The sequence below is a fragment of the Mycolicibacterium madagascariense genome (assembly GCF_010729665.1).
GTDB classification, from domain to species: domain Bacteria; phylum Actinomycetota; class Actinomycetes; order Mycobacteriales; family Mycobacteriaceae; genus Mycobacterium; species Mycobacterium madagascariense.
The window spans coordinates 3257204-3370984 of record NZ_AP022610.1 but is presented as its reverse complement, the minus strand read 5'-3'; the positions used below and the strand labels follow the sequence as shown (position 1 = coordinate 3370984).

The window sequence follows — 113781 nt, the reverse complement described above, 5'->3', positions numbered from 1 at the left end:
CCAGTGTCAGCGCCGACGGCGTGGAGAATCTGGCGCCCTACAGCCAGTGGCAGAACCTGACCTTCGACCCTCCAATGGTCATGTTCGCCGCAAACCAATATCCCGATGGTCGCCGCAAGGACACGGTCGTCAATGCCGAGGAAACCGGCTGGTTCGTCTGGAACATGGCGACATGGGATTTGCGCGAGGCGGTCAACACCAGCGCGATGGCGCTGCCATCGCAGGAGAGTGAGTTCGACCGGATCAACGTGACCCGCAGCTATGCCGACCTCAGTGGAGTTCCGATGGTCGCCGAGAGCCCGTGCCACTTCGAGTGTCGCTACCTGTCCACTCAGCGGCTGCGGGGCAACTCGCCCGTGGGAACCATCGACGTGGTGTTCGCCCAAGTCGAGCGCATCCACGTCGACGAGTCCGTCCTCACCACTGATGGCAAGCTCGACATCCCACGCATCAAGCCAATTGCTCGGATGGGATATTACGACTACGCGGTGGTCACCGAGACCTTCGAAATGCGCATTCCCGGCGCCAGTGAGGCCGCGGCGGCCGGCCTGGAAGGCGCGGCGAACTGACCGGTCGAACCGAGCGCGCTACCCCCGCCGCAGCGGAGCGCCTTCGACGCCTACCAGGACGCGCCGCCACGGAATTGGCGTGTAACGGTCAGTGCACCAGCGGCTACCACACGACGAATGGAAGACCAGCTTCCCTCACTGGAGGTCTGAGGAATCGAGAATCAAGACGGTCTCAGCCGGCGCGCACACCGCGCACACCATCGCGACCTCGCGTCCCGTTCGGCGACGGGCACGACGCTTTACCCACAACCCCCTATTGCCAACAGGATTGAGTCATGAACGAGCCGAAGCCACACGCCACAGCCACCACTGCCGGATTGGTTGAGATTGGACCCCAACTGGAGGAGCTGGCCACACGGCTCGGCGTCAAGTCGGTGCTGGTGATGCGCTCCGACCCCGACTCGATGGTGGTCGCCGCCACGGCGGGGGAGGCGACTCGGCACTACACCGTCGGCGCCGCGGGAACGAAGGCAGGACAGGATGATTCGCGCGTGCCGCTGTACTGCGAGCGGGTCGTGGACAGCGACTCGGCGGTCTTCGTGGAGGATTCACGCGCAGACGCCGAATTCGCCGGCAACGAGGACGAAACGGAGTTCGGCCTGAGCAACTACCTGGGCATGCCGGTCCACGACGCCCACGGAAAAGTCGTCGGGACGGTCTGCGTTCTGGACGATCACGCCCGGCACTACGCAGCCGACGAACGCGAGGCGTTGGCCCGGCTGCGCACCGAGGTCGAATCGGTGATGGCAAGCGACCCCACGGCACTCGACTAGCGACGACCCGACCCCGACGACCCGCTCGTTGCCGCCATGTCACAGGATGCAGAATCACCAAGGATCGAGGAGTAGCCCGTGGACCACCGCCAGGACACCAAGACACTGCAATACAATTCGATGTTCCTTGGTGTGTTCATGTTCGTGTTCGGCGTCTTGAAGTACTTCCCGCCGTTTCGCACCATGTTCGACGTGCAGATTACCGAAAGTCATCTGCCGCGGCTCAGCATTCCCCTGGGCAAGGTCGGCGAAATGGCCATCGGCGGTGGCCTGCTGTTGCCGGCCTGCTTCCGGCACCAGATTCCCAATGTCTACCGCCCAGCCGTTGTCGTTGCGTCCTCCGCGCTCGTCGTCAACATGGGCGTTGCGACCTACGTGCACCTGCAACCAGAGGTTCCGGCGAACGTCCTTCCGCTGGGGATCAAAGCCCCATTCATCCCGCTGTCCGTCATGTTCTTGGCGATCGTGAACATCGTCCAGGCCTGCCGAGGCGAGGGCCGCCGAAGCCCGCAACGGCATTGACGTCGAGGCTCCGGGTCGAGACCGCGGGACGACGATCGCTACCGCGAGAATCAGAATGGCCTGTACTGCAACCACTTTCGTCGGCGGGCAGTGTACGGCCGGGTGCTCAGCGGCGCTCCTGGCGATTGTCGCGGTGGGCTCGCAGAGTGCGTTCGGTCTGCAGGTAGACCTGCTCCTGCAGGTGCTCGGTGCGGGACTTCTTGGAGGAGTTCTTCTGCTTGGAGGGCGTGTGGTAGCCGCCGGTGACGGTGGCCAGGCCGGGGTCGGTCATGATCCGGATGACCCCGGCGGAGCCCTTGCTGGCGTGGCCGTAGAGCGGTGAACCCAGCTTCATCACCAGCCCGAACGTGCCGCCGGCCTTCGCGCCGAAACCGCTGTTCACACTGCCGGGGCTGACGGCGTTGACGGTGATGCCGTGCCCGTCGAGTCGACGCGCCATCGCGTACACCCAGAGCAGGTTGGCCAACTTCGCGTTGAAGTACGCCTGGGTTTGGGAGTACTTGCCCGGGAAGGACCAGTCGGTCTCGACCTTCCCGCGTCCCTCGATCAAGGCGGTCATGCTCACGATCCGCGACGGGCGTCCCAACGAGTCCGCGCCCGCGTGCAGCGAGTCCAGGAGTGCGTCGGTCAGGGCGGCGACCGCGACGTGGTTGATGGCCATGGTCATCTCGATGCCGTCAGGGGATAGCCGTCGGTCCTTGAACCCGGCGCCGGCGTTGTTGACCAGACCGTGGATGCCCCCCGGCGCTGCAGCGCGAGCGGCCTCGGCGAGCGCTCGCGCGCCGGCAATGGAGCTCAGATCTGCGGCGACCGGGACGAATCTGCCCGCGCCGTTGCCGTCGACGACGAGGCTCTCGACGTTGGATCGCGCCGCGTCCGGGGTCCGGGCGTGGGTCAGGACGGTGGCGCCTTCGTCACCGAGGAGGCGGGCGGTCTCGTAACCGATGCCGCCCTTGGTGGTGCCGGTGACCAGGATGGTTTGGCCGCGCAAACGGCCGCTGGGGGAGGGGAGCGTGCTCATGGAAGTCTCCTCATCGCGAGATGTGGTGGTGGGCGTGGAATGAGCTGCGGGGGTGGGGTCGCCGCCGATGGGTCGACGACCTCGATTTCGGTGACGTCACAAGACTGATTGGCGGCCCCCGTCGACCGGGACGATGGCCCCGGTGATGAAGCTCGAGTCGTCACTGCTCAAATAGGCGATGGCGTGGGCGATTTCGATGGGCTGCGCGGCGCGTCCCAGCGGAATGGCGGCGACGAAGGTGGGCAGCATGTCCGCCATCGGATCCATCGCCGGAGTCATGGTGGGGCCCAGTGCGACGGCGTTGACGCGCACGCCCTGTGGCCCGTATTCCGCAGCCCATGAGCGCGTCAGCGATTCCAGGGCTGCCTTGGCGGCACCGTAGCCGGCCATGCCGGCCTGGCCGCGGTCGGCGACCATCGTGGACACGTTGACGATCGCGCCGCCACCGTTGCCCGCCATCGCCGGGGCAAAGGCTGCGGTCAGCAGGAAGGGTGCCTTGACGTTGACCGCGAACATGGCATCCAACCCCGCCTCGGTGGTCTGCGCGGTCGGGGCGAGCTCCCAAAAACCGGCGTTGTTGACCAGGACGTCGACGTCCCCGGCCTGCTGAATCAGTCGCTTCACGTCGTCGGCGACGTTCAGGTCGGCGGCGACGAACCGGGCGGGGGCGTTCTCGGGGGCGAGCTCCTCGACCTCCGCGACGACGGCCTTGCCGCGGGTGTCGTCGCGGCCGGTGACGATCACCGCGGCGCCATGCTGGGCGAACAGTTTCGCGGTCTCCCTACCGATTCCGGACGTAGCGCCGGTGATCAGGACGGTCTTGCCGTGGAATTTCATCGGTCGTTCCCTCTCGGTTGGCGTTGGCTCGCTGCGGATGAAGCGGTCCAGTGGACCCCCAGCCCGGTTCCGGCGGTGGTCGTTCGTACCGTCATGCGACCGGCTCTGCGAAGCCGTGGACGGGCCGCTCGACCGACTGTTGCGCACTCGCTATGGAATGTCAATTCCACATTTGGAAGTGAGCGGCGCCGATGGGGATGTCCGGCCCGACGCGTCGCGTCGAAGAGCCTACAGGCACTGTGAGCTGCATCTATGCTCCGAACATACGCGTTGCCCTGCGGCAGCGGGTATGTATCGGCGCCGGTGCGTACCCGTGGGTATGGAATCACCATTCCACCGAACCGCAGTCTGTTTGGAATGTCAATACCAGAATCAGCTACGATCGCGGAGTGATCACGCGCAAGGGGCAGGCCACGCGCGACCGCATCGTGGTCGCCGCCGCGGGCCTGATGTATCAGCAGGGGGTGGCGGGTACCAGTGCCGAGGACCTGCAGGCCGCCGCCGGGGTGAGCGCATCGCAGATCTACCACTACTTCGGGGACAAGCACGCCCTCACCTGCGCAGTCATCAAGCACTGGAGCGACACGATCGTCGGGTTTCACGAACCCCTGCTGGCGCGCCTCGATGACATCGACGCGTTGCGAAGCTGGGCCGACGTCATCGTGGAAACGGCGCGCGCCAACGACTTTCGGGGCGGCTGTCCATTGGGATCGTTGGCCAACGAGCTCGCCGACTGTGACGAGGTGGCTCGAGACGACGTCGTGGTGGGCTATCGCCGCTGGCGGGGAGCCATCCGGGACGGCTTGTTCGCGATGAAGATTCGCGGCGCACTCATCGAGGGCGCCGACGTCGATCGGTTGGCCTTGGCGCTGCTGACCGCCCTGCAGGGCGGCCTGTTGGTGTCCAAGGCGTTGCGCGACGCCGAGCCCCTATCGACCGGATTGCACACCACCATCGATCACATTGCCTCCTTCGCCACTCCGGACACCGCCTAGCCCTGGCGCGTCTCGCTGTCCATGTGTCTTTGTCTCACAGGGCAATCGAGTCATCATCTCGGTCCACGGGGAGTGACTCGAGAAGGAATCCAGGTCATTAGAGTTTCAGAGATGGCTGTCGTCGAAACGCCACCCCAGCCATCCGGGATGGGCCGATCGGCATCCCCGATGGCTCGGGCTCGGTTTGTCGAACCCGGTGTCGACAGGTGATCATGTCGGGATGCGCGATGGCGACATCAGTCTGGGCGACTTTCCGGGGCGAGCCCTCGACAAGATCCGGTACAGCGACACTGATCGGCAGGGCCACGTCAACAACGCCGTCTTCGCCACCTTCTTCGAGACCGGACGGGTCGAGTTGCTCCATCTTGCTCAGCGCCCAGTGGCAGACGACGGATGTTCTTTCGTCATCGCCCATCTCGGTGTCGACTTTCGGGCCGAAATTCTGTGGCCGGGCGACGTCGCCATCGGTACCCGAGTGGCCAAGGTGGGCTCGAGCTCGATCCGGCTGAGGCAAGCGCTCTTCCAGGGCGACAGGTGCACCGCGACGGCGGAGACCGTCATCGTCCACGTCGACACGACGACGAAGAAGTCCCGCCAATTGTCAGGCGACGCAATCGATTACCTCACGGGCCTCATGGGCTCCTCGGACGACGTCTGACAAACGCCACCGACGCGCCGCGAGCTCGTCCTATGGTGTTGGTCATGGCCGTGTTCGAGGGCTGAGCACACAAGCGTCCGTAATAAGACCATTGGTGTCGGCACACGTCTGGCGGGACACGCGCAGTTTCTTGATCAATAACGTTGCGATGCCGCTTACTACGCTCGTTTTTTAGACCTGCGGTCCGCCTCAAGTCGGAAGTGCCGTCCTGCGGTTACCAAAGCGCGCTGTCAGACTAGACACGTATGGACACGACCCACTCGACACGGCTGGGCACTCATCCGGTCAACAAAGGAACGGCCACTACGACGGTTGCGGCTGCCGCTTCACCCTGCCCGCTTGAAAAAGCTCTTCCCTGCCAGAAGCCGCTCGGAAACTACTGCTCAGTTTCGGCCGTCACAGACAACAAACAGTGTCTCTCATGGGATAGGGATACGGCGTCGAGAACGACCGAAGCGGAGAGAGATCGCTTGGCAGAGGCTCGTTCTCGATGTCTTTGGGCTCTTGCCACTTATCCGCGTCGGGGCCGTTAGTCGGGTTCGGCTACACAGTTGAAGGGCAGGGCCGGCGCAGGAGTGATTCCCGGCGCTAAGATCATGAACTGTGGCTTGAGGGGAGCGGTGGCGGCTGGTGTCGAGCGGGAAGCTGGTCAGTCTTCGGTACTGGGACAGCATCACGGGTGGCTTCTTCAGTACCATCCGCCGCCACATCGCAGGCCAGGGTCGACCCGTCTTCAGCAGTTCACGGATGCGGCTGGGAAAGTCGGCATTACTTGGAAACATTCTAAGGGCAAGCAACCTCGTCCGGTCCTCCGCGGGCCTGGACGAGCGAAATCCCGATCAGACTTGCCGCCGATGCGACGGCACCGACCAGCGTAGGCGCTAGTGGTCCTGCGCGATCAATCGCGATTCCACCGAGTAGTGCGCCAGCTGCGATGGCACAGTTAAACACCAAGACGTACAGCGAAGTGGTGGCCTCGCCGTGGCGGCGGCCGGCAACCCGCAGCACAAGGGTCTGCAACGCGACAGGCAGCGCTGAGTACGACGCCCCCCAGATCATCATCCCGAGGGCGGCCCACGCGGGGGAGTGACTCGGAATAAGGAGGAGGAGCAGCGTTGCCGTGACCGTAAGAGACAGACCTGTCAGGATTGGTCGAATCGCACGAAACCTGGTGAGCAGAGCCGCTGCGGCGAAGTTCCCGGCGACGCCAGCGATCCCGTAGCACAGCAAGAAGGCTCCAATCAGCCGCGCGTCAATGCCGCGGGCCTCACTGAGGAATGGTGCAATGTAGGTGTACGCGCTGTAGTTGCCGACGACAACGCAGGCGGTGATGATTAGGACGTTACCAACCGTTTTGGACCGTATTAGGGGCATGAGTTCGCCGAAGGTGAAGGCTTGTCGGGACGGGAGCGACGGAAGTACGAGTCGCAGGACGACGAAGGTGAGCGCGCACGCGCATGACAGGACCACAAAGGTCCAGCGCCAGCCCACCGCGTGCCCGATGAAAGCGCCGCACGGGACACCAAGCACAAGGGCGACCGAGATACCGGAGAAGACGGCTGCGGTAGCGCGTACCGCATCACGCGGGGCCACTAGCCGGATCGCGACACTGGCAACGATGGACCACAAAAGGCCGTGGATCAACCCACAGGTCAAGCGTGAACCCATGAAAAGGGCGTAGGTGCTCGACAGAGCAGAGAGGGCATTCCCCAGGGTAAACACGGCCAAGATGATCAGCAGCAGTGTCCGGCGGCCAACTCGGCCGGTAACGATCGCGGTGAAGGGTGCCAAAAGGCCAGCGAGAACGCCAAAGAGGCTGACGCTATATCCCGCCTGCCCGTCTGTGACGTGAAGATCATTCGCGATCTGCGGCAGCAGACCCATCGGTGTCATTTCGGTCGTCGTAACGGCGAAAACGGCTACCGCGACGATGACGACGGCCACCCAGTTCCTTGGCGGCGTCCGATCCATCGGGCCCGCGTGCTGGTAAGTGTTCTGTTCAGTCACCGCGACGCGACGGTTCCGTTGTCGACGTCGGTTCATCATGGCGTGACCTCGACGTCGGTGATGAACATGAACCCGCTTGAATGGGTTATGGCATAAGCAAGTTGGGCGTTCCGCAAGATATTTGTTGCCGTGACGCCGCACGCCCAGAACACTGGTACATCACCGGGGCTGAGAGCTACCGGGCTTCCCCAGTCCGGCCGGTTCAAGTCCATGATGCCAAGAGCCTCTGGACAGCCGACGGAGACGGGCGCTCCGTGCGCCTCCGGGTGGGCCGCGGTGAGCCGGACCGTCTCCGAGATGCGATTGTGCGGGATCGGACGCATCGTCACCACAAGTTCGCCGTGGAACCGTCCGGCCGGTACGCAACTACGATTGGTGCGGAACATAGGGGCGCCGTCTATGCGCTGCTCCTGGTGGCGCATGGGAATCCGCGCTTCGACGAGAACATGTTCGAAGGTGTAACTGCAGCCAAGCAGAAAAGAACACATGTGGTCATCGACAACGTCGCAAACATCGGTCCGAACCTCCGTTCGAACGCCGTCTCGGTGCACCTCGTAGCGACCAACGTCAGTTCGTAAATCCGATCCAGGGGCAGTCAACACAGGCTCCCACTGACCAGGGGCGGTGACTTCAAGGACGGGGCAAGCCGCAGCGTTCTGGACGCAGAACCTCAGGAAGTCGAACGCATCGGTGTTGGGGAGCATTATCACGTTCGCCTGGACGTAACCGCGACACATGCCCGAGGTGTTGCGGTTCAGGCGATTCAACCGGTTTAGTTCACGGACAGTTCGCGGTACTGCGTCGGTCAGGGAATTCATGTCAGGGCTCACTGAAGTCACCGCTCGAGAAGCCGGTGGTAGCGCCGCTGCCCGTACACAAGCGGAGAGGCGACGTCGCCGATCTCGACGGACGTGACATGGCCAAACACCACCGTGTGTGTTCCCACGACTGATGTTGACAAGAGACGACACTCGGCCATTGCCGCCGAATCTTCGTGCAGCCACGGCTGGCCGAGCTTAGGAGAAGGCCTGGCCGCGTCGTCCGCAACTCGTCTCGAGGCTGAGGAGCCAAACAGTGCCGCTGTTTGCGCCGCCCGATTATGCAGGACGTTGACGGCAAACCGCGTGCCCGTCAGAATTGCTTGCAGTGTGCTGCTAGATGACCTCAGACACGCCAACAGCGTTGGTGGCTCCAGGGTTACGCTGGTCAGCGATGTGCAGGTCATGCCCCGGAGTGACCCATCGTCATCAGTAACCGTGATCACTGCGACACCCGTAAAGAAGAAGCGCATTAGGTTGCGAAGTTCGTCGGCAGAGCTATGTTCGGCGTCCTGAAACGGGTCGGCGTCGTCGGCATACGGGGATGACGGCTGAGTCACGTATTCCACCATGGTCGTGGGGCATTGGAGCCCGTCCGAGCTTGGTCCACGACGCAGATGAGTGGGTCGGAGCGGAGCCTTCGACCGGGTGCCTTCGAATCAGCGTGCGTAGGGCGGCCGCGCAGTAGCCAGGCCAGCGCACCGATAACCGGGATCAGCATGACGGTGCCAATCCACCTGTCCTTCGTCTCGGGTCGCAACCGGAAATCGAAAGCTATTACGTCGCTGATTGCCCATACCCATATGACTGCCGTCACACCCGCCAGGATCACCATTTGGTCACCTCGTCTTGTGCATCAATTGTGGCGCAGGGTTCTTCAGTCATTGTTTTCCGTTGCCGAAGTTACGAGCACTCATGTCATGACGATCATGGGGCTATAGAGGTCGATCCAAGTCGCTAGATCTAGCGTCCGTTCTAGATCGCGACGTGATGCCTGATCGCTTTGCGGGAACTCGGTTTTGACGGCGACCCGCAGTAGTTCGGCGTCGATCAAGTCGAACACCGGGTGGTTCGGACTCGCCAGCAGATCGGCGCACTGGGCGCGAAGCGCTGCTGCGTACCCAGGATCCTGCGGTGTCGGAAATGGCGCCTTAGTGCGATTGATGACCGACAGCGGCAGCACGTCGGCCGCAGCGGCCCGCAACAACGATTTCTCCCGACCGTCGAAAGTCTTAAGTGCCCAAGGTGTGTTGTAGACGTACTCGACGAGTCGGTGATCGCAGAACGGTACTCGGACCTCCAAACCGAATGCCATGGAGATGCGGTCTTTGCGGTCCAGCCAGATTCGTACAAATCTGGTCAGGTGGAGATAACTGATCTTGCGCATCTGCCACTCCATGTCGCTTTCACCGGGCAGGCGCTGAATGTCTCGAACGGCGTCAAGATAGGTGTCTTGAACATAGGTGGTTAGATCGAGGGCCGCTTCGAACGCCGGCGTGAGAAGGCTCTGTTCGTATGGCCGTTCCGCAGCTCGGCCAAAGAATTGATGTCCGTTCGCCAACCATGGAAACGTCTGACCTTTTCGTGCGTGCGGGTCGAAGAACTGTCGGTATCCACCGAACAACTCGTCTGCGGATTCACCGGTCATTGCGACCGTCGCGTGCCGTTTGATCTCTTTTAGCAGCAGGTATAGGGATTGGTCGAGATCTCCCAAGCCTGAAGGGAAGTCACGTGCTCGGATCGACGCGGCCCGTATTGCAGGATCAGCAATTTCCAGCGAGCTGAGGACAATGTCCCGGTGGTTGGTACGTGCCTTGGTGGCTACGTCGTGGACGAATGGGGTGTCAGGGGTGCTTCGAAGCCCGTCCGGAACGAAGTTGTCCGTCAGCCCGACGAAGTCCACGGAGAAGCTGCGCACCTTCTTGCCGCGTTCGGCGGCCTGTGCAGCCGCGATTGCCGTCATCGCCGAGGAATCGAGCCCGCCGGACAGCAGCGTGCAGGTCGGCACGTCGGCGACCAGTTGCCTACGCACGATGTCGTCGAGCAGGTCGCGCACGTGAGCGACGGTGCGCTCCTGGTCATCGGTGTGCTCGGCGGTTTGCAATGACCAGTACACATGACTACGAATTCCACTGCGGTCAACGGTGACGATCGTTCCCGGCTTTACTTCGACCATCCCGTCCCAGATGGCGTGACCGGGTGTCTTGATGAACGCGAAGAGCTCGCGCATCCCCTCCAGCGTGACGGTATGGGACGCAGCCGGGTTGGCGAGAATGGCTTTGGGCTCGGAACCGAACAACACCCCGTCGGAGGTCGGGGAGTAGTAGAACGGTTTGACGCCCATGCGATCACGGATCATCACCAAGGCGTCACGTCGGCCATCCCAGATTGCGAAGGCGTACATGCCGTTCAAGCGGTCTGCGACGGCGGGACCCCATTCCAGGTAGCCCGCCAAGACGACCTCGGTGTCACAGTGTGAATGGAACCGGTGGCCACGTGACGCTAGCTCGGCGCGAAGTTCTTGGAAGTTGTAGGCCTCACCGGAGTAAACCAGCGCGACGTCGCCGTCGGCTGTAGCGGTGATCATCGGCTGGGCGCCACCCGGTATGTCCATGACGGCGAGACGGCGATGGCCGAGGGCGACGTGCGTATCGAGGTAGATACCGGCCCCATCGGGGCCCCGGCGATCCAACGCCTGTGTCATGGCCGTGATGGTCGGTCGATGCGGATGCAAATCTCGTCCGTAGGAAACCCATCCTGTTATTCCACACATGCGGTAGTGAACTCCTTATCTTTCCGAGAGCCGGCGGCGGTAGGGCCGGCTGTGGCATCGGCCGTGCGCAAGGCCCGACGGACTGTGTCCTTCACCCCAGTGGTGTCAAACTGCCTGTACTGAGTCGCGGCGAGCTGCACCGGATCGCCCGCCAGGTTGCGCTCGTAGAGCGCTTGCCGCTGGCCGTGGGAATCACCGGTGGCGTCCCACGCGAGCTTGAGCAGTCCGATCCGCTCGTACCCATCCCCATAGGTGCCGAAGAACCGAGTCGGTGAAAGATGCGCAGCAGCGCGCAAGTCGTTCTGTGCTGGAGTCGCCAGAAGACTTCCCCCACCTAGGATTTGAATAACCTCAATCATGCGCGAACACGCCTTGGGAAAGTGATAGCGAATTGCGCGCACGGCGTTGATCGAGGGAGTCATCGTGCCCCACCGCGACATCGTGGCCTCGTCTTCGACACGACGCACCGCACCGCGGTAGATTTCTAGCAGCGACAGTATCTCGCCGAGCATCTCCTGGACGTGCAAGTAGGTCGACGTGTTGGCCGACTCAGCAAGCTCAACGGCTATTCCACAAAGCAATTCAGCCTTGGCGAGGCCCCGAATGACGCCTTGGTGACCGGTGTGGTGCTGAGCAGTCGTCTGGCTATATAGGCCGTTGGCCTTCTCGACGCTCCCCAGCAGGAAGACCCGTTCCCACGGTACGGTGACGCCGTCGAAGACGACCATCGCGTCGATTTCGTCGAAACGAGCCAGTGGGTGGTCGAACGTGTTGCGGCCTAATGGATCTCCGAAAGCTTCCCGGCACACGATGCTAACGCCCGCATGATTGGCGGGAATCGCGAAGGCAGCGGTGTACGCCTCATCCCCGGGTTGGTAGCCAGGCATTGGGAAGACCAGGATCTCATCGGCGATGGGTGTGAGGGTCGCAATCATCTTCGCGCCATGGACTACGACGCCTGCGGCGTTCTGATCGACCACCTTGAGATGAGCAGTCGAATCGGACTGCGCCGCGCTCCCCTTGGACCGGTCGGTTTGGGGGTTGATTGAGGCGTGGGTGACGAATGCATCATTGAGCTGACACCACCGGTGGTAGGAACGAATATTGTCGCGGAAGCGCGGGTCGACGGCACCGAAATAATCCGCTGCTGAGGAAAACGCGGTCAACATGACGTTGACAAAATCCGGCGCCCGGCCCATCAGGCCAAATGTCTCTGCTGCGGCAACGCGGAAGGCTGTCCCGCGCTGTGCAAGGTCATCTGCGGAACGCGGTGGGCACATGGACTTCGGAATGATCTCGCCATTCGCCGCCCTCGTCAGAATTTCGGCGAATCCTGGAATGTCCTGCAGGTCGTAGAGGGCGGCGATGGTGTCTACTGGACCAGCCAGCGCAGGGTGGGTAGCGACGTCGTCGACCCTGCGCCCGCCCATCCAAACGCAGCGGCCGTCCTTGAGCCCACCTCGATACTGGTTTCCGTTGCGGATTGCCAATGCTCCTCCTAGGGCGCGAAATTGGTTCGTGAGATCGTCGACGCGGACGTTTCAAATAGCATCGGCTGATGAGTGGGTGTGATAGCGGCTCGGACCAGGCCACTGGGGTCGCAAAGCGCTGAGTCATCAAGTACCTGTCCCAGGCCGTGACGACGCAACCAGTCCGTGTCGAAGGATTCGCCGAGGTAGTTGACCCCGTCGTCGGCGGCGACTACCAGGACTCGATGGCCCGGGTGGTGGTGTGCGTAGTGGAGCGCGGCGAAGATTGCGGCGCCCGAAGACTCCCCGACGTAGATCCCCTCATGGCGTACGAGTACCCGACTGGTGGCAATCCCCTCGTGGTCGGCGATTGGGTGGAACCGATCTATTAACGAGTGGTCGAGATTGTTTGGCTTCCAGGCCAATCCGATACCCCGCATCTTGTAGGTAGAGAAGGGGTGTCCGAACGTCGAGGACCCGATGGCATCCACCGCCACCGTGACGAGCTGGGGCAGGTGTTGTTTAAGGGTGCGTGACAGGCCGGTGACATGACCGCCGGTGCTTACCGTCGCCACCAACGCATCGACGAAGTCCAGGTCAGCAAGAATCTCGGTAGCGGTGACAGACGCATGTGCGCGCGGATTATCGGGATTATTGTACTGATCGGGCCAGAACAGGCTGGGATCCTCCGCGCACAAGGCTTTGACCCGCTCGATGCGTGGGCCCTGGTAACCGCCGTGTTGGTCCGGAATAGTGACGAAGTCGAGCGTGGCTCCCAACCCGGCGGCAAATTGCAGCACCGATCGCGGAACCTTCGGGTCGACGACGAGCACGACTCGGTATCCGCGGACGGCCCCGATGAGGGCAAGCGCCTTGCCCAAGTTACCCGACGTCGACTCGATGATCGTGCCGCCGGGTAACAGGCGACCGTCACGCTCGGCTTGCTCGACCATGAAGAGCGCCGAGCGATCCTTGATGCTTCGACCGGGGTTATAAGCCTCCAGCTTGACCAAGATCTCAGAACGATTCTCGACCTTCAGCCGGCGTAGACGAACGATCGGTGTCTCACCGATCAGACTCAGGACGTCGTCGTGAATCACCTTCCTACCGTCTCCAACGCGCGCGACATCGTGGTCAACAGCCTGTTGCCCGATGCACTTACCACGAACGGATCCTCGACATGCACCGCCCCAAAACCGAACTCGTAGTAGGGAGTTTCGATGTTGACGACTGTCCCCTCCTCGATGACGTCGTCGCTCGACGGTGTGATCAATACGTCGTCATAGACCTCCACACCAATCCCGTGTCCAACATGATGACGCTGGTAATGCGGTACGCCGCATTCGCGTACGGCTTCAACAGTCAGATCAAACAGCTGCCGACCCGTCATTCCGGGCCGTGCCGCCTCGATAGCGCGCTGCTCACCAGCGAGCATCGCGTCGTAGTAGGCGGCGACCTTCGCGTCGGGTTCTCCTAAGCAGAACACGCGCGCGACGTCGTACCAGTAACCGTCGACCACGCCACCAACGTCGAACCAGATTGCTTGACCGCTCTTTAGAGGCAAGTCCGTCGGTTGGGTTTGGCCACCCACGCCAGCGCGGCCGATTTTGATCAAGGTGAACTTGGGGCGCGCGCCCAAAGAAACGACGGACCTCTCGAATTCGCGGACGAGGTCCCTCTCAGTGATGCCGGGCCTGGCAATACCGATCGCCGCGGCGATGCCATGCTCGGCTACCGCTGCGGAAGCCGCAATAGCGTCTTGCTCGCCAGCCGTCTTGACCTTGCGGACCGCGCGCAACAGCGGCCCGGCGTCCCGAGTCGAATCCCTCGGACGGGTTTCAGCGAAGGCATCGAGGAACGCGGGGTTCACGCCGGTCTCGTCGATCGCGACCCGGCCGGAGTCGACGCCGAGCAACTTTAGGGCTTGCGTGAGTGCCTCCAGGGGTGTCGCGGAGGAGACGTCCTCGACCGACACCTTCCTAAGGCGTAGCTCGTCTTCGGTCATGGGTTCGTCACGGGATTCTCGACTGAACGGTCCGTAGGCCAAGGCGCCAGCCAACGGCCAAGGCGCGTCAAGAAACTGATCGACCTCACACCGCGAGCTGATGAAGAAGGGCGCACCGGGCTGATCGCGCGCCACGACGGCGAAGCAATGCCCGGTGTGGGGGAACATCTCAAGTGCAACGGAGTTGATCCCTGTCAGGTACCGCACGTTCTCGAGACTTGTCGACACGACCACGTCGACCCCGCGCAAATCCATTTGGATTGCCAAACGAGCTGCGTTGTAACGTGTTTCGATTGTTCGGTCGACCATCGGCGTTGCTCCCTCTTCGTTCGGCGCACCAACCTTCCCGCCCGAGCCTTGCTTGCACAAGCGACGTTTTGTTGGGTATCTGTTTAGAGTTCACTAATGGATGTCGAGCGCCTGCGCCTGTTGCGAGACTTCGGCGAACGGGGCACCGTCCAGGCAACGGCCGACGCACTATCGATGACGTCCTCGGCAGTGTCCCAACAACTCAAGCGCCTGCAAAAAGAGGCTGGGGTCGACCTTCTCGAGCCTTACGGACGGCGGGTGCGTCTCACCGAGGCTGGCCGTGCGCTCCTCGCCTGCGCGGACGAAGTGCTCGCGGCACTGGATCACGCCGAGGCCGAGATGGACGCCTTCCGCACCACGCCTCGCGGCGCCGTGCGCGTCGCGATGGTGCCGTCAGCCGCGTCGATGCTGCTGCCGGCACTCATCGTGGATGCGGCAGCAGTCGGCGTCGATGTCATCGCGCGCGACGTCGATCAGCCAACCGGCAAGGCTCCTGAGCTGCTAGCCGATCACGACGTGGTCGTCGTTGATCGCGACGACCGTGACACCTCGAACTGGGGCCCCAGAGTGAGAGTCGCCTTCCTGCTCCGCGAGCCACTTGACCTCGTCTTGCGGAAGGACCATCACCTCGCCGGCGCCGAATCCATCGCTCTACACGAGCTAGCCCACTGCCCATGGATCAGCGTGGAGATCGGACGCATGGGCGACGACGTCATGCGATCTCTCGCAGTCGTGTCCGGGGTACAACCGCGAATAGTCCAGCGGATCAACGATTTCCGTGTCGTCGAAGAGCTCGTCCTAGCGGGCGTTGGCATCGCTTTGCTACCCCGGCACGCATCGACGATCGACGATCTCATTCGCAGACCCGTCAATGGCATCAACGTCGCTCGACGCGTCGACGCGATAACTCGCATCAGCGCCGAAAGGCGCCCCGCCGTCGCTGCCGTCCTGGACATACTCCGCCGTATATCTGCGCTGAAGGCACGCGTCAACGGTGGATTGCCCTCTAGAGCGAACGGCATGCACGGTTAGCCGACGACCGTTCGGAATTGCTGTCGACCGCTCTTAGATCCGGTGGCATTCACATAGCCTCAAGACCGACAGCCGCCGTCGTCGCAACTCGTCAGGACACGGGCGAGCGACGCGGCCTAGATGAAACCTTCTTGTGGCGGCCTAGGTCGGGTGACAATTCTTCGACCGAACTTCGTGGCACGGTTCGAGGGGGTAACCAGCGAAACAGTTGTTCGTCCGCGGTTAGGTGCTCAATTGTCCCTGCGGCAGCCCCGGAGTTGGCGGCATTGAGCCCGCGCTACGTCGCCATTCAGGAGCAGATACGCCGCTCGATCGCCGAGGACGCACCTCTCACCCGTCGTAATCAACTTCGTTGACTCCTGGGCACAACGACGCCTAAGCAGCGAGACCGCCGCACTTTTCGTCAAACGAAGTCATGACATCCCTTGCATGCTCCCTGTGGTTTGGATGCTTGGCACTCTTACGTCCAACTCGTCGCTAACCAGCGTCCAAAATCGCGACCACTTTCTGTTGCAGAGTGTCCGAAGCCGCTGCGTCAGAACGTTCGTGGGGTGTTTATCCAGAGCACCGTGGTGGGCCCGGGACCGTGCGGGTTGCCGAACTCATGGGCACGTTCACTGCGGAACGACATCGAATCGCCGGGATCGAGGAGGTAGTCGTCGCTGCCGTCGAGGCGTAGGTGGAGTTGCCCCGTCATGACGAACAAGAATTCCTCGCCCTCGTGGGAGATCGCACCATCGCTGCCGCAGCCGGGTTCGAAGGTGAACAGCAGGGGTTCCAAATTGCTGCCGGCGGTCGACATGTCCTCGATGCGCACACCCTTGTTGCTGTCGAGCACCCGGCGCGCATGCGCGCGGACCAACAGGTTGGGAGCCTCGTAGTCCTCGGTCATGAGGCCGAGCGCATTCGTGTCGAAGGCGGCGCCGATCTTCTGGAGCGAGGCGATGGAGGGCACCGCGGTGCCGCGTTCCACCGCGCTGATGTAGGACGCGCTGAGTCCGGTCATCGCGGCGACCTCGCGCAGTGTGAGTTTGCGGCCCTTGCGGAGGTCCCGAATGGTCTGGCCGGCCTGTCGGGAGTGCGCGGATTCCGTTGTCGGCGTTGAGCCGTGGCGCGTCGTCGGTCCGGGTTGGTCGAGGATGCGGCGCACACCCTCGGCATTGACGCCCCCGGCCATCAGGGACTGGATGCGCTGCATCCGCTCGATGTCGGCCGAGCTGTAGGTGCGGTAGCCCGATGCCGTGCGCGCCGGTTGGATGAGGTGCTGCTGTTCCCACTGGCGTAACTGCACGGCGCTGGCGCCGACGAGTTGGGCCGCCTGCTGGATGTAGAGGACTTGGCCGTGCCCGTTGGCCGGCGATTCGGGAGCTACTCGTCGAGGACGACGACGAGCACTCGACCCGTCGCCCTTGTTGATGGTCGTCGTCACGCCCGTCCCTCGTCGAGGCCTCTCAGCTTTCCAATGGGTGATGCCTAGGAGGATATCGTCGCGACGCCGCCCCGGGCGGTGCTTACCTCCTGTCTTGCCTGCGGTGTCGCGATGGCCGACGTCGCCCGTGACGTGTCGAAACGTCGAATTCAGCGGTATGCACCTCGCGGCCGGGATCGAAACACGCCCGTAACGAGCGTTCATTGCGCCGTAGCATCCGAGCTCTAACCTTCAGAAATTCCACAAACCTTGACTCGGCAGACGAAGACGGCAAACCTTCCAAGAAATTTGCAAGGTTAGGTCACAGTACGACGGACCGGCGACGGCTCCGCAACGACAGATTGGATGATCGATGAAGACCCGCGAGCAATATCAGCGACTGACTCACTCCCTGCACTGGGACCCCACCTACGTCGCCGAGGACGCCTACGTGCCGTCGGAATGGCGCACCGCCTGCACCATGCCCGACTGGAAGAAGTTCAACGACCCCTTTCAGATCCTGTTCGACGACTACATCCGCATCCAGGCCGAGAAGGAGGACAAGTTCCACGCCGTCCGCGACGCGGGCGCCCGTTTCGGCCACATCGGCCGCGTGGATCCCCGGTGGGTGGAGGCGATGAAGTCCTTCAACACCGCGCTGACCTACAGCGAGTACTACAACTACCGCGGACACGTCCGCATCGCGCGGTTCGCACCTGCCCCAGCCATCCGGATCGCGTCGATGGTTCAGGCGATGGACGAACGGCGGCATGCCGAGGAGGCGGTCTATCAGGCGAAGGACTACGTCAAGCACCACGAGAGCGGCTTCCTCCTCCCCAAGGATCGGCTGGCCTTCTTCGAAAGGCACTGGTACTTCCAGGGCGACCGGTCCTTCTTCGAAGACCTCATCACCACCGACCCCATCGAGGGAATCATCGGCACGAACCTGGTCTTCGAGACGGCGTTCACCAATCTCCTCTTCATCGCCGCGCCGGCCGCGGGCGTGGCCAACGGCGACTTCGGTTTCGGCCAAGCACATCTCACGATTCAAAGCGACGAGACGCGGCACATGGCTCTGGGCCAGTCCGTGGCTCGGGCACTCCTGCAGAACGACGATGCGAACCTCTCGCTGATCCAGGACTGGATGGACAAGTGGTTCTGGCGTTGTCACCGTCTGCTGCTGGCGGTCGTCGGGCCCGTGCTCGACTACTTCCCCAAGAACAAGCCGATCTCCTACAAGGAGGCCTTCCAGCGGTACGTCGTGGAGGACTTCATCCAGGGCTACGTCTCCGAGCTGTCGCAGTTCGGACTCAAGCCGCCGCGCCACCTCGATCAGGCGCTCGCCGAGATCGAGCATGGCTCCCATAGCATTTGGCGCGGTCTCTACGCCTCCCGCGACCAGTTGTGGTTCGACGTGCATCAGCCGACCGCCGAGGACCTGGCCTGGCTGCAGGACAAGTACCCCGCCTTCGAGCACGGCCACGCCCCGTTCTGGCGGACGGTGGCAGCCGGCGCGAACGTCGACGCCGACACGCTCCCGATGACGTGCGACGTCTGCAAGTTCCCCTGCACGTTCCCCGAACCGGCACACCCCGTGGCACTACCCGTGGACTACGACGGTCAGCGCTACTGGTTCTGCTCGGAGGGCTGCCAGTGGATCTTCGAACGCGAAGCCACCAAGTACGCACGAAACATCGAGCCCTCCCCGTTGCTGTTGGCGGACAAGGACCCCAGCTGGGTCGCCCAGTTCCTCAACATCACGCCCGACGGCACCCCACTGGGAGGCGTTCGCGCTCCCGACGGTTACTTCCCCGCGATGCGGGTCCCGGCCACCCTCTGACGTCTCGAATTCGTTACATCACAAGGAGATTCATACGATGCTCGTCTATTCACGGGTACTCGGCGAAGCGGCGCCGGAGGCGTTCGTGCTGAGCAACGACGACCCGACCGTGGCCGACCTGATGACACTGATCAGCGGCGCCCGCTCCGCACGGGGTCGCGTGCTGCAACTCGACGTCGACGGCGACGACGATACCCGGCTCGCCGACGTCGGCATCGACGACGGTGACCTGATCGAGGTGCGCCCCGTCGGTGAACCGCAGTTCGACACCGAACCATCCGTCAAACCGCCGCTCGACCTAGATGATACGAGCCCACCGACCGGACGCCGACTGAACGAGTACGAGGAGGTCACCCAGCTGTTGCAGTGGCACGGCCCCTACCACATCGACGGGGGGCGCCCGTCGCAGAAGGTATGGACCGATGACAGCACCGAATTGCGGTGCAGTGACTGGGAGTCCTACCGCACGCCCGACAAACTGTATTACCGCACCTACACCACACGTCAGGCCCGGGCCGGACGCAGCGTCGCCACGGCGTTCGACTTCGCTCAGGGTGACGGACAACTCGCGAACGTCGATCCGGCGCGAGTCGAGTTGTTGCGCAGGGTGGTTGGAGTGTTGCAGTACCCCGACTGGGGTCTGTGCGTGGCGCATCAGAACGCCACCCGCTTCGCGCTGTCGTCATGGATTGCCGGCGCCACCTCGTTCATGATGTTCGACGAACTGCGCCACGCCCAGCTGTACGGCCGCCTCGCACTGGCCTACGGCGAACACTTCGACGGCTTCGACGACCCGCGCCCCGACTGGATGGAGGAACCCCGCTTCCAACCCTGTCGCCGTCTCATCGAGGAGACGTTGACCAATCTGGACTGGGGCAAGACCATCGTCGTGGCCGACCTCGTCGTGGAGCCGCTGCTGACCAGCGCGGCGCACGCGCTGCTCACCACCGGCAGCCTGGCCGCCGGCGACGGACTGACTCCCTTCGTGTGCCGCTCGATCGAGGACGACAAACTGCGCCACCGCGAGAGCGCCGCGGCATTCCTGAAGATGGTCTGCGGTGACGCGGTGCATGGCGAGGCCAATCGCGACCTCATTCACACGTGGGTCGACGCCGTCCTGCCGCAGGCCCACGCGGCGGCGGTGCACGTCCTCGGTGACTTCGACGTCGAAAGCGCACTGGCCGAACCCGTGGCGTGGCTCACCGCCCAGTTCGCCGAGAACGGAATCGACGTCACTGCAATCGATTCGATGGAACAGGAGCTCACGGCATGACCGCACACGTCGCACGGTCGGTAGTCGGCATCGAGATGATGGGAGGTGAGGAATGCGACGCCATCGTCGCCGCGGTCTGCCAGGACGTTCCCGACGCCTCGGTGGTGCACATGCCGGGCATGGTGTTGCTCGACGTGCCCGACCGCATGGTCATCCACACGTCCGCGGTGTCCGAACACCTTGGACGGGACTGGGATAGCCGCGATCTCAACCAGGTCGTGTCGGCCTACCGGGGTTACTTCACCCGGTGGGACGACGAGCAAGTCGTGCTGAGTTGGGACGCCGAGGACCCGGGAGATGACGTCCGTGTTTGACGACGTCCGCTCCGAAGACCGCATCATCCACGTGTGCGTGAACGTCGACTGCGCCATGCGCGGGTCCGAAGCCATCCGAGATCGATTGCGCGACATCGTCGATGAAACCGGTTCCGACATCGAGGTCAACGACTACGTCTGCTTCGCCGCATGCGAGCAGGGCCCCAATCTGCTCATCGAGCACTGCCGGGCCTTCTACAGCGAGGTCGAACCCCAACACGCCGAGAGCATCGTCGCTCACGCCGAAGGGGGAGACGCCGTCGAGGGAATCGACCGCAGCAGCTCGTTTCTGGCGCGCAAGATCTTCAACATGCTCGATGCCGGGTTCAAACCCGGTGACTTGAGTCTGTCGGACTAGGACCTGCGATGCCGACCCCTGACACCCTGCTGCCGCCCCATCGCGTCGACTACCCCGGGTATCTCGACCAGGACGGCTATCTCGCGCTGCACTACGCAGCGGCCGACCGGGACCGGGCCCAGCGCGCACTGCTCGCGACGCCGCTGACCGGTCTGGGCGGCGCTCACTTCCCCTTCGCCCGCAAGGTCGAGTCCGCACTGGCCACGGCCGGACCGCGCGTGGTGGTGTGCAATGCCGCCGAAGACGAACCGGGCAGCCGAAAGGATCGGGCGCTACTGCTGGGCAACCCGCACGTCGTCCTCGAGGGTGTGCTGATCGCGGCGATCACGCTCGACGCCCGCGACGTCGTCCTCTACGTCAGCGACACCGCGCAGGAGGAATGCGACAGCATCACCCGTGCCGTCGACGAGGTGCGCCAACGCTTTCCGTTCGTCGCGGTGCGGATCGTGCGTGCCGACCCCCGGTACGTCTCCGGTGAGGCGACCGCGGCGGTGGACGCCATCAACGGAGGTGACGGCAGGCCCACGGGGCAACCACCGTTCCCGACCGAGAGCGGCGTCGCCGGCCTGCCGACACTGGTGGCCAACTGCGAGACGCTCGCCAACCTTCCGCGCATCGTCCGAGCCGCGTGGGATGAACGCCCCGCCACCTGGACGCGGCTGGCCACTGTCAGCGGTGACGTCACGGCCCCCGGCGTCTTCGAGATCGACCCCGGGACCGATACGTTCAACGACCTGTTCGCACGCGCCGGCGGCCTCACCGGATCTGGCCACCTGAAGGCGTTCCAGCCCGGCGGGCCCTCGACACGGTTCCTGCCCGCCGACAGCGCCGACATCCCCATCGCCGACACGGCAATTCGTGCCGCAGGGTCTCAACCGGGATGCCTGGCGGTGCGGGTCCTCGCGACCGACACGTGCATCGTCGAGATCTGCGAGGAGATCACCGGCTTCTTCAGCAGGGAGCAGTGCGGCCAATGTCCGCCCTGCCGCATGAAGACCCAGACCTATCACCGAACGCTGCAGCAGGTCCTACGACAGAAGGGACCCGACGACCTGCTCGGCAGGCTCGGCGTCGTCGACGAGTTCGTCGCCGACATGCCGCGCAAGTGCTCTTTGATCGACATGCCCACGCCGCCGGTCGAATCCGCCCGCTCATTGTTTCCCGAGGATTTCTCGTCCCACACCGAATACGGCACGTGCGCCCATGCCGAGCCGTTGATCAGCTCACAGATAGGAGCACCGCACCATGGTCAGTGACTCGCCCCTGCCGTCTGGGGGGATCGACGCGGTGGGTCGCGTCGAGACCCGCGGCGTCGACTACATCCCCGAAGCCGAGCGGCATTCTCGGCCCCGCGAGCTCACCGCGGTATTCTTCGGCACCCAATTGTGCTTCGGCATCATCGTTCTGGGGTTCCTGCCCGTCTCCTTCGGATTGGGTTGGTGGGGGTCGCTGACGTCCACGTTGGTCGGGTTGGCCGTCGGCTCGGCGATGTTCGCGCCCCTGGCTCTGCTCAGCACGCGCACCGGCACCAACAGCGCGGTGAGCAGCGGCGCGCACTTCGGTGTGGTCGGCCGCATCGTCGGCTCCCTGGTGGGAGTGTTCACCGCGGTCGGCTTCTATGCACTCACGGTGTGGACCGGGGGCACGGCCCTCGTCGCCGGGCTCCACAAGCTGTTCGGGATGCCCTCCGGCACGGCAGAACTCGCGATCTCCTACGCGCTGATCGCGGCGGCCACGCTCGTGGTCGCCATCTACGGACACGCGAACGTGGTGTTGGCCAACCGGATCCTCGTCCCGACGATGGGTCTGCTGCTCGTGATCGGAGTCATCGTGCTCCTGCCGCACTTCAGCGCCCAACCACCCGTTGCGGGTGGACTGCTGCTCGGCAGTTACCCCGCCACGTGGCTGCTGAGCGCGACGACCGCCGCGTCATTGCCAATCTCGTACTGTCCCTAAGTCGGTGACTACACGCGTTACATCTCGGCGAAGCGCTGGGCATCCCGGCGCGTGGTCACCGCGGCCTTCGTCGGCATGTTCGCCGGCACCGCCGTCGCGCTGTGTTTCGCCATCTACGTCGCGATGTCGTTCCCGGCAGGTGTCACCGACTGGGTCGTGGGCTTCGTCGACGCCTCACCGACCGCCTATGCCGCCGCGATCGTGCTCATCGCCTTGGCGGGTTCCTGCGCCCAGGGCGCCCTGTGCGTCTATGGCACCGGACTGGACACGTCGTCGATCATCCCGTCGCTCAAGCGCGTTCCCGCCACACTGCTCATCGGTGCGCTCGGCACGATCCTGGTCTACGTCGGCGCGTTCCTGTACGACCTCGTTGCGGCGGCCAGTGCCTTCCTCATCATCCTGCTGGTGATCACGGCGCCCTGGTTGATCATCAACCTCATCGGATACCTCCTCACCCGCGGTCGGTATTACGGTCAGGACCTCCAGGTCTTCAACATGCAACCCCGCGTCGCCGGTGGCGCGTACTGGTTCACCCGCGGGTGGAACGTGGCCGCGATGCTGGCGTGGATCCCCGCGACCGTCATCGGAATGATGTTCGTCAACACCACTCTCTACGTCGGACCGTGGGCCAACGTCCTGGGTGGCGTCGACCTCAGCTTCGTGTCCTCGGCGGTCATCGGTGGACTGCTCTACGCCGTGCTCGTCAAGGTCATCCCGCGCAGCGTCGTGGTGCCGACCACGGTCAGCGAGCAGGACGACGCCCAGCGGCTCGCCCGTCTCCTGCGATCGGCCCGCCCCGCTCCCCACTCCGATACGACGGCTGCCGGTGCCATCCCCGTCGCCGACCTGAACTAACCCGTAATCGATTGTCAAACCCAATGATTGGAGAACACCGTGACCACCACTGAACCCGACACGACGGCACGCAGCTACCCGAAGTTCGGCCCCGAAATCATGAAGCGTCCCGTGCGCGTCGTCGACCTCACCCGCGAGATCTTCGAAGGCATGCCGATGTGGTTCGGCCACCAGAAGACCTTCATCAACACCAACCAGACCCACGAGCAGTTCAAGACCACCTACAACACCCACCTCGGATTCGAGGCGCACAACCTGTTGATCAGCGAGCACGCCGGTACTCACACCGACGCCGTCTTCGAGTACGACCCCAACGGCCCCACCATCGATGCGTCGCCGCTGGAGTACTACTACGGCGAGGCGATCTGCCTGGACCTCAGATCGGTGAAGTATCCCGACTACATCACCCCCGCCGACCTCGAGGCTGCAGAGGCGGCAAGCGGGCAGCAGATTCGCAAGGGCGACACCGTCCTTCTCTACACGGGATACGGCGACTCCACCTACCCCGACCTCGCCTACACCGAGAAGCACACCGGCCTCAACCGCGATGCCGCAATCTGGTTGGCCGAGAAGGGCGTCGTCAACATCGCCGTCGACAACGTCGCGATCGACCACGCCGACGACACCGACTTCTCCGGACACGTGGTGTGCGGCGAGTACGGGATCGTCAACACCGAGGGACTCACCAACCTGCATCAGGTGGTGAATCAGCGGTTCCTGTACTTCGGGCTACCGCTCTTCATCCGCAAGGGCACGGGTTCGCCCATCCGCGCGGTCGCCGTGTTCCAAGACTGAATTCCCATCCCGGCCAAGACTGATAGAGGAGAGCCCACGACGATGACGCAACTCGCAGACGCACCCGGACCCGCCGAACGGCAACGGCTGATGCCGCGGGGATCCTGGGACTGGCACATTCCCACGCCCTTCTCCCAGGGATGGCGGGTCGACAATCTGTTGTTCGTGGGTGGCCAGCTGTCCGCCGACGAGCACGGCAACGTGCTGGGGGAGGGGGACATCGAAGTGCAGACCCGCAACGTCTTCGATGCCGTCACAAGGGTTCTCGCGGAGGGTGGGGCGACGTGGCGCGACGTCGTCAAGATGAACACCTACTACGTGTGCGAGGAGAAGGGCGATGCCGTGAGGGAGTTTTGGGAGAAGATGACCCAGGTTCGTCTGCAATATCTGCCCACCCCCGGCCCCGCGGGCACTGCGGTACGCGTCGCCGGTCTGATGTACGACGGATTCCTCATCGAGGTCGAGGCGATCGCCGTGATCGGTAGCGGGTCCATCACGGCCACCTCGTGACCGCTCCCGCCAGTTCCGTCGTCCAACTGACCCAGCAGCTGCTCCGCATCGACACCACGAACCCTGGACGTGCCGAGAGGCCCGCCGCCGAACTGGTGGCCGACCACCTGACCGCGCTCGGGTGCACGGTGCGGTGGTTCGAACCCGAACCGGGTCGCACCAGCGTCGTCACGAGGATCCCCGGTGCGCGTCGGGAGCTCCCTGCCCTGCTCCTGCACGCCCACCTCGACGTGGTACCGGCGATCGAAGGGGATTGGGCGCGTGACCCGTTCGGCGGTGAACTGGTCGACGGCTACCTGTGGGGTCGGGGTGCCGTCGACATGAAGGGCACCGTCGGGATCGTCGTCGACACCCTGACCACGATGCACCACCGCGGCCAGCAGCCGAACCGGGACCTGGTGGTCGCCTTCTTCGCCGACGAGGAAGCCGGGGGACGGGTCGGGGCCGGCTACGTCACACGTGAATGCCCGGAGCTGTTCGCCGACTGCGCCGAAGCCATCGGTGAAGTGGGCGGATTCAGCCACACCCTGTCCGACGACCACCGCGCCTACCTGGTGTCCACCGCCGAGAAGGGAGTGTGGTGGTCCCGGATGGTGGCCGACGGCCGTGCCGGTCATGCCAGCATGATCAACCCCGACAACCCCGTCCACCACCTGGTGGCCGCACTGTCGCGAGTGGCCGGTCATGCGGGACAGGACATTTCGACGGCGTCGACCACGGCGACGTTCGAACGACTACGCGACGTGCTGGCGCTCCCCGACGCCACCACCGAGGAGCTCGTCGATCGACTCGGCCCACTCAAGAAGATGATGCTCGCCGGCTTGCGCAACACCGTGAACCTCACCCAACTGCGAGCCGGGTACAAGACCAATGTCGTGCCCGCCACTGCCGAAGCCACCATCGACGGTCGCTTCGTCCCGGGCACCGAAGACGACTTCCGGGAGGAACTCGTCCGACTAGCTGGCGGTCACGTTCGCCTCGAGGAGATCTACCGCGGGGCGGCCGTCGAGTCCCGTCTGGACTCGGCGCTGCTGGAGGCCATCGGCTCCAGCCTGCGCGCCGAAGACGACACCGCGTTCGTCCTGCCCTACCTCAGCACTGCGTTCACCGATGCCAAATGGCTTGCGCCCCTTGGCATCGACTGCTATGGCTTCGCGCCGATGCTCCTACCCGACGACCTGGACTTCACCGCGCTGTTCCATGGGGTCGACGAACGCGTGCCCACCAGCGCGCTGGACTTCGGCGTCCGTGTCTTCGACCGCCTGCTGAGCAGCTATTGAATGATGACCGAGTGCGGGGGTCGACGTCGTCGCGAGACCCTGACGACCGGCGCTGATCTGAAAGCGACCGCGCCACTGCACTATTCAGCGTGACCGAAGGCAGAGACCTGCGAAGGAACGAATGCCACGACGAGCCTGAGTCGGGGGTGCCAACGTCTCCGCGGGCGGCCGCCGCGATCACGTCCGAGGCAGTCGTGCGCAGCTGTGCGTTGGCTGCCATCTTGGTTGGGCGGCCTGCGTGGTGCGTCGTTGCGTGCGAGGGTCGGATATGCCTCTGACGCCCGGTCAGTACGTGTTGCGCAAGCTGCCGCATATCACCGCGTTGTTCTGGGCGATCAAGATCCTGGCCACCACACTGGGTGAGACTGCCGGGGACTTCTTCTCCCAGACTCTGGGTCTGGGTACCCTTCGTGCCGCCGAACTGCTCTCGGTAATCCTGGTGCTCTTCTTGGCAATCCAATTGCGTGCCAACCGATTTCACCCAGCACTGTTCTGGCTCGTGGTGGTGCTCACCAGCACGCTGGGCACCACGATCTCGGACTTCATCAACTACACCTCCGGTCTCGGACAAGTCACCGGCGCGCTGATCCTGGGCAGCGGGTTGGCATTTGTGCTGCTGATCTGGTGGCGCAGCGGCCAAACCCTCGACGTCGAAAACGTCGCCACCCTCTCCGGAGAGGTGCTGTTTTGGATCGCCGTGGTGTTCTCCAACAGCTTGGGTACGTCCACGGGGGACTACCTGGCGAGCGACCAGGGGCTGGGCGTCGGGCTACTGCCCGCTGCGTTGATGTTGACCGCGGCGATGCTGGTGCTGTTGGCCGCGCACTACCTCACCAGGATCAACGCGATGCTGCTGTTCTGGATCGCATTCATCCTGACCCGACCCTGGGGGGCCGAGGTCGGAAACATCCTCAGCTTCGACCGCGATCGCGGCGGGTTGGGGTGGGGTGACGCGGCCGCGTCCGCCGTGTTGGTCGCCGGGTTGGTGGTCTTGGTGGGCTACCAAACCCTCGACACCCGGCGTCATCCCCTCGAGCCGTTACCGCTGCCGATGAACCGTCACACCGGAGGACCGCAGCGGCCCAACGGCAAGGTCATCACCGTCTCAGCCAACTGACCGCCGCGGTCATCTGCACTCGAATACCCCACGGCGAGTGCGGTTGTGCCGACCGGCCCGTTCGTCGACTCGGCGCCCGAGAGGACCGACTCATGAGTCGATACGACGGATTGGGCTTTCAGCCGAAGATCGACTGCAGGTTGTTGCCCAGTCCACCGAGGATGCCCTCGACGTTGTTGCCGGTGCCGCCGGCGATGCCCTCGAGGTTCTTACCGAATCCCTTCGAGAACTTCTGTGCGTTCTTGCCGGTGCCCCCGACGATGTGTTCGAGGTTCTTACCGAATCCCTTCGAGAACTTCTGTGCGTTCTTGCCGGTGCCCCCGACGATGTGTTCGAGGTTCTTGCCCACTCCGCCCACGATGTGCTGGATGTTCTTGCCGACGTCGCCCCCACCCGGTGCTGCAGACGCCATACCCGCGGGTGCCGCGAACAGCATGACGCCCGCGACGAGCGACGCGCCGGCCAGCTTGCCCGCGCGATGGTTGGATGGTGCGTTGTGTTCCCCCACGATGTGACCCCTCAGACGGTGATGAATGTTCGTCTGCACACGGTAGGGAGACGGCGGGCATCTGTGAATAGGGGAAAACCCTGCTCTTGTCAGCAACCTCCCTCGGGCATCACTGCCTCGTGAGGCTGGCTGACACCAAGACCGGCAAGACGGCGACGATTACTCGCCGACCCGGATGAGGACCTTGCCCGTCACTCCGGATTGGACCGCGTCGTGCGCGGCCGCGGTGTCCTCCAGATCGAAGAAGTGCAACGGCAAACCGGCGTCCTCGCCGACCTCCAGGGCACCGGCGGCCGCCGCGGCGGTGATGTCCTCGCTGGCGTGGCGCAGCGCTTCGGCGCCGACGGTGTACAGGATCAAGAACTGGAAGCGCGCGTTGACCATCATGTTCGGCCGGATGTCGAGTTCGACGCGGTCGCCGCCGTTGTTGGCGTAGATCGCGATCGACGCCCGGTTGTTCGCGACGGCGGCGTCGAGCGCGGCGTTCTGCGCGGGCGCGACTTCGACGACGATGTCGACTCCGTCCGGGGCGACGTCACGGATGGCCGCGGCGGCGTCCCCGGCCGTGTAGTTGACGACGTGGTGCGCGCCGGCGGCGGTAGCCAACGCACCCTTGTCGGGTCCGCTGACGGTGGTGATCACTCGGGCTCCCGCCCAGCGGGCGAGCTGGATCGCGGCGTGGCCGACGGCTCCGGCGCCGCCGGCGACCAGGACCGTCGCCCCGTCGAGGGAGCCGGGGGCCAACCGTGCCGGCCAGTCCTCGGCGACGGTCAGCGCGCGGTGGGCGGTCATCGCGGGCACCCCGAGGCTGGCGCCAACCTCGAAGCCGACGCCGTCGGGCAGCGGCACGACGTTGGTGGCCGGGAGGACCACGTACTCCTGGGCGGTGCCACCCGGACGCTGATGCTGGGCCATGAACACCCACACCCGGTCGCCGACGGCGAGTGCGGTGACGTCCGGACCGATCGCGTCGACGACACCCGCGCCGTCCTGGTTGGGCACGACTTCGGGAAATTCCAGTTCCTGGCCGGCACCACTACCGGCACGACGCTTCCAGTCGGTCGGGTTGACCCCGGAGAGCGCGATGCGGACCCGCACCTCACCGGCACCCGGTTCGGCGACGTCGCGTTCGGTCACTCGCAGGACGGAGCTGTCGCCCGTACGGGAGTAGGTGATCGCCTTCACGTCGCCACTCAACGCGCGGTGTCGCGCGCAGTATTCCGGCGCGGCGCGCGTCTAGCCGTTCGGTCGTCGGCCATTCCGAGAGACCGTCGACGCAATCGCTTGCAGCACTTCGGGTGTGCTCTTGCCGGTGGTGACCTCCATGCCCATCAGCAGCAGCCCGGACAGGTTCACCAGACCGGTGATCAGTCCTTCGTAGCCCTCGGGTTCGGACAGGTAGGCGGCGATGCGTTCCTGCCAGAAATCGGTGTCGTGGCCGTCGTGAGTCCACGCCGTCATCACGTCGATCGCCCAGCGCGTCTTGTCGTCGTCGGCCACGTCGTGCACCCCTACGTCGGGATCTTCTACGTCGCCTAGAAGATCAAGCCGTCGGTCTTGGTGGTGGCCGCGGTGAAGCGGTTCTGCACGTCGGCCCAGTTCACGACGTTCCAGAACGCCGTCACGTAGTCGGCCTTCACGTTCTGGTACTGCAGGTAGTAGGCGTGCTCCCACATGTCCACCTGCAGCAGCGGGATGATCCCCAGCGGCACGTTGGCCTGCTGGTCATAGAGCTGGAAGGTCAGCAGTGTGTGCCCGAGGGTGTCGTAACCCAACACCGCCCACCCCGAACCCTGGAGACCGTTGGCAGCGGCGGTGAACTGGGCCTTGAACTTCTCGAACGAGCCGAACTGGTCGTCGATGGCGGTGGCCAGATCGCCCGCGGGTTCGCCACCGCCGTCGGGGGAGAGGTTCTTCCACCAGATGGAGTGGTTGACGTGCCCGCCGAGGTGGAATGCCAGGTTCTTCTCGTTGAGGAAGATCGCCGCGTGGTCGCCCGCGGCTCGCGCTTCCTCGAGTCTCCCCATGGCGTCGTTGACGCCCTTGACGTAGGTGGCGTGGTGCTTGCCGTGGTGAATCTCGTTGATGCGCCCCGAGATGTGGGGCTCGAGTGCGCCATAGTCATAGTCCAGGTCGGGCAGGGTGTACTCGGCCACGAGTGTCCTTTCTCAACGCGAATGGATGACGGGTCCGCCCGCAGGTGCGTCGAATTCAGCGTCGCGCTTCCCGCCCTCGCACCCTATGACCCCAGAGGCCCATCTGTCCATCTGTTCATGTGTCGTGATGGACGCATCCACGCGGTGTGCGGTCGGCGCTGGCGGCGTGGTCGAGGTGGGATGCTGGACGCCATGGACGGGGCCGATGCGCGCGCACGCGACCGTGGGGTGTCGGCGCCGTCCGACGTCGACACGGCGGCCTGGTCGCAGCGCTTCGACCTGCTGTCCGATCCCACGCGGCTGGAGATCCTGCTCGTCCTGCATCGCGTCCCCGGCATCAACGTGGGGGACCTCGCGACGGCGGTGGGCAGGTCGGAGAACGCTGTCTCACAAGCCCTTCGGGTGCTGCGCCGACTCGACTGGGTGCACTCGACCCGGGTCGGTCGCAGTGTGAGCTATCGGCTCCAGGACGCCGTCGCGCACGACCTGCTCCATTGGATCGGCGCCAAGCGGAGTGCGGGCAGGCGTCCCTGACCTTCGGCACCGGCGATCGAAGCGTCGCATGGTTGCGCGTCGACCCGGATCAGTGCAGGGTAAGGCTGATGCCATCTGCTCACCCAGACAGGTGAACAGGTGAATGGATACGCTGATGACTCACGGGTCGGGCCCCGCCACCGACGCGTACGAACCGAAGGATGTGGCCATGCAGGAAGTCCGCACGGTGGACACGTGGTGACCGCCGAGCTCGGCGAGGAGTCGACCGGCCTCACCCGGTTCCGCCGCAGCCTCAGCCGCGCCGACAAGCGGTCGCTCTTCGGGATGTACGGGTTCATCGTCTTCCTGCACGTCGCCGGCTTCGTGACCCTCTTCGCCTTCGTCGTTCCGCACAACTACCACCTCGGTGGCGATCACCCGATCTTCACCGTCGGTGTCGGCGTGCTGGCGTACACGTTCGGGCTGCGCCACGCGTTCGACGCCGATCACATCGCCGCCGTGGACAACACCACCCGCAAGCTCATCGCTGACGAGGCCGCGATCGGCGGCGACAAGAAGCCCCTGTCGGTGGGGTTCTGGTTCTCACTCGGGCACTCCACGATCGTCTTCGCGCTGTCCTTCCTGCTCGCGCTCGGAGTCAAGGCGTTGGTCGGACCCGTCGAGGACGACAACTCCACCCTGCACACCGTCACCGGCATGATCGGTCCCTCGGTGTCCGGGATCTTCCTGTGGGTGTTGGGCATCCTCAATCTCGTCGCCCTGCTCGGCATCCTCAAGGTGTTCCGCGACATGCGCCGCGGCAGCTACGACGAAGCCGCTCTCGAGAAGCACCTGGACTCACGGGGTTTCATGAATCGCTTCCTCGGCGGGTTGACCAAGTCCGTGCGCAAGCCGTGGCACATCTATCCGATCGGCGTGCTCTTCGGGCTCGGCTTCGACACCGCCACCGAAGTCGGTCTACTCGTCTTGGCCGGCGGCGCGGCCGCCTTCAGCTTGCCGTTCTATGCCGTGCTCGTACTGCCGATCCTGTTCGCCGCGGGAATGTGTCTGATGGACACCACGGACGGCGTGTTCATGAACTACGCCTACGGTTGGGCCTTCGCCAAGCCGGTGCGAAAGATCTTCTACAACTTGACGATTACGTCGATCTCCGTGGCCGTGGCGTTGATCATCGGGACCATCGAACTCATCGGCGTCCTGGCCGATCGACTCAAGATCGACTCCGGCCCGCTCGCCGCCATCGCCAGCATCGACCTGGACTACGTCGGCTACGGCATCGTCGCTCTGTTCGTCATCTCGTGGCTCGCTGCGCTGGCCATCTGGCGGTTCGGACGGATCGAGGAGCGCTGGTCGCACAGCGTCGCCAGCTGACTCCGCGGCGATCACCGGGGGTGCAGCAGCGCTGTCGCCCCCGCTGCGATCGAGCCGGCCACGGCGTCGTCGTCGACGTCGACGAGGCGCAACCCCTCGCGTAGGAACGGTCTGAACAGCCGCCAACCCAGTTGCATCGCAACGACATTCGCTATGGCCAACCGCGCGTCCAGCTCGTCGTCGAACGCCGACGCCGAGTCGGCGACCAGGCGCGCGAGATTGGGGAAGCTCGACTGCAACGTGCCGGCGGGATACCCGTCGAGGAGAGTGCGGGCCATCACCCGCGTATGGCGCTCGAAGGCCCGGTCGATCGCGTCCGATGGCGCATCGGAGGCCACCAGCGTGGCCAAGCCGTCGGCGAGATGGTCGAGTACGGCCCCGACGAGTCGGTCCTTCGTGCCGAAGTGGCGGAACACCAGACCGTGGTTGACGCGAGCCTCGACGGCGATGTCGCGAATCGTGGTGGCAGCCGGACCTCGCTGGGCGAACAGCTCGGCGGCCGCCTCCAGGATCGCGGCCGACACCATCTCCCGTCCGACCGGCGCGGTGGCGGTGGCGTCATCCGTAGTCACTCGACTACAGTAGCGGTCACCACCTGTAGTCACCTCACTACAGCGTTCCGACCAGCGAGAAGAGGGGCCAGCCATGGCGACCCGACCCACCATCACCAAGCTCGGCAGCCGCATCGGGGCACGCATCGACGGCGTGCAGCTCAGTGGTGACACGCCCCGCGCCGCGGTCGACGTGATCCGGTCGGCGCTGCTGGAACACCGCGTGGTCTTCTTCCGCGGCCAACATCATCTCGACGACGCCGCGCAACACGACTTCGCCTCGTTGCTGGGCGACCCGGTCGGCCATCCCGCGGCGGGACCGCTGGCCAGTGCCACCGCACCGGTGATCACGCCCATCGACTCCGAGTACGGCAAGGCCACCCGCTGGCACACGGACGTGACCTTCGTCGCCGACTATCCCGCGATGTCCATCCTGCGCGCCGTGACGCTGCCGAGCTACGGCGGCTCGACGTTGTGGGCCTCGACCGCCGCCGCCTACGACGCGTTGCCCGAGCCGCTCAAGCTGCTGGCGGAGAACGCGTGGGCCCTGCACAGCAACCGCTACGACTATGCCGACCCTGCGGACCACGAGGGCAGCGAGCAGCAGCGCGCCCTGCGGGCGGCGTTCGAGAAGCCCGACTTCAAGACCGAACACCCCGTCGTGCGGGTGCATCCCGAGACGGGCGAACGGACCCTGGTCGCGGGGGACTTCGTGCGCGGATTCGTCGGCATGGACGCCTACGAGTCGCGCGCACTGCTGGATCTGTTGCAGCGTCGGATCACCATGCCGGAGAACACGATTCGGTGGAATTGGGAAGCCGGCGACGTCGCGATGTGGGACAACCGCGCCACCCAGCACCGTGCGGTGGACGACTACGACGGCCAGTACCGGCTCATGCATCGCGTCACCTTGGCCGGTGACGTGCCCGTCGACGTCCACGGTCGGCGCAGCCGGTCGGTCGGTGCAGATGGCGGACCTCGGCGACGAACGGCCTGATCGCTCCGCGAAGCAATCCCGTGCGGACGTCCTCAGCGTGCGTGCCCGGCCACTCCCGTACCGATGCGCGGACGTTGCCACAACTCCCACGCGAGGCGGACGACCCCGATGGCGGTGAGTACGGCGAGGGCCGCGACGCCGGGTACGTGCAGCAGGGCCGGCAGGGTCGCCGCGGCGGCGAGCCCGGCGGCCAGGCGATCGGTAGGGATTTGCCGGTGGTCGCGCCATCGATAGGCGACGTCGCCGAGGTAGAACAGCGCCGTGCCACCGGCGAGCGCGACGGCCGGCAGCAAAGGCAGCGCGGTGGTGGGGTGCGCGACGGCGGCGTGAGCGCCGACGGCGAACGACATGATGGCCGCGACCAGTGGTAGGTGCAGGTAGCTATAGGCGTCGCGGGCGAGGTGGGCGCGCTCGGTACCCGTGGTCTGCTCCAACCGCTGCTGCGCTCCGCTGCTCAAGCCGAAGTACGTCCACCAGAACGTCGCGTTCATCGCCACCCCCAGGACCAGCGCGACGATGACGTCGAACTGGTGCAGATCGGTTGCGCCGTAACCTAATTCGACGATGGCCTCACCGAGTGCGATGATGATGATCGAGCCGTGCCGGGAGACGAAGTACGAGGGTGAGACGCGGAATCCACCGAGGCCCACGACGGCCGGCGCGCCGTAGTCGATGACCGCTGCGGCCACCCACAGTAATTCGCGTCCCGGCGATGCGACGAAGGCGGCGGCCACGATGCATGCGGGTGCCAGGACGAACGCCGGCGCTATGCGTCTGATGCTGCGCCGAAGGTCGGCGTCGTCGCGCGACGAGTGGGCGAGGAACTTGGCGACGTGGATCAACCGGACCGCCAGCAGGGCGATCGCAAAGACCAAGGCTCCGGACGAGAATGCCGTGGGCAACGCCGTGGCGGCGACCAGCATCGCCGCCATCGCCGCGATGACGGCCGCTTCGTGCCCGACATTCGTCGTGTCGAAGGTGTTGATCAGCCAGGTGTAGCCGACCCAGGCCCACCACACCGCCAGCAGGGCCAGGGCTGCACGCCCGAATCCCCGCGGCGTCAGATCGTTCACCATCAGGTGGGTGACCTGCGACATCGCGAACGTGAACACCAGATCGAAGAAGAGTTCGAGGTTGCCCTCCGACGTCGAACCCGAAGTGTCACCGGTGTTCTCGTCGTCGCCGGTCACGGGGTGACTCCGAGCCGTGCCTCGGGCACCCGTGACGACGCGGCAGCGGTCCACACCGGCGGTTCCTTCACCTTCGACGTCCTCTCCCCGGGGATCTGCGGCCAGTCTGTCAACGCGTCGTGCCGTCGAGCGCCGACCCGACGGTCGCAAGCCACGACCCGTGATTCGTCCTGGCAGGCCGAGATGAAGCGGGCTGCACCGCGGCCATCAATTCATCGGCGGCGCAGATTCATTGGGGCGCAGGTGCGCCTGAGGACCCGATGGGTGCGGCGGCCGGGTGGGTCAGTCCTCGGCTGTGGCTACAATCGGCAACTTCAGACGACCCGAGGAGCGATGACCGTGCTCTTGGACGACATCTTCGAATCATCGCCCCGAATTCAGGCGACGGAGGTCGATGAAGCGGCCGACGTCTTGTCGCGGGTGTTCCTGCCGTTGACGCTCCGCTCCGCCGACTCGGAGGCGCTGGACATGAGCTTGCAGGCCGAGGAGTTGCCGGTATTGACGGCGGGCTATCTGCACTTCGGTACGGCAGTCCACATTCGCGGAGACGAAGTCCCCGCCTATTTCATCGAAGCCCCCCTGACCGGCATGGCCATCAATCGATGGGCGGATGGGCGCCTGGAGAAGACCGCGGTCGGTTCGGCCGCGGTCTTCACACCGGGTATGGCGGTCGATCTGAACTGGTCCAAGGACTGCCGCGAGATCTGCATCAAGATCACCGAAGATCAGATGCGACGCCAGCTGGAGAGAATGATGGACCGGCCGGTGCGGAAGCGAATCACCTTCGCCCGCGGCATGGACGTGGGCGCCCAAACCGCGAGCAACTGGTTTGGACTGGTGCGCCTGCTGGCGCGCGAGGCCGGGCGCGCCGACGGGGTGCTGGCTCACCGATTGGCCGTCGAGAATCTGCAACAGCTGTTGGTCCAGGGCTTCCTGCTGATTCAGCCGCACAACTACGCCGAGGCGCTGGCCGAGGACGAATCCAGCGCCAGCGCCACGGTGGTCAAACGTGCGATCGACGCGATGCACGCCCATCCGGAAAACCCCTGGAGCACAGTGGATCTCGCGCGTTCGACCGGGGTCAGCGCCAGGGCGTTGCAAAAGGCCTTCCAACGGGCCGGTCAGCCACCGCCCATGACCTATCTGCGTCGGCTACGACTACATGAAGCGCATGCCGAGCTCGCCAGCCAGTGTCCCAGCACGACCACGGTCACGACGGTGGCGGGGCGCTGGGGATTCCTGCACTTGAGCCGGTTCGCGGAACAGTATCGCGAGATGTTCGGAGAGAGCCCGTCGGAGACGCTCAGGACGAGCTCGCCGGGAGTGTCGTAGCGGTTGCCGACGACCGCCCGCGCTGACTTCGAGCGTGACCGGCGGGCCGGCGCGAAACGGGCGAGTCGGCAACGCTCCGCGGATATCGCATGGTCGGCGGAATCGCTTCACTGCTCTGGTGACCGGGTGTGCTGAAGGACGGGTGAGGGGTCGCGATGCCGCGCGCAAGCCCTGGCACATCGGTGTCGAGTGGCGGCGGGTGACGGTCCGGGCCACCGTGATCAGCCCCAACGGTGACCTGCGTGGGGAGGGCGCGACGGCCCTTCAGAGGACGCTGGCCGGTGAGCTGACGGGCACACCCGACGTGATGGTGCTCGACATGTCCGACCTCGAGCAGCTGGACGGCGACGGCATCGCGGCGCTGACGTCGATTGCCGAGCTCGCGGCGGCGGAAGGCATCCGGTTCTGCCTGGTGGTGCCGCCGCAATCCGCACTCTCGACCCACCCGCAGGTGGCGACGCTGATGGAGACGTTCCCCACGTTCGGGTCGGTCGCCGACGCGCTGCAGGGCCGCCCTTCACCCGGCCAGCCCTAGGCGACGCCGGGCTAGGCGTCCGTGACGTCGTCGTGCGCGGTCGCCGCCCGGTGCCGGCGCACCTTCTCGCGGTTGCCGCACAGGGCCATGGAACACCAGCGCCGTCGATGCGCCTTGGTGCGGTCGTAGAAGATGATGGTGCAGCCCTCGCATCGACGCACCAGCCTGGGTTCACCGTCGGCCAACAGTCGGCCCCACGCCTCGGCAACCGGGACGAGCAGTTGCGTGGGGTGGGTCCAGTGGTGGTGATCGTGCATCTGGAGGCCACCGGCGTCGTCGTGGTGTAGCTGTGTGAAGCGTCGCCCCGATTGCATCACCGCGTTCAGTCGATCGGTCACCTCGGAGGGAATCGGAGCCGCGGGATTCGCGATCCAGGCCAGCACGGTGGCCCGTAGCCGTTCGCGAAGGTCGCGGGCCGCGACGGCGACGTCGTCGAGCTCGGCGGGGCTGAACATCTCTGCGATGGCATCGAGTTCGTGCCGGTCGATCAGCCCGGCTCGGGCCAGCCAGGTGAGGTAGCCGGACCCGTCGCCGATCAGCTCGACGGCCGGCATGCCGGGGACGGGCACGGCCAGGGTGTTCACGAGTTCCAGTGCGGGGTCGTCGCCCAGCCCGACGATGACTTCGATGGGCTCGTTGATGGACGCCACCTTCTCCTGCCGACTTCCTGTGTTCCACCGTCGCGGCATTGACAGACTACCGCGCGCATCTGTAACCCTTGAAACATCATTTCAACAGTTACACACACGTCGCGAACAGGACTTGGAGATCGCCATGAGCGCCATCCGCCATCACTCGGTGCACGTCGAGGACCTCGACGTGTTCGTTCGGGAGGCCGGTGATTCGACCCGGCCGACGCTGGTGTGTCTGCCCGGCTATCCGTCGAGCACCCGGGCCTACGTCCGTCTCATCGACCGTCTCGCCACGGACTGGCACGTCGTGGCCATCGACTACCCGGGCTTCGGATGGTCTCAGCCCCTGCCCGGCACGCCCACGTTCGATCGACTGGCGGCGGTCACCGGCGCGACCATCGACGCCCTCGGCATCGAGGACTACGCGCTCTACATGTTCGACTTCGGCGCCCCCGTCGGCTTTCGCATCGCCCTCCGGCACGACCGCCGGGTGCGGGCGATCGTGACCCAGAACGCGAACGCCTACACCGACGGTCTCGGGCCCGGTGTGGCTCCGCTGGCCGCCTGGTGGGCCGACGAACACGCCGGCCGAGCAGCCATCGACGAATTCCTCAGTCTGGCCGGCACCCAAGCCCAGTGGCGAGCCGGCGCCCGCGACGTCGAACACGTCGACCCCGACCACGCCCTCGCCGATCAGCGCGTACTGGACCTGCCCGCACGCGCCGAGTACATGAGGGCTCTGCTCTGGGACTACCAGAGCAATCCGCCCCTCTACCCGGACTGGCAGACCTGGCTGCGCACCCGCCGACCCCACCTGCTGGCCATCTGGGGGGGGAACGACCCGTTCTTCGTCCCCGCCGGTGCGCTCGCCTACCAACGCGACGTCCCCGCGGCGGAGGTGGTTCTGCTCGACACCGGCCACTTCGCCCTGGAGGAAGAGGCCGACGAGATCGCCGCCCGTGTCGGTGCCCTCCTAGCCGCCACCTTCGCATGAAAGCCGTTCGCGTACAGCTTTTTTCACCGATCTGGAGACATCGATGACCGCCGACCCCACCTTCGTCCTCGTCCATGCCGCATGGGCCGACGGCTCCAGTTGGGCCCCCGTCATCGGTGCCCTGCAGCGTCGCGGCCACCGCGTCGTCGCCGCCCCGCTGCCGCTGACCTCCTTCGCCGAGGACGTCAACGCGCTGAACGCCGTCCTGCACCGCGTGCCGGGGCCCGTCGTCCTCGCGGGTCACGCCTACGCGGGAGCCGTCATCGGGTCGGCGGACACCGACACGGTCACCGCGCTGGTGTACGTCGCCGCGATCGCGCCACGCGAGGGTGAGACGGTCGCCGAACTGTTCCATCGAGCGCCCGCACATCCCCGGGCGCCCCAGCTCATTCCCGATGACGACGGCTGGATCTGGTTGCCCGACAACGCCTTCGCGGACGCGTTCGCCCAGAATGCCACGCCGGACGAACAGGCCCTGCTCGCTGCCGTCCAACGACCCCTCTCGCCGTCGTGCATCACGGTCCCCGCACCTCGGCCCGCGTGGCACGACGTCCCCAGTTGGTTCCTCGTCGCCGACCAGGACCGCATGATCGCCCCCGAAACCCAGCTGTTCGTGGCCGCCCGCATGAACGCCACGACCCACCGCGCCGACGCCGACCACCTGCCGATGCTCACCCAGCCCGACGGTGTCACCGACATCCTGCTGACCGCCGCCAGCGCGACGACCACCCGCTGAGCCGCGAGGCTGCCCGCCAAAGGGCCTCGCAGCCAACCGAATTGCCTGCCTCCGACCGCCCGCGGCCGACCGCGCCAGCGTCGACGAAGGCCCACACCCCAACCCCGAGGAGACCAACAGTGAGCACGCCCACCGAGACCGTACGAGCCTTCTACGCGGCCCTGTCCGCCGGCGACCTGCCCGCCGCCATGCGTTTGATGACCGAAGACATCGAATGGATCACGATGTTGGATCCGTCGAACATCACCGGACGCGGACCGCACCACGTCGTCGAGGAAGTCCTCGAACCCCTCGCCCGGGAATGGACGAGCTACGCGCTGTCGCCCAGCGAGTTCATCGCCGACGGCGACACCGTGGTGTCCTTGGGCCGCTTCACCTGTGTGCACGGCACGACCGGCAAACGGGCCGACGCCAAATACGCGCACATTTGGACGATCGACGCCGGCAGAATCGCCCGCTTCCGGCAATACATCGACACGTTCGCCATCACGCAGGCGCGCGAAGCGTCGTCGTCCTAGACGACGTGGTTCAGCGGCCTCGCGAGGGCGTCACCGAATCGGCGACGTCAGCGCGTGCCGACGGCTCGTCGCGGCACGACGAAGGAGCCAACGAGCGCGAGCGCACCGATGACGGCCAGCGGGATCGACCAGGACCGCCGCGTCGAGACGGCCGACTCGCACTGCCCGACGAAGTCGCTATGGGGGATGAGCTGGTTCAGGATCGGGATGTTGGCCCCCGTGCCGTTGTCGGCCGACCGTGCGCTGGTCAGGTCTTCACTGACGGCGTTGCCGCAGCCGACACTGTTTCCGTTGTTGCCCGAGACCGACACCGGCACCAGCAGCGCGATGACACCCGCCACCAGCAAAACCGCACCGACCGCCAAGACCAATCGCCGAAGTGTCATGTCTTCCTCCATTCCTGAACGTCCGACCGACGGACATACCCGCTGGCGGTCTCTGCAAACGCACCCATCGCGGTCGATGGGGTTTGACGGCCCGGGCGGCGTGGCACCCTTGTCACTTTGCGACGACCACGACCCATTCCCGCGCCCCGAGGCAGACAGACGCGGCGACCTGAGAGGAATGCGATGACCATCGAGCTCGTCTACGCGGATGCGACGCGCCTGGCCGAGCTGGTCCGCACCAAGGAGGTGTCGCCGGTCGAGATCGTGCAGGCTCACCTCGACCGGATCGATGCCGTCGACCCCAGGTTGAACGCGATCGTCACGGTCGCCGACGACGCGATCGCCGCGGCCCGGGCTGCGGAGGCGACGGTTCTGTCAGGTGAGGCATTCGGTCCTCTGCTCGGAGTCCCGTTCACCGTCAAGGATTCCATCGACACCGCCGGGCTCTTGACCCAACGCGGGTCGCCAATCTTCAAGGGCCGCATACCGACTGAGGATGCCACCAGCGTTGCCCGGATGAAGTCGGCCGGCGCCATCGTGCTGGCGAAGACGAACCTCCCGGAGTTCTCGTACTGGATCGAGAGCGACAATCTGCTCACTGGACGAACCAACAACCCGTGGAACCTCGAACGCACGCCCGGCGGTTCGAGTGGCGGGGAGTCGGCGGCCATCGCGGCTGGTTTGTCGCCGCTTGGACTCGGGACCGACCTGGCCATCTCGGTGCGCGGGCCGGCAGCGCAGACCGGAATCACGTCGATGAAGCCCACCCACGGTCGGATTCCCATGACGGGCGTCTGGCCACGGGTGCCGCGGCGCAACTGGCACGTCGGGCCGATGGCGCGCACCGTGCGCGACGTCGCGCTGGCGTACTCCCTCCTCGTCGGTCCGGACGGTCTGGACGGATACGCTTCGAGCACAGTCGAATTCGATGCCGGCGTCGGATCGTCGCCCGACCGTCCGGTGCGGGTGGGCTGGCTCGTCGAACCGGGCTTCGGTCCGATCGATCCGCAGATCGCCGCGACGGTTCGGGCCGCAGCCGATGCGCTGGCCGGTCTGGGCTGCGTGGTCGAAGCCGCCCACATCAAAGCGCTAGAACGGGACTTCGCCCTCGACGTCTTCAACCGGCTGCACGTGATGGAGATGAAGCCGGCCTTCCTCGAGGCGGTCGCCGGTCATCCGGACGAGGAGATCTACACGATGGCGCGGACGATGATGAGGCTGCCCGAGACGTCGGTCGAGGATTACGTGAAAGCCGAACAAGCCGCCGAGCGGCTCAGAGACGGTTTTGCCGACTTCTTCCAGCGATACGACGCATTGATCACTCCTGTCCAGCCGATCCCAGCCTACGAGCACGGCGCCGCACGATTCGTCATCGACGGTCGGACGGTGGCCGCCACGTACCTGCAGGGCGCGACGGTGCCACTGAACGTCACGGGCCTACCGGGTCTGACGATCAGGTTCGGCACCAGTGCTGACGCCATGCCGATCAATGTGCAGCTGGTCGCGAGCTGGCAGGCGGAGTCGACGCTCCTGCACCTGGGTGCCCTGCTGGAAAGTGTCAGTCCCGTAAGCGATCTGCACCCAGTTTTGGACTGACGGACACCGCCCTTCTCGCCGATCCCGTACGTGGGTCGACCCGCCGCGGCTAGCTGATGATCAACGTCACCGTCGCAGGCGCGCTGTCCACGGTCCCGTCGTTGACCTTGTAGGTGAAGAAGTCCTGACCGGTGTAGCCGGTGACGGGGTTGTAGGTGAATGCGAGTTGGGTTCCGTCGAAGAACAGCGTGCCGTGTTGGGTCGTGGTGATCAGCGTCCCGGTCAGCGTGTCGCCGTCGACGTCGGAGGATCTGTTCGCCAGGGAGAATCCAACGTAGGTGTTCTTCGGGACGGGGATGGTGTCGTTGGCGACCACCGGGGCGTCGTTGACGGGTGTCACCGTGATCGTGACGGTCGTCGGAGCGCTAGTGATCGCGCCGTCGCTGGCTTCGTAGGTGAACCCATCGGTGCCGTTGAAGTTGGGTGCCGGGGTGTAGCTGAAGGATCCATCCGAGAAGAGCGTCAGCGACCCGTTCGTCGGTTGGGCGCCGATGCTCGCCACCGTCAGCGGCTGCCCTTCGGGGTCGGTGTCGTTGCCGAGTATTCCTGGGCCGTTGACGGTGAGGGTGTGGTCTTCGGCGACGGTGTAGGTGTCGGCGACCCCGGTGGGGGGTTGATTGGAGGTGGCGGTCACGGTGATGTCGACGGTGCCGACGCTGGACGCGGTGCCGTCGGACACGGTGTAGGTGAACGAGTCCGGTCCGGCGTAGCCGGTGCTCGGTTGGTAGGTGAAGGCGCCGTTGCCGACCAGTCGGGTGAGTGTGCCGTGCTGGGGTTGGGTGCCCGCAGTGATGGCGAGGGCATCGCCCTCGGCGTCGGTGTCGTTGGCCAGCAGACCTGGTGCGTCGACGGTGAGGACGCCGTTTCCGGCGACGGTGTAGACGTCGGTGCCGGCGACCGGTGCGTCGTTGACCGGGGTGATGGTGATGCTCACGAGCGCGGCGTTGCTGACTGCGCCGGTGTTGTCCTTGACGGTGTAGGTGAAGCTGTCGGAGGTGACCTCGGCGCCGTTGGAGGCGTAGGTGACGGTGCCGTTGGTGTTGACGGTGACGGTGCCCGCGGTGGGTTGGCGGACGATGACGATCGTGGCGGGGTTGATGGTGCCGTCGACGTCGGTGTCGTTGGTAGTCAACGTGATCGAGGCGGTCGCGCCTTCGGCGACGGTGGCGGTGTCGTTCACCGCGACCGGTGGGTCGTTGACCGGGGTCACGGTGATCGTCGTGGTCGCGGTGGAGCCGCCGTTGAGGGTGTAGGTGAAGCTGTCGGTGCCGTTGTAGTTGGCCGCCGGGGTGTAGCTGGTGGTCGTGGTGGTGAAGGTGACTGCACCGTGGGCGGGTTGGGTGACTGCGGTGATGACCTTGGGTCCGCCGTCGGTGTCGGTGTCATTGGCGAGCACCGCGATGACGGTGGTGCCGCTGTCCTCGGCGACGGTGACGCTGTCGTTGACCGCCACCGGCGCAACGTCGACCGGCGTCAGGCTGCTGCCGGTCACTCCTGAAGTCCCGTTCCCGGCACCACCTGTACCGGCGTCACCGGGGGTGCCGTTTGGCGGGCCGCCGTTACCGCCATTGCCACCGGTTCCGGTCCCGCTCGTCCCGCCGTCGCCGCCGGCACCACCGCCTGGGGTGAAGTAATAGCCCCGGTCTGTGGCGGCGGCCCCTCCATTGCCGCCGTCGCCGCCGGCGCCGGTTTCGCTGGCACCGCCGTTGCCGCCCGCTCCGGCGGTGGCAGCGAACCCGGAGGTGACGCTGCCGCCAGTGCCGCCGGTGCCGCCGCGACCCGTCAGGCCCGACCCGCCGTCACCGCCGTTGCCGGCGAGTCCGTCTGCTGTCCCGGTGGCAGTTGCGTTCCCACCGTTTCCGCCGGTTCCACCATTGGTGCCGTTGCCACCGCGACCGCCGTTGCCCGCGCGGACGTTCACATAGTCAGTAGGAGCGTCATTACCGCCGTTGCCGCCGTCACCCCCGTTGCCGCTGACGCCGTTGACGCCAGTACTGGTGCCCGTCCCGCCCCTGCCTCCAGCGCCACCAGTGCCGCCAGCTCCGCCATCGCCGCCGCTGAGTTGTCCACCGTCGGCACCAGAACCGCCGTTGCCTCCGTTGCCTCCGTCGGCGCCGTTGCCCCCGTTGCCTCGAACGCCAGTGAGCCCTTCAGAGCCAGCCCGGCCGCCGGTGCCCCCGGTGCCGGCGCCCCCGCCGAGTCCGGCGGCTCCGCCCGCGCCTCCGTTGCCTCCGTTGCCGCCGGCTTGCCCATCGGCGCCGTTGGCGCCGTTGGCACTGGGGGCGACGCCGTTCGCCCCGTTGGCGCCGTCGGCGCCCCGGGCCCCGTTGCCGCCGTTGCCGCCGTTGCCCCCGCTGGCGCCGTTGCCGCCGTCCCCGTTCACCCCGGCCTGTCCGTCGCTCCCCGCGAGTCCACCGGTGCCTCCGGTTCCCGCGGCGCCTCCGCTGCCCGCGGCACCGGCATTGCCGCCGGCACCGCCAGACCCGCCGGCCTGACCCGCGGTCCCGTCGGAACCGCTGCCCCCGGCGACGGTGGCGTTCGCGCCCGCAACGCCGTCGGCGCCCTGCGCGCCGTTACCGCCGCGGCCGCCGTCACCGCCATTGCCCCCAGCGCCGCCGTCGCCGTTGCGGCCCGCAGCGCCCACGGTCGAACCGACTCCACCCAATCCCGCGTTGCCGCCCGCACCGCCGCTGCCGCCGCTACCGCCGGCCTGACCGTGGCCGCCGTTGGCGCCGGGGTCCGGACCTGCTGCGCCCGCGATCCCAGCGGCGCCGCGCCCGCCGGTGCCTCCGCGGCCACCGTTGCCACCGGCCCCGCCAGCGCCCTGCACCGCGGTGGCGCCATTGGCGCCGCCCCCGCCACCAGTGCCTCCGCTACCCGACGCACCCCCTACACCGGCCAGACCGGCGGCCCCACCGGTTCCACCGTTACCGCCAGCGGTGCCGGCGGTCCCTGCGGTCCCGCTGGCACCGGCGGTCGTCGCGTCGGCCCCGTCGATTCCGTCGGTGCCGTTTGCGCCGCGCCCGCCGGCGCCACCGTCGGCGGCGTTGCCGCCGCGGCCCCCGGTTCCGTTGACCCCTGAGGTCCCGGCGGTGCCGAACAACCCGGCACGACCCGCCGCTCCGGCATCCCCACCGGCCCCACCCGAGCCGCCGGATCCGCCCGTCATGCCGTTGCCCCCGGCGCCCCCGGAGAGGGTGGCCGCCAGCCCCTGTGCGCCGGCCACCCCATTGCCCCCGATGCCGCCGGTACCGCCGGACCCCCCGCTGCCGCCGGTACCGATGAGCAGGCCGCCGCTACCGCCGGTACCGCCCGCACCGCCTGCGGTCCCGTTGGTGCCGGACTGCCCGGCGGACAGACCGTTGGCGCCGTCGAGACCATTGGCCCCGGCCCCGCCCGCGCCGCCGGTGCCGATCAGCAGGCCGCCGTTTCCGCCGCGTCCACCCGTCCCGTCGTTGATCGTGGCGACTCCGGCGCCGCCGGTGCCGCCGTTGCCGAGGAACCCGACCGCGCCGCCGTCACCGCCGTCGAAGCCCGCACCCCCGACACCGAGCAGCAACCCGCCGTTGCCGCCGCGGCAGGACGTTCCGCCCACGCAGGAGGCGGCGGTGTAGCTGTAGCCGGTGCCCAGCAGCAGACCCGCGTTGGGGTGGGTGGCGGTGCCGTTGCTGACGAACAGAGCCATCACGTCACCGATCAGGGTGCCCAGATTTGGTGGGACGGTCGGGGTGAGCGCCGCTGGGGCGAGGGTGGTGACGGCGAGCCGCGTCGGTGCCACCACGGCATTGGCCACGACGGCATTCGCCGTAGCGGCGTCGGTGACCTTGGTGTTGGTGGTCGAGGTCTGCGGCAGCGTCTTGGCCGCCGTCGGCGTCTGGTCGACGGTGCTCGTCACCGCTGCCGTCTTCGCCGCCGCCGTGTTCGTCCCCGGCGCGGAATGGGTGTCCGGGGTGGTGCGCGTCGTGGACGCGGCGGTGGGGGTGTGCGCCGTGGTGTCCGCGGTCGAGGAGGCCGCCGATCCGGTGTGCGTGGTGGCGTTGCGCCCGGTGGTGCTGGGATGACGCGCCGTGCCCGCCGTACCGGCGGTCTTCGTCGTCGACGGCGTGCTCGTGGAGGTCCCCGTCGACGCGCTGGTGGCAGACGACGGCGACGCCGAACTGGTGACGCTCCCCGCGGACCCCGCCCCCGAGGACCCGGCACCCGGTCCGGTGTCGCCGTGGGTGGCCGAAGTCGAGGTCGAGGACGTGCTGCCCTCGGAGTGTTCGGTGTCGGCGTGGGCGAGCCCGGCGCTGCACATGACCGCTGCTCCCAGGCCCATGGTGATGGCCCCGGTGCTCAGCCAGGCCGACACCGGCATCACTCGGCCCGCCTGCCGGTCGGTGCCAGCTTTGCTCTGCCGAGTGCTGCTGCGGTGCTTTCCCGCCATCGGATGTTCCCCTCGAGTGTTCGACGTCGCGTTGCGCGAGACCTGGCTCGCGTCGCTCTGCACGGTCGTTGGCCCACCCCGTCCGGTGACCCGCAACCGTCGCTCGTGGCGTGAGGGTTGGTGGTCCCGGCGGGCTCAACGGCGCGGTCGCGCTTTGCTAGACGACGACGCCGAGGCGAATGTAGCCGACGAATCGGCCGCCACCATGCCCGTTCTTGACGTGCGCGCAGATTGCAGTAGTCCCACCGCGAAATGCAGTAGTCCGGCCCCCGCGCCCCTCGATCACTGCAGTAGTGCGCGCGCACGTCCCACCGTGAGGTACGACCTCGTCGACGATCATGGCCCGCGACCCCAAGGGCGAGGAAGATGGACGACATGGCCTCCATGACCGCCGTCGCCTCCTTCGCAGGACTGCCCATCGAGGACCCGAACAGTCTGGTGGACGTCCGCACACCCGTTCCCGAGCTGCGCCCCCGCGACGTGCTGGTCCGTGTGATGGCCGTTTCGGTCAACCCGGTGGACGTCAAGACGCGCGCGACCCTACCCAAGTCCGACACACCCGTCATCCTCGGCTTCGACGCCGCCGGCACGGTCGAAGCCGTTGGGGCGCAGGTCAGTTCGTTCGCCGTCGGGGACGAGGTGTGGTACGCCGGTGACATCGGCCGCCAGGGCAGCAACGCGGAGTTCGAGGCCGTCGACGAACGCATCGTCGCCCGCAAACCGACCACACTGTCATTCGCCGACGCGGCCGCCCTGCCACTGACCACCATCACGGCCTGGGAGGCCCTCTTCGACCGCTTCGAACTGACCGAGAACTCGCAGGGAACGCTGCTGGTACTCGGCGCCGCGGGCGGCGTCGGCTCCATCCTCATCCAGTTGGCCAGGGCACTGACCAAGCTGAAAGTCATCGGAACGGCCAGCCGCGACGATTCCCGGCGTTGGGCGACGTCGATGGGCGCCGACGACGTCATCGATCATCACCATCTCCGCGAAGAGGCTCTGGCGGCGGCCCCGGACGGCATCGACTACCTCTTCTCTCCGCACACCGCGGGCAACGTCGAGACCTACGCCGCGATCATGCGCCCGTTCGGTCACATCACCGCCATCGACGAGCCGCCGAATCTAAATCTGTTGCCGCTCAAGGACAAGAGCATCACCTGGCACTGGGAGTTCATGTTCACCCGATCCAAATTCGAGACCCCCGACATGGTCGAACAACAGCGCCTGCTGACCCGTACTGCTCAACTGGTGGACGACGGGGTGCTACGCACTACCGCCACTCGCACCATCGACGACTTCACCGCCCACGGACTGCGTGAGGCGCACGAGGCGGTCGAGTCCGGGCGCATGACCGGCAAGGTCACCGTCCACAGATGAGCTCCCGTCCGCCGTCGGCCGCCGGCGAGACACCCTCAGGGCAGGCCTTCGAGGCCTCGGGTCTTACCCCCGCCTCCCGCTCGTAGGCCCCGGCGGCTCACCGACGCAAGCGGCCCGATCGCAGGACCTGGGGCGACCCACTCAGATCGCAGGCGGTGACGGCGCGATCGAACTCAGCGCAGGGCAGTGGTCGCGCAGCTAATATCCAGCCATGCCGCAGCACTGGCCCATGATTGGTCGCGACCGCGTCGTGGCCGACGTCCTGGGTCAGCTGAACGACCCGGACGTGCACGGTATCGCCCTGACGGGCGCGGCCGGAGTAGGGAAGACCCGCATCGCCCGCGAGGTCGTGGTCCACGCCGAGGCCGTTGGTTGGAACGTTCGCACGATTGCGGCAACGGCCACGAGTCAGGCGATTCCGTTGGGTGCGTGTGCGCGGTGGACCGATGACGGGGGTGGTGGGCCTGCGGCGCTGGTGCGTCGGGTGAGTGAGGCGGTGATCGGCGGTGCGTCGGGCGGGGTGCTCGTCTTCGTCGACGACGTGCATCTTCTCGATGACTTGTCGGCGTTGGTGGTGCATCGCCTCGTCGAGTCCGGGGCCGCGAAGGTCGTGTTGACGACCCGCACCGGGGAGTCGGTGCCCGACGCGGTCGCCACGCTGTGGAAGGACCAGCGGGTCCTGTGGCGCAACGTGGATGCGTTGGACTGCGAGCAGGTTGCCGCGGTCCTGGCGGCGGCCTACGGCGCGCCGCCGACTCGGCGTTGTGGGGAGCGCTTCTGGGGCCTGACCCGCGGGAACATGCTGTTCGTCCGGCAGTTGGCGGATCAAGAGATCACCGAGGGTCGACTGGTGGCCCTCGATGGAGAGCTGCGATGGGAGGGTGAGGTCACGGTCGACGGGTCGTTGGCCGAGCTCGTCGAGACGCAGGTCGGTGCGCTACGGGAAGCCGTGCGCAAGGTCGTGGACGTGGTCACCGTGGCGGAGCCGATCGAGCTGCGCTGCCTGGCCGTGTTGGCGGAGCAGGAGGCCATCGAGGAGGCCGAGCAGCGTGCCCTGATCCACCTCAGCGAGGGGCAGGTGTTCGTCGGGCATCCCTTGTTCGCCGAAATGCGGCGTGCGCGTGGCGGTTCGACGAGACTGCGACGGCTGCGCGGTGAGGTGGCCGAGGCGATGGACGACGATGGGAGCGCTGCGGTTGTGGTCAAACGCGGGCTGCTGTGGCTGGAGTCCGACCTGCCTGCGAACGCGGAGTTGCTGGTGTCGGCGGCCACGGCAGCCAACGCGTTGCTGGACTTCGACATCGCCGAGCGGCTCTTCGCCGCTGCCGCCGACGCCGGGGTGGGCGCTCGCGCGCACGTGTCGCGGGCGTTGTCGCTGTTCATGATGAGCGAAGGGGAATCCGCGGACGAGGTGCTGGCCCGGGCGCCGTTGGTCGGTGACACCGGGACCGGTTACGTCAACGACGTGGTGATGCGGGCGTCCAACGCTCTTTGGACCATGCGCGCACCGGCTGAGGCGACGCGAATCGTGGACGAGGCGCTCTTGACCGAGACCGGGGAGCGGCGCCAGCAGTTGTTGGTGTTCCAGGCAATTCAACTCGCTCTGGCCGGGCGCACCGCCGAGGTCGTCGAGACGTTGGGCCGCATCGACCGTCGCGATCTCGACGGGCACGGGACGGTGATGGCGTGTCTGGCCACCTGCATGGCCCATGGCGAATTGGGACACCCCGATCGCGTGGCCGCCGCCGCGGCGGAAGCCGCCCGGGCCTTGGAATTCACCGATCAGGCAACTCACCTTCGGGGTCCCATCACCGAGGTCTACACCAGCGGGCTGGCGGCCTCGGGGCGCATCGCCGAGGCCCTCGACGTCGCCGAGCACTTCCACCGCAGTGGTTACGGTCAACCGGCGGCGATGCGCGACGTGGCCGCCCAGATTCTCGGCATGGCGCACCTGGCCGCGGGGGATCTGACGGCGGCCCTGCACCACCTGCCGGTGCGCTTCGATCCCGGGGACTGGGTGGGGCGCGGGTTCCTCAGCGTCAACAGCTTCTCTCGGTTTCATCTGCTGCGGGCCCAAGCACTGGCGCGCACGGGTGATCCGAACGCCGCCGCGCACGCGATCGAGGCCGCCGCAACGCTGCGCCACCCTGCCTACCGCTACTACGACTCCGTGGAACTGCTCGCTCAGGCGTGGCTGGCGGCCGCCGAGGGGCGCTGCGGTGATGCGCGCGACCTCGTGCACTCCGCTGCCGAATTCGCCTGTGCGCATGATCAATTCGCCCGCGAGGTGTGGTGCTGGCAGACCGCGGTGCAGTTCGGTGATGTCGAGGCCGCGGGGCGGTTGGGCGAGCTGGCCGCTGAGCTGAAGACCCCGCGCGCGACCGTCGCCGCGGCCTATGCGGCGGCGTTGAGCAGCGATGAGGCCGCCGGCCTCGACAGGGCCTCCCAGCAACTGGAGTCGATGGGGGACCGCCTCGCGGCCGCCGATGCCGCCGCCCAGAGCGTCGCGTCGCATCGACGGGCCGGCCACACCGATGCCGCCTCGGCCGCCACCGCCCGCGCGAGACGACTGGCCGCCGCCTGCGGCGGTGCGATCAGTCCGGCGATCACAGGGTTGGACGTCGCGGCGCCGTTGACCGAACGCGAGCGTGAGATCGTCGCCCTGGTCGCCCGCGGTCTGACCAATCGCCAGATCGCCCAGATGATGCACCTGTCGGTCCGCACCGTCGAAAGTCACGTCTATCGCGCCAGCAGCAAGACCGGCCTCATCGGCCGCGCCGGACTCCGCGACCGCATCGGCTGACGTCGCGAGGTCGAGATATCCTCTGCAGCAAGGCAATTCGACATCGGAGTCGATGGCGGGCCGTCGGCCCGGGCGGCGTCAGGGCGCCGAACGGAACTGATTCCCGCCGGCGCGCTTGGCGTCGTACATGGCGGTGTCGGCCTGGTCGATGAGGTGGTCGATGAGCGCGCGGTCATCGGTGAAGGGATGGGCGACGAGGTCAGCGCTGGCGACGCCGATGCTGGCGGTGGTGTCGTATTCCGCGGCGGTGATGATCGCGCAGAGCGCACTGGCACACCGCTGGGCGCTCGATGGGTCGGCCAGGTCGGCGATCAGGAACTCCTCCCCGCCGACGCGGGCGACCACGGCGTCGTCGGCGGTGTGGTTCACGAGAAGGCGGCTGACCCCGACGAGGGCGGCGTCGCCCGCGCGGTGGCCCTGAGAGTCGTTGAGGCCCTTGAAGTCGTCGAGGTCGACCATCAACACGCTGAGGTGACGGGAAGGCGAACCCTCGGCGGTGGCGAGCAGGTGATGGGTGGCACGGTAGAACGCTCGTCGGTTCAGCAGCCCGGTGAGCGGGTCGGTGTCGGAGGTATTGAGATCTCCGCCCAGGAAGTGCGCCAGGACGTGGGCGGTCGCCGGCAGCGCCAGGATCGTGACCGCGACGACGAGGTACACGTTCAGAGTCGCGATGACCTCGCCGCGCGTGTCCATCAGCGCACGAGAGGCCAGCACCGTTGCAACCAGCAGGCCCAGGCCGAGGTTGAGGGTCTGGAGCCGCAGTGAGTGAAAGAACGCGATGTAACCGCCCAGCATGGCGAAGGTCGCGCAGCCGACGAGCCCGACGATCGGATCGGTGTAACTGAGGCACACCAGCGCGGTCCCCACGCCGGCGAGCACGGCGCGGACGACCGACCATCGCCGGGCCGGCCAGTTCGTCGCAAACGACGCGCTGGCGAGCAGAACGGCTCCCGTCGCGACCATGACGGCGGCGCGCTGCCACGGTCCGCGGGGCCCGGCCGCGCTGAGCAGCATCGACCACGGCAGGAACAGGTAGCTCGCGGTCGCCCCGGCGATCAACAGCCGCACCCGGGTGGCCAGGCCGCGGGCGCGCAGGTAGCCGACCATCCAGGCGTAGTGATCCGGTTCGCGCCAGTAGTCGGCGAATCGGAGACCCGTGCCACGGGCTTCCCCCGCGGACTCGAACCGCATTGTCGTTCCCCGCCCCCTGTCCGGTGTGTCGTCGACACGGCCATACCAGGATGCTGGAGTCGGCTCCCTCGCTACCCGCTTATCGGCGAGTCGCCACAGACGCGCGCACCTCGATCTCCACATCGTGTGACGTCACCCACCCTAGGGTTCTCACACGGCACGCTGCTCGTCGACCACCGTTCCCGGGGGCCAGGGGGCGGGGGCTCTGAGCCTAGGGCGTCGCGGGAACGGCGTCGGCGCGCGACGCGGCAGGTTCCGCGCGGGGCGCGCGGCGGTGGACGACGGCGAGACCGCCGTGTTTGGGGGCGTTGGCGATGCCGCGGGATTGGCGTTTCTCGGCCGGAGCCTGGGTGGGCACCAACTCGAACGTCTGCAACAGCGTGCGCAGCGTCACCATCATCTCCATGTTGGCGAAGGCGGCGCCGATGCAGCGACGCACTCCGCCGCCGTAGGGAATCCACGTGTAGGTGTCCGGCTTGGCGTCCGTGAAGCGGTCGGGGTCGAAGGCGTCGGCCGCCGGGAAGTTGGTCTCCGAGTCGTGTACCTGGGTGAAGCTGACGATCAGTGTGCGTCCCTCGGGAATCACCCACTCGCCCAAGCGGAGTCGCGTGCGCGTGCAGCGGATGGTGGCGTCGATGACGGGGCGGGTCCGCTGGACCTCCCAGATGGTGGCCTGCAGGAGGTCCGATCCGCCGGCGTCGACCTCGGCGGTGAGACGTTCGAGCAATCGGGGGTGGCGACGCAGTCGTTCCACGGTCCACGCCAACGTCGTGGCGGTGGTCTCGTGCCCGGCGACCAGCAGCGTCAGCAACTCGTCGGCCAGGTGTTCGAACGTGATGGGCGACCCATCGTCGTAGCAGGCCCGCAGCATCATCGACAGCACGTCGGACCGCTCGTCGAGTTGGGGGTCGGCCCGGGCGTCGTCGACCAGCTTCTGCACGATCACGTCGTACCGCCGCCGGAAGTCGCGCAGACGTCGGCCCGGGGTGCCCGGCCCGAAGTCTCGTCGGGCCAGCGGGGGCAGTACGGCGAGCCGCGAACCGAGCAACACCGCGGGCGGGAGTAGTTCACGCAGGTCGTCGAGGGCCTGGCCCTGCGCACCGAACACGGCCCGCAGGATCGCACTCAGGGTGATCCGCATCATCGACTCCAGCGTGGCGAACTCCACCCCCTCGGGCCACGTCGCGATCTCGCGCAGCGTCTCCTCCTCGATGAGCTGTTCGTAGGTCTTCATCCGCTTGCCGTGGAAGGGCGGAACGAGCAGCTTGCGCCGCTGCCGGTGCTCCTCGCCGTTGAGGCTGAAGCTCGACCCCGGACCCAGTACCGCGCCGAGGTTGGACTCCAGGCCCAGCAGTTCGGGGTTGGTGGTGAAGACGTCCTTGATCAGGGCGGGGTCGCTGATCACGACCGCCTTGCCGAAGATGGGCAGGTTCAACGTCACGGCCGGGCCGAATCGCTTGCCTGCCAACGCCATCGACTGTTGGCGCGCGGTCACGAAGCCCAGTCCCTGCAGCGCCTTCGGCAGCCGGGGACCTGGGGGGAACCGCACCGGGTCCGTCGTTGCTTCGGCCACGTCATCTCCTCCGTCGGGGTCGGGTACATCGACGTACCACCTCGACGGTACGCGAACGTACCTGCCACGGCAACGGGGTGTCAGAAGTCGGGTCGAACGAGCGCGATCGCCGACTGCACGGCGTCCTCGGCGACGTCGCGCAGCCGGCCACCGGCCTCGACGGTTATGGCCGTCAGTTCGCGCAGCCCGCCGATCAGCATGATCGCCTGCACTCTGGACACCGGTTCGATTCCGGCTGCGCGCAGTTCGGGGGTGCTGCTCAAGGCCCGCACCATGTCGATGAATCCCTGCATGGCATGGCGCTGCAGGGAGCGGGCCGCCGCACCGAGTGAGGGCACGTCCCTGATCCAGGTCACCGTCAGGGCGGGCTGGGTCTCGGCGCGGTCGATCCAGGCCTCGACGGCCTGGCGCACCTGCCGGTCCCATGGCGCACCGGGATCCACCGCGGCCGAAATGGCTTGCACCATCTGCTCATTGGCTTCGGTCAGCAGAGCAACGAGCGCCGCTTCACGGTCGGGAAAGCATTCGTAGAAGGTGCGCCGCGATGCCCGGGCCCGTCGGACGATCTCGGCGACGGTCGTGTGCGCGTATCCGTGCTCGGCGATCGACTCCGACATCGCGGCGAGCAGCCGCTGGGCGTGGGAACCGGCGTCGGAGCCATTCGTGGACGCGGCGTCGGCGTCTCGACGTGCTGACGTCCGTGCACCCACACCAAAGCCCTCCGTTGTGAGCACTCATGATACGACCGACCGGATTCGGAACCCGGGCACTGCGCCCCGAGCGCGCTGACCGCGACCGGGGGCGGGACGGCAAACGCCCACCCGCGCCCCCCAACCGACGTCGGTGCGCTACCTTGAGCGTGTTGGAACGCGGGAGCTCGGAGATCACCGGGCTGAGAGGGTGGCTGTGGGGCCACCGACCGCATGAACCTGACCGGGTAATGCCGGCGTAGGGAGAGTGAGTGCGATGTCGACTGGTGTGAGTCGTCCCCGTCCGTTCGGCCACGGCCCGTTCAGCCATGGCGTCGCCAGCGACGAGGTGCCTCCGACCCTGGTGGAGCCTGCGCCCCGGGTACTGGGGGTGCTCGATCAGCTGGGTCTCTGGGGAAACCTGGGCGTCAGCCTCCTCGGCTTCACGGGAGCGGCCGTCGTCCTGCAGCCCTTCGGCCCGGGAACGCCGCACCTGTCGCTGCTCGCAGCGCTGCTGGCGACGGTCCTCGGAACGTGCCTGGGCACGGCGGCCGTCGCGATGTCGGCCATCCCCGGCACGCAGACCGGCGCACCCGCGATGGTGCTGCTTCGCGGTCTGCTGGGCAGCCGCGTCTCCTACCTGCCCACCGTGCTGAACGTCGCGCAGATGATCGGCTGGGGCACCTTCGAGCTGGTGACGATCTCCACTGCGGCCAACACGGTGCTTCCCTCCGTGCCGCAATGGATTTGGGTGGTCGTCGGTGGCGTGATCACGACGCTGCTGTCGCTGTATCCGCTGGGTGCCATCAGGGTGCTGCGTCGGTACGTCACCGTCGCGGTGCTCATCGCGATGGTCTACCTGTTCGTCGAACTGCTGAGCCACCCGCTGCCGTCCGTGACGGAGGGCAGCTGGTCCGGGTTCAGCATCGCCGTCGACACGACGGTGGCGGTCGCGGTGTCGTGGGTGCCGATGGCCGCCGACTACGCCAGGCACTCCCGGAGCTCGGCCGCAGCGTTCACGGGCGCCTTCTTCGGTTATGGCTTCGCCCAGATCGCTTGCTACGCACTGGGTCTGCTGGCACTGGTCACCGTGGCCGCCGACGGCGATCACATCTTCGCCGCGTTCATCGCGGTTCCGCTGGGCGGGTTGGCGTTCGCCGTCCTGGCAGTCCGCGAAATCGACCAGTCCTTCGCCAACGTGTACTCGACGACCGTGTCCACGCAGAATCTGCGCCCCCGCTGGGACCGCCGTCTGATCTCGCTCGTGGTCGGTGTCGTGATCACGGTGCTCGCCCTGGCGGTCGACATCTACGGCTACGCGAGCTTCCTCTCGCTGATCGGCTCGGTCTTCGTACCGCTGTTCGCGGTGCTCGTCGTGGACTACTTCTGCTTCTCCGGAAGACGCGAGTGGGATCTGACCCCCAGCTCGCCATCGCGGTGGCTCATGTTGCTGCCCTGGGCCTTTGGCTTCATCACCTACCAGCTCATCTACCCGGGACAGGTGCAGTGGTGGGCAGCGGCGTGGGGGCGCCTGGCCGAGCTCATCGGCTTCACCGCCCAGCCGTGGATGAGCGCGTCGATCTTCTCGTTCGTCGTCGCAGCGGTGCTGACCGGATTGATCAGTGGCGCACGACGATTGGCCGCGCGCGAGCGGGTCTGACCCGCCGTCCGCGAAACGTCAACGACTCGAGGGGACTTCCTCGGTCCACACCCGGAAGTCGGTCAGAATGCTCGGGCCGAAGCAGTTGCTCAATGCCACGTCGGCGGCGTCGCGGCCCTGTGCGATCAACACCCGACCGATGCGCGGGGTGTTGTTGCGCGGGTCGAAGGTGTGCCACCGTCCGCCGAGGAAGACCTCCATCCACGCGGCGAAGTCCATCGGGGAGGCCTGCGGCGGGATGCCGATGTCGCCGACGTAGCCGTTGCAATACCGCGCCGGAATGTTCATCGCCCGGCAGAACGCGACCCCGAGATGAGTGAAGTCCCGGCAGACCCCGACGCGTTCGTTGAACGCCTCCAACGCCGTTCGGGTGTGGCGCGCGCGTTGGTAGTCGAAGGTGAGGTGCTGATGGACGTAGTCGCAGATCGCCTGCACGCGGCCCCATCCGGTCGGTCCGTCGCCGAAGAGGTCCCACGCCGTCTGTGACAGCCGGTCGGTCTCGCAGTACCGACTGCCCAGCAGATACACCAGCGTCTCCTCCGGCAAGTCGGCGACGGGTACCTGTTCGGCGTCGGGGACGAAGGCATCGGGTCGGCCGGAGTCGTTGACGACGGCGTCGGAGGTGATCCGAATCCGCCCCGGCGGCGCCACGATGCGGGTGCACCAATTGCCGAAGGGATCGCGATAGCCGCTGACCGGAACCGGCGGATCGAACATCAGATTGTCCCGGGTCACCAGATCGGAGACCCGGGAGTAGTGGACGTTGAGGTTGAAGATGATGGGGGTGGGTTGTGGGCTGTCGAAGGCCATCTCGAAGCCGACTCGTATCTGCATGATGTCTCCTCCGTTTGCGAGGTCACACGCGGATGCGATGTGTGGTGGCGGGGTTCCCACGGGCCGCCAGGTGAAACACCCGGCCAGCGGCTGCACCTGTGTGCTCGAGTATCGCGCCATCGTTCGAGGTGGGTCGGCCTGTGATCTCGCCCACGAGTCAGGTCGCGACGACGACGACCCGAGCGGGCACGCGCTCCCTCCGCGAGCCCCATGACGGGACCGCGTGGTCGCATCGGGTTGGGCGGACTCGATGACGACTCGATCGTATGGTCGCAAAACCATTGTCCGACAGAACGTTTGACGGTCGGACTCGTCAACGGGTGCCGGACGATGAAGATATGGTGAGGCATCCCTCACTGCCGGTACCGCTTTCGAGGGTCGTCACGCCCGTGCTACTTTGGCGAGCCTTGGCTCGCTGGCACGACCACCGCCGCAACGTGTTTCATGAATGGCATGAACCTCGACAACCCCGCGCCCTCGGTTGGGCTCTCCGCGGACGTCATCTCCACGGAGGTCGATCATCCCCACGATGCCGAGCCCCATCACGGTGCCGCCGGCCGACTCAACTGGCTGCGGGCCGCGGTGCTCGGCGCCAACGATGGGATCGTCTCGGTAGCAGGCATCGTCGTCGGCGTGGCAGGGGCCACCACGGCGACGGGCCCCATCCTCACGGCAGGGCTGGCCGGGTTGGCCGCCGGATCGGTGTCGATGGCACTCGGCGAATACGTGTCGGTGTCCTCTCAACGTGATAGCCAGACGGCGCTGCTCGCCAAGGAACGCCGCGAGCTCGAACTGATGCCCGAGGCCGAACTAGCCGAGCTGACCACGATCTACGAGTCCAAGGGCCTGTCACCGGACACCGCCGCCCAGGTCGCCCGTGAGTTGCACGCCCACGACGCGCTCGCCGCGCACCTGGATGCCGAGCTGAACCTCGATCCCGACGACATCGCGAAGCCCCGGCAGGCTGCGGCGGCCTCGGCTGCATCCTTCACGATCGGCGCCCTGTTGCCGCTGCTGGCCATGCTGCTGCCGCCGGCGGCGTGGCGCGTGCCGGTCACGGTGCTGGTGGTGTTGATCGCCCTGGGAGTGGCCGGCGCGATCAGTGCCCGCATCGGCGGGGCGCGCATCGGTACGGCCATGATCCGTCTCATCGTCGGCGGCGCGGTGGGCCTGGCATTCACCTATGGCGTCGGCCACCTCATCGGGACCGCGATCACCTGAGCCCGGCGCGTCGTCTGGAGACCGAAAAGCCCTCGGCCGCCGACGAATTGACGTCGGTCACGCCAGGGTGATGGCGATGACGACGCGCGGCTTGGCGCCGCGCGCCACGATGCGTTCGATGAGGGTCACCACGCGATACTCGAACCCGTACTTCTCCTTCAACGTCGCTTCCACTTTCGCCACGACCGACGGATCGTCGAGCACCTCGGCGGTCCCCTTGACGGGGACGGCGTGCTCGGAGACCGCGCCGCGCCGACCGCAGGGAACCAGCGTGACCCGGGGATCGCGGCGCAGCCGCTTGACCTTCCAGCTATCGGCAGGGGTCCACACCGCCAACCGGTCACCGTCGGCGACGATCCACACCGGTGCCGCCACGCCGTCCCCGTCGCGCTTGAACGTCGTGAGGGAGACGAACTTCTCGTCGGCCAGGGCGCGGAACGTGTCGCTCATGGGTCGACTCTAAACCGCCGACATCACGGGGGAGGGGCAACGTCGTCGTGGTCGGCCGCGGCAGCGGTGATCCTTGCCAGCGTGCCGGGGTCGCGCAGCAGGCCGCGTATCAGCATCGCCGAGAGTTCGGTCGCGACGTGTTCACGGGAGTAGTCCCGGTGGCGGAATGGGCTCGAACTGCCGGGGGCGTGCGCCGCGGAGTTGCGGTACCGCCGCTGCACGCCTTCTTCGGCGGCGCAGATGTTGAGTGCGGCGAATTCGACGTCGCAATCGACGAACTCACCGCACGCGATGCCGTCGCCGATGAGGCTTCCGACGTAGCGGTGCAGCAGCGCGGTGTCGGCCCAGAATTCGGCGAATACGTCGGGTTGACGCTCGGCGAGCACCTCCACCTCGCAGATGTCGACCGACGACGAGCACAGCTCGAGGATGTCGAAGCGCAGCAGTCGCAGCAGGCGTACCGCGGGCGAACCGGTCTCGGCCAACATCCGTTCCGCGAATGCCAGGGACACGCGGTTGAGCGCCAGCAGGCCCAGCAGGATGTCTTCCTTCTGCCGGAACCAGTAGTACAGCGACGACTGACCGAGCCCGCACTCACGGGCGATCTCCGTCATGGTCGTGTTGAGGTAACCCCGTTCCCCGAAGAGCCGGGCCGCGACGACGAGGATGTAGCCCCGGCGGTCGCTGTCACCGGGTGAGACCCCGACGTCGACCTGATCACCCTGACGCTGCGCCATCGCCGTTCCGCCCCTTCCCCCGCCGGCGGCAACGGATTTCCGACGGCGTCACACCGCATCCTCTCACGACATCAGCATCCCGCCGTTGATCTGCACGCACTCACCGGTGAAAGATTCTGCGGCAGAGAGGAATACGACGAGATCGGCTACCTCGGCCGGGGTGACCAACCGTCCGGACGGCATGGCCGAGGCGTACCGCCGACGCAACTCGTCCAGACCGACACCGGCGAATTCCGCATCCCGGGTGAGCTGCTCGGTGTCGGTGGGCCCCGGGGCGATCGCGTTCACCCTGACGGCGGGAGCGAGCTCGCGGGCCAGCGACCGCGTCATCCCCAGCAGTCCCGCCTTGCTCGCCGCATAGGCGCTGAAGCCCGGCTCACCCCGCAGTGCGGAGATGCTGCACATGTTGACGACCTGGCCCCGGCTCTGCCGCAAGGCGGGGGCGGCGGCCTGGGTCAGCCAGAGGGGAGCGTTCAGGTTGACGGCGATGTCGCGCCACCACAGCGGCATCGTCGCGACCGTCGGCTCGACGACCGTCATCGTCGCCGCATTGTTGACCAGGAGGTCCAGCCGCCCGAAGTGGCCGAGCACGTCGTCGACGACGGCGTGACACGCCGCCCGGCCACCACTCAGATCGGCGGGGAATGTCTGTGCGGCGCTCGATGTTTCGCCTGCGTCGGCGAGATCGGTTGCCGCGACGGTCCATCCGGCTGCGGTGAGTGCGCGGGTGATCTCGCGTCCGATGCCGCCGGCTGCACCCGTCACCAGTGCGACCTGGCCGCTCACTGGATGACCACCCCGCCGTTGGGTGAGACCACCTGACCCGTCAGCCACGTCCATTCCGCGACGTCGACGATGGCACGGGCCAATTCGGCTGGCGTACCGAATCTTTGGAGTGGGATGCCGAGCCGGTAGTCCTCGGCGCGCCACCGTTCGGTCAGCATCTCGGTGTCGGTCGGCCCGGGGCAGATGGCGTTGACGCGCACCTGGTCTGGACCGTACTCGCGGGCCACCGAGCGGACCAGGCCGAGGATCGCGGACTTCGCGGTCACGTAGTGCACGTGGTCCTCGTCTCCGAGCAGGGCCAGTTCGGAGGAGATGGCGACGATCGAGCCGCGACGACGGGCCCGCATGCGGGGGCCCACGGTGGCGATGACGCTCGCACAGCCCCCGAGGATGACCGCCAGGCTGCGGTCCCACAGTTCGGGCGTCACGTCCGCCAGCGGCACGTCGACGTCGAAGCCGGCACAGGCCACCGCCACGTCGAGAGGGCCCAGGTCGGCTTCGGCGGCCTGGACCATCGCCGCGACCGCGGTGACGTCGGAGACGTCGGCGTCATAGGCGATGCCGCCGACGTCGTTGGCCACCTGCTTGGCCTCGACGGCGCGGTCGAGGTGGTTGACCGCGACGACGTAGCCCCGAGCGGCGAGGGCGTGGGCGGTGGCGCGGCCGATGCCGCTCGCAGCCCCGGTGACCAACGCGGTGCCCGGCACGTCAGCGGCCCTCGTCGGTCGACAACAGCATCGACGCGCGATCGAGCGCCGGGAACTCGCCGTCCAGAATCGAGACGATGTGGTCCACGATCCGTTCGGTCAGCAATTCGCCCTTCGCCACCGTGGCCTGGGTCGCCGAGGCGAGGACGCCGGTGGGGGTCGACATCGACGGGTCGATCGGAAGGACGTCCCACGGCACGTGCCGGGCCGGCGCGTCGTCGACGATGCGGTCCATCCGGACCGTGGCCGGTCGCAGGTATTCGAACAGCGAGGTCTCGATGACCGCGGCGTGTTCGAGGGCCAGGCCGGGGAAGCCGTCGGGGAACAGCACGTCCAGATCGGCGTCGGCGAAGTCGGGCATGCCGTTTTCGACCACGACGATCTTCACGTCGGGACAGCGCCCCGACACCAGGTAGGCCGGTTCGTAGACGAAGTTGGCGTTCTCGAAGTGCCAGCTGTACAACACGATTCGACGAAATCCGGTGCGAATCAGTTCCTCCAGCAGATCCTCGAGCATCGCGATGAAGGTCGTGGCGCGCAGTGACAGGGTGCCGGGGAATTGTTGGCCACCCCCGCTGGCCGGTCGCGAGCGGTAGCCCAGGCGTACCGGTGGCCCCACGACGAACGAACGCCGCTGCGCAGCGAGGCGCAGCAGCGCCTGGGGGACCACCCAGTCGGCGCTGACGGGCAGGTGCGGTCCGTGCTGTTCGGTCGATCCGACGGCGATGACGACCGGTGCATTGGCGGCTGCGGCGGCGGCGATCTCCGGCCAGGTCATCCACTCGTACTCGACGGTGCCCGCCCCGACCACCGGACTCATCCTGTCCTCGTTCACCGCTGCCTCCACGTTCGTCGGTAGGAAATCGCGTGCCAAATCGATGACGTATCGACTTGTGTTTTTCCTGTGGTCAATTGATAGCACGAAGAGACGATCACGACATTTTCGATACGTTATCGACACGCTCATTTATCGCCCACGAAACACGTAGCCCATAGCTTCGAGCCATCGGACGACAGTCACCCCGGGAGGTGCCAGCGATGCGGATGTACTTCTGCAGCGACATCCACGGCAGCGAGCGATGTTGGAAGAAGTTCCTGGCCACGCCCAAGCATTACGAGGCCGACACCATCGTCATCGGCGGCGACATCACCGGGAAGTTCATCGTCCCGGTCATCGAGTACAAGCGTGGGAAGTACAAGGCCCGCTTCGCCGGAATCGAACGCAAGGTCAGCGCGGGGGCTCAGCTCGAGCACCTGCTGGGGATGATCGCCGACGCCGGTGAGTACGCCTTCCTCACCACCCCCGACGAGTACGCCGTCTACGCCGCCGACCAGGACAAGACCGACGCGCTATTCCATTCGCTGATCCTCAAGCGCGTCGAGCGCTGGATCGACATGGCCGAGGACCGGCTGGCAGGCACCGGCGTCCGCATCCTGATCAGCGGCGGGAACGACGACTACTTCGAGGTCGACGACATGCTGGCCCGCTCGAGCCTGATCGAGGACCCCAATGGCACGGTCGTCGACCTCGGTGGCGGCTATCAGATCATGGGGATGGGCTACGGCAACGTCACGCCGTGGGCCTGCCCGCGCGACGTCTCCGAGGAGGAGCTGGGCAAGCGCATCGACGAAGTCATGGCCGAGGTGGCCGACCCGGGTAGGACGATCATGAATCTCCATGTGCCCCCGCATGACTCGGGCCTGGACTACGCGCCGCAACTCAGCGACGACCTGCGCGCGGTGGTGACCTCCGGCGGGCCGCACATGGTGCCCGTCGGCAGCACCGCCACCCGCGACGCCATCGCGACCTACACGCCGATGCTGGGGCTGCACGGGCACATCCACGAATCCCGGGGTGTGCGTGAGCTGAACGGGGTGCCGATCGGCAACCCGGGCAGCGAGTACGGAGAAGGAATCCTGGGCGGTCTCCTCATCGACGTCGACGAGCGACACGGCCTCCTCAACACCCACCTCGTAAGGGGCTGAACGCCATGGCTGCACCCACGTTCAACACCAAGATCCCCAGTGCGCCAGGCGTATTCACGCGCGCCAGTTCCGGCCTGGTCCGACAGGTCCGCACCGACGACGTGATGTTCTACGGCTGGCAGCAGATCGCGCTCGGCTACATCATCTTCATCGTCTCGTCCTGGACGTTCTATCCGGGCGCGTCGATGGAACTGGCCACCCTCATCGCCACCGTCGCCGGGCTCTTCATCGCCGGCTGCTACGCCCTGCTGAGCATGGTCTATCCGCGCTCGGGTGGGGACTACGTGTTCATGTCGCGAATCCTGCATCCCGTCGCGGGCATCGTGCTGAGCATGTCCCTGGTCTTCTGGCAGCTCTTCTACACCGGCGTCAACGGGGCGTTCCTCGCCAAGTTCGGGATCGCGCCGATGCTGAGTTCGCTTGGCTTCCAAGAGCATGACCAGGGACTGGTCGACGCGGGCAACTTCTTCGCAGGCAAGTGGGGCCTGTTCCTGGGTGGCCTGCTGGTGATCGGCGTGTTCTCGCTGGTGCAGTACCGCGGGGCGGGCCTCTACTTCAAGGTCCAACGTTGGGCCAGCTACGTCACCGCGGTCAGCCTGGTGGTCACCTTCATCACCCTGGCATTGGCGGCGACCGGCGTCTTGAACTTCCACCACGAATTCGATGCGGCGGCCGGGGCCGGCGCCTACGACAACGTCATCAAGGCCGGCGGCGAGACCCATCACCCGTTCAGCCTGTCGCAGACCGCGTTCTACGCGGCATGGCCGGCGTTCTCCCTCTGGTTCGCGGTGTTGTCGGTCAGCTTCGGCGGCGAGGTCAAGGACGGGCAGCGCAGCCAGCTGCGCGGAATGACGCTGGCCATCGTCACGATGGGCGGCGCCATGATGCTGCTGATGTTCCTCTACCGCATGGCCTTCGGGAGCGACTTCATGCTGGCCTCGACACAGGTCACCCCCGACCAGTTCCCCCTGAACGCCTCTCCGTACGTCAACCTGTACACCGGCATCGCCGGCGGCAATCCGATCCTCACCGTCGTCAACAGTCTGTGGGTGCTCTCGCTGCTGTTCTTCGTCGGCGCGAGCTCGCTGATCGTCTCGACCCGCAGCATGCTGGCCTGGTCGCTCGACGGCATGGCCCCCAAGTGGTTCTCCTCGGTGTCGGCGAAGTTCCACACCCCGACCTGGGCGCTGGCGCTGTCGGCCGGGATCGCCCTCGTCTGGGTATGCCTCTACGCCTTCACCAGCTCGATCCTGGTGCTCGGTGGCTTTCTCGGACAATGCATTCCGTTCATGGGCGTATGCCTTGCGGCGATCATCTTTCCGTTCCGCCGCAAGCGCGAATTCGACTCCTCGGCGGTCGCCTACCGCATCGCCAAGATTCCGGTGATCTCGATCATCGGCGTCGTGGCACTGGTCTGCGTCGTGTTCGTCTTCTACCGACTGCTGGTCGACGTGAACTACGGTGCCAACAACCATCTCTCGGAGGTCATGACGATCGCCGTGACCGTGTTCGCACTGACCTGGTATGCCGCCTTCCGGATCTACCGCGCTCGGCAGGGTGCGGATCTGAAGGGTCAGTTCGACGAGATCCCGGTCGAATAGTGGACGGCACCGACGCCGCGACGCGGGATCGGGCCGCCCGAATACCCGGCGAGGCGACCCGCCTCGTCGACGCCGCGGCGGCGCAGTCCCTGCTGCTGCGGATCACCGGGTCCGTTGCCGTACACCTGCACTGCGCCCAGCACCGCCCGCTGATGGGCGATCTCGGACGACGCCCGTTCTACGACATCGACTTCTGGGGCCGCGACCGCGACCACCAGCTGATCGACGCGTTCTTCCAGGCACAGGGCTACCAGGCCGACCCGGCTGCGCGGGGGCTGCGCGAGTGGGGGATCAAGCGGCAGATCTTCGGACATCCCGACACGGGCATCAAGATCGACGTCTTCATGGACACCCTGGTGATGGCGCACTCCATCAAGTTCCTGCACCGGCTCGAACTGGCCGACCCGTGCGTCCCCGTGGCCGATCTGGTGCTGTCCAAACTGCAGATCCACGAGATCACCACCAACGATCTGATCGACCTCACCGTCCTGTTCGGTGAGCACGCCGTCGTTCGAAACGGTTCTGCGGCAATCGATCTCGATCGCATCCTGGACGTGCTCTGCGATGACTGGGGCTTCTGGTATACCGCGGATCAGAATCTCGCGTCGCTGCACGCCTGGGTGGAGCGACCCGGGATCGACGCCGAGGTGAGGGGCCGCGTCCAGGCCCGGATCGAGGCGTTGCGGACTGCGCTCGCCGAGGCGCCCAAGACGCGTCGCTGGCGACTGCGCGCGAAGATCGGTGTCCGCAAGCGCTGGTACGAGCCGGTCGAGCAGGTCAGCTGACGGCGACCGTCCGAGCCAAACGTCACTGCGGCACGTAGCCCGCCGCGGGATCGACGACGTTGCGCAGTGAGTTACCGCGCCGCCACCGTTCGAGGTTGTCGGTGAACACGTCCATCATGTCGACCTCGAAACCGCGGTAGTCACCGGACATGTGAGGCGACACCAGGACGTTCGGCATGGCCCACAGCGGGGAGTCGGCGGGCAGCGGTTCGACGTCGAAGACGTCCAGTGCCGCCGCGGCGATCGTCCCGTTCCGCAGCGCGTCGACGAGGTCGGACTCGACGATCGTGGGCCCCCGTCCCACGTTGACGACGAGGCCTCGAGGGCCAAGCGCGCCAAGCACTTCGGCGTCCACCAGGGCCGTGGTCCCTGGCGTGAGCGGGACGGCCAGCACGAGCAGATCGACGGCGGCAGCGATCGAGACGAGGTCGTCGGAACCGTGGACCGTCCCGAACGTGGGGTCCTCACCCGGGCGACGGCCCACCAACGTGACCCGAACGTCCAGACGGGACAAGCGGTCTGCGATGGCTCGCCCGATCGAGCCCGTTCCCACGACCGCCGCCCGGGTACCGGCGAGCCGGCCCGTGGTGCGGTAGGTCCAGGTGGTCTCGGTCTGCAGCCGCCACGTCTCCCGAAGGTCCTTCACGTGAGCGAGCACCGCGGCCAGGACCCATTCGCTGATGGACGTGTCGAACACTCCGCGCGAATTCGTCAGGGTCACGGCCGACAACTCCGGGCACATCAACCGATTCACGCCGATCGAGGCGGCGTGTACCCACTGCAACTGAGTCGTGCGGCGCAGGATCGGGCCGAGATCGGCGAACCGGTGATCCCAGACGTACAACACCGTCGCACCGGCCAACTCCTCGTCGCTGGGCGTTGGTCCCACCTGAACGACGTCGACGTCGGCGGGGAGGAGGTCGAGCGGCGGCGGGGGCAGCTCGGGGTCGGGCTCCAGGAGTACCAGGACCTTGACGTCGCGCCCCATGGTGCGTTCCCTTCGCCGGCCGAGATCATCGATACTGTATCGACACGCGCTTCGACGAGCTCGACGGCGGGACCGGACGCCCGGGGGTCATCGTGCCCTAGCGTCGGGCGACGGGAACCTCCCGGCTCGGGCTGGCGACGTCGTCAGCTGCTCTTCGGGGCAGCGCGGAGCGGCCCTGGAAGCGCTGCATGTCGCGTCGACTCCGGCTGAATCGCCACGCCACCTTCGACAGCCAACCATCCGCGGGATGCACGGCCCCGAACTTCAGGACCAGGGTCGTGCGCAGCACGCCTGGCGCGCACCCGAGGTTGCCGTGATAGGTGCGGTAGCCCCAGAACAGATATGCATCACCGGGTTGCAGTGGGACGACGTACTTCTCGGGGGCGTCGTGCACCCTCTTCGTGGTGTGGCGCCGATACCAACGGTTGTGCGTCAGCAGCACGTCGGCGAGGTGCGTCGCATGGAAGCGACGGAACGGTCGTGTGTTTCCGAAGGCGGCCAGCTCGCCGCAGGTGCCCAAGGGGCCCTGCGGAATGAAGATCGGCACGATCATGGTCAGGACGCAGGGGTCGTAGTGAAACAGGTGTGAGGGGGCCTTGCGAACCGTGCCGGTGCGCACCAGCATCGAACACCGCATCGGTGCATCCGCCGAATCGACATGGGGCCGACGGAGATTGGCGGTCTCTGCGAAAAGCCGGCGAACCGCGGGGTCGGACGTCAATCGGTGCGCCGGTGAGCCGACCTCCTGATCGGCGCGGTCGAGGTAGAAGTCGCGGTCGCCGTTGGCGGCGATGTAGTCCACCACCATCGTGCGCATGGCGTCGAGCCACTCTGCAGAGAACACGTCCTGCAAGCGCACCAGACCGCGGTCGTCGAGTTGATCGGCGAGCCACCTCGGTGAGAATTCGCCAAGACCGTGAACGTCGTGCGTCACCATGTGCTGCCTTTCCGTCGTCGGATGGCCTACCGTCTGCGAGCCGAACGCCCTAGTGCGAGATAGGTTAGCCACACGATCTCACTAGCAAACTGCACAATACCTTGGAGATCGTTGGTGGTTGCACTGGCAACTACCCGGTGACCACCGTTTCTTCGGCGATATGAAATTTGCTGGAGAGCGGTCGATGATTGCTTTTGCAACCACGCCGAGGTGAGGTCGGTCGCGTTCTGGTTAGCGAAGTGCGCCATACACCGTGGCAGATCTAACTTTGTTTCTCCGCGACTCGGCGACGTCGATCGCCCAATACCGCGCACGGGAGACACGCCCGGCATCGGTGGCATGTAGGCCCGTAGCTGTCACGCCGGAGCCGACCGGCCAGGAGCACCCGTCGCACGTCCCGAGGCGGCCTGTCATCGGATCGGCCTCCGCAACCTACTGACGGTATGTTTGCCATTGTCCAATGGTGGCCCCGGGAGCCGGGCGCGGCATCCGTCGACGGTCGCGATCCCGAGGACCGTCGCCCCGGCTCCAGCAGGTCGGTGGGCGCCCGCTTGGCGGAACGCGACGCATGGGAGACCATCGGCGTCACGGGGGACTCCATCGGGGCCGCCCACGCGAGGCGCCCATTCCCCTGAGGAGATCGTCGATGAGCACTCCACCCACCGATCGGGTGGCGCTGGCCAGCTGGCCGACGCCGATGGAAGCCGCACCCCGGTTGGCAGCCGAGATCGGCCTGCGGGCCGACGGTCTGTGGCTCAAGCGCGACGATCTCACCGGGCTCGCCGCCGGCGGCAACAAGATTCGCAAGCTGGAGTGGACGCTGGCCGCCGCGCTGGCGGAGGGCGCCGACACCGTCGTCACCACCGGCGCGCCGCAGTCCAATCACGCCCGCCTGACCGCGGCTGCCGCGGCTCGGCTCGGCCTGCGCGCCGTGTTGGTCTTCCCGGGTGCGCCGGCCTCGGGCGTGCAGGGCAACCTGCTGCTCGACGGTCTGCTCGGCGCCACGATCGTCTGGACCGGTGACGTGGCCGGCGGCCACGAGGCGCTGGGGGCCGCCGCCGCCAGCACCGCCGACGAGCTACGCGAGCAGGGTCGGCATCCGGTCATCATTCCCTTCGGTGGGTCCAATGCCGTTGGCGCGCAAGGCTATCGGCTCGCTGGACGCGAGATCGCCGGGCAGCGTCCCGACTGCGCCCACGTGGTGTGCGCGGTCGGCTCGGGCGGCACCATGGCCGGCCTGGTCGCCGCGCTCGGTGCCCACCGCGTGCTGGGAGTGCACACCGGCGCCGTCCCCGATGCCCGCGCGCAGGTCGCCGCCCTGCTCGCCGACATGGGCGAGAGCACGGTGGCCGAGGACCTCCGCATCCGCGAAGATCAGGTCGGATCGGGGTATGAGGCCCTGACTGCCACGGCGGCCGAGGCGCTGCGTCTCGCCGCGCGTACCGAAGGTCTGGTGCTGGATCCGACGTACACCGCACGGGCACTGGCGGGACTGGTCGCCGAGATCGAGGACGGCACCATCGGCGCGGCCGACGAGGTGGTCTTCCTGGCCAGCGGGGGCCTCCCGGGCCTCTTCGGCCACCCCCGTGCCGCGTCGTTGGTCGAATGACGGGCGCGAGGCGTGCGCGGTCCCCGCGACACGGTTCGCCGTGCCGCGGGGACCACGACGAGTTGGCCACCGCCAACCGTGGACCCGTACCCCGCGAACGGGCCACCCGGAACGTGTCTCGAGCCGGGCTGCGCGCGGCGTGCAGACGTGCCGCGACAACCGGGGTCGCGACTCGTCGCACCGGGGTCCGTCGCAGACTGTAGAAACGGAATGCAAATATTTTGTAAATCGCGTGCCCTGGTCGGCCGCGCGAGCCCCCGTCGTCAGGCTGAACGTGGGCCGGTGGCCGCCACTGCACCCTCCAGTGCGGCGATCCGCTCACCGACCGCGTCCGCTCGCGGGGCGGCGTCGATGCCCGCCTCGGTGGCGGCAGCGACGGCGGTGATGGCGTCGACGACGTCCTCGAGTTCGGTCGCCGCCGCGAGCATGGCACCGGCAGCGGCACCCACGGGTGGGGGTTCCAGGAGCGCGGCCTCACACGCGGCGCGGGCCCGGTGCGCCAGCTGGTAGGCCTCGTCGCGGGAGGGCTGCCACCGAGAGCGGTCACCGGACGGCTGCACGGCTTCGCCCAGGTATCGGCGGGCCGCGGCGATTCCGGCATCGAGTCGGGCCGCCTGGGGGAGCCGACGCGCACCGGGCCACAGCAGGTATCCGACGACGATGGCCACGGCAGCGCCGATCACGGTGTCCCAGAGCCGCAGCACGGGCAGCACCAGGTCGACGTGTCCGATCGAGCCCGAGAGCAACGCAGACGCCGTCACGCCAATGATGCTGAGCGCGTACAGTTTCGGGGCGGTCAGCACCGCGAAGCCCAGCGCCGCCGCCGCGGCGATCGCCACGGCGAACCCGGTGGGGTAGGCCCAGAGGACGGCGGCCGCGACGGCGGCGCCGAGCACCGTGCCGCACACCCGGTTGATCGTGCGGACGAACACCGACGCGTATTCCGGTCGCACGATGACCGCGACGGTCAGTGGTAACCAGAAGGCATGGGCGGGCTCGTGCAGACCCACGGTGATGGCCGTCGCGGACCCCATGCACAGGCCGATGCGCGCACCGTTGGCCACCGCCTGCCGCGTCACCGCGGCCCGCAGCGCGGCACCGGCCGGGCGTCGGGGCGATTCCGGGCCACGTGCGGCAGCCGTCAGGGCATCGCAGAGGGCCCGCACCTCGGGGTCCGCTGACCGGGGGCCGTCGATCGTCATCGGCATGGGCTGGCCCGCAAGGACTCTCGAGCCGGCCGTCGTGACCGCCGCGACGGTCTGCGGCGGGACGGGCACGCCTCGCGCGTAGACACTCGCGGCGGCGAAGGCGACCATCTCGGCGCGTGCGTCGCCACCGGCGGCACGTGCGCGAGCCGACGCGGCGGCGAGGTTCATCCGCGCCGCCCGGGCCGCCGGGCCGCCGGTGGCCGTGCACAGGGCCGCGGCCGCGAAGTACACGTCGGCCACCGCCTGCCGCTCCAGGACCCCACGCCGAAAGAGCCAGGGAGACAGGGTCGCCACGGCGATGACCGCCGTGCCCGCCGAGTACCACAGGTCTTGCTGCCACCAGGGCAGCGTCGATGCGCCGAACTGCCCGAAGGCCAGCCCGATGCTGAGCATCATCCCCATCCCGGGGGCGTTGGCGCCGAGGGCGCCCACGAGACCGGAGACCACGCCCACCACGGTGGCCGCCGCCACCAGGGCGACCGCGGAGTGGGGCAGCGTCGCGCCGACGCCGATTCCCACGATCGCTCCCGTGCCCTGGGCGGCCAGCGCACGCAGACGGTTGCCGTAGGTGCCGCCGGTGACGAAGGCGACCGAACACGCCGCCCCCAGATAGGCCACTCCGACCACGCGCAGGTCCCCGAGGATGGCACCGGCCAGCGCGATGACACCGGCCCCGCCCACCGCGCGCAACGCCGCCGCCGTTGCCAGCGGACTCGGCCCCGGCCGCAGCGCCCCCACGACGCTGCGCCACACCGCCCCGTACGCCATCGCCCGATCATCGCTGATCCGACGGTGCCGGGGAACGTCAGCGGGGTGCGGGGCCCCAACGAGGTCTCCGCGGTCGTTGCCGGGCCACGTCGTACTACGATCGCGATTCATGACCGAAGGAGCACCCGACGAGGTGTCGGCCGCAGCCGGCGAGGTTGCCCCCCTCGACGTGGTCGGGTCCGGAATCCTGCCTCCGGTCAGTGTGCGCGTGCGTCGGGTCTTTGGACTGCTCGAACGGTTGGCGCCCGTCGTCGGCTCGCGGTGGGCCGTCGAGTTGTGGTGCACGCCACCGGTTCTCGAATCCAGTCTGCGCATGCCGCCGGGTGTGTCCCCGGGGCGACCGGTGGAGGCGTACTGGGATGGGCATCGGGTCGCGGGTGAGGAGTGGGGCCAGGGCCAGGAACCACCGGTCTATCTGATTCACGGATGGGGCGGCCAGCGTCCTCACCTGGCCGTCTTCGTCACCCCGCTGGTGCAGGCGGGGTATCGGGTCATCGCGTTCGACCTGCCCAGCCACAACGAGTCCGATCCGGGTGCGCTGGCGCCGGGGCGTACCACCGCGATCGAGTGCGCCCACGCCATCGCGGCCATGATCGAGACCCACGGACCCGCGCACGCGGTGGTGGCTCATTCGCTCGGCGCCAATGCGACGGCCCTGGCCGCCGCGCAGGGTGCACCCGTCGGGCGCTTGGTGTTCTTGGCGCCGATGGGGGACTACCCGCTCTATCTCGACCTGTTCGCCGCACGCCATGGCTTCGGCCGCCGGATCCGCAGGGGCCTACACCGTCGTCTGGAGAAGCGAATCGGCATGACCCTGGAGGACACGAACATGACGCGGATCGGTCGGCGGGCCGACTATCCGCCGATGCTCGTCATCCACGATCCCGACGACCCGGACAGCCCCTATGCCGCCAGCGAGCGGCTGGCCCGCTCCTGGCGCGGCGCACGGCTGTTCACCACGCAGGGGCTCGGCCGACTGGCCCACTATCGAATCCTGCGCCACCGTCCCGCCATTCGCGCCGGGGTCGACTTCATCGGCCCTCACCCGGCGGACGCGATCGCGGAGTCACCCAGCACGACCTAGCACCGGGCGCAGGCGAGCACCGTCCTGACAGGTCCACTCCCGAGCCACTTTTAGGGCCCTGGGGGACGAGGCCGTGACCACGACCTGTGAGCAGGGTGAGTGGGGACGGGGACACGCGGCCTCCGCGGTGGAGTCTGGCCCCCGTCGACCACCACGACGAGAGGAAGACCACCATGGTGACCAAGGCGCTGCTGGTACGGCTCGAGGCCAAGCCCGGCAAGGAGAAGGCGGTCGAGGAGTTCCTGCTCTCGGCGTTGCCGCTCGTCGAACAGGAGCCCGGAACGAAGCCGTGGTTGGCGGTGCGATTCGGTCCCTCGACGTTCGGCATCATCGACGCGTTCCCCGACGAGGCGGCCCGCGAGACCCATCTCGGCGGGCCGGTCGGCAAGGCCCTGGCGGAGAAGGGCGACGAACTCTTCGCCTCGGCACCGGACGTCAGCAGACTCGACGTGCTGGCCGACAAGACGTGATGATCGGCCCGCAGGTGTCGGCGCACGCGTCGGTGCCACCACCGGACGTGACCAAAGGGCAAGGGGCACAGACCGTATGGATTGCTCTGCGGGAACGAGCGGCAGCACCGACGTCCGTCCCGTCGGGCCGGTGCGGTCGTGACCACCAATTTCGACGATGGTCCCATGACGAAGGAACCCTTGAAGATCGGACTGCTGGCGCCGCCGTGGGCGGCGGTCCCCCCGCCGGGATATGGCGGGACCGAATCGGTGGTGTGCCAACTGGCGCACGGCTTGACCGCAGCCGGGCACGAGGTGGTGCTCTATGCCACCGGTGACAGCACGGCACGGGTCCCCACCGTCCGCGGCACCGCCGCGGCCGATTGGCACCGCATCGGTCTCGGCGAGGTCGAATTGCCGCACGTGATGGGCGGATACGAGGCGTTGGCCGGCTGCGACGTGATCCACGACCACACGCTGTTGGGGCCGGCCTGGGCCTTGGCGTCCGGACACGACCGGGTCGTCACCACCTGTCACGGCCCCTTCAGCGGGGAACTGCGGGCGATCTACGGCCGCTACGGCAAAAGGGTTCCCGTCGTGGCGGTCTCACACGATCAGGCGTCCCACGCGCCGGAGATCGCCGTCGACCGCGTGATTCATCATGGGCTCGATCCCGACGACTACGCGCCCGGCAGCGGTGGGGGAGGGTATCTGGTATTCCTCGGACGGATGACTCCGGACAAGGGAATTCGCGAGGCCATCCTGGCAGCGCGGGCTGCGGGCACGCCGTTGGTCATCGCGGCCAAGAACCGCGAACCCGTCGAGCGCGCCTACTTCGCCGAGCAGGTGCAGCCGCTGCTCAGGGACGACGTGGACTTCATCGGGGAAGTCGCCGGTGAGGCGAAGCTCGCGCTCCTCGGCGCGGCGAAGGCGCTGCTGAACCCCATTCAGTGGGCGGAGCCGTTCGGGTTGGTGATGATCGAGGCGATGGCGTGCGGCACGCCCGTCATCGCCTGCCCCAACGGCGCCGCACCCGAGATCGTCGACAGCGGCGAGACCGGTTTCCTCTGTGACGATTTCGACGAACTCGTGAACGCGATCCACGACGTCGACTCCTTGAGCCGGGATGCCTGCCGGGCCGCCGTCGTCGAACGCTTCTCGACGTCCCGCATGATCGACGACCACCTCGACCTCTATCGAGAGATGTTGGCGCGGTGAGCGTCGTGGGCACCGAGGACCCGGCGGCCGACGCGTGGGCCTCCGGGGCGGGTCCTCCCGTCGCCGGCGACGACGGAGCCATCACGCTGCTGGAGGGTTCGACGTTTTGCATCTCGGCCGCATCCGGTGACGTCCATCGCGACCGGCCACAGGGGCTCTTCGTCGCCGACACTCGGATGCTGTCGTGCTGGCAGCTGGCCATCGACGGGGCGCCCGTGCAGGTCCTGTCCACGATCGACGAGCCCACCGAGCCGTACCGTGCGACGTTCGTCGGCCGGACTCCGCCCCGTCGGTGGCTGGCCGACAGCACGTTACTGGTGTTGCGCGACAGGCTGATTGGCGATGGCATGCGGGAGGACGTCACGGTGCGCAACCTCGGCCCCGAGCCGGTCGGGATCACGCTGACCCTGGCCGTCGACACCGACTTCGCAGATCTGTTCGCCGTCAAGGAGGGCAGGATCCAGCCACCGCACGGCCGGGCCGTCGACGTCGGCATGGCATCGCTGGGCTTCACGCTCGCCGGGCCCGACTACACCCGCGGTGTCCAGATCACGGCCGCCTCCGGGGATCCGGTCGTCACGCCCGGTGGGTTCACCTTCCGGATCGTGGTTCCCCAGCGGTCGCAGTGGTCGACCTGCCTCGCCGTGCAGGTGTCGGTCGGAGACGACCGCATCCGGCTCAGGCACCGCTGCGGTGAACCGGTCGACACCAGCGACCCGGCGCGGCGACTCCAGGCGTGGCGATTGTCGAATCCCTTGATCGTCACCGGTGATTCGGCGTTCAACCGCGCTCTGGAGGTCGGCACCCGCGACCTCGGCTCACTGCAGATCGAGGACCCGAAACAGCCAGGCCGCCCGATCGTGGCCGCCGGTGCGCCGTGGTTCATGGCGCTCTTCGGCCGGGATTCCCTCCTGACCGCATGGATGGCGCTGGGCCTCGATCCCCGCCTGGCGGTCAACACGCTGCGCACCCTCGCCCGACTGCAGGGCACCCGCGTCGACCCGCGGACGGACGAGGAACCGGGTCGCATCCTCCACGAGGTTCGCCTCGGCATGGAGGCGGCGATGGCCCTCGGGGGTGGCACGACCTACTACGGAACTGCCGATGCCACACCGTTGTTCGTGATGCTGCTCGCCGAGCTCGACCGGTGGGGAGCCCTGCTCGACGACGACCGACCGGCGCTGCTGGCGGCCGCCGACCGCGCCATGACCTGGATCCTCGAGTACGGCGACGCCGACGGCGACGGCTTCGTGGAGTACCGCCGGCACACCGATCGCGGTCTGGCCAATCAGGGCTGGAAGGACTCCTTCGACGGAATCAACTTCGCCGCCGGGCAGCTGGCAGCCCCTCCGATCGCGCTATGCGAGGTACAGGGCTACGTCTACGGCGCGTTCCTGGCGCGGGCGTACCTCGCCGACCGCGACGGCGACGCGCCCGGCGCCGAGCAGTGGCGCCACCGCGCGCAGACGCTCAAAACCGCGTTCAATCAAGCGTTTTGGATGCCCGAGCAGCAGGCGTTCGCGGTGGCACTCGACGGCGCCAAACGTCAGGTCGACGCCATCACGTCGAACATGGGCCACTGCCTGTGGACCGGTATCGTCGACGACGACAAGGCCGCCGCGGTGGCCGCCCATCTCGTCGGGCCGCTGTTGAACTCGGGCTTCGGGGTGCGCACGCTGGCCACCGACATGACGGCCTACAACCCGATGAGCTATCACAACGGCTCGGTGTGGCCTCACGACACCGCCATCGCCGTCGCCGGACTGGCCTACTACGACTTCACCGACGAGGCGCAACGCATTGCCATGGGCCTGCTCGACGCGTGTCATCACTTCGACGGCAGGCCGCCCGAGCTGTTCTGCGGGTTCTCGCGGACCGAGTTCGATCGGCCCGTGCCCTATCCGACGTCGTGTTCGCCCCAAGCGTGGGCGGCGGCGTCGTCGCGCCTGGTGCTGCGCAGCCTGCTGCGCTTCCACCCCGACCTTCCGCACGGCCGTGTGCAGATCCGTCCGATCGTCCCGGACCGGTTGCTGCCCGTGCGACTGGAGAACCTGCCGCTGGGCGGGAGAAGGCTGAGCATCGCGGTCGACGCCGACGGCGGGGTCGAGGTGAGCGACCTGCCGCCGGGCGTTCAGCTGGTCACGACCCCATCAGATGCAGCGACGATCGACCGGTCACCCGGTGGGTAGTGCACCGGTGGCCGCCAACACCTCGGCCACCTCGACGACCTTGCGGTTGAGCTGTTGGGACGTCCTGACCAACACCGCGAACGCGTCGTCGGCGCGCAGCCCGCGGGTCGCCATCAAGATGCCCTTGGCCTGCCCGATGACGTCGCGATTCGCCACGACCCGGTGCAGCTGATCGGTGCGTTGGGCGTCGGCCAGCGCCAGCGCAGCGTGGGTGGCGTACAGGCCCGCCAACCGCGTCGCCGTCGCGCTGAACGCCTCGGCGGTGGAGGCGTAGAGGCTCAGCGAGCCGAGCCGGCGTTCGTCGACCCACAGCGGAACGCACAGCATCGACAGCACGCCCAGCTGCACGGCCTGCGCGGTGAAGGCAGGCCACCGCTCGTCGCGGCGGGTGTCGGTGATCGCGATGGTGCACTGCTCGCGGGAGGCCTCGATGCACGGCCCGACCCCGGTGCGCTGTTGCAGCTCGTCAAGCAGGGGCGGCGCCGTGCCGAGGACCACCTGCGGCGCGAATCTGCCCTTCTCGTAGAGATTCAGCCCCGCGGCCTGTGCCCCGTCGATCAGCTCGACGGCCGCGGTCAGGACCGCGACCAGTGTGGCGTGCAGTCCCGCTTCCTGGACCTGCAGCACCCGACCGAGCTGCTCCAGGCTGCTCCAGGTGACCTCGTCGAGGTCGGCAAGACCATCGGCCACCCCGTCGACGGCGGGTCGGATCGCCGTGCCGTCGACGGGCCGCTCGCTGGGCTCGGGGGTGGTGAGGGACACGTGGTCCATTGAAACAGCACGATGCGCTGGTCGTGCGTGCCAAGCGTCGCTCAGTCCCGAAATCGTCACCGACGTCACCGCGGTGGTTTCTCCGAGCCCGCAACGGGAACCCGCGACCCATGCAGACGCTGGAGCGCTTGGGCAACGCCGGTTCGAAGGTCGTCAAGGTGCAGCGACGCCTGTGGCTCATCGAGATGCTGACCTGGCCCACCCTGATCCTGGCCGGCGTGACCGTGACGGTCGCGGCCGTGCTGTGGCGTACCCGCACGTCGGGTGGCGGGCGGCACGAACTCCCGGACACGCCCGGAGCGCATCGGGTCGATCTCGACGAGGCGTTGGACACCGGCCACGTATCACCGTCCTAGCTCAGCCTGAGGGGCTCACGTCGAGCGCAGTCGGCGACGGGCCGACGACGTCGTTGGCTCAGCTCCCGCCGGTGTCCTGCGCCCACACCGACTGCGCTCCGGAATCGCCGATGCGGTAGACCTGCACGGTGGTGGCGATGCTCACCCCGATCACCACCCCCGCAATCGCCCACAGCGCAATGGTATTCAGCGAGTGCCCACGGCTCTCACGGACGTGCACGACGGCGAGCAACACCGCAGCGACCACGAGCCCGAGCGAGAAGTAGATCATCGTGTCGCCCAGTTCGGTGTGAGCATGCAGCAGCGGTGATCGGCCCGAGCGGTGCTCCAGCCACTCTCCGGCCTGCGTCGTGATCGGCGTCAGGATCGCCGTCACGACGGCAAGTGTGAAGACGAGCCAGACCAGGCGCTGCCGGGCCGCGGGCCATAGCGCGCTCAGGATGGCCAAGATGGCGGTCAGCGGGGCCAGGACGACGATGAAGTGCACCAACAGTGCGTGGGCGGGAAGACCATTGATGGTGGTCACATCTGCTCCTTGCTGGATGCGAGAACGACGATACTGATGGCACTGTAACAGCCGCTACAATTCTTGACGTGACCGAAAACGAGCCCACCCGCTGGTTGGTCCTGGTGGTGCGCGTGCCGGCAGAACCATCGCGACACCGCGTCGCCGTCTGGCGCGAGCTCCGGCGGGCCGGAGCGGTGTCGTTGGGGCAGGGCGCCTGGATCATCCCCGATGCACCGGTCTTCGCCGAGGGCATTGCCAGAACCATCGAGTTGGCCGACCGCGGGGACGGCGAGGTCGTCGTGCTGAACGCCATGGGTCGTGGCGAGCCCGACGCGGCTCGGCTCGAGGCCCTCTTCACGGCCGAGCGGCAGGAGGAATGGGCCGAATTCCTTTCCGAATGCCGGAAATTCGACGCCGAGATCGCCAAGGAGATCCGCATCGGCAAGTTCACCCTCGCCGAATTGGAGGAGGAAGAGCAGAGTCTGGACCGGTTGCGTCGCTGGCACCGTGAGCTCACCGCCCGCGACGTCTTCGTCGCCGCCAATGCTGCCGCGGCTCGGCAGCAGCTCAAACACTGCAACGAGCTACTGGCCGACTACACCGAGCGGGTATTCACCGCGCTCCATCAGATGTGATCGTCGATGACCAAGGGCGACAACGGGATTGAGAATGTCGTAAACGTGCGAGCCCAGTCTGCGACCCCGCGACTGGGTGCCTGGCGGTTCGTGACGACGTTCGGCACCATCAGCCTCCTGGCCGACTTCGTCTACGAAGGCGCCCGCTCGATCACCGGTCCTCTGCTGGCCTCCTTCGGGGCGACCGCGCTCGTGGTCGGTGTCATCACCGGTATCGGCGAGGCCGCCGCGCTCGGCCTGCGATTGCTGTCAGGTCCTCTGACCGACCGTACCCGGCGGTTCTGGACGTGGACCATCGCTGGCTATGCGTTGACCATCGTGACGGTGCCCGTCCTGGGAATCGCTGGAACACTATGGGTGGCAGGCACATTGGTGATCGCCGAGCGGGTCGGCAAGGCGGTGCGCAGTCCCGCGAAGGACACCCTGCTGTCCCACGCGACGGCGGTGACGGGGCGCGGACGGGGGTTCGCGGTTCACGAGGCACTCGATCAGGTCGGCGCCGTGGTGGGTCCGTTGACCGTCGCCGCCGTGCTGGCCGCGACGGGGGACGACTACGGTCCCGCTCTCGGCGTCCTCGCCATACCTGGCGTCGGTGCTCTGGCCCTGCTGGCGTGGTTGGCGCTAAAGGTGCCCCAGCCCGAACGCTACGAGACGCCTCGCGCGCGGACGTCGCCTGCATCGACCCTCGAGGCGGGCGACGCCCCAGCAGTACACAGTCCATTGCCTGGCGCGTTCTGGGCCTACTGCGCGTTCACCGCGACCACGATGGTCGGCTTCTCGACCTTCGGGGTGCTGTCGTTTCACATGGTCACCCGCGGCATCCTGTCCGCCGCCGCCGTCCCGCTGATCTACGCAGCCGCGATGGGCGCCGACGCGGTGGCGGCGCTGGCGTCCGGCTGGGCCTATGACCGAGTGGGCCCGAAAACGCTTGCGGCTCTGCCGGTCATCTCGGCAGCAATTCCGGCCGTGGCGTTCGGCGATCAGACGTGGTTGGTCGTCTGCGGCGCTCTGCTCTGGGGTGCCGCAGTCGGTATCCAGGAATCCACCCTGCGCGCCGTGGTCGCCGATCTCGTCGCACCGGCGCGCCGCGCCACCGCCTACGGCGTGTTCGCCGCAGGGCTCGGTGTCGCCACGGCCGCGGGCGGCGCCTTGACCGGATGGCTCTACGAAGAGTCACGGCCTGCGCTCGTCACCGCGGTCGTCCTGATCCAAGCCGCGGCCATCGTCGTCGCCCTGGCGACCTCGCGGCTACGGCGTCGCGCGACGCAATGACGCCGCACCTCGGGCTCGGTTGCTGAGGGGTCGGCTGTCGGCACGGGGAGCGGCGGCCCGGCCCCGTGGTCGGCAGCTAATCTTCCCGCGGTCACCCCGACTGTGAAATCGCTGTGCCAACAATGTGAAACACCCGTGGCTTACTAGATCTAGCAAAGTGCGCAGCTGTGCATATTCACAGCGAACAGGAGTTTGCCGGGGGATTGCGGCGGTAACAACGTGACGACGAGCTCAGCGTCGAGGCGCCGTCGTGGTGCGCGCTGATCCAGACAGGAGCATCGCGTGAGAGAGGCGCCCAGCCAGCACGATGACGCGTTCACCTGCGCGGGGGCTCGTCGGTGATCAGCCCCCGCGGTGTTAGCCGGATGCTCGGCGCCGACGACATGTTCAGCCGACGACAAGGAGTGCAGCGATGAAGCGCGAAGCGGTAGCCGGGGTGCTGGGAACGGCAATGGTGGTTGCGGGGCTGGTGGGCTGTTCCAGCAGTACCTCGGGAACGAGTGCGTCGTCGAGTAGCGCGTCCGCGCCGATCGTGACGAAGGTGACCGTCGACGGGCAGGACCAGAACGTTGCGGGGGCGGTGACGTGCACCCCGTCCGGTGACAACGTCGACATCGGCATCGGCGACCCGACGGACGGATTCGGCGCCGTCGTCACCAATACCGATCCGCCCGCCGTCCACGCCGTCGGTCTGGGTAGTGCCGGGGGTTCGACGCTGGGCTACTCCGACGCAGCCGAAAGCCCGGGCAACGCAGCGGCGACCAAGCAGGGCAACGGATACAAGATCACTGGTACCGCGGTGGGCATGGACCCGACGAACTCTCAGACGGTGACGAAGCCGTTCGAGATGGACGTCGCCTGCCCGTAGCGCAGACTCCGCCGGCCGTCGGTCGTCGTCCGGCAATCGGTCGAGATCGCCCGGGCATCTACTTCGAAGGGAACAACACACGATGTACGTGACACGCATGGCGCACGCGGCGGCGATCGCCGCCAGTATCGGAATGACCGGCCTCGCGGCGGGCAGCGGAATTGCCGGCGCCGTCCCGGCCCCGCTGGCGCCGTCATGCCAGCCGGGGCAGGCGAACTGCGACAACAGCCCCGGCGGGGGTGGCGCACCGGGAGGTGGTGCACCCGGAGGCGACTCGCACGGTGGTGGTGCGCCCGGTGGAGCGCCAAGCGGTGGGCCGCAGGGCGGTGGCGCTCCGGGTGGGGGCGCGCCGGGCGGCGATTCGCATGGCGGTGGAGCGCCGAGCGGTGGTGCGTCGGGTGGCGATACTCGCGGCGGCGATACGCAAGGTGGCGGTTCGCAGGGCCCGCAAGGAGGCCCACCCGCGTCGCAGAGCCAAGCGCCGCAACCCGCTCAGCAGAGCCAAGCCCCGCAACCCAACCCGGGGAACGGTTCCCCGCCGGGCGGCGGCTCGCGCGATCAGCAGGGCAACGCGCCGCAGCCGAGTCAGAGCAACGGCCCGCAGCCCAACCAGGGCGACGGCTCGCAGCCGAACCAGGGCAATCCGCGTGACCAGCAGGGCGGTCCGTCGCAGGACCCGCGGGCGAGCAACGGTTCGCGATCGCCACAGAGTGGCGAGCCGTCGCAGAGTCCGCAAACCAGTGCACCCGGTCAGCAGCAGAACCATCCCCGTCCGCCCCCCTTCACCCCCAGCGGGGAGATCCAACGCGGGAACGACCAGATCGGCGGACCCCGGGATGCGCCCCGTGGATTCAGTGCTCCCGGCAAGGGAGCGCCGCCCCCACCGCCCGAGAAGGGTCCCGGATGGAACGACGGGCCCCCTCCCGGTGCGCCGCCACCAAACTGGGACGGCCCGCCGCCTCCAGGAGGGTGGAACGGTCCGCCTCCCGCAGGCGGCTGGAACCGGCACTGGGATGGACCGCCCCGCGACGTGAACCAGGGGCGCACCGACTTCGGGCAGTTCGAGTACAACGACTACACCGCGGTTCCCGTCTTCAATCCGGCCTTCGGAGGCTTCGGATTCTGGTTCTTCGGACTGTGGGTACCGTTGTTCTGATGTGAGTCGAGAAAATGCGTTGGGTGACAACGTGTTTCGGCTCGAGTGACGGTTGGCTCATGGCAGGGCCACCACGGCGACGCCACGACTGTCGGCGTCTCCGTGGTGGCCCGTCGTGTTCCTATCGGCTGCCGCCATGACCGCCGACGGGGGGTTGGTCCCCGGACGGGCCGTAGGATCCGTTCTGGTCGTTGGCATTTCCAGCCCCACCTGTCATGCCGCCGCCCTGCTCACCCGTGCCTCCCGGACTGGCGAACAGGCTCGAGTTTCCGGGCTGCTCGCACTGCGTGGACAGACCGGTGCTCGAACACTGATCGGGTTCGGCGGACGCGACCGGTCCCAGGGCGATGGCCGCTGCGGCGCAGGCGGCGGCCACGAAGGGTGTGGCGGTCAGGATTCTCAATGACATGCTCAATGACATGGTTGTGCCTCTTCTTCTCTTCGAGATGCGGCTCGTACTTGGGTGAGTCGCCGTTGGGTGCAGCAGTCGGACGATGCTGCCCCCTGGTGTGATGCCCGGGTCTCCAGGAGCTCAAAACCATTGTTTGGCAACGTCTTTCCAGCGGTGTGACCGACGGCCAGTCGACGGCACCGTCGCCCCCGGTGAACACGGTTGATCCCTGGGACACAGCCGTCGGACAACGCCTACACAGGTTGGCCTCACCACGGGGCCCGACCATGGAGTCCATGGCAGTCATCGTGAGGTCCAGACCCGTGGTCTGGCCGGTGCGGGGCATGATCGCTCGGGCGCTGTGGTGCGGCGCCGCCGCGTCGATGGTGCTCGTCCCGCTGAGCTGGTGGGCCCAGAGCGGCGGGTGGGTTCGGCTGTCGGATCCGAGCGAGGCCATGCCGAGTGCCGGCATGGCCATCGGATTGGTCGCGTCGGTCCTCATGGTGTGGCAGATCGTGTTGGTCGCCCGCATTCCGTGGCTCGAGCGAACCTGGGGTCAGGATCGCCTGGTTCGTGCTCACCGGATCGTGGGGTTCACCTCGTTCGTTCTGGTGGTGAGCCACATCTCGCTGTTCGCCGGGCATCGCGTCATCCAGTACCCCGGTGACGCGGCGCGCGGCCTCTGGTACCTGTTCGTCGTGCGTCCGTGGTTCTTGTTCGCGACGTTCGGGACCGTCCTCATCGTCGTCGCCGTGGTCTCGTCGGTCCGCCGGTCCAGGGCGCGGCTGCGCTACGAATCCTGGCATCTACTGCACCTCTACACCTATCTGGGAATGGGATTCGCGCTGCCGCACCAGATCTTCGCCGGCCGAGACCTCGACGACCACGCCCACCGGTTCGTGTGGGGTATCGCGTGGGGATTGGCGGCGGGTGCACTGCTCGCGTTCCGCGTGATCGCGCCGATCTTCCGCAGCCTGCGACACGGGTTGCGCGTCGACTCGGTGCGCGAGGAGGTCGACGGACTGGTGTCGGTCACGGTGACCGGGCGACACCTGCAGGCCCTTCGGGCGCGAGCCGGCCAATTCTTCGTCTGGCGCTTCCTGGATGGCCCGGGATGGTCTCGCGGCCATCCCTTTTCGCTCTCCGCCGCCCCGACCGTCACGTCGTTGCGCGTCACCGTGCACATGCGCGGGGATGGCAGCAACCGGCTCGCGGGACTGCTCCCGGGCACACCGGTGCTCGCCGAGGGGCCCTACGGCGTGATGACCCTGGAGCGCCGCCGTCACCCACACGTCCTGTTCCTTGCCGCCGGAGTGGGCCTGGCCCCGCTGCACGCGATGCTGGACGCGGCGCACTTCGCACCCGGCGAGGCCACCCTCGTCTACCGATGCCGCCCCGACGGGCGCGCGCTCTTCGCGGCCGAACTCGAGGAGTTGACCGACGTCCGGGTCGTTCGCCTCGTGGGACACCGGCGTTCACCGCACTCCTGGCTGCCCGTCGACGACGACCACCCCGGTGCCGATCACGTCGTGCTCGGTGAGCTGGCGCCGCACATCGCCCATTCCGACGTCTACCTATGCGGTCCGCCCGGTTGGGTGACGTCGGTCAAGCGGGCGGCGCGGCAGGCGGGGGTACGCCGAAATGCCCTGCACGTCGAAGAATTCAGCTGGTAACCGGTGCGCAGATTGACCACCTGGATCGGCGGCACCGCGATCGCCGTCACCACGGTCGTCGCCGCCCAGGCATACGTGAACGCCTCTGCCGGTGAGCATCCCGATCCGACGCCGCCGGGGACGTCGTCGCGTCCACTAGCCCATGGCGATCGGAATCAGTGCGAGAAGTCCGGGGACCACCAACGCCAGGCAGCCTGCGAGCGCTAGGAGTCGGCGGAACAGGGCGTCCTGATTCTGCACCGCGCTGTTGCCGATGATCAGCGTGCCCGCAACGTGAATCGGGTTCATCACCATGAGCGCCGCGGGCACGCACACCGCGGCGGTGACCCAGAAGACGATCCCCGTGTGGCCGAAGGCGCCGAACGCGATCGGCGTGATCAACCCCAGCACCCCGAGCGTCGAACTCTCGATGTTGCACAGCAGTGCGGTGAGGTAGGCGATGACCAGAATCAGTACGGCACCGGTACCGAGGTGTCGCAGGATGTGCGCGATCGAATCCATCGTCCCGATCGCCTGAATCAGGCCGAGGTAGGTGAGCAGCCCGCACAACAGCAGGATGGAGTTCCACGGGATCCGTGCCAGCAGCGCACGCTCGTTGGGTCGAAAGACGATCTGCTGCAACGCGACCATGCACATCGCCGTCACTCCGACGTCGGTCTTGGCCACCACGACGAGGAGCAGGAACGCCAGCAGCGCGACTGCGGAGCACACCATGTAGCCGACCGTGGGACGCGACTCGTCATCGTGGGCCGCCGCCGGCGCGGGCGCCACTTCATAGTGCGAACCCCGACGCCGCGAGAGCGCCTCGAGTGCCTGGAGCACGCCGACCACCGCCGCGGCGACGACGATCGACACCGCCCACAACCCCCAGCCGGGATAGGTGACGCCGAGCTTGGTGGCCGCCGCGCGGATGACTGCGCCGGTGGGATTGAGCGGTGAGAGACCGGCGCAATTGGCCGCGATGATGACGGCCAGTTCGGACAGCAGGAACGTGCCGCGGTACCGCAGGCTGACGTTCGCGACCATCGGCACCAGGAAGGCGATGACCGCGGTGGAGAACGCGCCCGCCGTGGACAGCGCACCCCCGATGAGGAACCCGGCCCACGGCAGCAGCGCGTGTCGCTCGCCGACACTGCGGTACACCCGTTCGACGAACCAGGCGAGAGCACCACTGCGCTCGAGATGAGCGAACAGCAGGGACACCCCGGCGATGAGCACGAAGATGTCACCGGGGAACGTGGCCCACATCGTCTTGACCGGCAGGCCAGAGAGCGCCAGCACGGGCAGTGCCGCCGCCAGCGCCAGGACGCCGATGTTGATCCGCCGCCAGATGGCGAGGACGAGGACCACGACCAGCAGGGCGAGGGAAACCCCCTGGGCTAGGGACACTCCGGACCTCCCGACCTCATCGTCCATGCCATGACGCGCCGCGCGTCGCCGCGGTCAACTTACCGTCGGCCGAGGACCTGGGTGCGTTCTTCGGCGCCGACGCCGCTCAGCCGGCGTGCGCGATGGCGAACAAACCGCCGACACCGATGGCGTAGACGACGAGCACGGCCAGCGAGTCGGCGCCCATCCTGGCGATGCGTCGTTGCGGTCGGAAGATCAGCCCGGCGGCGTAGATCAGCGTCAACACGATCGCCAGCGCGGTCAGGTAGATGTCGGTGCGCTGCGCCTGGGGGAGCACCGCGTCGCCGGAGATCAGTGTCGCCATCAGGAACAGGACGGGCAGAAAGGCGTTCCCGCCGAAGATGTCCGACACCGCGAGTTGGTAGTCGCCGTCGCGGACCGAGGCCAGCCCGGTCGACAGTTCCGGCAGGGACGTCGCCGCGGCCAGGACGGTCGCGCCGAACAGCACTCCCGACAGCCCGATGTCGTCGGCGATCGCGTCACCGGTGCGTTCCAGGACCACGCCCGCGACGAGCGTGACTGCGGCCGCGATGCCAAAGATGACTGCTGCCTTGCCCGTACTGATTCCGCGGGCGGTGGCCTGTCGTTCGTTCTTCGCCGTGCTGTGGCCGCGGGGGTGCTCCTGGCCGTCGGGCGGTTGACCGGATTCGTGCCACGGCAGCGACCGCCCCGCGCGTCGAACGAGCAGAAGGCCTCCCACCCAGGCGAGGAGGATCAGCAGGGCGGCAGGCGTGATGCGAAGGAAGATCAACGATTTGGGCAGCTGCGTGCCTGCGACCACGATCGCCAGCACACCGACGACGAGTGCCGCTTCGACGACGAGCACGAGCGACGCCGCCCGGTACATCAGCGGCCGGGGCCCACGGACCCCGAAGACGTCCAGCGCCACCAAGACCACTGTTTGAATCGCGATGCCGCCCAATATGTTTCCCACCGCGACGCCGAGATTGCCCGATAGCGAGGCGCTGGCCACGATGGCGATCTCGGGTAGGTTCGTCGCCACCGCCAACAGGATCACCCCGCCGAGTGCGGAACCGAGGTGCAGACGGGTGGACAGCACGTCGGTCTGATGGGAGAGCGAAATGCCCGCCACCCAGATCGCCGCGGCCGCCGCGACGAAGGCCAGTACCAGTGCCCACAACGGCCAGTGGGACATGGCACTCCTTGGTAGCCGAGGGTCGGTTGGACTCCGGGGGATACCCGGCGCCGCCGGTCCTCACACGGTTCGACCTGGAGTGGATCCGGTCAACTATCGCGCGGCCGTGGGGAACTCCGTCGGGTCGTAGCGGATGACGTTCTCGATCACCAGTCCGTCGCGCGCCCGGACGCGGTCCAGACCGCGAAACGAGAAGGGCCCGTCCGGGCCGGTTCCCTCGCCGGTGTAGTGCAGGAAGACCAGTTCCTCACCCGCTTGCTCGCCGGGGACCGTTGCGCTGTCGACGAGTCGTAGTCGAAGGTCGGGAATGGCTTCGAGCAGGTCGCGGATCTTCGCGGTGTACGCGTCCAGTCCCCGTACCGGCGCGGTGTCACCAGGCCAGTAGCCGACGATGTCCTCGGCCAGGATGTCCGCCCCGCGCGACATGACGGGCGCAGCCCAGAAGGCGGCCCACAGCTCGGCGCTGAACTTCGGTGGAACCGTTGCGGTCATGGCGTCCTCGTTTCGTGTGGGCGTTCGCTCGAACGCTTCAGGAACCACGATTGCGCCACGGGTGTCGCGGCGCAATTACCTCCGACGTCATCGCCCCGCCGCACGGAGGATGGCTACGGTTGGCTGATGGGTGAGGCGGCAGTCGGGGTCCTACTGCGTCAGTGGCGGGCCCGACGCAGGGTCAGCCAACTCGGGTTGGCGCTGGACGTGGGCGTCTCGGCGCGACACCTCAGCTTCGTCGAGTCGGGGCGGTCCAGACCCAGCGCCGAACTCCTGATCGCCCTGACCGATGGACTGAATGTCCCCTTGCGCGAACGCAATACGCTGCTGTTGGCCGCCGGCTACGCCCCGCGTTACCCCGCCCACGCGCTCGACGACGCCGCATTGCGACCCGCGCGCGAGGCCGTTCAGCGTCTGCTCGACGCACACGACCCCTACCCGGGCGTCCTCATCGACCGCTGCTGGAACATCCTGGCGGCCAACGCGGCGGCGAGGACGCTGATGGCGGGAATTCCGGCGGAGCTGTTGGGTCCGCCGACCAACGTCTACCGCGTGTGCTTGCACCCGGACGGGCTCGCCGCACGGACCGTCAACTTCGAGGAGTGGGCGTCCTACCTACTGGCCCAGCTGCGACGCACCATCGCGGTCACCGGTGACTCGACGGTGCTGGCTCTCGATGCCGAGGTGCGTGCCTACCCGAACGTGGCACACGGCCTCGATGCGGCGGGTGACAGCGCAGCGCTACTGGTTCCGCTCGTGCTCGACGTCGATGGACGACGACTGTCCATGTTCACCACCCTGACGACGTTCGGCATGCCGCTCGACGTCACGCTCGATGAGCTGGCCGTCGAATTGTTCTATCCCGCAGACGATGTCACGGCTCGACTGCTGCGCGACATGGGTGAGGCGCCGGGCCGTCCCGGCTAGGATGCATCGACGACTCACCGTCCCGGTCACGGCGCGGTGATGGTGATGTGGAGGCGCTTGCCGCAAGCGGCAGCGAGCCTTTCGCGAGCCTCGATGCCCGGCATGCGGGCGCCGTTTTCCCATGCGGCGACGGCGGATTGGCTGGTCTTCATGGCTGCGGCGAGCTGAGTCTGGGTAAGGCCGGCGCCGGTGCGGGCGGTGTAGACCAATTCAGCGAGGTCCATCGCCCGGCCGGCGTCGTAGTAGGCCTGGTCGTAGGTCTGCTGCTGCTCGGCAGTGAGGGCGGCCTGGCGCTTCGCGCGGGCGGTTCGATGATCGACCCCGCTCCGCCTGGCGGCGGCCGTCTTGACGCCTTTCTTCCTGGCGGCGGGGGGCTTGTTGGCGGTCGCCGACGTCACGATCACGGTCTTCATCCCTTCCTGTTGCGGTGGCGCCGCAATGCCTTGCGTGCGCGGATGACTTCATCGCGCTCGTTGTGGCGTTGTTTGCGGAACGTGGTCAGGGTGATCAGTTGGCGGTCTGGCTCGGCGGTATAGGTGATGCGCTGGTTCACCTGGCCGCAGCGAAAGCGTAGCTCCCACAATTTATCTGCGAGATAGCGATTGTGTGGCATTCCGAGCGTCAGGCCGTCGGTGGCGAGCCGGTCCAGGGCCTGGTCGACCTGCGCGAGTTCGCGTCAACAGCCGTTTCGTCCGACTCCCTCGTCTCCCACGGCGAGAACCGGTTTTGCCCGAAGCGGCACGAGGCGCGTGCCGCGACGGTAAGTAGTTACCCATGGGTGCATCGGCGTACGTGGGGCGAGTCGGCGGGTTGGCAGTGGCACTCGGAATCGGAGCCGCGGTCTTCCTCGGGCACGGAGTCGCCGCGGCCGACACCACGGGTAGCTCCGGGTCGACCACCTCGTCCTCGTCGGGGTCCGGCCAGTCGTCGACGAAGTCCACGACCGCAGGTGCGGCGGCGTCGAACAAGGCGTCGGACACCGCCTCGGACAAGGCGTCGAAGGACACGACCAAGACCGCCTCGGGATCCAGTGACTCCACGCCGGCGGCATCGGACGCGACCACCAATGCCGCGGGCTCCACGGCCACCGTCACGAAGCCGAAGAAGAAATCCTCCACCGCAACGCAATCGGCGAAGACCGACCATGACGCGGGCGCCAAGGCCACCACGTCGTCGCCCCCGACGTCGTCGTCGAAATCGGAGTCGACGTCGGCTTCGACACCGACGGTCACCGTCCATGGCGCAACGACGACGAGCACCGCGGCAGACGATGGTTCCGCCTCGAAGACCACCGCGCCGAAGACCGCCGCGCCGAAGACCATCGCGCCGAAGACCACCGCGACGACGGTCGACGTCGCCGAAACGCCGACGACCACTGCGACCGCCGAGGTGACGCCCACGGCTGCGCCGACGGCCCCGGCCGACACGGTGGCAGCCGTCGTGTCGCAGGCGGTCAGCGCGCTGTTGAGCCCACTGGCAGGCGACAAGCCCACGTCCCCGGTGGAATCGCCGCTGTCGTGGGTCGCCGTGGCGGCGGCGCGCAAGGAGCTCGGCACCGACACCCCCGCCGTCACCGAGGTCGCCGATATCGCCACGACGTCTGCCGTCGTCACCCCGACCGCCGCGACCACCGCCGCGATCGCACCCCCGGTGAACGTCGTCGCCATCCCACAGGTACCCCTCCTGACGGCCCTCGGACTGCAGCGGGTGCCGATCATCGGGCAGTTGTTCGTGACGCCCATCGTGGCGTTCGTCAACTCGATCCCCATCGTCGGCGACATCCTGCACCCCATCTTCGGCTACCCGCTGCAGGCAGGACTTCCGGCGGGCAGCCCCCAGCCGGAGGACGTCCGGATCATCTCGTTCGACGGGACCCAGATCAACGTCCACTTCATGCCTGCCGCCGGATTGCTGGCCGGGCAGCAGGCGCCGACCATCCTCGAGGGACCCGGGCTGGGCATGCCGGGCGCGACCAACCTGAACGGCACGCCGCTGGACGGCATCATCGAGGACAATCTGGGTCAGATCGGCATCGGGACGCTGCGCGACGCCGGCTACAACGTCGTCACGTGGGATCCGCGCGGAGAGTACTTCTCGGGTGGCCAGCTCGAACTCGACTCGCCCGACTACGAGGCGCGCGACGTGTCGTCGATCATCAGCTGGGTGGCCCAGCAGCCCGAGGCGAAGCTCGACGGTCCCAACGATCCACGCCTCGGCATGGTGGGCGTGTCGTACGGCGGGGGCATCCAATTGGTCACTGCCGCAATCGATCACCGCATCGACGCCATCGTCCCCACCATTGCGTGGAACACGTTGAACGACGCGCTCTATCCGAACCAGGACTTCAAGAGCGGGTGGGGAACGCTGCTCACCGCCGCCCTGCTGGCCACGTTCGCCCGGCCGGACCCGGCGGTGTATCCGGCCGCCGTCTACGGAGACCTGACGACCATGCTGACCCAGGCGCAGCAGGACCTCCTCGCGGCGAGGGGTCCCGGGGGCGCGCTCGATCTGGTCAGCCAGATCACGGCGCCGACCCTGCTCTTCCAGGGCACCGTCGACACGTTGTTCCCGCTGGCCGAAGCCGACCTGAACGCCAAGGACCTGATCGCTGCGGGCGTGCCCACCAAGGTGGTGTGGTTTTGCGGGGGCCACGGCGTGTGCACCAACAACGTGTTCGACCCGACGGATGGTCAGGTGATTCAGCAGGAGACCCTGGCCTGGCTGGCGCGCTACGTCATGGGCAACACTGCGGTGTCGACCGGACCGCAGTTTCAGTGGGTCGACCAGCGCGGCCAGTACTACTCGTCGAACGTCTACCCGGTGCCGACCGGCGCCCCGATCGTGGCGACGAGCACCACGCCGAGCACCCTTCCGATCGTGCCCCTGCTCGGCGGATCGGGGCCGCTCCTGGGCGTCCTGCCGATCGGTGGCACCCAAGCCTTCAACGCCATCAACCTGCGGGTTCCGGCCGCCACGACGACCACCTACGTCGTCGGCGCGCCGCAACTCACGCTCACCTATTCGGGCGTCGGCGTGAGCCGCTTCGTCTACGCCCAGCTGGTCGACGACAGCACCGGGGAGGTGCTCGGCAATCAGGTCACGCCGATACCGGTCACCCTGAACGGCAAGACGCAGACGGTCAGCATGCCGCTGAACATGGTGGCCGCCACCCTGCGGCCGGGGCAGAGCGTGACGCTGCAGCTGGTGGCGTCCTCGGCGGACTTCGAGACGGCCTTGGCGCTGGGCGCGCTGACCGTGTCGAGCATGACGCTGTCGCTACCGACGGCCGACCCGTCCGCCGTCACGACGACCGTGGTGTAGGTCTGCGTTTAGGCCCGGATGGCCACTCGCGGTGCGCGTTCGACCTCGCGCCGTTCAGACGTGGCCGTGCATAGGCTATTTCAGTCCGTGGTCAGCGCCCCGCGCAGTCTGCTGAGATAACGGTCGAGCGCAATACGGCTGGTCTGTAGGTGTTCGATGCGGTCGTCGAGTCGATTCATCTCGCGCGCAAGGGCACTCAGGATCTCGGGACAGGGTTCGATGGTGGGTTCGTGACCGGACGCGCAGGGCAGGATCTGACGGATGGTGTCGGTCGGCAGGCCGGCGTCGAGCAGTCCGCGGATCTGGGCCACGGTCGTCACGCTGTCCGGGAAGTACCGGCGATAACCGTTGTCGGCACGGACCGGTCGTAGCAGCCCCTGCTGCTCGTAGTAACGCAACATTCGGGCCGAGGCGCCCGATCGTTTCGACAACTCGCCGATCGAGAGCGACGGGCCTGGGGTTGACCTTGACATTGATGTCAGACTTTAGCATTCGAGCCATGGAGACCGGCATGAAGCTGAGTGTGGCGTTGTCCAACGACGAGAACGTCATCGGCCCCGAGCTCATCGTGGAGCAGGCGCGTGTGGCGGATCGATTGGGCTACGCGGGGGTGTGGTTGCCCGACCACCTGCTCCCGCCGGAGCCCTACGGTGAGGTGTACGGCGGCGTCTACGAGCCCTTGATCCTGCTGTCTTACGTGGCCGCGGTGACGACCCGGGTCGTACTGGGAACGACGGTCATCATCGCGCCGCTGCGGGAGCCGGTGCTGCTGGCCAAACAGCTTGCGACACTGGAGCGCCTAGCGCCCGGGCGAATCGTGTTCGGCCTCGGGGTCGGCTGGGAAGAGCGCGAGTTCGACGCCCTCGGCGTCCCCTTCGCCGAGCGGGGTGCACGCACTGACGAGATGATCGACCTCATCAATGCGTGGCACCGCGGTGAATCAACTAGCGCCAGCCGGTTCTTCGGATCGGGCGCCGGCGTGTTCGAGCCTCGGCCCACCGCCCCGATCGCCGTGATGGTCGGAGGTATGACGGGACCCGCGCTACGCCGGGTGGCTCGCGTCGCCGACCGCTGGCAGGCGTTCGGCATCCCGCCGGAGGAATTCCGTTCCCGGCGCGAGGAATTGGATCGTTTGACGCAGCCGCGCCGGGTATCGGCCGGCATCATGCTTTCCCGACGCGATGGTGACGAGCCCGTCGCTGAGCTGCTCGACCTGTTGCACGGGTACGAGCGGGCAGGTGCCGACGAGGTGACGATCCACTTTGGGCCCAGCGCGCAGACGTCTGCGCCGATGACGGAATTGATGGACCGTTGGCGGAGCGATCACCGGTACTGAGGCGTGCGGGGCCTATCGGGCGCAGGTCATCCACGCGCACGGTGCCGACGCGGTCGAATTGACCTGCGGTACCTACAGCCAGCGCAGTCTTTATCTCGCAACGCAATCGGCGATCGGCGCCAAGAGCCAGGGTTCGGTGGACCCCTCCACCGAGCTGCCGAACTACGCCGGGTTCCTCGACGGCCAGTTTCTGCCGGCGGCCGCCTGAACCAAACTCAGGACTCGACGAGTGCCCGCAGGTCGGCGAGGCTGGCGGCCAGCGTGCGGCCGACCTGTCCCGCGGCGATGCGATCGGCGAGCAGTCCGAGGACGCCGCCCGGTGACTGGTAGGTCAGCCGGAAGGTGACCTTGGTGCTGCCCGCGCCGGCGTCGCGCAGCCGGAAGCGGCCGCGCTGGCTGACGCCGGTGATGGCCAGCCACGCCAGATCGCGGGCGTCGTCGTACTCGACGAGTTCGATGACGCCGCCGACCGGGGCGGCACCGATCCTCCAGTGGACCGTGTAGCGGGAGCCGATGTCGGCGGGGCCGTCGGTGACGGTGTCCCAGCGTTCCAGGTTGCGCATGAACTCGGGGTAGCGGCTGGGGTCGCTGACGACGTCCCACACGGCGTGGCGATCGGCCTTCACGATCAGCTCGCGTTCGACCCGCATCAGCCGATCACCGGAAACTTGCGCTCGGCCGCGAGACGGTCGACGGCGGATTGCAGGCTCGCCAGGACGGCGGCGTTGACCGTCTCGTCGTCGCCGTCGACGTCGATCGGGTCCTGCACCTCGATGGTGATCTTCGCCGGCAGGGGGAAGTGCAATGCCAGGTCGCTGACGTTGACGCCCCACGGCAGCGCCAGGGAGATGGGCACGCTCTTGAGGCGGAGCAGCTTGTCGACGCGCAGCAGCTTGGCGAGCCACTGGCCGCGATCGAGGAACAGTGCGGTCTCCTGACCGCCGACGCTGGCGATCGGGACGATCGGCACACCGGCTTCGCGGGCCAGCTGCACGTACCCCATGCGGCCGCCGAAGTCGACGACGTTGCGCTCCCACGACGGCCGGAACACCTCGTAGTCGCCACCGGGATAGACGAGCAGCGCGCTCGCCCGGCCGGCCTGCAGCGCCATGCGGGCGTTCTCCGAGTTGGCCGCGACCGTGCCGAACTTGCGCAGCCAACTCAGCCCCGGAGCGGTGACCACGAGGTTGTGGGCCAGCTGGTAGAAGGGCCGCTCGACGCCGAAGTAGGAACAGAAGGCCAGGGTGAAGATCGCCGTGTCGGGCGGCACGTTGCCGCCACTGTGGTTGCCCACCAACAGAACTGGCTTGTCGGCGGGTATCCGGTGCATGCCGCGCACGTCGGCACGGAAGTACAGCGACGCGAGCAGCCATGTGCCGGGCAGCATGTCGCGGATGTAGTCGGGGTCGCGCTGATCGAGATCGGCGCGCGGCACGCGTGACGCCACCTGTTCGCGCGCCCAGTTGAAGAGGTCGTCCGCGGTCGATCGCACCGTCATCGCGACCGGCTCCTTCGATCGTGCGCGGCCGCTCTCGCCCGCTGCCCGTCATTGCCGGTGCTGCTCACCATGACCCCGTCCCCGTCGACTGCCCGCCGGACACGGCGGTGCCTGAGGTTGCCCCGCTGACCACCGGGTGAAACGTGCGGCGCGGGGGAGCGCCCCGGGGTCGGCTCAATGCTCAGTCCTCAGAAGGGCTTTGGGACGGCCGGACCCGCTCGTGGGCGGTCAGCAGCAGGTGGTCGCAGATCGCGCGCAGCGCCGGCGTCTCCGCCCGGGTGGCGCGCGGCACGTCGTCGAGGAGTTGCTGCGCGAGCTGCCACAGCTTGACGTTGGTCTCCTGCGACCTCCGCCGCAGGACCTCGAAGGCCTTGCGAGCGTCGACGTCGTAGACGAGCATCAGCATGCCCTTGGCCTGGTCGATGATCGTGCGGTGGGCGAGGAAGTCGGTGAGCTCGCGTTCGGTGCCGAAGATGTCGCGACCTCGCTGCGGTCGTCTGGTGTTCTCGGCCGGAGCCCTGCGGTCCGGGCACTCGGACATGCCCTCCTCCTTTCTGTCCGACCGCGGAAGCACGTCGGCCGCCGGGTCGGCGCAGCACGAACAAGTGTTTACCCAAATGCATAGGTAATCAATCTAATTTACTCCGACGTCGACGGGCAACGGCGAGCCTGGGAACTTTCTGGGCCGACCCATTCGTCGTACTGGGTGAGTACCCCATCCCCGACGACCAGAAAGAGCGATGAGACGCGCCCGGCGCCACCACCGAACGCCCCCATTCACGCATGACACAGGCACGTTCGAAGGCCCGCCGTGGCTACGGCGCTGAGCATCGCCCTCGGGGTCGTCGTCGTGGTCGCGATCACGGCCCTCACGGGGTACTTCGTCGCCCAGGAATTCGCCTACATGGCCGTGGACCGATCGCGGCTGACGGCCCGCGCCGAGGCCGGTGACGCCGCCGCGGCACGCGCGCTGACGATCACCCGCCGCACCTCGTTCATGCTGTCGGGCGCGCAACTGGGCATCACGGTGACCGGTCTGCTCGTCGGCTACGTCGCCGAACCGTTGATCGGCGACGGCCTCGGGGAGGTGCTCGGCGGCGTCGGCATGGCGCCCGCGGTCGGCGTCGCCGTCGGTGCGGTCGTCGCCGTCCTGTTCTCCACCGTCGTGCAGATGGTCGCGGGGGAGTTGGTGCCCAAGAACCTGGCGATCGCCAGGCCCGAACTGCTCGCCACGTCGCTGTCGAGGTCCACCACGATCTACCTGACGCTGTTCGGCTGGCTCATCGCGCTGTTCGACGCGGCCTCGAACCTCCTGCTGCGCGCCCTGCGGATCGAGCCGGTCCACGACGTCGAGCACTCGGCCACCGCCCGCGACCTCGAGCACATCGTCGCCGAATCCCGTGACACCGGCGAATTGCCGCCCGAATTGTCGACGCTGCTCGACCGGGTGCTCGACTTCCCCACGCGCACAGCCGAACACGCCATGATTCCCCGCGCGCGAGTCGACGCGGTGACGGCCGCCGAGCCCGCGGCAGAGGTGCTGGCGAAGATGGCGGTCGGCCACACCCGCTACCCGGTCACCGGAACGTCGCCCGACGACGTGGTGGGCGTGGTGCACCTGCACGACCTGCTCGGGGCCGCGCCCACCGTCACCGCCGGCGCGCTCTGCCGGCCCGCCGTGATCGTGGCGACCACGCAACCGCTGCCCGGCGTCCTGGAGGCGCTGACGGATGCGGGGCAGGAGATGGCGCTCGTCATCGACGAATACGGCGGCTTCGCCGGCATCCTGACCGTCGAGGACATGGCCGAGGAACTCGTCGGTGAGATCGCCGACGAGCACGACGCCGAGCTCGACGGCGGCGGCATCACTCCGCTCGGAGACGGCTGGTCGATCCGCGGCGACGTGCACCTCGACGAGGTTGCGCGAACCCTGGGCCTGGACCTGCCCGAGGGTGACTACGAGACGTTGGCGGGGCTGGTGATCGCGACGTTCGGCACCCTGCCCGCCGTCGGCGATCGCGTCGCCGTCCCGCTGCAGCGCGCCGCCGCCGACCTGGTCCACGGAACGACCGCCGTCGATCGCACCCTGCTCGCCGAGGTCACGTCGGTGGAACACTACGTCCCCGCGTCGGTGCTGGTGCGGCTGCGCACCCCGGCGGACGCGAAGGCCGACGATGAGTAGCCCGTGGGTCGTGCTCGCCGTGACCATCGGATTGATCGCGGCCAGCGCGTTCTTCGTCGCCGTCGAGTTCGCGCTGATCGCCGCCCGTCGGTCACGGCTGGAAGACGCTGCGCCGCACAGCCGTTCGGCCAGAGCGGCGTTGCGCAGCGCGTCGGAACTGTCGGTCCTGCTGGCGGGTTCGCAGCTCGGCATCACCGTCTGCACCCTGGCCCTCGGCGCGGTGACGAAGCCGGCCGTCCACCACTGGCTCACCCCGGCCTTCACCGGGTGGGGCGCGCCACCGTGGCTGGCCGACGTCGCGGGTTTCGTGCTGGCGCTGCTCGTCGTCACCTTCGTCCACCTGGTCGTCGGCGAGATGGCCCCCAAGTCCTGGGCGATCGCGCACCCCGAGAGATCGGCGACGATACTCGCAATTCCCATGCGCGCCTTCATGTTCCTCGCGCGACCGGTCGTCGGCCAGCTCAACCGGTGGGCCAACTGGTGCCTGCGCAGGGTGGGCGTCACGCCCGTCGACCAGGTGGGCACGGGCCAGAATCCGCAGGCCCTACGGGCGCTGGTCGAGCACTCCGCCACCGTCGGCACCCTCGAGGAGCGCTACCGCGGACACCTCGCCAGCGCACTGGAACTCGAGGCGCTGACCGTGGCGGACGTCGTGCGGCCCGACGCGCGGCCGAGCAGCGTGCCCGGGGCGGCCACCTGCGGCGAGATTCGCGAGGCGGGCAAGCGCACCGGTCACCTCCGACTGCTGGTGCGCGACGGCGGCGGCGTCCACGGGGTCGTGCACGTGCGGGACAGCCTGACCGCCGCGCCAGGCAGCACGGCCGCCGATCTGGCACGGCCCGCGCCGTCCCTCGACGCGTCGATTCCGGTCTACGAGGCGTTGGCGACGATGCGGGAACGGCGCAGCCATCTGTGCACCGTCACCCGCGACGGCGACGTCGTCGGGGTGATCACCCTCACCGACGTGCTGCAGCGGCTGCTGCGGTCGGGTCGGCCCGGGTGACGAGCCGGCTCCGCCGCGCCCGTCACTGCGGCGCGGCGGGAGCGGTGATCTGCCCGGCCACCCACGGCAGCGCCTCGGAGAACGCATATGCGGCGAACTGCCACGTGTGGAACGTGGCGACGGTGTGGACCGTGCAGGAGATGCCGACCTTGAGGCCCGCGTTGCACAGGTCCTGCGCCGCGCCGACCTGGTCCTCGGCGCCGTTCTTCCACTCGTCGTGGCCGCCGAATCCCAGCGCGTTCGCCGGCTGGGGCGGGGGGTGGAAGCCGCCGGAGGGCAGCAGCTTCTTCATCTGCTCGTCGGAGACCGGCGGGGTGTCCTCGAACCATCCCGAGACGCCGACGTAGGGGCCGTGCTTGGCCATCACCGTCATCGGATCGTAGGCGGCCCACTGTGCGGCGTCGCCACCGAAGAGACGGTCGATGGTCTGCTGCTTGGTCCCCGAGATCGGCCCGTGGTCACCGGCGATGTCCTCGAAGACGTGGAACAGCTCGGGGTGGGTGACGGTGAGATCCACCGCGCAGGTGCCGCCCATGGACCATCCCACGACGGCCCAGTTGGCCGGATCGGCCGAGCTCCCGAACTCCGAGACCACGTACGGCCGAACGTCTTTGGTGAGGTGGTCGGCCGCGTTGCCGCGGGGTCCGTTGACGCATTCGGTGTCGTTGTTGAAGCTGCCGCCGGAGTCGACGAAGACGAAGATCGGCGCCTGGCCGCCGTGGGCCTTGGCGTAGCCGTCGATGGTGGGCGTCACGTTGCCGCTGCGCATCCAGTCCGCCGGGGTGTTGAACTCACCGCCGATCATCATCACCACGGGCAGACGCGGCGGGGTGTTGCCGGCGAACCACGCCGGCGGCAGCCACACGTATTCGTTGCGGTGCTTGAAACCGCTTGCGGTGTCCGGGATCTCGACTTCGACGAACTTGCCCGTCGTTGGCTTTTCGGCCCGCAGGCCGGGTAGGTCGGCGACGTCGACCTGGCCGGGCAGCGGACCCGCCGTCAAACCGCCCCACGCTGCCTGCAGGGTCGGGTAGTAGCCGACCCACTGGTTCAGGGCCAGCAGCGCCATGAAGAACGACAGGGGTATGGCCAGTACCGACAGGGTGCGCCTGCGCCATCCGGTGGCTCGCCAGCCCAGTACCGCCACGGCGACCGCGCCCACGAAGACGCCGACCCAGATCCACAGCGTCACCGGCGCCGGGTCGGACGCCAGCCCCTGAGTGTCGGTGTAGAGCCGGGCCCCGAGCGCACCGAGCACGGCCAACCCCACGCTGACCGGCACCCAGAGCAGGCGCCACCGCTTGGTGCGCCAGCCCACGACGGCCACGACCGCAACCACGGTGACGATCTCCACGGTGAGTGGAAACCACCCGCCGAGTAGCGACACGCCGCTGCTGAACTGATGGAAGTCCGGCGGCGGCAGTTGTGGCGCGGGCGTCGGCGTCGGCGGCGGAACCGTCGGAGGACTCAGCGGCAGCCCGAACACGGTGTATGCGTTCCCTTCTCGTCACGACGGCCCGCAGCGACGATGCGGCGGGCCGCCATCCACGGTAGAGCCCGCCTCGTCCTGCGCGCATCCGTCGCAGGTCCGAGCGCCTCCGCGGGGGTCACGTGGGCGTCGGACGTCGGCCAGAGGGGGCCTGGCGAACGCCGCCGGACGGCTCCCAGCAACTTCACGAGCGAGTTCGACCTACGATGTGGCAGCTGATCTCTGCTCGTCGAAATGAGGAACCCATGGCAGGAGCGCGCCGAAGCTCGCTGATCCTGAGTGCCGTCGCCGCCGTACTGGCGACGACGTTCCTCGGTGCCGCGGGGGTGTCGCACGCCGACGACCCCGGCCTGCCGGGCGTGCACCTGACCGGTACGTCGGGCGCCCCGCTGCAGAACGGCGCGACCTACGGCATCGGCATGGTCGTCGTCGCGAAGTTCGACGCGCCCGTCGGTGACCGCGGCAGTGCCGAGCAGCAGCTCGACGTGACGACGACGCCTCCGGTGACCGGCGCCTGGCACTGGGTGAACGACACCACCGCGCACTGGCGTCCGCAGCAGTACTACGCCCCCGGGACGGTGGTCACCGTGACGCCGCCCGGCCAGCCGCCGCTGACCTTCACCATCGGCGCGTCCCACGTCTCGATCGCCGACGACGCCACCCATCAGGTCAGCGTCTACGACGGCGGGACGCTGGTGCGCACCATGCCGACGTCCATGGGTCGCGGCGGCACCGAGAAGGTCGGCAACACCACGCTGAGTTTCTGGACGCAGAACGGCATCTACACGGTGATGGACAAGAGCAACCCCGTGGTCATGGACTCGTCGACCTACGGGCTGCCCATCAACTCCCACCTCGGGTACAAGGAGAGCATCCCCTACGCGGTGCGCATCAGCACCGACGGCGTGTACCTGCACGAGCTGGACGCCACGGTCTCGGCGCAGGGGCACACCGACACCAGCCACGGTTGCCTGAACCTCAACCGCGCCAACGCCTCCTGGTTCTACGACTTCTCGGTCCCCGGCGACATCGTCGAGGTGAAGAACAGCGGCGGAAAGCCGCTGCAGCTCTGGCAGAACGGCGACTGGAGCGTGCCGTGGGAGCAGTGGGTCTAACGTTCCGCGGGCCCGTCGGGGGACGGTTCCGGTGAACCGAGGGTGCCGATCCCGGCGAGGATGAGGTCGATGCCGGCGAGGAATTGTTCGCGATCGTCGTGGTCGCGCATTTCCCCCGCGATCCGGTGCAGGAACGGGTATTTCGCGGGATCCTGCCGCGTCCATGCGTCGGCCACGTCGTCGAGGAACGCTGCCCGGTCGGTGTCGGGTGGAACGCGGCGCGCGTTGGCCGCATTCTGGCCTGCCACGCCGAGCACGTAGTTCAGCAGCGCGGACCCGGCGGCGAACTGCGCGTCCTCGGGCACGCCGAGCCGATGCAGCTGTCCGCCAAGGCCTTCGAAGATCTGCAGCATCGCGTACTGCCACGGTGACCGGGCGAGCTGGGCGCCCACCCACGGGTGCGCGTCGATGGCATCGAACGTGCCCAGGGCGATGGCCCGGATGACGTCGCGGGGGCCGGCGTCGAGGGTAACCCCCGCCATCACGCCGGCGACGACGTCGTCGGTGGCCGCGGTCAGCAACTCCTCCTTGTTGGCAACGTGCCAGTAGATCGCGCCCGCGCCGGTCGCCAGGCGCGCCGCCAGTGAGCGGAACGTCAGGGCGGTCTCGCCCTCGGCGTCGAGGATCTCGACGACGGTGGCGACGATCCGCGCCTTGGACAAGGCCTCCGCGCGGCGTCCAGTTCGCGGGCTCCTCGACGTCATGGCCCCATCTTGACACGGCTGGAACGTTGTTCCAAGCTGCTCTGGAACATCGTTCCAACCGGAGAGGACGGCCATGACGGCACCCATCACCATCATCGGCGCGGGCGTCGGCGGCCTCGTCCTCGCCCGCGTCCTGCACGTGCACGGCGTGCGGGCGACGGTCTACGAGGCGGACCCGGCGCCGGATGCCCGCGCACAGGGCGGTCAACTCGACATCCACGAGGAGGATGGCCAGGTGGCGCTGCGCGCGGCGGGATTGTTCGAGGAGTTCCTCGGCATCATTCACGAGGGGGGACAGGCGATGCGCCTACTGGACCGCCACGGCACGCTGCTGGTGGACGACCCCGACGACAACACCGGCGGACGGCCGGAGGTGCTGCGCGGCGATCTGCGCAGGATCCTGCTCGAATCGCTACCCGACGGCACCGTCCAGTGGGGCCGCAAGGTCGTCGGCGTCGCCCCCCTCGGTGACGGCAGGCACGACGTGACGTTCGCCGACGGGTCGGCCGTGAGCACCGATCTCCTCGTCGGCGCCGACGGCGCGTGGTCGAAGATCCGTCCACTGGTGTCCGACGCGACCCCCACCTACGTCGGCACGACCTACGTCGAGACCTACCTGCACGACGTGGACCGGCGACACCCCGCGACGGCCGCGGCGGTGGGCGGTGGCTCTCTGTTGGCGCCCGCACCGGGTCAGGGGATACTCGCCCACCGGGAGGCGGGGGCCGTCCTGCACGCCTACGTCGCACTGAACCGGCCGACGGACTGGATCGCCGGGATCGACTTCACCGACCCCGCCTGCGCCATCGACCGCGTCGCGGCCGAATTCGTCGGCTGGGCAAGCGAACTCACCGCGCTGATCACCGACGCCGACACCGCACCGGTGCCGCGGATGATCCACACCCTGCCGACCGGCCACAGGTGGGATCGGGTGCCGGGAGTGACGTTGCTCGGGGACGCGGCGCACCTGATGCCGCCCTCCGGCGACGGCGCGAACCTCGCGATGCTCGACGGTGCCGAACTCGCCCGGGAACTGCTCGCCCACGCCGGTGACGTCGAGGCGGCACTCGGCGCGTACGAACGCGGGCTGTTCGCGCGCAGCGCCACTGCCTACGCGGATGCGGAACGCTTGCAGCACATGCTGTTCGGTGCCGGCTCGCCCCACGACCTCGTGGAGATGTTCACCGCCCACGGAGCAACCGGGTGGGTCAGCCGCCGACGGTGCGGACGCCGGTGCGCGTCACCTGAAATCCCCGCACGTCTCCGGCGAGTCTGCCGACGCAGGCGACCCCGCCCTCGATCGCCATGCAGGTGCCGTCGGTGGCCTCGACGCGGTGGCCGACCGGTAGTCGCTGGACCTGCCCCGGGTAGGCGGGGGTCGTGAACCGGGGTGGGTTGGCGCGCCGGGTGCCGACCGTTCCCGGCACCTGGGCGAACACTTCGTCGTCACCGGTGCGGACACCGGGAAGCCTTCCATCACAACCGATCTCGCCGCCATTGGCGACCATCATCGAACACGTCAGGCCCCCGTCGACGGTGAACACGGGGAAGGCATTCTTGGCGCCCTGGCCGACGAGGTAGGTCTCGTCGCCCACGACGAAGTCGTTCGGGTCGGGAAATCCGGGTGGCAGGCCGGCGGTGACGGGTCCGATGCGGGTACCGCCGGGGGACACCACCATCCACTGTGCGGCGGGAGTGCCCCTGGTGCAGGCCGTGAAAGCGCCTGCGCCTACGGCACATTCGAAGTCACCGAACGCGATCTTCTGCCCCTCCCGCAAGACCGGCGCCGCATCCCCGGTCGACTTGACGAAGACGTGGTCGCCGGTGGCACGCAGGCCGCGGGTGGCGGGGTCGGGTGTCAGGGCGATCTCGTCGACGCCATCGGCCGTGGCGGGCAGGCGGCCATCGCATCCGGCCATGCCCCGGTCCGGGAGGATCGCGCACAGCAGACCGTCGGGGGTCTGGAAGTAGGCCTCGTTGCCCATCGCGAAGGCGTCCGGCGGGACGGCGGCGTAACCCCGCAGATCGGGCGCCGGTGGCGGCGTGGCGTGGGCGGGAATCGGCGACGAGGCCATGATGCCGAGGAACAGGGCCAGGACGGGGAAGGCGAAGCGCATCGCCCTGCAATGTAGGCGACGGCCCCCCACACCCCAAACTCGCGCAGTCCTCGCCATCCCCTCATGGGACGCCGCGCGGCATGCTGGAGCGATGGCCCTGCCCGAGTCCTCGTCCGACGCGCCGACGATCGCCGAGGACGCCCCACCCGGCCGCGATCGGGCCGTCGACGTCGTCAGGATCGTCGCCCTGGTCGTGGTGATGCTGGGGCACTGCGCACTGCTGCTGGCGACGATCGACGCCGGCGGGCTGCGGATCGGCAACCTGCTCGGCGCGGTACCGGCACTGGCCCCGGTCACGTGGGTGGTCCAGGTCATGCCGCTGTTCTTCCTGGCGGGCGGCGCCGCGGCGGCGTACGGGTGGCGGCCGGGCCGAGCCTGGGGCACCTGGCTGTTCGTCCGCGCGCAGCGGCTGTGCCGTCCGGTCTTCTGGTATCTCGCGGCGTGGGTGGTCGGGTTGCTGGCGACGCGGCTCATCCTGGGGGCGGCGTCCGCGGCGGGCCTCGGCCGCGAATGCGTTGCGCTGCTGTGGTTCCTCGGCGTCTACCTCGTCACGCTGGCATTCGTGCCCGCCCTGATGAGGCTGCGCACCGGACGCGCGACGGGCCTGTTGGTGGTGGGGTTACTGGCGGCCGCGGCCGCGATGGACGCGGTCCGGATCGCCGTCGGCACCGCCGAGGCGGCCACGGCCAACTTCCTCATCGTTTGGCTCATCCCGGTGGTGATCGGCGTCGCTTACGCCCGGCGGACGATCGGGGTGCGCGCCGCACTCGTGGCCGGCGTCGTGGCGTTCCTCGCGGCGCTCGGACTGGCGGTCGCCGGGCCGTACGAGGTGTCCCTGGTCGTGACCGGCCGAGAGCGGCTGTCGAACGTGTCGCCGCCGACGCTGCTCCTCGCGTTGCACTGCACGTGGACGTCGTGTGCGTTCGTGGCGGCCGCGGGCCCGATCCGGCACTGGGCCGCGCGGCCGCGGATCTGGCGCGCCGTGGCGCTGGGCAACCGGGGAGCCATGACGCTGTACCTGTGGCACATCCCGGCGATCGCGGTGGCGACGTTCACCCTGCACGCCCTCGGTTTCGACGCCTTCGACGTGCACGCTCCCGGGTTCGTGGGCCGGGTCCTGCTGCGCGAGGCGGTGTTCGTGGTCGTGATGGCCCTGGCCTTCCTGGCGCTGTCCCCGCTGGAGCACCGGCGGCTGCCGTGGTGGGACTCGCCGGCCCGCGCGACCGGCGCCAGGTCCGTCGCCGCGGGCGCGCTGGTCTGCCTGGCCGGGGTCGCGATCCTGCTGATGTCGCGCGACGGGCTCAGTGACACGCTGGGATGGTCGGCCCTCGGCTGCTTCCTCGTCGCGGTCCTCGGCGCGCGGGTGTGCGCCACGGGGTCGACGCGCACCGGATCCGTCGGACCCATTGGGTAGGGTCTCGGCGTGACTTCGAGCCCCGCCGTCAAATCCGTAACCGCCCGTCTTGCTGAGGAACTCGCCGTTCGCGAGGCTCAGGTGGCCGCCACCGTGCGCCTCCTCGACGAAGGCGCCACGGTGCCGTTCATTGCGAGGTACCGCAAGGAGGTGACCGGCAGCCTCGACGACGGCCAGCTGCGCACGCTCGAGGAACGCCTGGGTTACCTGCGCGAACTCGATGCGCGCCGCGCCGCGGTGCTGGCCTCGATCCAGGACCAGGGCAAGCTGACCGACGAGTTGCGGGCGGCGCTGGCGGCCGCCGACACGAAGGCCAGGGTCGAGGACATCTACCTGCCGTACAAACCGAAGCGGCGCACCAAGGCGCAGATTGCCCGCGAGGCCGGTCTCGAGCCGCTGGCCGACCGGCTGCTGGCCGACCCGACCCTGGTTCCGGAGGACGCGGCCGCCGAGTTCCTCGGCGAGGACGTCGCCGATGCCGCCGCAGCACTCGAGGGCGCCCGGCACATCCTGATCGAGCGGGCCGCCGAGGACGCCGAGCTCGTCGGCGCCGTCCGCGCCAAGTTCTGGACCGACGGATCGCTGCGCACCGCGCCTGCATCCGACGAGATCGCGAAAACGCCTGCGGCGCAGAAGTTTCGAGACTACTTCGAATTCTCTGAACCCCTGGAGAAGATGCCGTCGCACCGGGTGCTGGCGGTGATGCGGGGGGAGAAGGAGCAGGTGCTCACCCTTACCCTCGACGGTGGCGACGAGGATGCCCACCACGTGATGGTGGCCAGGACGCTGGGCGTCGACCTGACCGCGGGCGCGGCGGCGACGGCATGGCTGTCGACCACCGTGAAGTTGGCGTGGCGGGTCAAGCTGATGATCTCGGCCGCGGTGGACGCACGCATCCGGCTCAAGCAGCGCGCCGAGGAGGACGCCGTCGCGGTGTTCGCGAGGAACCTCAAGGACCTGCTGCTGGCGGCTCCCGCCGGCACCCGCACCACCCTCGGGCTCGATCCCGGGTTCCGGACCGGCGTCAAGGTCGCGGTCGTGGACGCCACCGGCAAGGTGGTGGACACGTGCGCGATCTTCCCGCACCAACCCCAGCGGCGCTGGGACGAGGCCAAGGCCACCCTCGGTGCGCTCGTGGCGCGGCACGGGGTCGAGCTCATCGCCATCGGCAACGGCACCGCCTCGCGCGAAACCGAAGCCCTGGCAAGGGAACTCATCACCGACATCACGGCCTCCGGGGCCAAGCCGCCCGTGCAGGCGATGGTCAGCGAGGCGGGAGCGTCGGTGTACTCGGCGTCGGCCTATGCGGCGCACGAGCTGCCGAGCCTGGACGTCACGCTGCGCGGCGCGGTGTCGATCGCGCGGCGTCTGCAGGACCCGCTGGCCGAGCTGGTCAAGATCGAGCCGAAGTCGATCGGCGTCGGGCAGTACCAGCACGACATCACCCCGGGCACGTTGGCGCGCAGCCTCGATGCCGTGGTCGAGGATGCGGTGAACGCGGTCGGCGTGGACCTCAACACCGCGTCGGTACCCCTGCTGGCCAGGGTGTCCGGCGTGACGGACTCGTTGGCCGAGGCCATCGTCGCCCATCGCGAGTCGACGGGTCCCTTCCGCAACCGCAAGGCTCTGCTGGACGTTGCGCGCTTGGGGCCCAAGGCATTCGAGCAGTGCGCCGGGTTCCTGCGCATTCGCGACGGTGACGATCCGCTCGACCGGTCGGGCGTGCACCCCGAGTCCTATCCCGTCGTGCGCCGCATCCTGGACCGTTCCGGCATCAGCCTGGCCGAACTCATCGGCGACGAGAAGACGCTGCGGACGATGCGACCGGCCGACTTCGCCGACGACAGGTTCGGGGTCCCGACGGTGAACGACATCCTGGCCGAGTTGGCGAAGCCGGGCCGGGATCCGCGTCCGGCGTTCTCGACGGCGACGTTCGCCACGGGCGTGGAGAAGGTGGCCGACCTCGAGGTGGGCATGGTGCTCGAGGGCGTGGTCACGAACGTCGCGGCCTTCGGTGCGTTCGTCGACGTCGGCGTCCATCAGGACGGGCTGGTGCACGTCTCGGCGATGTCGGACCGCTACGTCTCCGACCCGCACGAGGTGGTGCGGTCCGGGCAGGTGGTCAAGGTCAAGGTGCTCGAGGTCGACGTGGACCGCCAGCGCATCGGGCTGACGCTGCGGCTGAACGACACCCCGCAGCGCAAGGGGCCGGCCGGGGACAAGGGGCCCAGGCCGAAGGGGCGCGTCGAGCGGCCGCGGTCGAACCGTGGCAAGGAGGCCGGCCGGCGCGAGACCGGTGCGGCGTCCGGTTCGATGGCCCAGGCACTGCGCGACGCCGGGTTCGGTCGCTGACCCGGCGGCGGTCAGGCCCCCGCGACGCCGTAGAGCCCCAGGGAACGGGGTGACCCTCCCGCGTCCGTTCTCGTCGCGAGCGTCCGAGACGGAGGGCTGCGAGACGCCCCGAGCTCCGGGATGGCGAGGGGGCTAGCCTCGACGCATGCGCATAGTCGTGATGGGTATCGGCGTCGTCGTGGCGTGCTTCGGCGTGCTGTGGGCGTTGCAGGGGTTCGGCGTCCTCGGCGGAAGCCCGATGTCGAACACCACGACGTGGTCGGTGATCGGCCCCATCGTCGCCGTGGTCGGCATCGCGGTCGCCGCGTACGGCTCGCGGATGCGCAGATAGCTGGGCGCTAGGGCACGTCGAGTTCGGCGGTGAAGCGAGCCACGTCGCTGAGCGCCTGCTCGAGTCGTTCCATGACGTAGTCCGGCCCGTACGTCGCCTCGGGGTCACCGGCGATGGCGTCGTGGCAGGCGCTGACGATGGTCGTCGAGAAGAGCGCGACGGCCAGGTCGAGACGGCGGTCGTCGACGTCGACGCCCATGTGGCGGGCGAGCGCTGCCATGGCCGGCGGGCTGCGGTACTCGATGGCCGCCTGGCGCAGCGCGCCCGACGAGTAGATGACGCGCAGGATCAGCATGATGCGCTCGGCAGTCAGACCGGCCAACGGACGGCGCGCCACCCGCCCCAGCACGGCCATGTGCGCCGACCGCAGCGCCTCCAGGGGTCCGCACCCGGTCTGCTGCGCGTTCAGCTCGTCGGTGATCTCCGCGGCGAGGTCGTCCACGACGGCGATGAACACCGCGTCCTTGGAGGCGAAGTACCGGCTGAACGTGCGAGGGGACACCTCGACGGCGGCCGAGATCTGCTCCACGGTCGTGTTCTCATAACCCTGGACGAGGCAGAGATCCACGGCCGCATCGATGAGGAGTCGCCGGGTTTGCGCCTTCTTGCGTTCGCGGAGGCTCGCCAGAGGCGGGCCCGAGGGGTCGACCACGGGCAGATGATAGCCGTTCGGACGTTCCGACGATGGCGGTCCCGCGACGGTGCGACGCCGAGTCCACTCGGGCGCCGCCCACCGCGTCGGGCGGTCGCGAACGGCTCCAAGCTGCGCATTCCCGCCAGGTCGGATGCCACCGCGCCCGTCGCCGCCGCGGTCACCCGAGACTGCCATCGGCCACTGGTCATCGTTCGGAAAGAAATGGACCGGTGCCGACGACGGCTCAGACGGGGGTCGGCCCGGCGTCGGGGGCGGGTGCGGCGTCCGGTGGGGGCGCCGGCACGCCCGGATCCGCCGGCGGCGGCGGTGGCATCTGGGCGTTGACGACCGGAAGGTCGGCCGGTCCCGGTGCGGGAGGGGCCGGTGCGAACGGATCCACGGGTGGCGGCGGGGCAGCGGGATCGTCGATCGCCTGATCGTCGGCCATCGGGAGGTACATGTGCCGGGTGAACTGCCGCTGGAAGGCGCCGCCACCGCCGATCCGGACGCCACTGCCGCTCTCGCCGGAGGACACCGGGGTGCCGTCGGGAAGCGTCACCGCGGTGTGGCCGGAGTTCCAGCCGATGTTGAGGGCGCCGGGCTGGGTCCCGTAGCGGAAACCGCGCGCCAGCAGCGCTTGCTCCTCGTCGCCGGTGTGGAACCGGTCGCCGAAGATGGGGCGGCCGGTGGCGGCATTGGCCACCCACGAGGCGAGACCGGAGCAGTCCGTACCGGCGGGTGAGTCTCCACCCGTGCGGTACGGCGTCCCCGAAACCTGATTGACCAGAGTCAACAGGGCCGTGGTCGCAATGGCATCGATCATGACGATGGACCGTAGCAACGCCATTTTGCGAGCGCCAAAATCTGTGGCGGCCATCACCTTCCGCACGGTGGTCGTAAAACACCTGCGGGAGCGGTCTTCTCGCAGGTGTGGCGGTGGACGATCGAGCTATGGTGCGACGCAGCAGCATAATTGACACCGGTGTTCGTGTAAGTGGTCGAGAGTGCATGCCGGAGGGCTTTTTTCGGCGATCGATGAATCGATCAAGGGTGTGCGCCGCACGCCATCGAACGGATTGTGCTCTCGTCCATGACTTCTCGTTCCGCGGCCCCGCCGCCCATTGGTTGAGCCCCCACCTACCGGCAATGCCGCCGTGCCTGCCGGAGCTGCCGCCGTGCTCGTCGAGCCCGCGTCAGCGGATCCCGCGCCCACCCTTCAGGCGTCTCTCAAGGCCCCGCGGTGGCCGTGGCTGACACGCCCCAGGTGTTAGCCAGAATCGCCGCGGCAACCGCGTGCCGTATCGTGGCCAACGGTCGTCGACCCGAGGCCGACCGCCCGACGCGGCGCAGACAGTAAGGAGGCGCCCGTGAACGAGAAGCAGCAGGGGCAGGATCTCAAACCGCACTTCGATGACATCCAGGCCCATTACGACCTGTCCGACGACTTCTTTCGGCTGTTCCTCGACGAGACCCAGACCTACAGCTGCGCCTACTTCGAGCGGCCCGACATGTCGCTCCGCGATGCTCAGCTCGCGAAGATCGACCTAGCTCTTGGCAAGCTCGCTCTGGAACCCGGCATGACGTTGCTGGACGTCGGCTGTGGGTGGGGCGCCACCATGCGGCGGGCCGTCGAGAAGTATGACGTGAACGTCATCGGCCTGACCCTGTCGCGCAATCAGGCGGCGCATGTCGAGAAGATGCTGGTCGATCTCCCCAGCGAACGCCACAGCCGCGTCGAGCTGAAGGGGTGGGAGGAATTCGACGGCTCGGTGGACCGCATCGTGTCGATCGGGGCCTTCGAGCACTTCGGGTACGACCGCTACGCCCGCTTCTTCGAGATGGCCTACGCGGCGCTGCCGGACGACGGCCGAATGTTGTTGCACACCATCACCCGTGCGGGGCCCCAGGAGCGCGAAGAACGCAACCTGCCCATCACGATGACCCTGATGCGGTTCACCAAGTTCATCGGTGACGAGATCTTCCCCGGCGGCCAGATCCCCGTCATCGCCGAAGTCGAGAAGTTCTCGACCGAAGCGGGTTTCGCCATCGAGCGAATTCACCGGCTCCGCGAGCACTACGCGAAGACCCTCGACATCTGGGCCGCGACCCTGGAGTCCAAGCGGGACGAGGCGGTGGCGCTGCAGTCGCAGGAGGTCTACGACCGGTACATGAAGTACCTCACCGGGTGTTCGAACCTCTTCCACAAGGGCTACACCGACCTATGCCAGTTCACCCTGGTCAAGTAACCGCGTCCGTCCGGGTGGGCTACTTCGAGCCGACGCCCGCCGTCGCGGTCTCCCTGGCCCAGCGGTAGTCCGCCTTGCCCGCGGGGGAGCGCACGACCTTGTCCGTCCGGATGAACGCCTTCGGAATCTTGTAGCGGGCGATCGCCGTTCGGCAGACGTCGACGAGTTCCTCGTCGGTGGCCTCGGCGCCGTCGGCGAACTGCACCACGGCGACCACCTCACTGCCCCAACGCTCGGACGGGCGACCGACCACCACGACGTCGTAGACGCTGGGGTGGGCCGCGATGGCCCGCTCGACCTCCTCGACGAAGATCTTCTCCCCGCCGGAGTTGATCGTCACCGAATCCCGGCCGAGAAGCTGAATCCGCCCGTCCGGCAACACGTTTGCCCGATCACCCGGGACCGACCACCGCACGCCCTCGATCGTCGGGAACGTCTTCGCGGTCTTGGCCTCGTCGCCGAGGTACCCCAGGGGGATGAGGTCGCGCCGGGCCAGCCAGCCCTGGCCCTCACCCGGCTGCAGCACGCGGTCGAGGTCCGCCGACACCACGGCGGTGTCGGATTGCGGTGTGAAGGTCGCCGCCGCCGTGTCGGCGCCCGCGGTCGTCATGGTGCTCATCTGCGCGCCGGACTCCGACGCGCCGACGGCGTCGAGCAGCATCACGTGCGGTAGCGCCTCGAGTAGGCGTTCGCGCACCGTCGGCGACAGCGGCGCTCCGCCGTTGGTGACGGTGAACAGGCCCGACAGGTCGTAGTTGCCGGCCTCGATCTCGTCGAGCAGCGGCCGGGCGATGGCGTCGCCGACGACCGGCAGGCTCAGCACCCGTTCTGCCTCGACGAGGCGCAACACCTCCGCGGGACGCATGCGCTCCACGTCGTCGGGGATCACGATCCGCCCGCCCATCGTGACGGTGTTGAACGCAGCCCACTGTGCCGCGCCGTGCATGAAGGGCGGGATCATCATGATCGACATGCCGCCGCCGGCCGCCCGTGCCTTGTCGGCGAGTTCGTCGTAGGAGGCGAGCGGTTCATCGCTGCCCCACGGCCTGCCGCCCATCGACGACAGGAAGATGTCGTGCTGGCGCCACAGCACGCCCTTGGGCATCCCGGTGGTGCCGCCGGTGTACAGGACGTAGAGATCGTCACCCGACGGGGTCGGTAGCCCCGCGGCGGGCGCCGGAGCCGCGAGGATGGTCTCGAAGTCGACGGCGCCGGGTAGCAGTTCGTGGCCGGAATGGTCGGCGACCTGTATCAGGACCCGCAGGTGCGGCAGGCCGTCGCGGATGGCCGCGACGCGTGGCGCGAACTCGGCGGGGTAGACCAGCGCCACGGCGTCGGAGTCGGTCAGCAGATGGGTGAGCTCGTCCTCGACGTAGCGGTAGCTGACGTTGAAGGGTGCGACGCGCGCCCGGTAGGACCCGATCATGGCCTCGAGGTACTCGTTGCCGTTGCGCAGGTAGATGCCGAGGTGGTCCTGGCCGGATTCGTGACCCGCCAGCGCGTCGCGTTCGGTCCGGCACCCCAGACCCACCGAGACGAGGTAGTTGGCGAACCCGGTGACGCGGCGATCGACCTCGGCGTAGGTCAGCCGACGGCCGCGCCAGGTGAGGAACGTCTGGTCGGGCACGGCGGCCGCGACGGTGCCGAAGACGTCGGACAGGTTGAAGCGAGTGTCGCTACCCATGGGGGCCATGGAAGCCGACCATACAGGTGCGCGTTACTCGTATGGTCTAGCCGGGGAAGAACCCGGCGCCGGTCAGCGTGCCGGGCTGCCAGCCCTGCGCGCCGAGGCAGACCATCGGCCTGCCGTCGGGCGCCTGCGCCGCCATCTTCGGGCTCTCGCACGGCGAACCGATGTCCTTCACGCCCTGGATCGGATACGACGACACCCAGAAGCCGGTGTCCACCGGTGGCCACTGATTCGGGATGTAGTGGCAAGCCTCGGTCTCGCCACCGGGGCCGCGTCCGAACGTGAAGAGCTGATAGTTGTCGCACGGGGCGCCCAGCGACGCGTCATACCGCATGCCGGGCACGTCGGTGGGGTAGTGGCCGGGGTTGTCGGGGTACATGGGGCCGGGGTCGGCCGCCGCCGACGGCGCCAGGGCAAGGGTTGCGCCGGCGACCGCCACCGCGATCGTCAGTCCACGAATCATGATCCTCGGCCCTCCAGGAACGGTCGCCGCACGTGCGGCGACAGCGACGTCGTGGCAAATCCTAACGGGTGGCGACCGCGAGTCGGAGGGTTTCGCGGGCTACTCGGTGTCGAGGACGCTGACGGCGATGCCGTAGGGGAGGAAGCGGACCTTGCGACCGGGGTCGGTGTTGTTCTTGTTGGCGCGCAACGCGTCCAACTCGGTCGGGTAGACCTCTTCGATGTGCGCACCGCCCGCGTCGTCGACGGTGTAGATCGACCACACGCCGTCGCCGGTCTCGCCGGCGGTCTCCGGCTCCGCCTTGGGCCGCGTGCCCCTGGTGAATTCGTCGAGCAGTGTCGCCCAGCCGGCCTGCTTGCCGAACCTGCCCAGGGCGTCACGCAGGCCGTCGCTCGCCTCGCGCATGACGCGGTCGAAGTCCTCGGGGTCGATTCCGAACGGATTCTGGCTCATGACGGACTCCCTATCCGCGCCGACGGCACGTCGATCGCTACCCCCAGTGTGCAGGTCGGTGCCCGAGTTCGCCATGATCCTGCAGCGTCACCTCGGCGGGAGTGGGTAGACCGCAGAGATGGCTCCGGCTCCCGCTCGACTGCTGATCGCGGTCGAGACACGACCGACGCACATCCGTGCGCTTGGCGTATTCGCCGAGGACCAGCTGACGTGACAAGGTGGGCGGACCATGTCTGACTACGACTCGATGACGTACGAGGAGTTCGGACGCCGATTCTTCGAGATCGCCGTGACCGAGGAGCGCGTCGGGGCCGCCATCGCCGACATCGCCGGCGCCGAGTTCTCGATGGGACCGATGGCGCAGGGGCCGGGCAAGATCGCCAAGGTCACCGCCAAGGTGCACGTGCAGGATCCGTCGGTGACGCGCCACGTCGGCGACCTCATCACGTTCGACATCCGCATCCCGCTCGAAATCGAACTGATCATCGACCTGCGCATCGACAAACCCCGGTTCAAGGTATTCGGCGAGATCCTGCTGCGGGCCACGGCGCTCGCCGCGCATCCGCTGTCGCTGATCCTCGACGTCGAGAAGCCGACACCGTCCGACATCGCCATCCACATCACCTCGACGTCGCTGCGGGCCGAGCTGCTGCGCATCGTGGCCGGGGTCGACGCGGAGATCAAGCGGTTCATCTGCCAGCACGTCGCCGGTGAAATCGACAGCCCCGGAGCCGTGAAGGCCAAGGTCATCGACGTTGGTGGTCAGATCGCGGAGGTGTGGACCGGCGTTTGATTCGGCCGACCGGCCGACTTCGCCGTACTCTCGACGCGTGCACAGCAAAATCTTCCCGGGCGCGGTCTCGTCGCGTGCCGCCCGCATCGCCGCCGTCACCGCCGGTGCCCTCTGCGCAGCCGTCCTCGCCGCCGCGCCCGCGTCGGCCGACCCGACGTCGGACTTCCTCAACGACCTCGGCGGCGCGGGGATGGGCATGGCCGACCCCGGCCAGGCCGCCGACCTCGGACAGTCGGTGTGCCCGATGCTGTCGCAGCCGGGTCAGGACCTGGCCGACACCGCCGCCAAGGTCGCCCAGACCGGCGGCATGTCGCTCGGCCCCGCCACGATGTTCACCGGCATGGCGATCTCGGCGTTCTGCCCGGGTGCCATGAGCGCGATGGCCAACGGCGACTCGCCGATTCCGCTCGGTCTACTCAGCGGCCTCGGGGGCCTCGGCAACTAGCCGACCCACGGGCGTCAGCCGCGGGCGCTTCGGCTCGCGACCGTTGCCGCTCGACAGTCCCCTCAGATGCCGCCAGACCCACGGCGCCAACAGATTCTGCGTCCACAGCGCCTGGGAGTACATCCGCGAGCGGAATCCCTGCGTCCGCACCTCACCCTCGTCGACACCCCTGGCGATGGCCCAATCATGGCTGCTCCCAGGCAGATTCAGCGCGTCGGCCGCGGCGGCGGCGAACACGGCGTGCCCGGCGGGAGAGCCGTGCACGCGATCGGGACTCCAGATGGCCGGGTCGCTCAGCGACGGTGCGCCGTAGAGGTCGACGAGCCGGAAGCCGTGCCGGTCCGCAGCCGCCCTGATGACCGCGTTGATCCGGAGCACCCGGCCGGCGAGGAAGCGCCCGACCGGCAGGATCTCGGCGAGGTCCGGAAACGTCGTGGTGACGATGGTGGCCCCGGTCTCGGCGAGTCGCTGGTGCAGCACGTCGATGTCCGCGAGCGCCGCGTCGAACGTGCGGCCGGGCCTCGTCACGTCGTTCATGCCGATGCAGCTGGTGATGAGATCGGGACGCATCGCGACCGCAGCCGGCAATTGATCGTCTAGGACGTCGCGGATGCGCCGCCCGCGCACCGCAAGATTGGCGTAGCGGACACCCGGGTGGAGGTCCTCGAGCCGTTCGGCCAACCGGTCGGCGAATCCCCTGACCCCGGTGGCGTCGTCGCCGTCCCAAAGTCCCTCGGTCTGACTGTCCCCGATGGCGACGTAGCGCTGATACACCTTCCCGGCTGCCACGGTCGTGACTCTAGCGGCGCATGCGCGATGCCGCGTGGCCGCGCCGGTATGGGAGGCTGAGGCATGCCCGACGCCGAGACTTCCAGCGCTGTCAAGGATCTGCTCGACGCGCAGCGGTTCACCCGCGATCAGGTCTTCGCCGAGCCGAGCCCGGTGCCAAAGGCCCCCGGCGTCTACGGCTGGTGGTTCCGGGCGCTACCGTCCGACGTCGACACCGCGGGCTGCGAGACGCGCGACGGCTTCGCCCTGCTGCACGTCGGCGTCAGCCCGACGCCGCCGCCGGCGAATGGACGTCCCGCCGTGAGCCAGGATCTGCACAAGCGCATCAGGTATCACTTCGGCGGGGGCCGGGCCAACGCCGACGGGTCGTCGTTGCGCAAGACGCTCGCGGTGGTGCTCGCCGACGAACTCGGGCTCGAACTGCGCCGTGTCGGCTCGGGTCGGCAGATCACCCTGGCCGCGGGCGAAGCGGTCCTCAACGGCTGGATGGCCGAGAACGCGCAGGTGTCCTGGATCGTGCGGCCCGAGCCCTGGCGGCTCGAGGACGGTCTCGTCGACGCCCTGGTGCTGCCACTGAACCTGCACGGCGACAACCCCTTTCAGCAGGAGGTCAAACGCCGTCGACGCGACGCCATGCAGAAGGCGAACAAGCGACGCATCCTGAAGGAGTGGTAGGACGGTGCCCCGGATGAGCGCCGGACTGCTGCTGTACCGAAGGGTCGGCGACGGGGTGGACGTCCTGATCGGTCATCCCGGAGGCCCGTTCTGGGCCCGCAAGGACGAGGCGGCGTGGTCGATTCCCAAGGGCGAGTACACCGATGACGAGGATCCGTGGGCGGCCGCGCAGCGCGAGTTCGTCGAGGAGATCGGTCTCCCCGTGCCCGCCGGACCGCCGGTCGCGCTGCCGCCCGTGAAGCAGTCGGGCGGCAAGGTGGTCACCGCGTTCGCCGTCGAGGGCGACCTCGACGTCACCGACAGCACGAGCAACACCTTCGAGATGGAGTGGCCGAAGGGCTCGGGCCGG

Annotated in this window: 108 protein-coding genes, 3 pseudogenes and 1 riboswitch (2 of these 112 only partly in view); of the genes and pseudogenes, 59 read left to right on the top strand and 52 right to left on the bottom strand. The window is 67.7% G+C overall.

The annotated features are described in order from the left end of the window. The 3 genes from G6N60_RS15815 to G6N60_RS15805 all read left to right on the top strand — a co-directional run. Positions 1 to 569: the 3' portion of a flavin reductase family protein gene (locus tag G6N60_RS15815; RefSeq protein ID WP_246240737.1), read on the top strand. The gene continues 100 nt to the left of window position 1, outside the view; the window shows 569 of its 669 coding nt (coding positions 101–669); the start codon falls outside the window, past its left edge; its stop codon occupies positions 567 to 569. 275 nt (positions 570 to 844) lie between these two features. Beyond that, a complete protein-coding gene (locus tag G6N60_RS15810) occupies positions 845 to 1342 on the top strand; it encodes a GAF domain-containing protein (protein WP_163739022.1) in 498 nt (165 codons plus the stop codon). A 78-nt stretch (positions 1343 to 1420) separates the two neighbouring features. After that, entirely contained in the window at positions 1421 to 1864 is a 444-nt protein-coding gene (locus G6N60_RS15805) for a hypothetical protein (RefSeq protein ID WP_163739019.1), read from the top strand. 106 nt (positions 1865 to 1970) lie between these two features. Here the strand turns inward: G6N60_RS15805 and G6N60_RS15800 are convergent, their stop codons facing one another. Further along, a complete protein-coding gene (locus G6N60_RS15800; protein WP_163739016.1) occupies positions 1971 to 2885 on the bottom strand; it encodes an SDR family NAD(P)-dependent oxidoreductase in 915 nt (304 codons plus the stop codon). A gap of 96 nt (positions 2886 to 2981) precedes the next feature. Further along, entirely contained in the window at positions 2982 to 3722 is a 741-nt protein-coding gene (locus G6N60_RS15795) for an SDR family NAD(P)-dependent oxidoreductase (RefSeq protein WP_163739015.1), read from the bottom strand. A 389-nt stretch (positions 3723 to 4111) separates the two neighbouring features. Between G6N60_RS15795 and G6N60_RS15790 the strand changes: the two genes are divergently transcribed. Together G6N60_RS15790 and G6N60_RS15785 are read left to right on the top strand one after the other, a co-directional pair. Beyond that, a complete protein-coding gene (locus tag G6N60_RS15790) occupies positions 4112 to 4717 on the top strand; it encodes a TetR/AcrR family transcriptional regulator (protein ID WP_246240734.1) in 606 nt (201 codons plus the stop codon). A 184-nt stretch (positions 4718 to 4901) separates the two neighbouring features. Next, positions 4902 to 5375, top strand: coding sequence for an acyl-CoA thioesterase (locus G6N60_RS15785; protein WP_197746945.1), 474 nt, complete (start codon positions 4902 to 4904; stop codon positions 5373 to 5375). A gap of 783 nt (positions 5376 to 6158) precedes the next feature. Here G6N60_RS15785 and G6N60_RS15780 read toward each other — a convergent pair. From G6N60_RS15780 to G6N60_RS15745, 8 genes are all read right to left on the bottom strand, one after another. After that, a complete protein-coding gene (locus G6N60_RS15780) occupies positions 6159 to 7319 on the bottom strand; it encodes an MFS transporter (RefSeq protein ID WP_163739012.1) in 1161 nt (386 codons plus the stop codon). A gap of 98 nt (positions 7320 to 7417) precedes the next feature. Further along, entirely contained in the window at positions 7418 to 8200 is a 783-nt protein-coding gene (locus G6N60_RS15775) for a D-glutamate cyclase family protein (protein ID WP_197746944.1), read from the bottom strand. 17 nt (positions 8201 to 8217) lie between these two features. Beyond that, positions 8218 to 8760 (bottom strand): flavin reductase family protein, encoded by a 543-nt coding sequence (locus tag G6N60_RS15770; protein ID WP_163739009.1) that lies wholly within the window; start codon positions 8758 to 8760, stop codon positions 8218 to 8220. Beyond that, the gene (locus G6N60_RS29035) at positions 8757 to 9035 is read right to left on the bottom strand and encodes a PLD nuclease N-terminal domain-containing protein (protein ID WP_163739006.1); all 279 of its coding nucleotides are present in this window, start codon (positions 9033 to 9035) and stop codon (positions 8757 to 8759) included. Before G6N60_RS29035 ends, G6N60_RS15770 begins: the two co-directional genes overlap by 4 nt. 78 nt (positions 9036 to 9113) lie before the next feature. Beyond that, on the bottom strand, positions 9114 to 10973 hold the full coding sequence (gene asnB / locus G6N60_RS15760) for an asparagine synthase (glutamine-hydrolyzing) (protein WP_163739002.1): 1860 nt from the start codon (positions 10971 to 10973) through the stop codon (positions 9114 to 9116). Then, a complete protein-coding gene (locus G6N60_RS15755) occupies positions 10961 to 12463 on the bottom strand; it encodes a 4-hydroxyphenylacetate 3-hydroxylase family protein (RefSeq protein WP_163739000.1) in 1503 nt (500 codons plus the stop codon). The genes asnB and G6N60_RS15755 overlap by 13 nt, the downstream gene beginning before the upstream one ends. 8 nt (positions 12464 to 12471) lie before the next feature. Then, complete coding sequence (locus tag G6N60_RS15750) at positions 12472 to 13542, bottom strand: PLP-dependent cysteine synthase family protein (protein ID WP_163738998.1); 1071 nt, start codon at positions 13540 to 13542, stop codon at positions 12472 to 12474. Then, positions 13539 to 14756, bottom strand: coding sequence for a M24 family metallopeptidase (locus G6N60_RS15745; protein WP_163738994.1), 1218 nt, complete (start codon positions 14754 to 14756; stop codon positions 13539 to 13541). The genes G6N60_RS15750 and G6N60_RS15745 overlap by 4 nt, the downstream gene beginning before the upstream one ends. Before the next feature lie 96 nt (positions 14757 to 14852). Here G6N60_RS15745 and G6N60_RS15740 point away from each other — a divergent pair, with 96 nt between their 5' ends. Then, positions 14853 to 15788: a LysR family transcriptional regulator gene (locus G6N60_RS15740; protein WP_163738992.1), complete on the top strand. Its 936-nt coding sequence runs from the start codon at positions 14853 to 14855 to the stop codon at positions 15786 to 15788. Positions 15789 to 16323: 535 nt separating this feature from the next. Here G6N60_RS15740 and G6N60_RS15735 read toward each other — a convergent pair. Further along, entirely contained in the window at positions 16324 to 17217 is an 894-nt protein-coding gene (locus G6N60_RS15735) for a MerR family transcriptional regulator (RefSeq protein WP_163738989.1), read from the bottom strand. 352 nt (positions 17218 to 17569) lie between these two features. Between G6N60_RS15735 and G6N60_RS15730 the strand changes: the two genes are divergently transcribed. The 10 genes and pseudogenes from G6N60_RS15730 to G6N60_RS15680 all read left to right on the top strand — a co-directional run bounded on the left by G6N60_RS15730 (position 17570) and on the right by G6N60_RS15680 (position 27494). Further along, complete coding sequence (locus G6N60_RS15730) at positions 17570 to 19036, top strand: YHS domain-containing protein (RefSeq protein WP_163738986.1); 1467 nt, start codon at positions 17570 to 17572, stop codon at positions 19034 to 19036. 37 nt (positions 19037 to 19073) lie between these two features. After that, entirely contained in the window at positions 19074 to 20309 is a 1236-nt protein-coding gene (locus tag G6N60_RS15725; protein WP_163738981.1) for a ferritin family protein, read from the top strand. After that, positions 20306 to 20623, top strand: coding sequence for an MmoB/DmpM family protein (locus tag G6N60_RS15720; RefSeq protein WP_163738978.1), 318 nt, complete (start codon positions 20306 to 20308; stop codon positions 20621 to 20623). Before G6N60_RS15725 ends, G6N60_RS15720 begins: the two co-directional genes overlap by 4 nt. Beyond that, the gene (locus G6N60_RS15715) at positions 20607 to 20981 is read left to right on the top strand and encodes a (2Fe-2S) ferredoxin domain-containing protein (protein WP_163738975.1); all 375 of its coding nucleotides are present in this window, start codon (positions 20607 to 20609) and stop codon (positions 20979 to 20981) included. The genes G6N60_RS15720 and G6N60_RS15715 overlap by 17 nt, the downstream gene beginning before the upstream one ends. Positions 20982 to 20989: 8 nt before the next feature. Continuing rightward, a complete protein-coding gene (locus G6N60_RS15710) occupies positions 20990 to 22237 on the top strand; it encodes an NADH-ubiquinone oxidoreductase-F iron-sulfur binding region domain-containing protein (RefSeq protein WP_163738972.1) in 1248 nt (415 codons plus the stop codon). Further along, a pseudogene (locus G6N60_RS28600) lies at positions 22227 to 23792 on the top strand (purine-cytosine permease family protein). The gene G6N60_RS15710 and the pseudogene G6N60_RS28600 overlap by 11 nt, the downstream one beginning before the upstream one ends. 39 nt (positions 23793 to 23831) lie before the next feature. Continuing rightward, the gene (locus G6N60_RS15695; RefSeq protein WP_197746943.1) at positions 23832 to 24587 is read left to right on the top strand and encodes a cyclase family protein; all 756 of its coding nucleotides are present in this window, start codon (positions 23832 to 23834) and stop codon (positions 24585 to 24587) included. Positions 24588 to 24629: 42 nt separating this feature from the next. Then, entirely contained in the window at positions 24630 to 25097 is a 468-nt protein-coding gene (locus G6N60_RS15690) for a RidA family protein (RefSeq protein WP_163738965.1), read from the top strand. Next, complete coding sequence (locus tag G6N60_RS15685) at positions 25094 to 26377, top strand: M20/M25/M40 family metallo-hydrolase (protein ID WP_163738962.1); 1284 nt, start codon at positions 25094 to 25096, stop codon at positions 26375 to 26377. Before G6N60_RS15690 ends, G6N60_RS15685 begins: the two co-directional genes overlap by 4 nt. A 268-nt stretch (positions 26378 to 26645) precedes the next feature. Then, the gene (locus G6N60_RS15680) at positions 26646 to 27494 is read left to right on the top strand and encodes a COG4705 family protein (RefSeq protein ID WP_163738958.1); all 849 of its coding nucleotides are present in this window, start codon (positions 26646 to 26648) and stop codon (positions 27492 to 27494) included. Positions 27495 to 27612: 118 nt separating this feature from the next. On the opposite strand, the gene G6N60_RS15675 is transcribed toward G6N60_RS15680, so the two are convergent. The 4 genes from G6N60_RS15675 to G6N60_RS15660 form a co-directional block, all read right to left on the bottom strand. Next, positions 27613 to 28002, bottom strand: coding sequence for a hypothetical protein (locus G6N60_RS15675; RefSeq protein ID WP_163738956.1), 390 nt, complete (start codon positions 28000 to 28002; stop codon positions 27613 to 27615). 159 nt (positions 28003 to 28161) lie between these two features. Then, entirely contained in the window at positions 28162 to 29187 is a 1026-nt protein-coding gene (locus G6N60_RS15670; RefSeq protein ID WP_163738954.1) for an NADPH:quinone reductase, read from the bottom strand. Between the two features lie 51 nt (positions 29188 to 29238). Beyond that, positions 29239 to 29502 (bottom strand): hypothetical protein, encoded by a 264-nt coding sequence (locus G6N60_RS15665; RefSeq protein ID WP_163738951.1) that lies wholly within the window; start codon positions 29500 to 29502, stop codon positions 29239 to 29241. 35 nt (positions 29503 to 29537) lie between these two features. Then, positions 29538 to 30158 carry a superoxide dismutase gene (locus tag G6N60_RS15660; protein ID WP_163738948.1) on the bottom strand — a complete coding sequence of 207 codons (621 nt, stop codon included), beginning with the start codon at positions 30156 to 30158 and terminating at the stop codon, positions 29538 to 29540. 180 nt (positions 30159 to 30338) lie between these two features. Here G6N60_RS15660 and G6N60_RS15655 point away from each other — a divergent pair, with 180 nt between their 5' ends. Both G6N60_RS15655 and nicT read left to right on the top strand, forming a co-directional pair. Further along, positions 30339 to 30692: an ArsR/SmtB family transcription factor gene (locus tag G6N60_RS15655; RefSeq protein ID WP_246240731.1), complete on the top strand. Its 354-nt coding sequence runs from the start codon at positions 30339 to 30341 to the stop codon at positions 30690 to 30692. A gap of 195 nt (positions 30693 to 30887) precedes the next feature. Then, positions 30888 to 32024, top strand: coding sequence for a Nickel transporter NicT (gene nicT / locus G6N60_RS15650; RefSeq protein ID WP_246240728.1), 1137 nt, complete (start codon positions 30888 to 30890; stop codon positions 32022 to 32024). Between the two features lie 11 nt (positions 32025 to 32035). Here the strand turns inward: nicT and G6N60_RS15645 are convergent, their stop codons facing one another. Next, on the bottom strand, positions 32036 to 32596 hold the full coding sequence (locus G6N60_RS15645; RefSeq protein WP_372510983.1) for a TetR/AcrR family transcriptional regulator: 561 nt from the start codon (positions 32594 to 32596) through the stop codon (positions 32036 to 32038). 73 nt (positions 32597 to 32669) lie between these two features. Between G6N60_RS15645 and G6N60_RS15640 the strand changes: the two genes are divergently transcribed. Then, entirely contained in the window at positions 32670 to 33572 is a 903-nt protein-coding gene (locus G6N60_RS15640; protein WP_163738945.1) for a TauD/TfdA dioxygenase family protein, read from the top strand. Between the two features lie 32 nt (positions 33573 to 33604). Here G6N60_RS15640 and G6N60_RS15635 read toward each other — a convergent pair whose 3' ends face one another. Further along, positions 33605 to 34762, bottom strand: coding sequence for a low temperature requirement protein A (locus G6N60_RS15635; protein ID WP_246240725.1), 1158 nt, complete (start codon positions 34760 to 34762; stop codon positions 33605 to 33607). A gap of 333 nt (positions 34763 to 35095) precedes the next feature. Between G6N60_RS15635 and G6N60_RS15630 the strand changes: the two genes are divergently transcribed. Both G6N60_RS15630 and G6N60_RS15625 read left to right on the top strand, forming a co-directional pair. Further along, the gene (locus tag G6N60_RS15630; RefSeq protein ID WP_163738942.1) at positions 35096 to 36094 is read left to right on the top strand and encodes an AraC family transcriptional regulator; all 999 of its coding nucleotides are present in this window, start codon (positions 35096 to 35098) and stop codon (positions 36092 to 36094) included. A 142-nt stretch (positions 36095 to 36236) separates the two neighbouring features. Beyond that, entirely contained in the window at positions 36237 to 36629 is a 393-nt protein-coding gene (locus G6N60_RS15625) for an STAS domain-containing protein (RefSeq protein WP_163738939.1), read from the top strand. Between the two features lie 11 nt (positions 36630 to 36640). Here the strand turns inward: G6N60_RS15625 and G6N60_RS15620 are convergent, their stop codons facing one another. Further along, positions 36641 to 37279 (bottom strand): CGNR zinc finger domain-containing protein, encoded by a 639-nt coding sequence (locus G6N60_RS15620; RefSeq protein ID WP_163738936.1) that lies wholly within the window; start codon positions 37277 to 37279, stop codon positions 36641 to 36643. Positions 37280 to 37403: 124 nt separating this feature from the next. Here G6N60_RS15620 and G6N60_RS15615 point away from each other — a divergent pair, with 124 nt between their 5' ends. From G6N60_RS15615 to G6N60_RS15605, 3 genes are all read left to right on the top strand, one after another. Then, entirely contained in the window at positions 37404 to 38255 is an 852-nt protein-coding gene (locus G6N60_RS15615; RefSeq protein WP_163738933.1) for an alpha/beta fold hydrolase, read from the top strand. 43 nt (positions 38256 to 38298) lie between these two features. Continuing rightward, positions 38299 to 38991, top strand: coding sequence for an alpha/beta fold hydrolase (locus G6N60_RS15610; RefSeq protein ID WP_163738930.1), 693 nt, complete (start codon positions 38299 to 38301; stop codon positions 38989 to 38991). Positions 38992 to 39110: 119 nt separating this feature from the next. Beyond that, the gene (locus tag G6N60_RS15605; RefSeq protein ID WP_163738927.1) at positions 39111 to 39509 is read left to right on the top strand and encodes a nuclear transport factor 2 family protein; all 399 of its coding nucleotides are present in this window, start codon (positions 39111 to 39113) and stop codon (positions 39507 to 39509) included. Between the two features lie 47 nt (positions 39510 to 39556). On the opposite strand, the gene G6N60_RS15600 is transcribed toward G6N60_RS15605, so the two are convergent. Beyond that, positions 39557 to 39895, bottom strand: coding sequence for an aminopeptidase (locus tag G6N60_RS15600; protein WP_163738925.1), 339 nt, complete (start codon positions 39893 to 39895; stop codon positions 39557 to 39559). Between the two features lie 183 nt (positions 39896 to 40078). Between G6N60_RS15600 and G6N60_RS15595 the strand changes: the two genes are divergently transcribed. After that, on the top strand, positions 40079 to 41491 hold the full coding sequence (locus G6N60_RS15595; RefSeq protein WP_163738922.1) for an amidase: 1413 nt from the start codon (positions 40079 to 40081) through the stop codon (positions 41489 to 41491). Positions 41492 to 41540: 49 nt separating this feature from the next. Here G6N60_RS15595 and G6N60_RS15590 read toward each other — a convergent pair whose 3' ends face one another. Continuing rightward, positions 41541 to 45917: a tandem-95 repeat protein gene (locus G6N60_RS15590; RefSeq protein ID WP_163738919.1), complete on the bottom strand. Its 4377-nt coding sequence runs from the start codon at positions 45915 to 45917 to the stop codon at positions 41541 to 41543. Between the two features lie 375 nt (positions 45918 to 46292). Here G6N60_RS15590 and G6N60_RS15585 point away from each other — a divergent pair, with 375 nt between their 5' ends. After that, positions 46293 to 47294: a zinc-binding alcohol dehydrogenase family protein gene (locus G6N60_RS15585; RefSeq protein WP_163738916.1), complete on the top strand. Its 1002-nt coding sequence runs from the start codon at positions 46293 to 46295 to the stop codon at positions 47292 to 47294. Positions 47295 to 47505: 211 nt separating this feature from the next. Further along, positions 47506 to 50097 carry a LuxR family transcriptional regulator gene (locus G6N60_RS15580; protein WP_163738914.1) on the top strand — a complete coding sequence of 864 codons (2592 nt, stop codon included), beginning with the start codon at positions 47506 to 47508 and terminating at the stop codon, positions 50095 to 50097. A gap of 78 nt (positions 50098 to 50175) precedes the next feature. Here G6N60_RS15580 and G6N60_RS15575 read toward each other — a convergent pair whose 3' ends face one another. From G6N60_RS15575 to G6N60_RS15565, 3 genes are all read right to left on the bottom strand, one after another. Next, a complete protein-coding gene (locus G6N60_RS15575; protein WP_163738911.1) occupies positions 50176 to 51288 on the bottom strand; it encodes a GGDEF domain-containing protein in 1113 nt (370 codons plus the stop codon). Between the two features lie 211 nt (positions 51289 to 51499). After that, complete coding sequence (locus tag G6N60_RS15570; protein ID WP_163738908.1) at positions 51500 to 52861, bottom strand: cytochrome P450; 1362 nt, start codon at positions 52859 to 52861, stop codon at positions 51500 to 51502. Positions 52862 to 52941: 80 nt separating this feature from the next. After that, the gene (locus tag G6N60_RS15565; protein WP_163744017.1) at positions 52942 to 53478 is read right to left on the bottom strand and encodes a TetR/AcrR family transcriptional regulator; all 537 of its coding nucleotides are present in this window, start codon (positions 53476 to 53478) and stop codon (positions 52942 to 52944) included. A 242-nt stretch (positions 53479 to 53720) separates the two neighbouring features. Then, positions 53721 to 53833: riboswitch (TPP riboswitch) on the top strand. On the opposite strand from G6N60_RS15565, the gene G6N60_RS15560 reads away from it, so the two are divergent. Continuing rightward, positions 53828 to 55210, top strand: a complete 1383-nt coding sequence (locus G6N60_RS15560) for a purine-cytosine permease family protein (protein WP_163738906.1) — start codon at positions 53828 to 53830, stop codon at positions 55208 to 55210. (Overlaps the previous riboswitch by 6 nt.) Before the next feature lie 18 nt (positions 55211 to 55228). Here G6N60_RS15560 and G6N60_RS15555 read toward each other — a convergent pair whose 3' ends face one another. Further along, positions 55229 to 56044, bottom strand: coding sequence for a transglutaminase-like domain-containing protein (locus G6N60_RS15555; protein WP_163738903.1), 816 nt, complete (start codon positions 56042 to 56044; stop codon positions 55229 to 55231). 453 nt (positions 56045 to 56497) lie between these two features. On the opposite strand from G6N60_RS15555, the gene G6N60_RS15550 reads away from it, so the two are divergent. After that, positions 56498 to 57265 (top strand): VIT1/CCC1 transporter family protein, encoded by a 768-nt coding sequence (locus G6N60_RS15550; protein WP_163738900.1) that lies wholly within the window; start codon positions 56498 to 56500, stop codon positions 57263 to 57265. Between the two features lie 57 nt (positions 57266 to 57322). On the opposite strand, the gene G6N60_RS15545 is transcribed toward G6N60_RS15550, so the two are convergent. The 5 genes from G6N60_RS15545 to G6N60_RS15525 form a co-directional block, all read right to left on the bottom strand. Beyond that, positions 57323 to 57715, bottom strand: coding sequence for a PPOX class F420-dependent oxidoreductase (locus G6N60_RS15545; protein WP_163738897.1), 393 nt, complete (start codon positions 57713 to 57715; stop codon positions 57323 to 57325). 23 nt (positions 57716 to 57738) lie between these two features. After that, positions 57739 to 58452 carry a TetR/AcrR family transcriptional regulator gene (locus G6N60_RS15540; protein WP_163738894.1) on the bottom strand — a complete coding sequence of 238 codons (714 nt, stop codon included), beginning with the start codon at positions 58450 to 58452 and terminating at the stop codon, positions 57739 to 57741. A 63-nt stretch (positions 58453 to 58515) separates the two neighbouring features. Further along, complete coding sequence (locus G6N60_RS15535) at positions 58516 to 59238, bottom strand: SDR family NAD(P)-dependent oxidoreductase (protein WP_163738891.1); 723 nt, start codon at positions 59236 to 59238, stop codon at positions 58516 to 58518. Next, positions 59235 to 59945: an SDR family NAD(P)-dependent oxidoreductase gene (locus G6N60_RS15530; RefSeq protein ID WP_163738889.1), complete on the bottom strand. Its 711-nt coding sequence runs from the start codon at positions 59943 to 59945 to the stop codon at positions 59235 to 59237. Before G6N60_RS15530 ends, G6N60_RS15535 begins: the two co-directional genes overlap by 4 nt. Before the next feature lies 1 nt (position 59946). Further along, on the bottom strand, positions 59947 to 60765 hold the full coding sequence (locus tag G6N60_RS15525; RefSeq protein WP_163744015.1) for a creatininase: 819 nt from the start codon (positions 60763 to 60765) through the stop codon (positions 59947 to 59949). A 218-nt stretch (positions 60766 to 60983) separates the two neighbouring features. On the opposite strand from G6N60_RS15525, the gene G6N60_RS15520 reads away from it, so the two are divergent. The 3 genes from G6N60_RS15520 to G6N60_RS15510 are packed head-to-tail and all read left to right on the top strand — an operon-like array spanning position 60984 to position 64317. Beyond that, positions 60984 to 61931 carry a metallophosphoesterase family protein gene (locus tag G6N60_RS15520; protein WP_163738885.1) on the top strand — a complete coding sequence of 316 codons (948 nt, stop codon included), beginning with the start codon at positions 60984 to 60986 and terminating at the stop codon, positions 61929 to 61931. Between the two features lie 5 nt (positions 61932 to 61936). After that, a complete protein-coding gene (locus G6N60_RS15515; RefSeq protein WP_163738882.1) occupies positions 61937 to 63532 on the top strand; it encodes an APC family permease in 1596 nt (531 codons plus the stop codon). Next, the gene (locus G6N60_RS15510) at positions 63532 to 64317 is read left to right on the top strand and encodes a hypothetical protein (RefSeq protein WP_163738879.1); all 786 of its coding nucleotides are present in this window, start codon (positions 63532 to 63534) and stop codon (positions 64315 to 64317) included. The genes G6N60_RS15515 and G6N60_RS15510 overlap by 1 nt, the downstream gene beginning before the upstream one ends. Positions 64318 to 64339: 22 nt before the next feature. Here G6N60_RS15510 and G6N60_RS15505 read toward each other — a convergent pair whose 3' ends face one another. Both G6N60_RS15505 and G6N60_RS15500 read right to left on the bottom strand, forming a co-directional pair. Next, positions 64340 to 65305, bottom strand: coding sequence for a D-2-hydroxyacid dehydrogenase (locus tag G6N60_RS15505; protein ID WP_163738876.1), 966 nt, complete (start codon positions 65303 to 65305; stop codon positions 64340 to 64342). Positions 65306 to 65402: 97 nt separating this feature from the next. Next, the gene (locus G6N60_RS15500; RefSeq protein ID WP_163738873.1) at positions 65403 to 66242 is read right to left on the bottom strand and encodes a hypothetical protein; all 840 of its coding nucleotides are present in this window, start codon (positions 66240 to 66242) and stop codon (positions 65403 to 65405) included. Positions 66243 to 66888: 646 nt separating this feature from the next. Here G6N60_RS15500 and G6N60_RS15495 point away from each other — a divergent pair. Beyond that, positions 66889 to 67851 (top strand): pyridoxal-phosphate dependent enzyme, encoded by a 963-nt coding sequence (locus tag G6N60_RS15495; RefSeq protein ID WP_163738870.1) that lies wholly within the window; start codon positions 66889 to 66891, stop codon positions 67849 to 67851. A 263-nt stretch (positions 67852 to 68114) separates the two neighbouring features. Here G6N60_RS15495 and G6N60_RS15490 read toward each other — a convergent pair whose 3' ends face one another. After that, positions 68115 to 69827 carry an FUSC family protein gene (locus tag G6N60_RS15490; protein ID WP_163738867.1) on the bottom strand — a complete coding sequence of 571 codons (1713 nt, stop codon included), beginning with the start codon at positions 69825 to 69827 and terminating at the stop codon, positions 68115 to 68117. A gap of 109 nt (positions 69828 to 69936) precedes the next feature. Between G6N60_RS15490 and G6N60_RS15485 the strand changes: the two genes are divergently transcribed. The 4 genes from G6N60_RS15485 (at position 69937) to G6N60_RS15470 (ending at position 74767) form a co-directional block, all read left to right on the top strand. Continuing rightward, positions 69937 to 70911 carry an alpha/beta fold hydrolase gene (locus G6N60_RS15485; protein WP_163738864.1) on the top strand — a complete coding sequence of 325 codons (975 nt, stop codon included), beginning with the start codon at positions 69937 to 69939 and terminating at the stop codon, positions 70909 to 70911. 173 nt (positions 70912 to 71084) lie between these two features. Beyond that, complete coding sequence (locus G6N60_RS15480; RefSeq protein WP_163738859.1) at positions 71085 to 71381, top strand: putative quinol monooxygenase; 297 nt, start codon at positions 71085 to 71087, stop codon at positions 71379 to 71381. 165 nt (positions 71382 to 71546) lie between these two features. Next, on the top strand, positions 71547 to 72578 hold the full coding sequence (locus tag G6N60_RS15475; RefSeq protein ID WP_197746942.1) for a glycosyltransferase family 4 protein: 1032 nt from the start codon (positions 71547 to 71549) through the stop codon (positions 72576 to 72578). Beyond that, positions 72575 to 74767, top strand: a complete 2193-nt coding sequence (locus G6N60_RS15470; RefSeq protein WP_246240722.1) for an amylo-alpha-1,6-glucosidase — start codon at positions 72575 to 72577, stop codon at positions 74765 to 74767. The genes G6N60_RS15475 and G6N60_RS15470 overlap by 4 nt, the downstream gene beginning before the upstream one ends. Here the strand turns inward: G6N60_RS15470 and G6N60_RS15465 are convergent. Beyond that, positions 74753 to 75529 carry an ANTAR domain-containing protein gene (locus tag G6N60_RS15465; protein ID WP_163738856.1) on the bottom strand — a complete coding sequence of 259 codons (777 nt, stop codon included), beginning with the start codon at positions 75527 to 75529 and terminating at the stop codon, positions 74753 to 74755. The two genes, G6N60_RS15470 and G6N60_RS15465, sit on opposite strands and share 15 nt — an antisense overlap. 119 nt (positions 75530 to 75648) lie before the next feature. Between G6N60_RS15465 and G6N60_RS15460 the strand changes: the two genes are divergently transcribed. Next, positions 75649 to 75894 carry a hypothetical protein gene (locus G6N60_RS15460; protein WP_163738852.1) on the top strand — a complete coding sequence of 82 codons (246 nt, stop codon included), beginning with the start codon at positions 75649 to 75651 and terminating at the stop codon, positions 75892 to 75894. A gap of 58 nt (positions 75895 to 75952) precedes the next feature. Here G6N60_RS15460 and G6N60_RS15455 read toward each other — a convergent pair whose 3' ends face one another. Further along, complete coding sequence (locus G6N60_RS15455) at positions 75953 to 76420, bottom strand: DUF2231 domain-containing protein (RefSeq protein ID WP_163738849.1); 468 nt, start codon at positions 76418 to 76420, stop codon at positions 75953 to 75955. A 68-nt stretch (positions 76421 to 76488) separates the two neighbouring features. Between G6N60_RS15455 and G6N60_RS15450 the strand changes: the two genes are divergently transcribed. The 4 genes from G6N60_RS15450 (at position 76489) to G6N60_RS28300 (ending at position 80333) form a co-directional block, all read left to right on the top strand. Next, complete coding sequence (locus G6N60_RS15450) at positions 76489 to 77037, top strand: Chromate resistance protein ChrB (RefSeq protein WP_163738846.1); 549 nt, start codon at positions 76489 to 76491, stop codon at positions 77035 to 77037. A 6-nt stretch (positions 77038 to 77043) separates the two neighbouring features. After that, entirely contained in the window at positions 77044 to 78309 is a 1266-nt protein-coding gene (locus tag G6N60_RS15445) for an MFS transporter (RefSeq protein WP_163738843.1), read from the top strand. A gap of 412 nt (positions 78310 to 78721) precedes the next feature. Continuing rightward, positions 78722 to 79177 (top strand): lipoprotein LpqH, encoded by a 456-nt coding sequence (locus G6N60_RS15440; protein WP_163738840.1) that lies wholly within the window; start codon positions 78722 to 78724, stop codon positions 79175 to 79177. 97 nt (positions 79178 to 79274) lie between these two features. Then, positions 79275 to 80333 carry an MAP_0585 family protein gene (locus G6N60_RS28300; protein WP_246240718.1) on the top strand — a complete coding sequence of 353 codons (1059 nt, stop codon included), beginning with the start codon at positions 79275 to 79277 and terminating at the stop codon, positions 80331 to 80333. A gap of 121 nt (positions 80334 to 80454) precedes the next feature. Here G6N60_RS28300 and G6N60_RS15430 read toward each other — a convergent pair whose 3' ends face one another. Then, positions 80455 to 80742: a hypothetical protein gene (locus G6N60_RS15430; protein WP_163738837.1), complete on the bottom strand. Its 288-nt coding sequence runs from the start codon at positions 80740 to 80742 to the stop codon at positions 80455 to 80457. Between the two features lie 278 nt (positions 80743 to 81020). Here G6N60_RS15430 and G6N60_RS15425 point away from each other — a divergent pair, with 278 nt between their 5' ends. Continuing rightward, the gene (locus G6N60_RS15425) at positions 81021 to 82397 is read left to right on the top strand and encodes a ferredoxin reductase family protein (protein ID WP_163738834.1); all 1377 of its coding nucleotides are present in this window, start codon (positions 81021 to 81023) and stop codon (positions 82395 to 82397) included. 135 nt (positions 82398 to 82532) lie between these two features. On the opposite strand, the gene G6N60_RS15420 is transcribed toward G6N60_RS15425, so the two are convergent. From G6N60_RS15420 to G6N60_RS15410, 3 genes are all read right to left on the bottom strand, one after another. After that, a complete protein-coding gene (locus G6N60_RS15420) occupies positions 82533 to 83786 on the bottom strand; it encodes an SLC13 family permease (RefSeq protein ID WP_163738831.1) in 1254 nt (417 codons plus the stop codon). Positions 83787 to 83892: 106 nt separating this feature from the next. Next, positions 83893 to 84963: a sodium:calcium antiporter gene (locus G6N60_RS15415; protein WP_163738827.1), complete on the bottom strand. Its 1071-nt coding sequence runs from the start codon at positions 84961 to 84963 to the stop codon at positions 83893 to 83895. 93 nt (positions 84964 to 85056) lie between these two features. Then, on the bottom strand, positions 85057 to 85455 hold the full coding sequence (locus tag G6N60_RS15410) for a nuclear transport factor 2 family protein (RefSeq protein ID WP_163738824.1): 399 nt from the start codon (positions 85453 to 85455) through the stop codon (positions 85057 to 85059). A gap of 126 nt (positions 85456 to 85581) precedes the next feature. Here G6N60_RS15410 and G6N60_RS15405 point away from each other — a divergent pair, with 126 nt between their 5' ends. Further along, a complete protein-coding gene (locus G6N60_RS15405; protein ID WP_163738821.1) occupies positions 85582 to 86382 on the top strand; it encodes a helix-turn-helix domain-containing protein in 801 nt (266 codons plus the stop codon). 26 nt (positions 86383 to 86408) lie between these two features. Here G6N60_RS15405 and G6N60_RS15400 read toward each other — a convergent pair whose 3' ends face one another. Both G6N60_RS15400 and G6N60_RS15395 read right to left on the bottom strand, forming a co-directional pair. After that, positions 86409 to 86795: a type II toxin-antitoxin system RelB family anti-toxin gene (locus tag G6N60_RS15400; protein ID WP_163738818.1), complete on the bottom strand. Its 387-nt coding sequence runs from the start codon at positions 86793 to 86795 to the stop codon at positions 86409 to 86411. Further along, positions 86792 to 87037: pseudogene (locus tag G6N60_RS15395) on the bottom strand (type II toxin-antitoxin system RelE/ParE family toxin); the annotation flags it as partial. The pseudogene G6N60_RS15395 and the gene G6N60_RS15400, both read right to left, overlap by 4 nt. A 119-nt stretch (positions 87038 to 87156) precedes the next feature. On the opposite strand from G6N60_RS15395, the gene G6N60_RS15390 reads away from it, so the two are divergent. Further along, complete coding sequence (locus G6N60_RS15390; RefSeq protein ID WP_179969700.1) at positions 87157 to 89703, top strand: CocE/NonD family hydrolase; 2547 nt, start codon at positions 87157 to 87159, stop codon at positions 89701 to 89703. Between the two features lie 80 nt (positions 89704 to 89783). On the opposite strand, the gene G6N60_RS15385 is transcribed toward G6N60_RS15390, so the two are convergent. Then, the gene (locus G6N60_RS15385) at positions 89784 to 90176 is read right to left on the bottom strand and encodes a MerR family transcriptional regulator (protein WP_163738815.1); all 393 of its coding nucleotides are present in this window, start codon (positions 90174 to 90176) and stop codon (positions 89784 to 89786) included. A gap of 26 nt (positions 90177 to 90202) precedes the next feature. Here G6N60_RS15385 and G6N60_RS15380 point away from each other — a divergent pair, with 26 nt between their 5' ends. Continuing rightward, the gene (locus tag G6N60_RS15380; protein WP_163738812.1) at positions 90203 to 91039 is read left to right on the top strand and encodes a TIGR03619 family F420-dependent LLM class oxidoreductase; all 837 of its coding nucleotides are present in this window, start codon (positions 90203 to 90205) and stop codon (positions 91037 to 91039) included. A 58-nt stretch (positions 91040 to 91097) separates the two neighbouring features. Then, the gene (locus tag G6N60_RS15375) at positions 91098 to 91247 is read left to right on the top strand and encodes a hypothetical protein (protein WP_163738809.1); all 150 of its coding nucleotides are present in this window, start codon (positions 91098 to 91100) and stop codon (positions 91245 to 91247) included. A gap of 7 nt (positions 91248 to 91254) precedes the next feature. On the opposite strand, the gene G6N60_RS15370 is transcribed toward G6N60_RS15375, so the two are convergent. From G6N60_RS15370 to G6N60_RS15360, 3 genes are all read right to left on the bottom strand, one after another. After that, positions 91255 to 91689, bottom strand: coding sequence for an SRPBCC family protein (locus tag G6N60_RS15370; RefSeq protein ID WP_163738806.1), 435 nt, complete (start codon positions 91687 to 91689; stop codon positions 91255 to 91257). Then, on the bottom strand, positions 91689 to 92537 hold the full coding sequence (locus G6N60_RS15365) for a 1-acyl-sn-glycerol-3-phosphate acyltransferase (protein ID WP_163738803.1): 849 nt from the start codon (positions 92535 to 92537) through the stop codon (positions 91689 to 91691). Before G6N60_RS15365 ends, G6N60_RS15370 begins: the two co-directional genes overlap by 1 nt. Positions 92538 to 92718: 181 nt before the next feature. Then, positions 92719 to 93078 (bottom strand): ANTAR domain-containing protein, encoded by a 360-nt coding sequence (locus tag G6N60_RS15360; protein WP_163738801.1) that lies wholly within the window; start codon positions 93076 to 93078, stop codon positions 92719 to 92721. A gap of 270 nt (positions 93079 to 93348) precedes the next feature. Here G6N60_RS15360 and G6N60_RS15355 point away from each other — a divergent pair, with 270 nt between their 5' ends. Both G6N60_RS15355 and G6N60_RS15350 read left to right on the top strand, forming a co-directional pair. Then, the gene (locus G6N60_RS15355; RefSeq protein ID WP_163738798.1) at positions 93349 to 94719 is read left to right on the top strand and encodes a hemolysin family protein; all 1371 of its coding nucleotides are present in this window, start codon (positions 93349 to 93351) and stop codon (positions 94717 to 94719) included. Beyond that, positions 94712 to 95722 (top strand): hemolysin family protein, encoded by a 1011-nt coding sequence (locus tag G6N60_RS15350; RefSeq protein ID WP_163738795.1) that lies wholly within the window; start codon positions 94712 to 94714, stop codon positions 95720 to 95722. The genes G6N60_RS15355 and G6N60_RS15350 overlap by 8 nt, the downstream gene beginning before the upstream one ends. A gap of 22 nt (positions 95723 to 95744) precedes the next feature. Here G6N60_RS15350 and G6N60_RS15345 read toward each other — a convergent pair whose 3' ends face one another. Then, entirely contained in the window at positions 95745 to 97208 is a 1464-nt protein-coding gene (locus tag G6N60_RS15345; protein WP_372511084.1) for an alpha/beta hydrolase, read from the bottom strand. A gap of 362 nt (positions 97209 to 97570) precedes the next feature. On the opposite strand from G6N60_RS15345, the pseudogene G6N60_RS15340 reads away from it, so the two are divergent. Beyond that, positions 97571 to 98326, top strand: a pseudogene (locus tag G6N60_RS15340) (L,D-transpeptidase); the annotation flags it as partial. Here the strand turns inward: G6N60_RS15340 and G6N60_RS15335 are convergent. Beyond that, on the bottom strand, positions 98323 to 99030 hold the full coding sequence (locus tag G6N60_RS15335; protein WP_163738789.1) for a TetR/AcrR family transcriptional regulator: 708 nt from the start codon (positions 99028 to 99030) through the stop codon (positions 98323 to 98325). The pseudogene G6N60_RS15340 and the gene G6N60_RS15335 sit on opposite strands and share 4 nt — an antisense overlap. Before the next feature lie 73 nt (positions 99031 to 99103). On the opposite strand from G6N60_RS15335, the gene G6N60_RS15330 reads away from it, so the two are divergent. The 4 genes from G6N60_RS15330 (at position 99104) to G6N60_RS15310 (ending at position 105244) form a co-directional block, all read left to right on the top strand. Then, positions 99104 to 100414: an FAD-dependent oxidoreductase gene (locus G6N60_RS15330; protein WP_308206297.1), complete on the top strand. Its 1311-nt coding sequence runs from the start codon at positions 99104 to 99106 to the stop codon at positions 100412 to 100414. 824 nt (positions 100415 to 101238) lie between these two features. Next, positions 101239 to 102561, top strand: a complete 1323-nt coding sequence (locus G6N60_RS15320) for an acyltransferase family protein (protein WP_163738783.1) — start codon at positions 101239 to 101241, stop codon at positions 102559 to 102561. Positions 102562 to 102570: 9 nt separating this feature from the next. Beyond that, positions 102571 to 104913 carry a Tex family protein gene (locus G6N60_RS15315; RefSeq protein WP_163738781.1) on the top strand — a complete coding sequence of 781 codons (2343 nt, stop codon included), beginning with the start codon at positions 102571 to 102573 and terminating at the stop codon, positions 104911 to 104913. A 145-nt stretch (positions 104914 to 105058) separates the two neighbouring features. After that, positions 105059 to 105244, top strand: coding sequence for a hypothetical protein (locus G6N60_RS15310; protein WP_163738778.1), 186 nt, complete (start codon positions 105059 to 105061; stop codon positions 105242 to 105244). Between the two features lie 7 nt (positions 105245 to 105251). On the opposite strand, the gene G6N60_RS15305 is transcribed toward G6N60_RS15310, so the two are convergent. Further along, on the bottom strand, positions 105252 to 105896 hold the full coding sequence (locus tag G6N60_RS15305; RefSeq protein WP_163738773.1) for a TetR/AcrR family transcriptional regulator: 645 nt from the start codon (positions 105894 to 105896) through the stop codon (positions 105252 to 105254). A gap of 226 nt (positions 105897 to 106122) precedes the next feature. After that, positions 106123 to 106701, bottom strand: a complete 579-nt coding sequence (locus G6N60_RS15300) for a C40 family peptidase (protein WP_163738770.1) — start codon at positions 106699 to 106701, stop codon at positions 106123 to 106125. A 544-nt stretch (positions 106702 to 107245) separates the two neighbouring features. Here G6N60_RS15300 and G6N60_RS15295 point away from each other — a divergent pair. Next, positions 107246 to 108124, top strand: coding sequence for a cyclopropane mycolic acid synthase family methyltransferase (locus tag G6N60_RS15295; protein ID WP_163738767.1), 879 nt, complete (start codon positions 107246 to 107248; stop codon positions 108122 to 108124). Between the two features lie 19 nt (positions 108125 to 108143). Here the strand turns inward: G6N60_RS15295 and G6N60_RS15290 are convergent, their stop codons facing one another. From G6N60_RS15290 to G6N60_RS15280, 3 genes are all read right to left on the bottom strand, one after another. Further along, a complete protein-coding gene (locus G6N60_RS15290; protein ID WP_163738764.1) occupies positions 108144 to 109808 on the bottom strand; it encodes an acyl-CoA synthetase in 1665 nt (554 codons plus the stop codon). 46 nt (positions 109809 to 109854) lie between these two features. Then, positions 109855 to 110277 carry a hypothetical protein gene (locus G6N60_RS15285; RefSeq protein ID WP_163738761.1) on the bottom strand — a complete coding sequence of 141 codons (423 nt, stop codon included), beginning with the start codon at positions 110275 to 110277 and terminating at the stop codon, positions 109855 to 109857. Between the two features lie 99 nt (positions 110278 to 110376). After that, positions 110377 to 110730 carry an Rv0313 family protein gene (locus tag G6N60_RS15280; RefSeq protein WP_163738758.1) on the bottom strand — a complete coding sequence of 118 codons (354 nt, stop codon included), beginning with the start codon at positions 110728 to 110730 and terminating at the stop codon, positions 110377 to 110379. Between the two features lie 229 nt (positions 110731 to 110959). Here G6N60_RS15280 and G6N60_RS15275 point away from each other — a divergent pair, with 229 nt between their 5' ends. After that, positions 110960 to 111523, top strand: coding sequence for a hypothetical protein (locus tag G6N60_RS15275; protein ID WP_163738756.1), 564 nt, complete (start codon positions 110960 to 110962; stop codon positions 111521 to 111523). Positions 111524 to 111560: 37 nt separating this feature from the next. Beyond that, positions 111561 to 111968, top strand: a complete 408-nt coding sequence (locus G6N60_RS15270) for a DUF732 domain-containing protein (protein WP_246240712.1) — start codon at positions 111561 to 111563, stop codon at positions 111966 to 111968. Here the strand turns inward: G6N60_RS15270 and G6N60_RS15265 are convergent. Continuing rightward, positions 111936 to 112757, bottom strand: coding sequence for an SGNH/GDSL hydrolase family protein (locus G6N60_RS15265; protein WP_179969699.1), 822 nt, complete (start codon positions 112755 to 112757; stop codon positions 111936 to 111938). The two genes, G6N60_RS15270 and G6N60_RS15265, sit on opposite strands and share 33 nt — an antisense overlap. Positions 112758 to 112820: 63 nt before the next feature. Between G6N60_RS15265 and G6N60_RS15260 the strand changes: the two genes are divergently transcribed. Together G6N60_RS15260 and G6N60_RS15255 are read left to right on the top strand one after the other, a co-directional pair. Then, on the top strand, positions 112821 to 113432 hold the full coding sequence (locus tag G6N60_RS15260; protein ID WP_163738753.1) for a GIY-YIG nuclease family protein: 612 nt from the start codon (positions 112821 to 112823) through the stop codon (positions 113430 to 113432). A 4-nt stretch (positions 113433 to 113436) separates the two neighbouring features. After that, on the top strand, positions 113437 to 113781 hold the 5' portion of the coding sequence (locus tag G6N60_RS15255) for an NUDIX hydrolase (protein WP_163738750.1). The gene runs 123 nt beyond the window's last position; the window shows 345 of its 468 coding nt (coding positions 1–345); its start codon is at positions 113437 to 113439; its stop codon lies off the right edge, out of view.

Excerpts from the sequence above, each read along its gene's own strand:
- G6N60_RS15615 (WP_163738933.1), top strand. The coding sequence starts at position 37,404 with ATGAGCGCCATCCGCCATCACTCGGTGCACGTCGAGGACCTCGACGTG.
- G6N60_RS29035 (WP_163739006.1), bottom strand. The coding sequence starts at position 9,035 with ATGGTGATCCTGGCGGGTGTGACGGCAGTCATATGGGTATGGGCAATC.
- G6N60_RS15275 (WP_163738756.1), top strand. The coding sequence starts at position 110,960 with ATGTCTGACTACGACTCGATGACGTACGAGGAGTTCGGACGCCGATTC.
- G6N60_RS15800 (WP_163739016.1), bottom strand. The coding sequence starts at position 2,885 with ATGAGCACGCTCCCCTCCCCCAGCGGCCGTTTGCGCGGCCAAACCATC.
- G6N60_RS15810 (WP_163739022.1), top strand. The coding sequence starts at position 845 with ATGAACGAGCCGAAGCCACACGCCACAGCCACCACTGCCGGATTGGTT.
- G6N60_RS15550 (WP_163738900.1), top strand. The coding sequence starts at position 56,498 with ATGAACCTCGACAACCCCGCGCCCTCGGTTGGGCTCTCCGCGGACGTC.
- G6N60_RS15630 (WP_163738942.1), top strand. The coding sequence starts at position 35,096 with ATGACCGTGCTCTTGGACGACATCTTCGAATCATCGCCCCGAATTCAG.
- G6N60_RS15740 (WP_163738992.1), top strand. The coding sequence starts at position 14,853 with ATGGATGTCGAGCGCCTGCGCCTGTTGCGAGACTTCGGCGAACGGGGC.
- G6N60_RS15335 (WP_163738789.1), bottom strand. The coding sequence starts at position 99,030 with ATGACGTCGAGGAGCCCGCGAACTGGACGCCGCGCGGAGGCCTTGTCC.
- G6N60_RS15380 (WP_163738812.1), top strand. The coding sequence starts at position 90,203 with ATGGAGACCGGCATGAAGCTGAGTGTGGCGTTGTCCAACGACGAGAAC.
- G6N60_RS28300 (WP_246240718.1), top strand. The coding sequence starts at position 79,275 with ATGGCGCACGCGGCGGCGATCGCCGCCAGTATCGGAATGACCGGCCTC.
- G6N60_RS15495 (WP_163738870.1), top strand. The coding sequence starts at position 66,889 with ATGAGCACTCCACCCACCGATCGGGTGGCGCTGGCCAGCTGGCCGACG.
- G6N60_RS15440 (WP_163738840.1), top strand. The coding sequence starts at position 78,722 with ATGAAGCGCGAAGCGGTAGCCGGGGTGCTGGGAACGGCAATGGTGGTT.
- G6N60_RS15795 (WP_163739015.1), bottom strand. The coding sequence starts at position 3,722 with ATGAAATTCCACGGCAAGACCGTCCTGATCACCGGCGCTACGTCCGGA.
- G6N60_RS15730 (WP_163738986.1), top strand. The coding sequence starts at position 17,570 with ATGAAGACCCGCGAGCAATATCAGCGACTGACTCACTCCCTGCACTGG.
- G6N60_RS15405 (WP_163738821.1), top strand. The coding sequence starts at position 85,582 with ATGGGTGAGGCGGCAGTCGGGGTCCTACTGCGTCAGTGGCGGGCCCGA.
- G6N60_RS15260 (WP_163738753.1), top strand. The coding sequence starts at position 112,821 with ATGCCCGACGCCGAGACTTCCAGCGCTGTCAAGGATCTGCTCGACGCG.
- G6N60_RS15600 (WP_163738925.1), bottom strand. The coding sequence starts at position 39,895 with ATGACACTTCGGCGATTGGTCTTGGCGGTCGGTGCGGTTTTGCTGGTG.
- G6N60_RS15565 (WP_163744017.1), bottom strand. The coding sequence starts at position 53,478 with ATGTCGGAGTCGATCGCCGAGCACGGATACGCGCACACGACCGTCGCC.
- G6N60_RS15590 (WP_163738919.1), bottom strand. The coding sequence starts at position 45,917 with ATGGCGGGAAAGCACCGCAGCAGCACTCGGCAGAGCAAAGCTGGCACC.
- G6N60_RS15385 (WP_163738815.1), bottom strand. The coding sequence starts at position 90,176 with ATGTCAAGGTCAACCCCAGGCCCGTCGCTCTCGATCGGCGAGTTGTCG.
- G6N60_RS15560 (WP_163738906.1), top strand. The coding sequence starts at position 53,828 with ATGTCGACTGGTGTGAGTCGTCCCCGTCCGTTCGGCCACGGCCCGTTC.
- G6N60_RS15655 (WP_246240731.1), top strand. The coding sequence starts at position 30,339 with ATGCTGGACGCCATGGACGGGGCCGATGCGCGCGCACGCGACCGTGGG.
- G6N60_RS15725 (WP_163738981.1), top strand. The coding sequence starts at position 19,074 with ATGCTCGTCTATTCACGGGTACTCGGCGAAGCGGCGCCGGAGGCGTTC.
- G6N60_RS15595 (WP_163738922.1), top strand. The coding sequence starts at position 40,079 with ATGACCATCGAGCTCGTCTACGCGGATGCGACGCGCCTGGCCGAGCTG.
- G6N60_RS15360 (WP_163738801.1), bottom strand. The coding sequence starts at position 93,078 with ATGTCCGAGTGCCCGGACCGCAGGGCTCCGGCCGAGAACACCAGACGA.
- G6N60_RS15330 (WP_308206297.1), top strand. The coding sequence starts at position 99,104 with ATGACGGCACCCATCACCATCATCGGCGCGGGCGTCGGCGGCCTCGTC.
- G6N60_RS15300 (WP_163738770.1), bottom strand. The coding sequence starts at position 106,701 with ATGATCGATGCCATTGCGACCACGGCCCTGTTGACTCTGGTCAATCAG.
- G6N60_RS15500 (WP_163738873.1), bottom strand. The coding sequence starts at position 66,242 with ATGGTGACGCACGACGTTCACGGTCTTGGCGAATTCTCACCGAGGTGG.
- G6N60_RS15515 (WP_163738882.1), top strand. The coding sequence starts at position 61,937 with ATGGCTGCACCCACGTTCAACACCAAGATCCCCAGTGCGCCAGGCGTA.
- G6N60_RS15390 (WP_179969700.1), top strand. The coding sequence starts at position 87,157 with ATGGGTGCATCGGCGTACGTGGGGCGAGTCGGCGGGTTGGCAGTGGCA.
- G6N60_RS15715 (WP_163738975.1), top strand. The coding sequence starts at position 20,607 with ATGACGTCCGTGTTTGACGACGTCCGCTCCGAAGACCGCATCATCCAC.
- G6N60_RS15460 (WP_163738852.1), top strand. The coding sequence starts at position 75,649 with ATGCAGACGCTGGAGCGCTTGGGCAACGCCGGTTCGAAGGTCGTCAAG.
- G6N60_RS15290 (WP_163738764.1), bottom strand. The coding sequence starts at position 109,808 with ATGGGTAGCGACACTCGCTTCAACCTGTCCGACGTCTTCGGCACCGTC.
- G6N60_RS15720 (WP_163738978.1), top strand. The coding sequence starts at position 20,306 with ATGACCGCACACGTCGCACGGTCGGTAGTCGGCATCGAGATGATGGGA.
- G6N60_RS15350 (WP_163738795.1), top strand. The coding sequence starts at position 94,712 with ATGAGTAGCCCGTGGGTCGTGCTCGCCGTGACCATCGGATTGATCGCG.
- G6N60_RS15555 (WP_163738903.1), bottom strand. The coding sequence starts at position 56,044 with ATGCAGATACGAGTCGGCTTCGAGATGGCCTTCGACAGCCCACAACCC.
- G6N60_RS15540 (WP_163738894.1), bottom strand. The coding sequence starts at position 58,452 with ATGGCGCAGCGTCAGGGTGATCAGGTCGACGTCGGGGTCTCACCCGGT.
- G6N60_RS15640 (WP_163738945.1), top strand. The coding sequence starts at position 32,670 with ATGGCGACCCGACCCACCATCACCAAGCTCGGCAGCCGCATCGGGGCA.
- G6N60_RS15525 (WP_163744015.1), bottom strand. The coding sequence starts at position 60,765 with ATGAGTCCGGTGGTCGGGGCGGGCACCGTCGAGTACGAGTGGATGACC.
- G6N60_RS15285 (WP_163738761.1), bottom strand. The coding sequence starts at position 110,277 with ATGATTCGTGGACTGACGATCGCGGTGGCGGTCGCCGGCGCAACCCTT.
- G6N60_RS15320 (WP_163738783.1), top strand. The coding sequence starts at position 101,239 with ATGGCCCTGCCCGAGTCCTCGTCCGACGCGCCGACGATCGCCGAGGAC.
- G6N60_RS15490 (WP_163738867.1), bottom strand. The coding sequence starts at position 69,827 with ATGGCGTACGGGGCGGTGTGGCGCAGCGTCGTGGGGGCGCTGCGGCCG.
- G6N60_RS15545 (WP_163738897.1), bottom strand. The coding sequence starts at position 57,715 with ATGAGCGACACGTTCCGCGCCCTGGCCGACGAGAAGTTCGTCTCCCTC.
- G6N60_RS15365 (WP_163738803.1), bottom strand. The coding sequence starts at position 92,537 with ATGACGGTGCGATCGACCGCGGACGACCTCTTCAACTGGGCGCGCGAA.
- G6N60_RS15775 (WP_197746944.1), bottom strand. The coding sequence starts at position 8,200 with ATGAATTCCCTGACCGACGCAGTACCGCGAACTGTCCGTGAACTAAAC.
- G6N60_RS15585 (WP_163738916.1), top strand. The coding sequence starts at position 46,293 with ATGGCCTCCATGACCGCCGTCGCCTCCTTCGCAGGACTGCCCATCGAG.
- G6N60_RS15310 (WP_163738778.1), top strand. The coding sequence starts at position 105,059 with ATGCGCATAGTCGTGATGGGTATCGGCGTCGTCGTGGCGTGCTTCGGC.
- G6N60_RS15575 (WP_163738911.1), bottom strand. The coding sequence starts at position 51,288 with ATGCGGTTCGAGTCCGCGGGGGAAGCCCGTGGCACGGGTCTCCGATTC.
- G6N60_RS15485 (WP_163738864.1), top strand. The coding sequence starts at position 69,937 with ATGACCGAAGGAGCACCCGACGAGGTGTCGGCCGCAGCCGGCGAGGTT.
- G6N60_RS15680 (WP_163738958.1), top strand. The coding sequence starts at position 26,646 with ATGCCTCTGACGCCCGGTCAGTACGTGTTGCGCAAGCTGCCGCATATC.
- G6N60_RS15430 (WP_163738837.1), bottom strand. The coding sequence starts at position 80,742 with ATGTCATTGAGAATCCTGACCGCCACACCCTTCGTGGCCGCCGCCTGC.
- G6N60_RS15400 (WP_163738818.1), bottom strand. The coding sequence starts at position 86,795 with ATGAAGACCGTGATCGTGACGTCGGCGACCGCCAACAAGCCCCCCGCC.
- G6N60_RS15710 (WP_163738972.1), top strand. The coding sequence starts at position 20,990 with ATGCCGACCCCTGACACCCTGCTGCCGCCCCATCGCGTCGACTACCCC.
- G6N60_RS15520 (WP_163738885.1), top strand. The coding sequence starts at position 60,984 with ATGCGGATGTACTTCTGCAGCGACATCCACGGCAGCGAGCGATGTTGG.
- G6N60_RS15690 (WP_163738965.1), top strand. The coding sequence starts at position 24,630 with ATGACGCAACTCGCAGACGCACCCGGACCCGCCGAACGGCAACGGCTG.
- G6N60_RS15475 (WP_197746942.1), top strand. The coding sequence starts at position 71,547 with ATGACGAAGGAACCCTTGAAGATCGGACTGCTGGCGCCGCCGTGGGCG.
- G6N60_RS15280 (WP_163738758.1), bottom strand. The coding sequence starts at position 110,730 with ATGAGCCAGAATCCGTTCGGAATCGACCCCGAGGACTTCGACCGCGTC.
- G6N60_RS15580 (WP_163738914.1), top strand. The coding sequence starts at position 47,506 with ATGCCGCAGCACTGGCCCATGATTGGTCGCGACCGCGTCGTGGCCGAC.
- G6N60_RS15745 (WP_163738994.1), bottom strand. The coding sequence starts at position 14,756 with ATGGTCGACCGAACAATCGAAACACGTTACAACGCAGCTCGTTTGGCA.
- G6N60_RS15480 (WP_163738859.1), top strand. The coding sequence starts at position 71,085 with ATGGTGACCAAGGCGCTGCTGGTACGGCTCGAGGCCAAGCCCGGCAAG.
- G6N60_RS15415 (WP_163738827.1), bottom strand. The coding sequence starts at position 84,963 with ATGTCCCACTGGCCGTTGTGGGCACTGGTACTGGCCTTCGTCGCGGCG.
- G6N60_RS15610 (WP_163738930.1), top strand. The coding sequence starts at position 38,299 with ATGACCGCCGACCCCACCTTCGTCCTCGTCCATGCCGCATGGGCCGAC.
- G6N60_RS15410 (WP_163738824.1), bottom strand. The coding sequence starts at position 85,455 with ATGACCGCAACGGTTCCACCGAAGTTCAGCGCCGAGCTGTGGGCCGCC.
- G6N60_RS15425 (WP_163738834.1), top strand. The coding sequence starts at position 81,021 with ATGGCAGTCATCGTGAGGTCCAGACCCGTGGTCTGGCCGGTGCGGGGC.
- G6N60_RS15505 (WP_163738876.1), bottom strand. The coding sequence starts at position 65,305 with ATGGGGCGCGACGTCAAGGTCCTGGTACTCCTGGAGCCCGACCCCGAG.
- asnB (WP_163739002.1), bottom strand. The coding sequence starts at position 10,973 with ATGTGTGGAATAACAGGATGGGTTTCCTACGGACGAGATTTGCATCCG.
- G6N60_RS15445 (WP_163738843.1), top strand. The coding sequence starts at position 77,044 with ATGACCAAGGGCGACAACGGGATTGAGAATGTCGTAAACGTGCGAGCC.
- G6N60_RS15370 (WP_163738806.1), bottom strand. The coding sequence starts at position 91,689 with ATGCGGGTCGAACGCGAGCTGATCGTGAAGGCCGATCGCCACGCCGTG.